Raw genomic sequence first — 81,009 nt, 5'->3', positions numbered from 1 at the left:
CTGAGGCCTTTGGTGGTATCGGTTGATCTTGGTCGACAACCCTTCTACCAGGGGCCTCACCATGCCCAGCGCCGCCCCGCTCCAAGTTCATCCCCACCGAATCCGGAAATCCTTACGCCCCAACACGGCCCGATCAGGATGAAAAGACCTCAGTGGATCAATGCAGTGCTGAACAACCGCCTGATGCCGCTCAGGCTGCTTGCACACAAATATCGCCAGGATCCTGACAGCTAGAACCAGAACTTTCCCCTTCGCCAATACTCCAAACGCAGAGAAGCGCTGGATTCGCCTCCACACCGCCGCCACGGCTGCTCGAACCACCGCGTCTGGGACTACTCTTCTTGCATCATCTTTCCTGTGCTGCACCACGATGTCCGCAACACGATCTGGGATGGTTTCGACAGCGGAAATTCCCTTATCCATCTCAAAAGCAAGCTGCGCGAGCATCTCGCACCAAAAATGGTCCGCCATTGCTTGGCGCACGTCCGGCGACATCAGGTGAGGGCAGTTTCTCTCGACTTCTTTCAAGCTGAGGCGCAGGATGCGTCCAATGTGCTCGACCTGCTCGGCGTCGGGCCGCTCTGATGGACCCTCGATCGTGTCGTCATTTCCCGGCTGCACCGCTGACGAGAAAGCATCGGACTCAGAGGACTCTGGAGCAATTCGTGCACCACCATCAGGTGGAGTGCGAATCGACGAATCCACTCCAGACTCCCCAGATGAAGCCGTACGCGACCTGAACGACCAGCTCCGCAACAGGGAGATGACCTCAACCAAGCAGATGCCGACCGCAGCTGCCTTGTGCGCGAACGTAGTTCGCGGGTTCGCCTGCTTCTCCTTCTTTTCCAGATGCTTCTTCTGCTCCCGGGACCAATCCACTTCCGCTCGATCTCTGGCGACCTTCAGATCCGCTGGATCCTCAGAAGTCGCCAGTCTGAGCGCACCTTCCCAGCCGTGCCTTGTTCCCGAGCACCATCGACACCTGCAGGTGCGACTCGTAGCATTCTCGCAGTTGGGATAATGCTGTGTCCGCATTAGCACCTCCCAGCCGAGCATGGCGCCGACTCCGCAAACCCCGGTACCGCCAAGTCGGCGAGCAGCAGTTCGAACCCGGATGCCACGAATGCTGGAGACAAGTAACTCACCGTAGACGTGCACATCACACGCAATTCATGTCAAGCGAACATCGGTGTCCACTTCCCGAAAATCTTCATTCACGAATGCACCAGACGAACCGGCCGCCGAGCGGCGATAATCCTGCAGGAGGCGAACACAAAGCTGACTCGTCAGTGACGGCGCCGTTGGCCACGGAGTGGTGGATTCCACGAGGCCCAATTGAGTCACGCGAGATGCTGAAAGAAGCAGCGGCACCGTGAAGAAGAAATCCCCCTATGCACGAAAACGCCTACCGATCTGGCGCAAGTCGAGCCCGGTCCGCCCCGAAGGGGGTGACGGCGTCGAGGTCGGCTTCGCCGACTCCGGTCGCGCCGTCCGTGATACCAAGCAGGGCGGGTGACCCGAGCCGGGCGCCTTCGCTGCGTTCTCAACCCGGGTGAAGTCCGGCGATCTGTGGAAAAGCCCTCCGTCGTGGCCTTCGTCTTGGTAAGAAAACGGGGCGCTTCTGCTTGGACGAAGGGACAACTCGTGCCGGCCACTGATCAGGAGTTCGCGCGGTTCGCGAAGTGGGCACTTCCGCTCCGCAGCAACGCGACCCCTGGGATCGTCGCGAAATGGCTGGTCGCGACGGCTACCGGCGCTGATCTCAAGGAACCGCGCAACGAGTGGGACGACTACGACGTCAAGACCGCCAGTGGCGTCACGGTCGAGGTGAAGTCCAGCGCCCTCCTGCAGGCGTGGGAATCCCCGCAGGGCAAGGCGCCCGCAATCGCCTGCACCCGTCTGCGCGGCCAACGTCTGGCTCCGGGTGGCGCGACCTACTTGCCCGGCCCGCCTGAGTTCCGCGCCAGGGTGTACGTGTTCATGGTGCACGCGGAGACCGACCCCGATCTCTACGACGTGTTCAACCCCGACCAGTGGAGGTTCCGCGTGGTGCCCCGCTCCAGGCTCATCGAGGTGGACCAGAGCAGCATCCGCGACTCGCGACTGGAAGCGTTCGGCTTCACCCACGTGCCGTATGCCGAGCTCAGCACCAGGATCGACGAGGTCGGGCAGCGGGAGGAGATTCCCGAGCACCCGCAGGAACGAACCGGCTGATGCGACTCCCGATGGCACCGAGCTCGTCTCTCCACCGCTGTACTCGGGTGGGTTGGATCGCGACGTTCGCGCCGATCTGCGCTGGATTCCTGATCGCCGGCGTTTTCTCGCACTGGGTGTTCCTGGGGGCGGCTGCGCTCTGGCTCGCGGCCCTGGGGTGCGTGCTCCGCTTCGAGTCCCTCAACTACCACGACCGCTCGACTCCCCGAGCCGGCCCGCGACGGCAACTGGCCAAGGCCGGTTGGCTGCTCCTCGCGCTGGCCTTGATCTTCACTGCTGCCGGGGCCATTAGCGCCGCTTTCGCGTGAGCGCCGATGGCTCAGATCTTCGTCGCCATCCGATGTGCGGGAGGCGTCGTGGGCAGGTTCTTCGCCCCTGGCAGGACTCCTCGATGGCCTGTTGTTCGGTAGATGGGCGGTTCCCGACTCCTCGCCCGGCTGACCTGCGCGGGGGTGTGTGGGGTGTTGGACTGGGGGTGCGCGCCGCCGTTCGGGGAGACAGGTGTGGAGATGTCGGATGAACGTTCGTCTTCGGTTGCGAGTGGCCGGGCGTTGGGGGTCTGGCGGGCGTTGAGCGCCCTGTTCCTGGTGGGGATGTTTGCTCGGGGTGTTGTTCGTGGTGAACGCGGTGGGGTCGGTTGCGTTGGCGGTGGGGGTGGTCGTCCTCGCGGTGACCACGGTGCTCGCGCTCCGGAGGCGCGCCGGTTGAGTTCGCTGTGCGACCGCCGGTGTCGCTGAGCGAACGACGCCGAATCGGTCGCGTGAAGCCGTCGCCGCCACGTCTTGCCTGGTGAGGGCCACCGCAGGGAACGGATGGTGCCCCGCGTCACAGCCGGTTCAGCTCGGTCTCGTGCTTAGGATCCGCGTCACAACAAGCGCCCTTGGCCCGAGATGGCGCTGCGCGTCTCAACGTTGAGCGGGAGGTCGTGGATGACCGGCAGGATTCGGAATCGGCAGTTCGCCTCGAAGATCGTCTCGGCCGAGGAGGCCGCCGGGATGATCGAACCCGGCGAGAACGTGGGCATGAGCGGGTTCACCGGTGCCGGGTATCCGAAGGAGGTGCCGGGAGCGCTGGCGAAGCGGGTCGCGACCTCCCACGAGCAGGGGCTGCCGATGAAGGTCGGGTTGTGGACCGGGGCTTCGACCGCTCCGGAGCTCGACGGGGCGCTGGCCGAGGTGGAGGGGATCGACCTCCGGCTGCCGTACCAGTCGGACCCGGTGAGCCGGGCGAAGATCAACGCCGGTCGGCTCGACTACACCGACATCCACCTCTCGCACGTGGCGCAGCGGGTGTGGCAGGGCATCTACGGCGAGCTGGACGTGGCCGTCATCGAGGTCAGCGGCATCACCCCGGACGGCCGGTTGATCCCGTCATCGTCGGTGGGCAACAACAAGACCTGGCTGGAGCAGGCTGATCGGGTGATCCTGGAGGTGAACTCGTGGCAGAGCGAGCACCTCGACGGCATGCACGACATCTACTACGGGACCGCTCTCCCGCCCCACCGCAAGCCCATCCCGATCACCCACCCGGCCGACCGGATCGGCGTGCCGCACCTGGAGTGCCCGGCGGACAAGGTGATCGCGGTCGTGGAGACCGAATCACCCGACCGCAACGCGGCTTTCACACCTCCCGACCGCACCTCCGAGCAGATCGCCGGGCACGTCCTGGACTTCCTTGAGCTGGAGGTGCGCAGCGGCCGGTTGCCCCGGGAGCTGCTGCCGTTGCAGTCCGGGGTGGGCAACGTCGCCAACGCGGTCCTCGCCGGTCTCGGAGCCGGCCCGTTCGACGGGCTGACGGCTTACACCGAGGTCATCCAGGACGGCATGTTGCAGCTCATCGAGTCCGGCAAGCTCCAGATGGCCTCCGCGACGGCGTTCTCGCTGAGCCCGACCGCGGTCGACCGGTTCAACCGGGACACCGCCGCCTACCGGGACAAGATCGTGCTGCGGCCGCAGGAGATCAGCAACCACCCCGAGGTGGTGCGCCGGCTCGGCTGCCTGGCGATGAACGGGATCGTGGAGGCCGACATCTACGGAAACATCAACTCCACGCACCTGATGGGCAGCCGCATCCAGAACGGCATCGGCGGCTCAGGCGATTTCGCGCGCAACGCCTACGTGTCGATCTTCGTGACTCCGTCGCAGGCCAAGAACGGCGACGTCTCGGCGATCGTGCCGATGGTCTCGCACGTCGACCACACCGAGCACGACGTGGACGTCGTCGTGACCGAGCAGGGCCTGGCCGACCTGCGCGGCCTGTCGCCGAAGAAGCGGGCGGAACGCATCATCGACCGCTGCGCGCACCCCGACTTCCGACCGCTGCTGCACGACTACTTCCAGCGGGCGCAGCACTCGTCGTTCGGCCTGCACACCCCGCACCTGCTCGACGAATCCCTCTCCTGGCACCACCGCTACGTCCAGCACGGGTCGATGCGCGGTTGAGCGTCCACCTGCGTGTGGGGTGGGGGTCGGGGTCAGACTGTGGTCATGTCTCAACCGCCGTTGCTGCTCGCGCTGGATCTGACGGGGACGTTCGCGTTCGGTCTCAACGGTGCGCTCACCGCCGTGCGGATGGTGCGGCTGGACCTGGTCGGGGTGCTCACGCTGGGCATGATGACCGCGCTCGGCGGCGGCATCCTGCGGGACATCCTGATCGGGTCGCTGCCGCCCGCGACCTTCAACGACGTGCTCTACCTGGGCGTCGCCGCTGGTGGGGCGCTCGTGGCGTTCTTCATCAGCGTGGAGCTGGAGCGGTTCGCGAAGCTGATCACGATCTTCGACGCGGTCGGTCTCGGCGTGTTCTGCGTGACCGGTGCCAGCAAGGCGCTGGCGTACGGGCTCGGCGGGGTGCAGGCCGTGCTGCTGGGGGCGCTCACCGCCGTCGGCGGCGGGACGCTGCGCGACGTGGCGATCAAGCGGGTCCCGTCGGTGCTGACCAGCGACTTCTACGCCGTTCCGGCGCTGGTGGGTGCCGCGCTGACGGTGTTCGCCGTGAACCTGGGGATCTACGGGATCGCGAGCGCGCTCGTGGCCGCGGCGGTGTGCTTCACCATCCGGATGCTCGGGGTCCGGTACAGCCTGCGGGTGCCCAGCACACCGCGGCGCGACGGTGCGGGCCGACCCGCGGTGGCGCATCCTGGCCGAGGTTCCGCGCGCACGACCAGGGGCGAGACCAGCATGGACACGTCACGAGCCTCCGCGGTGCTCGCCGATCTGGACACCGCGCTGTCCTGGCAGGAGGACTTCTACCGGGATCTGCACGCGCACCCGGAGCTGTCCCACCAGGAGACCCGGACGGCATCGCTGGTCGCCGAACGACTCCGGGAACTTGACTACCAGGTGCACGAGAAGGTCGGCGGCACCGGCGTCGTCGGGGTGCTGGCCAACGGTGACGGGCCCACGGTCCTGCTGCGGGCCGACATGGACGCCCTGCCGGTGCGGGAGGCGACCGGCCTGCCCTACGCGAGCACCGCCACCGCTGACGGCGAACCGGTGATGCACGCGTGCGGCCACGACGTGCACGTGGCCTGCCTGCTCGGGGCCGCGCAGCTGATGGCCTCGGCCACCGGGCAGTGGAACGGCACCCTGGTCGTGCTGTTCCAGCCCGCCGAGGAGGTCGCCGACGGCGCCCGGGGCATGGTCGACGACGGTCTCCGCGCGCTCATCCCCCGGCCTGATGTGGCGCTGGCCCAGCACGTGCTGCCGATGCCGGCCGGGACCGTGGCCACCAACGCGGGCCCGACGCTCGCCGCGGCCGACAGCATGCGGATCACCGTGCACGGGCGCGGTGCTCACGGGTCGATGCCGCAGTCGGCGATCGACCCCGTCGTGCTGGCCTCGATGATCGTCGTGCGGCTGCAGACGGTCGTCGCCCGCGAGATCGCGCCCGGTGAGCCGACCGTGCTCACCGTCGGCAGCGTCCGCGCGGGCACCAAGAGCAACATCATCCCCGACCGGGCGGAGATCCTGCTCAACATCCGCACCTACAGCGAGCGGGCCCGCGCGGACGTGCTCGACGCGATCGAACGCATCGTCACCGCCGAGTGCCAGGCCTCGAAGTCGCCCCGCGAGCCCGAATTCGAGCTGTTCGAGCGCTTCCCGGTCACCGACAACGACGCCTCGTCGACCGGCAGGGTCGCCGAAGCGTTCGCCGGCCACTTCGGGGACCGCGCCGGGCCGCTCGGCCAGTGGGCCGCCAGCGAGGACTTCAGCGACCTGGCCACCGCCTTCGACATCCCCTACACCTACTGGGGCATCGGCGGCATCGATCCCGATCTGTTCGAACGCGGGCCCCAGGAGGTCCCGGCGAACCACTCGCCCACCTTCGCGCCCGTGATCCAACCGACGTTGAGCACGGGCACCCAGGCTCTCGTCGTGGCCGCTCTCGCCTGGCTCTGACCGGCGACCTTGCTCACTCGAACGGGGCGCACTGTTCACCGCTGCGTCCGCACCGAAGGTCGGTTCGTTCACGACCGGTTCACAGGTTCAGCCGAAGGTTGTGTCGCTTTCGTCAGATTGGAGCACTTTCAGTGGACACGACTTCGGCCCGCCGCCGTGCGGCAGCGGGTGCCGCCGCGCTCGGCATCCTCGCCACCGGACTCGCGGTGACGCCATCGGTCTCGGCGAACCAGACCGCCCCCCTCGAGCGGATCCACCGGGACCTGCTCGACCACTCCGACCGCGCGCCGCTGCTGGCGGCCGCGCACCGCGGAGCCTGGCGCGACCACCCGGAGAACTCCCTCGCCGCGATCGACGAGGCCGTCCGGGACGGCGCCGAGATCGTCGAGATCGACGTGCGCAAGACCGCCGACGGCCACCTGGTTCTGATGCACGACGAGACCGTCGACCGCACGACGAACGGGACCGGCGAGGTCTCGGACCTGACGCTGGCGCAGATCAAGCAGCTGCGGCTGAAGGAGCACCTCGGCGGCGAGCAGGCGGCCCTGACCGCGCACTCGGTCCCGACGCTGGACGAGGCCATGCTCGCGGTCAAGGGCCGCGCGATGGTCAACCTGGACAAGGGCTGGGGCATCCGCGAGGACATGTACCGGGTTGCTGCGGGCGACCGGCACGGTCGATCACGGCCTGTTCAAGGGCAGCCCGACCGTGCAGGAGGCCGCCGACTTCATGGCCCAGGATCCCGAGATCCTCTACATGCACATCATCAAGGACGAGAACGCCGACGTGGTCGGGACTTTCCCCGGACGCCAGCCGGTGGCCTACGAGGTCGTGTTCGACCAGCTCACCGACCCGCAGGTGCAGCCGGCGCTGCTGGATCAGATCCAGCAGGACAGCCGCGTGTGGATCAACACGATGTGGCAGGACCTCGCCGCCACCTACACCGACGAGGCGTCCCGTCGCGACCCGGAGCTCGGCTGGCAGGCCGTCGTCGAGGAGCACGACGCGTCGATGATCCAGACCGACGAGATCGAGGGCCTGCACCACTGGCGCAACGGCGGCGACATGAGCCGCTGGGAGGCCCAGCCCGGCGGCCGCACCGTGCGCGTCCAGGCCGAGGACCACGCGCCCGGCGGTGAGGGCGTCGGCTACCACGACCTCGACCCGAACACCTGCGGCGGAGAAGGCGGCGTCGACGTGTGCGACGTCGAGGGCGCGATCGCGGTGAGCTCCGTCAGGTCCGGCGAGTGGATCAAGTACGCGGTGGAACTCCCGCGGTCCGGGGACTACCAGGTGTCGGCGCGGCTGGCCTCCAACGGCGCGCCGGCCGGGCGCATCGCCATCGACTGGGCCGACGGGACCACCGGACGCCACGACATCGGCAACACCACGCACGAGACCCGGGCCTTCGACCTGCAGCCGCTGGAGACCCGGCACTTCGAAGCGGGCAGGCACGAGTTCGTCGTGAAGGTCGACGACGACGTGGCGCCCCGCTTCAACCTCGACCTCTTCCAGTTCGACCTGCGGTAATCCGAGATCACGACGAGAGGCCGGCTCCGACGGGGCCGGCCTCTCGTCGTGTCGGCAGGTTGAAGGAACCGCACAAGTGCCACTGACGATTTGTACGTTTTCCACAGTGGCGTTGGTCTGAACGTCTGCCATGATCGGGCTTGAACGGTGAGGTCACATCACGGGAGGGCTGGTCATGGGCGGCGCTATCGCACGCACCCGTCGTGGTCCACGGGCCTCAGCGATGATCGACTCGCCCCCCGAAGACCGCGCGACCGTCCGGCCCAGACCGGTACGCCGCCGACGGTAAACACCCCGCACGGCCGAGCGGCGCGAGCGGACATCATCCGCCGACGCCCCGCCGTGCCTTCTCTCCGATGCCGCGCACGTCGGATCGATGAGATCCGCGCGTTCCCCCACGCACCACGCGGCCCACGCCTTGATCCCGGCGCCCCCAAACCGACCCGTCGACACGAGGAAGACCATGACGACCACGCAACCCCACTGGATGACCCAGGACGCTCACGACCGGCTGCGGGCCGAGCTCGCAGATCTGGTCTCCCACCGTTCCGCCGCCGAGCTGGACGACGAGGGGCACCGGCGTGCTCGCATCCGGCAGATCAGGGATCTGCTGGACAACGCCGTGGTCGGTGACCCGCCGCCGGACGACGGCGTCGCCGAGCCCGGCATGCAGCTCACCGTCCGCTACGACGACGGCGAGATCGAGACCTTCCTGCTCGGCACCCGCGACGGCACCGACACCGACGGTCTCGCGGTCTACTCCCCCGAGTCGCCGCTCGGCGCCGCCCTGACCGGAGCCCGGCAGGGCGACGAGCGGACCTACGACGTCCCCAACGGCGGCACCGAGCGGGTCACCCTCCTCAAGGCGGTGCCGCATCGCGCATGACCCGTTCTCGGGTGATGCTGCGCCCGGGGCGGTTCTGGTCCGCACCGTCCATGATCAATGTCTGTGGTGACCGGACGGTTCGGACCAGAACCGCGCCCTCGGGCTCAGCCCTGCTGCGCCGCCTTCTCGATGGCGTCGATGATCCGCGGACGCAGCTCGTCGGCGCGCACGATCGCGTCGACCGAGCCGACCTCCACCGCGCGCTGGATGCTGTGCACCCGGTCGAACTCCGCAGCAACCTCACCGAGCTTCTCGGCCCGCACCTCGGCGCGGACGTCGGCCAGCTTCAGGCTCTGAGCCGCTCGTTCCGGACCGTCGGCAGCCGCCACGAGCTCTTCGAGCTCCCGCACCCTCGGGTCGTTCGCGGTGCGCTCGTTAACGTCACCCGCGAAGACGACCGCTGCCGCCGGTGCGCCACCGATCACCGAGGCGTAGGAACCCTCGACCGCGAGGACGGTCATGTTCGGGTTGAGCGCCTTGGAGAACACGACGAACGCGCCGCCGTGGTACCGGGAGATCACGCAGAACACGATCGGGCCGTCGAAGTTGACGATGGCCCGGCCGATCTCGGCGCCGTACTCCAGCTGCAGCTTGCGCATCGACTCGGGTGAGCCGTCGAACCCGGACAGGTTCGCCAGCACCACCAGCGGCCGGTTCCCGCTGGCCGCGTTGATCGCCCGCGCGACCTTCTTCGACGACCGCGGGAACAGCGTGCCCGAGGTGTAGGCGTCCGGGCCGTCGGTGGGCGGGAACCCGCGCCGCGCGACCGAACGCGATTCGACACCGATCAGGCAGACCGGGCTGCCACCGAGGTGCGCGTCCTGGACGACGGCCGTGTCGGCGTCGGCCATCCCCGCCCAGCGCTCCAGCACCGGGTGGTCCTGGTCGGACACCGCCCGCATCACGGTCCGGATGTCGAAGGACTTCTTGCGGTCCGGGTTGTGCTCGGACGAGAAGATCTGACCCACCGTGCTGAAGTCGCTGTCGGCGAGCTCGTGCGGGTAGGTCGAGATGTCGCGGTCGCGCGGGTCGCTGCTGCCCGCACCGCGCGGCCCGGTCTCGCCGGGGGCGATGTAGGTGTGCTCGTAGTGGGCCATGAGCACGTCGTTGGCCGCGGCGAGGTTCGGCGCCCAGTACTGCGCCTGACCGTTCGGTCCCATGACGCGGTCGTAGCCGCCGATGCCGAAGTTGTCCTCGGCCGACACACCGCCGGAGAAGTCCAGCGACTGCTTGCCGGTGAGCACCATCGCCGAATCCGGTGTCATCACCAGGATTCCCTTGGTGTGCATGAGCATCGTGGCCTCGGCGTTCCAGTACGGCTGCGCACCGACGTTGATGCCCGCCACCACGACGTTGATCTCACCACCGCCCTGGGTGAAGGTGACGATCTTCTTGAGCGCGGCGGCCACCCAGTCCATGTTCTCGGTGCCCGAGGACATCGAGATCCGCGCACCGGCCGACAGCGCGAACCACTCCAGCGGCACCCGCATCCGCTCGGCGAGGTCCAGCGCGGCGATCACGCGGGAGCACTCCGGCTCCGACAGCGCGCCCAGCGCCTTGGTCGGGTCGCCCAGCAGCACCACCCGCGACATGCCCTCGGGGTGCCGGCGCGTGGGCGTGGTGACCACGCCCGCCACGATCGCCGCCGAGTTCTGCCCCTTCGGCCGGTCCACCGGCACCAGCACGCCGTCCTCGTCGAGGTCGTGCTCGACGAACGTGCCGTGCGCACCGGCGAGCACCTTCGTCAGCTCGTACGGGTAGGCGGTTCCGCGGTTGGCCGCCCGCAGCACCTTCTGCCGGTAGGAGTCCAGCGGCTGGATCGGCTCCACCGACGGCGGCTCGACGGAGAACCGCATCCCCGCCCCGGCGTCGTAGCCGATGCGCACCGCGACCTCGCCGAGCTCGCCGGTCTCCGGGTCGGGCTGGCGCACCAGGAACAGCACTTCCTCCAGCCCGGCCCCGGCCGTCGTGGGCAGCACGCGCTGCGCGACGACGTCGAGCTCGTCCATGGACAGCTCGTTCGGGGGCCAGACGTAGATGACGATGCGGTTGGTCCCGGATCGCTTGTTCGCCTTGGGCTTCGTCGCCTGGGCCTTGCGGATCGCGTCGAGGCACGCGGTGAGCACGCCCTCCGCGGCGGGCAGTGCGACGAGCCTGCCGTCGGACTCCCGCAGCGGCGTCAGGTCCCGCACCTGCGCCAGCGCCACCAGCCGCTCGTCGGCCGGGTTCTGCGGTGCCACGCACCGGAACAGGTAGACCTCCTCGTCGGCCGAGGGCAGGCGGTCGAGGTCGAACTCGCGCAGCCGCTCCAGCTGCATCCGGTCGGCGAGCAGCGGGTGCAGCCCGCGGATCAGGCGTTCCTCGGCGAAGCCCTCCGGCGACGGGCGGAAGGTGAAGTGGTGGTGCATCACCGCACCGCTGGGACCGGCCACCGTGGTGGTGATCCGGTTGACCTGGCTCGGCAGCTGCTGAGCGGCGAGCACCTCGCCGAGCCGGACCGCCATGGCGTCGGTGTCGTCGGGCTGGCCGTCCCACACCAGGTAGACGTCGGCGACCAGGTCGCCGTCGGTGGCCAGCTCACCGATCGCCCGCACGACGTCGGGCAGCGCGGCGAAGTCCACCGCCGTGCTCACCACGCGCGAACCAGCGCTGCGGTGCTCGGCGGTGACGAAAATGCAGTCGGCGACCTGGACCGAGCGGACGTCGTCGAGCTCCCGGTTGCCGTAGTAGCGGCGGGCGAGCACCTCCAGCAGCGGCGCCGGATCGGTGCCCTCGCGGCCGATGCGCTGGCCGACGAGCCGGACCAGCGGTTCGGCGCTGGAGACCATCGCGGAGATCCGCTCGGCCCGGTCCGGTGCGGCCGGGTTCTCGTCCAGGTGCTTCAGGTGCTTGCGCACTCCCGCGTAGACCTCCGCTCGGTGGCGGCGCAGCATCGGCTGGGCGAACCAGCGGAACGCCACGGTGCGCGCGAGGTCGGACAGCGCGGGGAAGCGCAGCTGGGTGGCCGCGACCAGGTGTTCCAGGGCGAGACCGGCGGGCTGGCGGTTCGCGCCGGACGGCGGTGCCTCGGCGAGCCACTGCCGCAGCAGGGTCGACACCGCCGCCTCGTCCGAGGAGGCGCGCTGCTGGGCGAGGAAGATCCGGAAGACCGCTTCCTCCAGCTCCGGGGTCCGGTCCAGCTCGTCGACGCCGTAGTGGGCGAGGACCTTGACCAGGCGCCGCTGGAACGTCTCGGACAGCCCGGCCCGCTCGACGTCGAGGCTCTGCAGGTAGGTGTGGAAGTACTCGCGCGAGCTGTGCACCCGCGAGTCCGCCGCCGTCTCCTCCCCGACCGGCCGGTTGCGGCTCAGCTCGGAGAGGTCGGCGAAGACCTCCAGGAGTTCGATCTCCTCGGCCAGCGGACGCCGTCCGGCCTCGACCAGTTCCTCGCGGGCCCGCAGGTAGTCGTTGAGGACCCGGCGCTCGTCCTGCGGGTCCACGTCGAACCCGAGCAGCATGCTGCGCAGGTCCTGCCGGCTGCGCGTCGCGCGCTCGCCCGCGTCGATCCCCTCCCGTCCCGGGGGGAGCGCGAGATCAGCGGTCTCGGACGCGGCCTGCTCGTCGCCGGGCTCGTCGGCGTCGCCGAGCGGCTCCAGCCGCAGCAGCGGCGCGCCCGTCTCGACCTGACTTCCGGTGCGCACCAGGCACTCCCGCAGCTTGGCGCGGAACGGGGCGCGCAGCACGGTCTCCATCTTCATGCTCTCCAGCACGAGGACCGCTGCGCCTTCCTCGACCTCGGCGCCGACCTCCAGCGGGGTCGCGACGACCAGCGCGGGCGCGGGCGAGCGCAGCACGCCGCCCTCGTCGCGGCTGACCCGGTGGGCCACGCCGTTCACCTCGGCCAGGCACACCGGACCGTGGGTGTCGGTGACCAGGCGGTAGCGCTCGCCGTTGACGGTGAGCTGCCCGACGTGGTCGTCGAAGCGCTCGACCTCGACGTCGGCGGTGTGGACCGGACCGCCGTTGCCCGCGCTGATCCCGATCCGGAACCGCTCGTGCCCGATGCGCGCCACCTGCACGCGGTAGGAGTTGCCGCGCAGCTTGAACTCCAGGGGCCTGCCGCTCTCGTGCTGCGCCTGCGGCCGGCCGCCGTGCGCGGCGGCCAGGAACCGCTGCCGCTCGACGAGCTCGGCGTCCTCGTACGCCTCGATCCCGGCCGCGGCCAGGGCGATCGCGGAGTGCCGGTGCGACTGGAGCTCACCCTCGGCGCGGACCCGGTCGATCCAGCCCGTGTCGGCGGAACCGTCGATCACCTCGGGCCGGTCGAGCAGGTCGAGCACGAAGCTCTTGTTGGTCGCACCGCCGGAGACGATCACCGTCGTCTGCGCCATCGCGCGGCGCAGCCTGCCCAGCGCCTCGTCCCGGTCGCGCCCCACGGCGATGATCTTGGCGATCATCGAGTCGAAGTCGGCGGGGATGCTGTCGCCCTCGTCGACGCCGGTGTCGACGCGGATGCCGGGCCCTGCGGGGAAGTCGAGCCGGACGATCTTGCCCGGCGCCGGTGCGAAGTCGCGCTCCGGGTCCTCGGCGTTGAGCCGGGCCTCGATGGCGTGCCCGGATTCGGCGGGCGGCTCCCCTTCCAGCTTGCCGCCCGAGGCCACGTGCAGCTGGGCCTTCACCAGGTCGACGCCGGTGGTGGCCTCGGTGATCGGGTGCTCGACCTGCAGCCGGGTGTTGACCTCCAGGAAGGCGAACAGCCGGTCACCGGGGTGGTAGAGGAACTCCACGGTCCCGGCGCCCCGGTAGTCCACGGCCAGCGCGAGCCGCTCGGCCGCGGCCTTGAGCTCGGCGTTCTGCTCGGCGCTGAGCACCGGCGAGGAGGATTCCTCGATGACCTTCTGGTTGCGCCGCTGCACGGAGCAGTCGCGGACCCCCAGCGCCCACGCCGTGCCCTGGCCGTCGGCGATCACCTGGACCTCGACGTGCCGGGCGCCGGTGACCAGCCGCTCCAGGAAGACCGCGCCGCTGCCGAACGCCCGCTCGGCCTCCAGCCGGGTGCGCTCGTAGGTGTCGGCCAGTTCCCGCTCGTCGTGGATCACGCGGATGCCGCGCCCGCCGCCGCCAGCGGTGGCCTTGAGCATCAGCGGGTAACCGATCTCACCCGCGCTGCGGACGGCCGCGTCCAGGTCGGCGACCTCGCCTCGGCTCCACGGCGCGACCGGGACACCGACCTCCTCGGCGATCAGCTTCGCGCCGATCTTGTCGCCGAGCTTGCGCATCGCGTCGGCGCTCGGGCCGATGAAGGTCACGCCCAGCTTCTCGCAGAGCTCGGCGAACGCCGGGTCCTCGGCGACGAAGCCCCAGCCGACCCAGGCCGCGTCCGCCCCGGTCTCGATCAGCGCCCGCTCCAGAACACCCAGGTCCAGGTAGGGCCGGTCCCGAGCGGCACCGAGGTCGTAGCCGAGGTCCGCCTCCCGCACGAAGGCCGCCGAGCGGTCCGCGTCGGTATGGAGGGCGACGGTCTCGATCCGGGCCCCTGTCTCGGCCTCGACCTCCCGCACAGCATGAATCAGCCGCATCGCGGCTTCCCCGCGGTTGACGATCGCCACACGACGGAACACCGACAAGACCTCCCAATCTCCTCACGGGAGCTGGCACTCCCGACGTTCAAGAACACCCTCCCGGTTACCGGGAAGTAGGGATATGTAGCCAGCCTGGCGTGGTGGGCCCCGAAAATAGTCGAGACCCACCAAACGGAAGCCCTGTGGACGCCGCCGGTAGGTCCGCGGTCACGATCCGGCGTCGATCATCGGAACCGTTGGTGGACACTGGTGGCGCACACGCACCCCTGGAGGAACCGAATGGCCTTCACCCCGCAGACCTGGCCGGGCCGGGTCATCCCGGCGGACCGGGAGCAGGTCGAGCTGGCCACGAGGAAGCTGTTCGGCGAGCTCTTCCCAGGTCACCCGGTGACCTCGGAGGCCATCGCGATCCTCAACCGCTGGTTCGACGCGGGCTGGTGCGTGGACGCGATCAAGGTCGCGCTCGACAACCTCCCCGAGGGCCAGGAGGGCTTCCAGCCCCAGCGGGGCGACCGGGAGTCGCCGGAGGACTTCCTGGTCCGGCGGTTGCGGAAGTGGTTCCGCGACTCGGACGACGACTTCGAGCGCAACGCGCGGCTGGCCCCACCCCGGGCCGGGCAGTCGCTGGACATGCACCTGCGGCTCAAGCGCCAGCAGCAGATCAACGACGGCCTGGTCACCCGACCCCGGCGACTGTCCGCCGCCGGCCAGCAGGCCCGTGAGCAGGTGCGGGAGCGCGCGGGCAAGGGACGCCCGGACGCGATCGCCCGAGCGCGCGCCCGGGACGCCCGCGTGCAGCGCGCGATGGACGCGCTCGACGTCGCCGTGCCGCCCGCCCACGCCGAGAACGGCCCGAGCGCTCCGGACGATCGACGCGGGTCGCAGATGGTGGCCGCCTACGCCGCCCGGACCGCGACGGTCAAGAACGACCCGACCGTGCGACGCATCCTCGCCCGCCTCACCGAGGAACGCCGGCGTCCGAACGCGCAGGAGACCACGATCCTCCGCCGCGCCGTGCGCGGCGCCCAGCAGCGCGCGAGCCTCGGCACCCTCGACGCCGCCACGGCGGATTCCACCAACGCGGTCCTCGGCGAGGACGCGCAGCGCATCCTCACCTACCTCGACCACGCCGTGAACTCCGGCCTCACCCTCGACCAAACCCTCGCCCTCATGCACACCCAGGTCGACGCCGTGACGTCTCGGGGGCGGGACTGATGTGGTTCGGACCACTGATGTTCACGTGTTCTTGATCCGGTTGTCCAGTTGTCGCAGATCTGCCCCGAAAGTCTTCAGACGCCTCTAGATTCCGGAGGCGCTGGCAACTTTCGGGAGGACGTGTGACGCACAATCGGATCAACCCCGTGATCAAGCTGCTCATCGCCGCTTTCGCCGTGCTCGGCTTGCTCGGCGGCGGCAGTGCCGTGGTCGCCCCGACCGCCACGGCCGCCGTCGCGCAGGCCTGCGAGGTCAACGGTTGCGACGAAGCTCGCAGCTCGAACGAGATCTGGGCCTCGCTGAACTACCCGTCGGAGCGCGGCTGGGTGGACTGGCCGGACGGGCAGTGCAACTTCGCCGGCGGCACCTACAACAACTACGAGGGCCAGCTCCCCGAGGGCCACAACTACCTCGAGTTCGACGTGACCCCGCGCGAGTGCGGCGCCCAGCGCCAGGCCTACCGCCTGGTCCTGGACACGACCACCAACGAGGTGTACTTCTCCCCCGACCACTACGGCACCTTCCACCTGCTGTAGGACTCCAGCACCGGTTGTCCGCCGGTTTCAGCTGAAAGCCCCGCCCTCCCGCTGCGGTGCGCGAGGTTTCAGCTGAAACCGACGTCCCGGACCGGCCGGTCCCGTCACCGGCCGGTCGAGTGGAAACCCCCGTCGGCGTGGAGGATCGCGCCGGTGGTCGCCGGGAGCCAGTCGGACAGCAGGGCGCAGAGGGTGCGACCGACCGGTTCCGGATCGGTGGTGTCCCAGCCCAGCGGAGCCCTGTCCCGCCAGGCCGTTTCGAGGTCGTCGGGACCTCCGATGGAGCGCGCGGCGACCGTGCGCAGAGGGCCCGCGGCGACCAGGTTGACCCGAATCCCGCCGGGGCCGAGTTCCCGGGCCAGGTAGCGGGTCGTGGATTCCAGGGCCGCCTTGGCCACACCCATCCAGTTGTACCCCGGCCAGCTCACGCCCGCGTCGAAGTCCACGCCGACGATCGAGCCTCCCGCAGGCATCAGCGGGCGGCAGGCGACCGCGAGGGACTTCAACGAGTAGGCCGAAACCTCCACCGCTGTCGCGACGTCCGGCCACGGGGCGTCCAGGAAACCCTCGCCGAGGCAGCTCGGGGGCGCGTAGGCGATCGAGTGCAGCACGCCGTCGAGGCGGTCGACGTGGTCGCGCAGCCGCGGTGCGAGATCGTCGAGCATGGTCTGGTCGGTGACGTCGAGCTCGATCACCGGCGGTGGGTCCGGGAGCCGGTTGGCGATGCGCCGCACCAGGCTCAGCCGACCGTAGCCGGTCAGCACGACGCGAGCGCCCTGCTGCTGGGCGACCTTTGCCGCGTGGAAGGCGATCGACGAGTCCGTCAGCACCCCGGTGATCAGGACCTGCTTGCCCGCGAGCAATCCCGGCATCTCATTCCTCCTTCTCCACCGCGGGCTCAATGGCCCATGCCGGCGCCGCCGTCGACCGGGATGAGTGCGCCGGTGATGTACCCGGCCTGGTCCGAGGCCAGCCAGCGCACCGCTGCCGCTACCTCGGCGGGCTCGCCGCAGCGGCCCAGCGGGGTGCCGTCGAGGATCTGCTGCCTGCGGGCTTCCGACAGTCCCTCGGTCATGTCGGTGCTGATCATCCCGGGCGCGACGACGTTGACCGTGATGCCGCGCGAACCCAGTTCGCGGGCCAGCGAGCGCGCCATCCCGAGCAGACCGGCCTTGCTCGCCGCGTAATTGGCCTGACCCGCCTCACCGCGGTGCGCGACCACCGACGAGACGAAGATCAGCCGTCCTCGGCGCTGCCGCAGCATGCTGCGCGCACCGCGCTTGGCCACCCGGTAAGCACCGGTCAGGTTGGTGTCGACGACCCTGCTGAACTGGGCTTCGTCCATGCGCAGCAGGAGCTGGTCATCGGTGATGCCGGCGTTGGCCACGACCGTGGTGATCGGGCCGAGCTCGGCCTCCGCCTCGTCGAACGCCGCGTCGACCTGGCCCGAGTCGGTGACGTCGCAAGCGACGCCGAGGAACCCTTCCGGGGCCCGTCCCCGGTGCGTGACCGCGACGGGTTCGCCCGCCACCTGGAACTCGCGGGCGATCGCCAAGCCGATCCCCCTGTTCCCGCCGGTCACCAATGCTGCCACGGCTCAGCCTTCCCACGTGCCGAGGACCACGACCGCGTTGTGGCCGCCGAAGCCGAAGGAGTTGCTCATCGCCACCCGGATCTGGTGCTGCTGCGGTTCGTTCGGGACGAAGTTCATGTCGTCGGCCAGCGGGCGGTGGCAGTTGATCGTGGGCGGGACGATGCCGGTGCGGATCGTCTGAACGGCGGTGATGGCCTCCACAGCACCGGCCGCGCCGATCATGTGCCCGGTCATGGACTTGATCGAGCAGATCGGGATCTCGGTGGCCCGAGTCCCCAGGACCTCGCGCAGCGAGGCGACCTCGGAGGCGTCGTTGAGCTTGGTGCTGGTGCCGTGGGCGTTGACGTGGTCCACCTGGCCGGGTTCGACACCGGCGTCGGCCAGGGCCGAGCGCATCGCGCGCTTGGCGCCCAGCCCTTCGGGTTGCGGCGCGGTCCAGTGGTAGGCGTCGGAGGAGCAGCCGTAGCCCAGGACCTCGGCGAGGATGGTGGCTCCCCGCCGTTCCGCGAGCTCGGCCTCCTCCAGGACCAGCACTCCGGCTCCCGCGCTCATGACGAAGCCGTCGCGGTCCTCGTCGAAGGGGCGCGAGGCGGCCTGGGGGTCGTCGACCCGGCGGGACAGGGCCCGGGCGTTGCCGCTGCCGGCGAGGTCGACGCGGGTGACGCAGTTGTCGGCGCCGCCCACGATGACCGCGTCGGTGAGGCCGAACTGGATCCATCGGGCCGCCTCGCCCAGCGCGTCGGTACCGGTGGCGCAGGCGCTGCTGATCGCGCGGCTCGGGCCGCGGGCGCCGAAGGCCATGCTGATCTCACCCGCGGCGCTGTCGATCGCGCCGGTGATCGGGGCGTACGGGCTGATCGAGCGCGGGCCCTTCTCGCGGATGGCCACCGAGAAGCCGTCGATGGAGTTGACCGCGCCGTAGCCGCTGCCGATGAGCACGCCGATGCGGTCGGCGTTCCCCTCGTCGATGTCCAGTTTGGACATCTGCTGGGCCTGCACCGCCGCGGCCATCGCGTACTGGGCGTAGCTGTCCATGCGGCGGGCGATGGTGCGCGGCATGTGCTCGGTGGCGTCGAAGTCCTTGATCTGCCCGGCGATCGAGGTCGGCAGGTCGGAGGCGTCGAAGGTGCTGATCTCGGCGACGCCGCTGCGGCCGGCGAGGAAGGCCTCCCAGGTGGCGTCGAAGGTCAGGCCGACCGGGGTCACGGCGCCGACGCCGGTGACCACCACGCGGCGGCGCAGCGGGCGGATGTTCTCGGAAATCATGGGAGCTCCACATCTGGTTTGGGGGTGCCGAAGTCTCCGTCGGGGCGCAGCGCCGAGTCGTCGAGCGTCACCGGCACCTCGATCACGCACGGGGTGCCTTCGGAGGTCAGGCGCATCGCGTCGGCGAGCGCCGGGGCCAGGTCGTCGGGTCGTTCCACCAGCGCGTGGTGCACGCCCGGAGTGCGGACCAGCGGTTCGTCATCGGTGAAGGCGAACCCCGTGATCGGCGGCTCGTGCTGGTCGGCCTGCTGTTGCAGCCACCCGTAGCCGCCGTTGCGCAGCACCAGGTAGCAGACGCCGAGCCGCTCGCGCACCAGCGTGCGCAGATCGGCGGCGAACAGGGCGAACGCGCCGTCGCCGACCAGCGCCAGGACCGGGCGGTGCGGGGCTGCGGCTTTCACGCCTGCGGCCGCGGCGGCGCCGAAGCCGAGGCTGGTCTGCTCGGAGGGCACCACGGACCCACCGCGGGGACCGCAGCTGTAGTTCGGGAAGAAGTAGGACCACATGTCCTGCAAGCCGTTCTCCTGCACCAGGATTCGGTCCTGCGGAACCACCCGCTGCACTTCGGCGAGCAGGTCCGGGATGCGCAGCTCACCGGAGACCCGGGGCCGCAGCTCCTGGCGCGCGGCGGTGACGAGATCGGCCCACTCCCCTCGGTCGCCGCCGAGGTCGTCGGTCAGCCAGGCTTCGACGGTCGCGGCGGCGTCCCCGGTCACGCAGGGGCCCGAGTGGTCGGTGGCGAGCTCCTCGGCCGCGATGTTGAGCTGCACCACCGGGACCGAATCGCCGATCGGCTCCGGCCAGTTGAGGGTGGCGGTCTCCTCCAGCCTGCTGCCCAAGGAGATCACGCAGTCCGAAGTGGACCACAGTTGCGCGGTGACCGGTGCGGCGTAGAGGCCGGAGAGCCCGAGGAACTGCGGGTGGTCCTCGTCGACGGCGCCGCGCCCGGAAGCGGTGCAGAAGATCGCCGCGCCGATGCGCTCGGCCAGCCGCTCCACCACCCGCTCCGCGTTGCGGTGCCGCATCCCACCGCCGACCAGCAGGATCGGCCGCTCGGCCGCCCGCACCGGATGCGGAACTCCCGTGGTCGGTTCCAGGCCGCGACCGCGCAGCGGGATGTCCGCGGCCAGCAGGTGGTCCGGAACCTCCAGGTACACCGGTCCCGGGGAGCCCTGGGTGGCCACCAGCAGCGCCCGGCGCAGGGCCGGGACCAGCCGGTCGGCGTGCTCGACCCGGTGCGCCCACTTGGTCAGCGACGCTAGCGCCGAGACCTGGTCGAGCTCTTGGAAAGCGCGGGCACCGATGTGGTGCGGATCGGTGCCCGCGCCGATCAGGACCACCGGTGCGCGGGAGCACTGGGCTTCCAGCAGGCCGGTGGCGGCATTGGTGACGGCAGGGCCCTTGCCGACGACCGCCGCGGTCACCGTCCCGGACTGGAGGGCGTGACCGGTGGCCATGAACAGGGCGTTGCGCTGGTCGCGGCACAGCACCAGCCGCGGCGGATCGTCGGCCCGCTCGATCGCGTCGAGCAGTTCGAGGTCGTCGCCGGGCAATCCGAACAGGGTGCCCGCGTCGTGCTGCCGCAGCACCTCCAGGACCGCCGGCCAGGCGCCTTTCACCTGGTCAGACATCGGCGGCCCCGATCAGCTCGCGGCGCCGCGACTCGGTGCCGAGGTGTTCTGCGACCGCCTTGGACAGCAGCAGCGGCTCGGCGACCCGCCGGTTTCCCAGCGCCGCGTAGTTGGCGACGATGCCCCGGCCGCCGAAGGGCTCGTTGCCGTCGTCGTGGTCGACCAGGGTGCTGTTGATCGTCACGTGGTGCCGCTTGCGCAGGAACTCCACCACCTCAGGCATGTCGCCGTAGACCGTGGCGCCCATCGCGCGGTCGATGTAGTACGGCGAGTTCAGCACCGACAGCAGCTCGTCGTCCGTCGAGTAGCGCACCACGTTGAAGATCGGCGCGAACATCTCGGCGGCCTGAGCCTTCGGGTCCAGCGGCAGCTCCAGCACGGTCGGCCGCAGGTGCATGTCGATGATGCTGACCTCGCCACCGGAGACGATGTGCCGGGAGTTCCGGCGCAGGTAGTCGAAGGAGTCCGCGAAGGCCTCCAGGTAGTACATCGACCCGTAGTCGCTGGTGGTGTCCCGGTTGTCGCCGTGGCGGAGCTTGGCCGCGTAGTGGCACAGCGCGGGCACGAACACGTCGGCGACCGAGTCGTGCACGAAGATCCGGTCCGGGCCGAAGCAGTCCTGCCCGGAGTTGATCATCCGCACGTCGATCAGCGCGGGGATCGCGCTGCGCAGGTCGGCGTCCGAACCGACGATGAACGGGTTCACGCCCTGCCCGAAGAAGACGAACAGCTGCTCGGAGCTCAGCTGCCGGCGCACCTTCTCGGCGTTGTGGTAGGTGCCGGTGAACACGACGAGCTCGGACTCGGCGACGGGGCCCGCGATGAACTCGCGCTGCGCCATCGAGCAGTCGTGGATCGGCAGCTTGTGCGCCGGCGAGAGCAGTTCGTGCAGCTTGCGGGTCAGATCGGCGATCTTGCTGGAGGCGCGGAAGCTGATCTGGTCGCAGTACAGGCTGGGGATCAGCAGGTACAGCACGTAGGAGTACAGCGGGATGTTCGAGGGCATGAACACCGCCGCGCCGCCGACCGCTCGGGGCCGGTGCTTGAGGACCTCGTCCTGCGCGCCTTCCAGGGTCCGGATGCACAGGTCGATCTCGCCGTTGACCGTGGCGTGGTGCGAGACCTCGGTGAGCAGCTCGTGCACCTGGGAGCGCTGCGACTGCAGGAACTCCACGACGCTGCGCAGCGCCCGCAACCGCTCCGGGTGCGGGATCGACGGTGCATCGCCGTGGACCCGGCCGCGGGCGACCTCGCTCAGCGCCTCGATGTCGACCTTGCCGTTGAGGTTGAGCGGGAACTCCGGCACGACCACCACCCGGTTGGGCCGCTCGTACTCGGCGAGCTCGTCGGCGAACCGCGCCCGCCAGTGGCCGGGGCTGCGGTCCTGCTCGTCGGCGACGACGAACACCAGCTCGCTGCCCAGCCGCTCGTTGTCGAACGGGATCACGCGCACCGGGCGTCCGCAGCGCTCCACCTTCTCCACCAGCGCGTCCGGGTAGATCGTGTGGCCGAGGCGGTGCACGGCCTGCTTGCGGCCCACCAGCGTCAGGTTGCCCTGGTCGTCGAGCCAGCCGAGGTCGTTGGTGCGGTAGTCGCGGTCGAGGATCGGAACCGGTTCGCCGTCCTCGCCGAGCAGGGCGTTCATGTAGTCCGGGGTGCGCACCACGATCTCGCCGCGCTCCCCCGGCGGCAGCGAATCTCCCTGCGCGTCAACGATCCTGATGTCGACGCCGTCCAGCGCGCGGCCCACGCCCCTCGGGTCCGGTTCGACCGCGAGGGCGATGTTGCCCGCTTCGCTGCTGCCGTAGCCGTCGAGCAGCGGCTTGCCGAGCACCGTGCGGAACCGTCCGCTCAGCGCCGCCGGCAGCGGAGCGCCGCCCACGCACCACATCCGGACGCTGGCCAGCGAACCGTGGTAGCGGGTGCGCTTGCCGTAGATGGCCAGCATCGTGTCGTAGCTCGACGGGGTCGCGTCCACCACCGTCACGCCGTGCTCGCTGATGCGGTCCAACGCCCGGTCCAGCCGGTTGGACGGGTTGACCACCAGCGTGAACTCCGACCACCACCACAGCAGGATGATCGACAACCCGTACTGGTGCGAGAACGGCAGCAGCGGCATCAGCACATCGGTGCCGACGTAGCCCATCCGGCGCTGGGTGCGTTCGATGTTGTCGCGCACCGACCCGCCCGAGCGCACGATGCCCTTGGGCGTCCCCGTGGTGCCCGAGGACCACAGGACCAGGCCGTCGTCGCGGCGGTACCAGGGCTCGAACGACAGCGCGTCCTGGACGTCGGCGAAGGCGTCGACCGGCCGGGACAGCCGCACTTCGCTGAGCACGTTGCCCAGCGAGATGGTCTCGACGTCGAGCTCGTCGGCGGGCACGGTCTCGTCGCACAGCAGCCACTCGACCTTCGCGTGCGCGATGCTCCTGCGGTGTTCCTTCGCCGTCTGCCTGTGGTCGACCAGCACGATGGAGACGTCCACGGCGATCAGCGCGAACAGCGCCACCACGAATTCGGCCGAGTTCGCCGCCGACAGCACCACCCGGTCACCGGCGCGCACGCCCCTGCCGCGCAGCCGGTTGGCCAGCAGGGCGGCGTCCCAGGCCACCTGATCTCGGCCGACGACACCGTCTTCGGTAATGAGCCCGCCGTTCGCGTTGTCCCCCATGAGGCCTCGCCTTCCTGTAGTTCCGTGCGCGGAATTGCTGTGGGGCCGGTCAGTGCGCATCGGCGCGCTCTCCGTCGGCCTTCGCGGACGCGGTCGCGATGAGGTGGTCCTGGAAGCTCTCGTCGATGCCGATCAGCCGCATGTGGCGGCGCAGGATGTCGACGCTCATCTGCCGGAAGGTCTTGGTGGCCACGGCCGAGGACTCCTGGTCGATCCGCAGCGCCAGCGGAACCGCGGACTCCAGCACCTCGCAGATGTCGTCGTGGTGGCCTTCGAGCACGCCGGTGCGCAGCGCGTGCATGCCGAACCCGACGTGGCGGGACTCGTCCCGGCACATCGCGGTGAACGCGGTCTTGACGCCGTCGAGCAGTTCCATGTCGCGCAGCGCCTGGACCAGCACCCGCTGCCCGACCAGCGCCAGCACGCCCTCGGTGATCATGTGGAACAGGGTCACCGCGCGCAGCCACTGCCCGTAGTCCAGCGGCCGTTGCTGCAGGTCGCGCACGATGCCGGCCTCCAGCATGCTCAGCTCGCGGTGCGCGGGGGCCGACATGTTCCAGCACTCGGCGAGCATCCGCTTCGGGTCGGGATCCATGCCGAGGATCTCCTCGCCGAGCCGGAACACCAGGTGCGTGTGCCGCGTCTCGTCGGCGATTTGCGTTCCCAGGAACACCGAGTACTGCTCGTCGGGCGAGCCGCTGATGATCGGGCCCAGCATGTCCAGCCCGGTGTACTCGCCGATGATGAACGTCGCGATGGACTCGCCGATGATCTTGCGGTAGCCGGGCGTGAGGACGTCGTGGAAGTTCTCCCGGTCCGGACCGAGCTCGATGTCCACTGCGGACCACTGCTGGCGGTCCCACCGCTCGTAGAGCTCCTTGGGTTTGAGGCGCTGGGCCGCCACCACGTGCGCGTGCTGCATCACCTCGTTCAGCGGCAGCTTGGGCATCTCGCTCAGCGACGCCTCGTCCATGAGCAACGGAGTCCAACGGCTCATCTCAATCCTTCGCACCACATCGGTCGATCCCGCCCGCAGGCGCGGCAGCGGAGATCGCAAGAAGTTCGACACGGGACCCGGCGGGGTGAAGGCGCACCACCGGCCGGAAAACGAGAGACTGAGCAAGCTCTGTTCGCGGAGTGGGCACAGTGAAACAACCGCCACCAGAACGGTCAAGCGATTCGGGGAAATGTGGGGTTGCGACCCCTACCCCTAATTGGCTGGAAGTCGTCTGCACTGCGCCGAATAGCCCCGCCGCCCACCTCAGGACGACCGAACATCGCGGTTTCGCTTGACAGTTCATGGTGCGCTGCTTAGCGTTTCGCGCCGTCCGGCTGGGAAACGCGGATGAAAAACGGAAAAACTGGGGACACGTTCACGGGAACCGCGGATCTCCTGGATGCGTCGGACGGGAGACTGAAGCAAGCAAGGCATCGCGGGAACCGAACATCCGTCGGTTCACCTCTCACCAACCCACGCCGAACAACTGCTGACGACTTTTCCGAAACCGGATCGCACGATTGTCGAATCGTCTGATCCGGGCGGACGAACACGTCTGCGGGGCGCGGTTGTTCCGCATCACGACGCTGACCGAAGAAGGTGCCAATGCAGGGAAGATTCGTCCGGATCGAATGGGCCGGTGAAGACGACTACGACCTCATCGCGGGCTGGTTGAAGCCCCTTTCGCCGAACGCGGCCATGACCGCCGACACCCGGGAATTCCTCACCCCGGCCACGGTCAAGGCGGCCAACGAGGACGGCAACATTCGGTTCTTCATGGCCGTGACCAACGACGGCGAGCGCGTCGGCGCGGTCAACTACCGCCCGGTGAACAGCTCCGGTTCCTACAGCATCGGCGGCATCGTCGGCGATTGGCAGAAGTGGAGCCGCGGTTACGGGGCCGAGGCGTTCGGACTGGTCATCGAGCACCTCTTCAACGGGATCAACGCGCACCGCGTGGAGTTCACCACCGCCGCCTACAACAAGGAAACGCTGAAGATCCTGACCAAGGGCGGATTCGTCCTGGAAGGCGTGCTGCGCGATTACCACTACCTCGACGGCATGTACTACGACCGCACGATCTGGTCGATCCTGCGCGAGGAGTTCGAGGAGCACGCGGCCGCCGATGCCGGGCAATTCCCGGTGATCGACGCGATTCCCGCCGAGGACAAGGCCAAGGCCAGGGAGCTGCTCAGCAAGTACCTGGCGAACGACCCGCCGACCTCGCTGCGCGATTTCGACCGCCGCAGCGGCCGGACGCGTTCCTACTGATCCGGCGGCAACAGGGGGAATTCAGCGATGCGCGAGGACTTGGAGCTGTACTCGCTCGCCGACCGGCACTTCTACGAAGCGCCGTCTCGGTGGAGTGCGGAGGAGAGCACGTTCGACCTGACATTTCCGGAAGGCTGGAATCGCGGCGGCAACCTCGATTGGTGCATGGCCCGCCCGGCGGGTGCCGAACTGCCCGGCCAAGGCTGGAAGATCCACGTCTCGGCGACCCCGGACAACGCCGAACGGGTGCTGGAGATCGTCGCCCGGTACTGCTTCGAGGCCGGCATCGCGTTCAAGTTCCTGCGCACCGGCCGCCTGGTGCGCGCCTACAGCCTCAAGTACGCGCCGCGCTCGGCGAGCGGGAAGCTGCTGACCCTCTACCCGGTCGACGACGCGCAGCTGGAGACCGCGGTCGACGCGCTCGCCGAGGCGTTGGCCGGCGAACGCGGCCCGTACGTGCTGACCGATCTGCGGATCGGTGACGGGCCGGTCTTCGTGCGCTACGGCGGTTTCATCGCCCGGCACTGCTTCACCGATGGCGGTGACCGGGTGCTGGCGATCGAAGAACCGGACGGCACCTTGATCCCCGACGACCGGAGGCCGTTCTTCACCACCCCGCACTGGGTGCGCCCACCGGAGTTCCTGCAGCCCCACCTGGACTCGCGATCCGCGCAGTCGGCCTCGCTGGGCTACCAGATCACCGAGGCGCTGCACTTCTCCAACGGCGGCGGGGTCTACCTCGCCCGGCGGGAGAGCGACGGGACCGAGGTGGTGCTCAAGGAGGCTCGTCCACTGGCCGGGCTGGACTCGTCCGGTCGGGACGCGATCGCGCGGCTGGACGACGAGGTGCGGGCGCTGCGCGCGCTCGACGGCATCGAGGGCGTGCCTCGCGTGCACGAGCTGGTCGACGTGTGGGAGCACCGCTTCGCCGTGCTGGACCGGATTCCCGGCCGCACGCTGCAGACCTGGAGCGCGCTGCACAACCCGCTGGTCGGCCCGCGAACGACACCGCAGGCCACGCGCACCTACGCCGAGCGCGCCGTCCGCGTCCTGGAGCGGGTCACCGAGCTGGTGGAGCGCATCCACGAGCACGGCCTGGTCTTCGGCGACCTGCACCCGGCGAACGTCCTCGTCGACGAGGACGACCGGGTCGGGCTGGTCGACTTCGAGTCGGCTTCCGAGATCGGCGGCGGGCAGCGCCAGCACATGGGCTACGCGGGCTTCACCGACCCCGACGCTCGCGGCGCCGAGATCGACCGGCAGGCGCTGGGAGCGCTCGCGCTGTGGCTGTTCCTACCGCTGACCAGCCTCAACGCGCTGTCCCCCGGCAAGGCGGGCGCACTGCTCGCCGCAGTGGAGGAGCACTTCGAATTGCCCGAACACGTGCGAGCGCTCATCCTCGACCGGCTCCGCAGACCGGCGCCCGGCACCGAGGGCGCCGCAGCCCCGGAGGTCCGCTTCACCGACGGAGCGGGACGCCGCGCAGCGCGCGAGTCGCTGGCCGGGGCGATCCGCGCCACCGCCACCCCGGAGCGCGACGACCGCCTCTTCCCCGGTGACGTGCAGGGATTCCTCAACGGTGGCACCGACTTCGCCTTCGGCGCGGCCGGGGTCCTGTGGGCGCTGCGCACCGCCGGGCAGGAGGTCGATCCGGCGCACGCGGCCTGGCTCTCCGAGCACGCGTCCCGGTCGGACCTCCCGCCCGGCTTCTTCGACGGCGCCCACGGCATCGCGCACGTCCTCGACCTGCTGGGGCACCACGACCAAGCCGCCGAGCTCATCGCAGGAGCCGCGCCGGACGTGGCGCTCACCCACGACGTCAGCCTGTTCAGCGGTCTGGCCGGGATCGGCCTGAACCACCTTCACCTGGCCGATCGCGGCGGCGAACACCTGGCCGGCGCGCTGGGCGTCGCCGACCGGCTGGCGGAGGCCGTCGAGAGCGGCCGCTCGCACGGCATCGACGTCGCCGGCCGCATCGGGCTGCGCGACGCCGGATCGCGCGGCGGGCTGCTGCGCGGCTGGACCGGGCCCGCACTGTTCTTCCTGCGCTGCTTCGAGACGACGGGACAGCGCGAGCACCTGGGCCTGGCGGTGCGCGCTCTGCACCGCGACCTCGATCTGTGCGTGGCCCGGCCGGACGGGACGTTGCAGGTGGACGGCGGTTTCCGCACCCTGCCCTACCTCGACGTCGGTTCGGCGGGCATCGGGCTGATCGCCGACCAGGTGCTGCGGCACGTGCCCGACGAGCGGCTGTCCGAGTCCGCGATGGGGCTCGGAGAGAGCTGCCGCAGCACGCTGGTCGTGCAGTCAGGGCTGTTCAGCGGCCGTGCCGGGCTGCTGGCGACGCTGGGACGGCTGGCGCGGGGAGGAGCGGGCGAGCGGTTGCCGGACTCCGTCGTCGCCCACCTGTCGGTGCTGCACTGGCACGCGCTCGGCTACCACGGGCACCTGGCATTCCCCGGCGAGGGCAATTTCCGGCTCTCGATGGACTTCGCCACCGGAAACGCCGGAGTGCTCGCGGCACTCGCGTCGCTCGACGATTTCGAGGCTGAATTCATGCCTTTCCTGGAACCGCCCGGAATTGCTCCCGAAATCGCGAAAACCCTTGGCGGGAACGAGGACTCTGATAAAGTCCAGAACACCCCCGAGGGAAATCCACACCCGGAAAGAACCGGCGAGGCGACCAATCCGATTCGCTGATCGATCCGCCGTTCACGGGTGATGCGCGACCACAGATGTCTTCGCCGTTCACCGTTCGGCGAGGAAAACCCGAGTGAAGCGTTAGGTGGTGATTTCAGATGTCCATCCTCGACCTCCAGGCCCTGGAGACCACCGCGGCCGAGGCCGCCGTCCCCGGCAGCACCGCGAGCACCAACTGCTGACCCACTCCATCGCCGCACACGCGATGAGTGAACACCGAAAAACACGATAGGTGGTGATTTCAGATGTCCATCCTCGACCTCCAAGCCTTGGAGACCACCGCGGCCGAGGCCGCCGTCCCCGGTAGCACGCAGAGCACGAACTGCTGAAGCACTTCGCTGTGAACTGCTGAAGCACCTGGCGTTCCGCCGGTCCGGCCCTCGCGGACGGGCCGGCGGAATCGCCGTTGCCGACCACTGGGATCGTCCGGATCGGCAATACTGTCCCGCGAGTTGATCTCCGCACAAACGCACCTCCGACGGGAAACGGGACCGCCATGACCAACAGCGCCGAACGTCGGCGATTCGGCCGCGCAGAACGAGTGCTGCACTCGGCCGCCTTCGCCGGCGGCCCGATGGAGGTGCTCGACTTCCTGCTCCCGCTCTACGCCGGGGCGGTGCTGGCGGCCACGCCGGGCGAAACCGGTGTCCTGGTCGCGGTATGCGCGCTGGCGGCGCTGGTGGCCCGACCGCTGAGCGGTTCGCTCGCCGATCGCGGCAACAAGCTCGTGGTCGCCGCTGCGGGGGCGGTGGTGCAAGCCGGTTCGCTGGCCGGGTTCGCGCTCGGCGGCGGCCTGCTGCCCGCGTTCGCGATGGCGGCGCTCAGCGGCATCGGCGGGGCGTTGTTCTGGGTCGGCGTCCGCAGCTGGGTCGGCGACCGGTCGGACGGCGACGACGGCCGGGGATTCGGGCGGCTGCTGTCGTTCGAGGGCACGGGTCAGCTCGTCGCCTACGTGCTGTGCTTCACCGTGCTCGAAGGCCTCGGCTATCCCGCGGTTTTCGCCCTCGGCGCCGTCTCGTCGCTGATCGCCGCCGTGCTGCTGGGCTCCGCCGCGGGCCGCACCGAGGCAGCAGCGCCCCAGACCCCGCAGCAACCCGCTCCGGCGAGGGCGGTGCTGCCGTTCCTGGTGATCTGCGGGGTGACGGCGGCACTGGAGGCCGCCATGAGCCTGCTGCTCCTGCTGCACCTGCAGACCGCCCACCACTACGGCCCCTACGCCATCGCGTCCGCGCTGGCACCGGGTTTCATCGCGTTCATCCTGGTGCCGAGCGTCGCCCACCGGGTGGTGGCGCGGATCGGCAAGCGCCAGGCGGTGATGCTCGCGCTGCTGGCCGGCGCGCTGGTCACCGGGGTGCTCGCCGCGGCCCCCGAACCGTGGGTGCTCAGCGTCGTGTGGATCTTCGCCGCGGCCGCGCTGGGCATCGCGATTCCCGCCGAGCAGTCGGCGGTTTCCGAAGGCGCGGGCACCCGGAGGGGGCGGCGGATCGGCCACTACGAGAGCGCGCAGCTGGCCGGGGTCACCGCGGGTTCCGCGGCCATCGGCGTCCTCTACCAGACCAGCGGGATCGCCCTGTCCGGCACCGCTCTCGCCGTGGCGCTCGCGGTCACCGCCGCCACCGTCCCGCTCGCCTGGCGTTCGCTGAACAGCACCGCCGCCGCGCCGGACACCAGCGGGTGAGAACGTGCGACCGTCGCGAGCCTCTGCCGACGCGCCCACGGTGCGGTTGAGGAAACCTCCGCTCAGACGCGGGCCGTACCGGGGCTTGCTCACCGGTTCGTCGATCAACGTCATCGGCGATGTCATCGGCACCTCCGCGCTGCCGCTGTTCGTCCTGGAAACCACGCATGACCTGGCGCTGACCGGGTGGATCGCGGCGGTCAGCGTCGGCGGCTCGGTGGTCACCGGTCTGCTGCAGGGGCCGCTGATCGACTGGATCGGCTTCCGCGTCAGCATGCTCGGCTCCAGCGTCTTCGCAGCGGGCACCACCCTGTCCGTGTACCTGCTGCACATCGCCGGACTGCTGTCGCCCTCGCTCCTGCTGCTGCTCGCGCTGGTCCGCAGCGTCGCCGACGAACCCGGCCGGGTGGCGATCTTCGGCATGGTCCCGCACCTGGCCGGGCAGGCCGGGGTCCCGCTGGAACGCGCCAACGCGACGCTGCGCACGGTCACCGCCGCGTCGAACCTGGTGGGGCCGCTGGCCGCGGGCGGGATCGCGGCGTTCGCGGGCAGCGAGTGGACGATCCTGCTCAACGCCGCCACCGGGATGCTCGGCACCGCGGTCCTGCTGCTGTTCGCGCGCGCCTCCAAGGGCGGTGCGGGCGAGCCGGAGCGGGACGGGTTCGAAGACGGCGTGGGGTACTTCCGGCGGTTCCGCGTCGGGCTGCGCTACCTGTTCCAGGACAAGCTGCTGCGCACGCTGGTGGTCGCGACGATGCTGTTCGCCGCGTTCGACACCAGCTTCGCGTCGATCGGGCTGACCGCCTACGCCGCGGAAGTGCTCCACGAGCCCGCCCTCTACGGCGGCCTGATCAGCGCGTTCGGCATCGGATCGCTGGTCGGCACGATCGCCTACGGCGTCATCGGGCACAAGCTGCCGAAGCGCCGGACCTACCTCGGCGTCTACCTCGCGTTCGCCGGGCTGGTGCTGCTGATGGCGCTGGAGCTCAGCGCCGTACCCGCGTTCGCGCTGATGTCGGCGGCCGGCGTGGTGACCAGTCCGCTGGACATGCTCTACATGGCCGCGTTGCAGGAACGCGTGCCCAAGCGGATCTTCGGCCGGGTCATCAGCATCGCGAACACCGTGCTGAGCGCGCCGGCACCGCTGGCGGTCGCCGCGGCGACGGGATTGATCAGCTCGGTGGGCGTTCGGGTCACGATGCTGGTGCTGGGTTGCTGCTACCTCGCTCTGGCGGTCGCACTGATCTTCGTCCGGCACCTGCACAAGCTCGACGCGATGCGTGTCGACCACAGCGAGGTGACCCGCGAGATCCCGCGTCTCGAAGAGGCCACCCAGCCCGTTCGGCGCCGGTTCGATCAGGCGGCGACTCGGCCCATTCCCAGAATTCCCCATGCGAATCCGGGACATCGCGTGTGGATGCTGTCCGCCGACGCCGGACTCACCCAGCCGATTCCGCGAATCAACTCCTCGCACCTGACGACGATGCGATGGCGGACGTGATCCCGCATCGTCCGGAAAACCTTGGAACAAAGAGCAAAACCGCATTTTCCAGACGTGGTCGCTGCTAAGATCGCGATCATCAATGTGATTCAGCACGGAGGATTCATGTCGAACGCGAAGTACATAGCCCTCGGCACGGTGATGCTGGTGGCGGGCATCATGCTGAGAGTCTACGGGGGCGAGACCGAGTTCGGTCCGTTCGAATTGCGGACGGTGGGCAACGTCCTCGCCATCATCGGTGGCATCGAGATCCTCTTCGCCATCGCCGCGATCTTCTTCCCGGAGAAGAAGAAGCTCGACTGAGCCTCGACTGGGGGACGAGTCGTGCGGAGTCGGTGGCCGCGGCGGCGGCCACCGATTCGCGAACACCTATTAGGCGAGAACCCCTCACAACCCCGAAAGCACTTCGAAATCCTTGGCACGCAATGCCGATCCGGGTAGGTTGATCACATGGGACTGGGGCTGGAACTGACGGGAACGAATGCCACCTGGGTATTCGAGGACGATCGAATCGAGATCAATTATTCGAGCGGACTCGGTCATCCCCGACTGCTGCGCAAGCTCAAGCACCGGACCATCCCGTACCGAGCCATTTCGCGCGCCAGCTCGGCGGGCGGTGACGGAAATCCGCAGCTGACCCTGCACTTGCGCCCCGGAGCCGACCCGCTCACCGAAGTCGCCGCAGGCCAGCTCTCCGACGATTCCGAACCGCACCAGATCGAACTGGAGCCGAATCAGCAGGAACTGGCGGCCTACTACGCCGACCACATCAACGACCACTGCGATCTGAACCCCGATTCCGACTCTCCCGCAGCGCACTTCCTCGTCGAGGTCGACCAGTCCCCTCGACGGCTCAAGGGCTACGACGGGGAGGCGACCTTCGACGGTTCCGCCGTCGAGTTCCAGTGGCACCCGGACGCCTCCGGGGCCAAGCACCGCTCGCCGAAGCGACGCCACGAGCTCACCGAGCTGGCCGGCGTCGAATGGGTCAAGCCCGGCCTAACCTCAGGTCACCTCCTGCTGCTCCCGCGAGGAGAACGATCCGACGCCCCGCCCGCCGACAACATCCGGTCCCTGCTGTTCGGCTTCGGCTTCGGCACCACGGCCAACTCGCTCCCGTTCGCCGCAGCCGTGCTGGCCGCGATCCAGCAGGCGCAGCCGGGCGCGGCCGCCGTGGGCGGCTCGACGGATCGCCTGATGCTGCCGGCCGCGCCGCAGCGGCCCGAGATGTCGCGCGAGGACGTCCTCGCGACGATCCGCGAGCTGGGGCAGCTCCACGCCGACGGCATCCTCACCCAGGAGGAGTTCGAGCAGAAGAAGCGGGAACTGCTCGACCGGCTCTGATCGCGGCGAGAAACCCAAGCCAGAGAGGTGAATTCCGGTGCGCCGTGATGCGCTCTACTTCCCGGGCCTGGTGCCGACGAAGTTCTCCTCGGTCGAGGACTTCCTCCGCACCAACGACTACGCCCGCCGCAGGATCGAGGTCGCCGACGAGGTCCTCGGCTACTCACTGCTGGACTCCTACGCCGAGGCCGAGGTCTACGACTGGGAGGTCTACGAGTCCGGTTTCATGGCGTTGACGCTCGCGCTCGCGGACTGGGCACTCGACCACGTCGAGATCAACCCGGTGTTGTGCGGCGGCCAGAGCTTCGGCGCCATCAACGCGGCGGTCTTCAGCGGTTCGCTGTCCTACGTGGACGGTCTGGAACTGGTTCGCAGCAGCGCGAAGGTGGAGATCGAGTACTTCGAGGCGCAACCGGAACCGCTGGGTTGCCTGTTCTTCTACCGGCTCAACTCCCGGCAGGTCGACGAACTGGTGGACGCCTTCCGCTCCGATGGGCACGACGTGGAGGTGTCGATCTACCTCGACGACGCCGTGCACGCGGTGTCCGGCACCCTCGCCGACCTTGAGCTGCTGGAGAAGCGCGTTCGCGAGGCCGGTGGGTACCCCTTCTACACGATGAACCGCTCGGAGCACTGCGCCAGCGTCCGGCCGCTGCGCGACCGGCTGGAAACCGAGGTGTACGACCGGGTCACATGGCGGTCCCCGAAGTGGCCGATGCTCTCGGACGTCACCGGGGAGCTGCTGTCGGACCCCGAGGAGATCAAGCAGGACCTGCTCGACGGGTGGGTGACCCCGGTGCACTGGAGCACGGTGGTCGAGGGCATGCGCACCGCCCGCACCGAGCACGCGCACATCATCGGGCCGCGCAACATGTTCGCCCGGATCACCAACAACGCGCTGCCGACCGACGTGATCACCCCGAAGAAGGTCGCGGACCACGAGGCCGCGGCGACCGCGAATCGAGTTCCCCGATGAGCACGCGATTACCCCCTGGCCCGGCGGCCTCCTCCTGGGCGCAGACGTGGCGGTACTGGAAGTCCCCAGCGGAGTTCGTGCGGCGCTGCCACGGCGAGTTCGGCGATCGGTTCACCGTGCGGGTGTGGCCGTTCGGCACGATCGTCTTCCTGGCCGGCCACGACGACGTCAAAACCCTGGTGCGCAGCGACGCGTCGGTGTTCCAGGCCGGTCGTTCCAACAGCTTCGCCGAGATGGTGCTGGGCCGCCGGTCGGTGTTCGTGATCGACGACGACGAGCACGCCCGCACCCGCGCGCTGATGATGCCCGCGTTCCACGGCAAAGCGGTCCGCGACCAGGTCGAGCTGATGCGCGAGATCACCGCCGCCAACCTCGCGACCTGGCAGGTGGGCGAGCCCGTGCGGGCTCTGCCGCACATGCAGGCCATCTCGCTGGAGGTCATCTCCCGCAACGTGATGGGCCTCGACGACCCCGAGCGCAAGGAGCGCGTGCAGACCGCGGTCCTGCGACTGCTGCGCACCGGGAGCGCGTTCGACCTGCTGCCCGGCTACGACCGGTTCCCGAGGCTGCACCCGGCGCGGCTCCGGCGCAAGCGGCCGCGCGACCGCGCCGACGCCCTGCTGCGCGAGCAGATCGCCGCCCACCGCAGCGATCCGCGGCTCGACGAGCGCACGGACGTGCTGGCGATGCTGCTGCGCGCCTCGGACGCCGAGGGCGGGTGGATGTCCGACCAGAGCATCTGCGATCAGCTGATCACGCTGCTGCTGGCCGGGCACGAGACGACCGCGACCGGTCTGGCGTGGTGCCTGGAACGGCTGGTCCGCCACCCGGAGGTGCTGGCCAAGGCGCAGCAGGCCGCCGACGAGGACGACCACACCTACCTGGACGCGGTGATCAAGGAAGCGCTGCGCGCCCGGGTGGTCGTCCCGGAGGTCGGCCGGAAGCTCTCGCGCGAGGCCGAGTTCGCGGGTTACCGGATGCCGGCGGGCACCAACCTGTGGCCGAGCATCGAGCTGCTGCACTCCTCCACCGATGGCTTCCCGGATCCCGAGGACTTCCGGCCCGACCGGTTCCTGCAGCGGGGTGCGCTGGCGGACTGGGTCCCGTTCGGCATCGGCAACCGGCGCTGCCTGGGCGCCACCTTCGCCCAGGTGGAGTCCCGGGTGGTGTTGCGGGAGATGTTGCGCCGCTTCGAGTTCGAGGTGACCGACGCCCCGGCGGAGAGCGCGGTGCCGCGGCACGTCACTCGGGTGCCGGGTGATTTCGCGACCGTGACCGTGCGGCGGCTGCGCAGCGCGGCATGACCGCGGTCTGCGTGGTCGGTGCGGGTCCGCGCGGTACGTCGGTGCTGGAACGGCTGTGCGCGTGGGCCGGTGACCGGCCGCTGGAGATCCACGTGGTCGACCCGTTACCGCCGGGCCCCGGGCGGATCTGGCGACGAGCGCAATCCGACCTGCTGTGGATGAACTCCACGGTCGCCGACGTGCGGATGTTCACCGGTCCGGACACAGCGCGGCCGGGAGGCGCCGGTGCGCTGCCGACCTTCGAGGAGTGGCTGATGGCGGTCGCCCCGCACGAGCTCTCGGGTGAACTCGCCGCGATCGCGCAGCGGCTGACCGGGCGGTCCTTCGCGCCCCGCCCGCTGGTCGGTGCGTACTTCTCGTGGGTGTTCGACCGCGTGGTGGCGACGGCGCCCGAGTCGGTGCGGGTGGTGGTGCACCGGACCCGCGCCACCGACCTCAGCGACGGGCCGGACGGCGAGCAGCTGGTGACGTTGGCCAACGGGTCTCGGCTGGTGGTGGACCGGGTCGTGCTCGCTCAGGGCAACTTCGAGGCGCGGGCCACGGACGAGGAGCGCGAGCTGTCCGCCTTCGCCGAGCGGCACGGGTTGCAGTACTTCCCATCGGGTTATTTCGATCAAGCGCGGCTGCGTTCGGTTCCGGCGGGTGAACCGGTGCTGCTGCGGGGTTTCGGGCTGACCTTCATCGACTGCATGGCGCTGTTGTGCGAGGGCCGGGGCGGCCGGTTCGAACCCGACCCCGACCACGGGTTGCGGTACGTGCCGTGCGGGCGGGAACCGGTGCTGCACGTCGGTTCCCGGCGCGGTCTGCCCTACCGCGCGAAGTTCGGCTACGAGCTCGACCCTCCGCCGCTGCCCCGGTTCTTCACCGTCGAGGCCGCGCGCGCTCGCGGCGTTCCGGTGGAGTTCGAGCGGGACCTGCTGCCGCTGCTGATGAAGGAGGCGGCGGCTGCCTACTACCACGAGTTCTTCCGGACCCGCCCGGATTACGTGCGCTGCGGCTGGTGGGAGTTCTCCGAGGCGCTGGCCGGCCTCGACTGGGGTGGCCGGGAGTGGGACGAACTGGTCGCGAAGAGCGTGCCCGAGGAGCGCGACCGGTTCTCCTGGGGCCTGCTGGACCGCCACCTCGACGCCGCGGTCGAGGACCTGCAGGAAGCGATCCGCGGGCACGTCGCCGACGACCTCCAGCGTCGCGGAGATCCGGCGTTCAGCCCGGAACTGGCCGCCGTGCAAGGCGTGCTCTCGGCGGTCGGGGTGCTGTTCGAGCTGGTGGAGGCCGACGACCTCACCCCGCGCTCGCTGGTGGTGGAGCTGGAGAACGGCTTCCTGCCGATGCTGAGCTACCTCACCAGCGGCCCGCCGCCGCGCAGGCTGGCCGAACTGCTCGCCCTCTCGCGCGCGGGCGTGGTCCGCTTCCTCGGCCCGGGCACGAAGGTGCGCGCCGAACGCGGCGTCTTCCGCGCCACCGGGTCGCTGGCTCCGGACGTCGTGGAGGCCCGCTGCCTGGTCGAGTCGCGGCTGCGCACGCCATCGCTGCTGGACACCGACGACGACCTGCTGCGACGGCTCTTCGAGCGAGGCGAGTGCGCTCCCCTGGCGCACCGCGACCAGGACGGCTCCGAGCACACCACGGGCAAGATCAGCGTCCTGGCCTGCGACCACCGGCTGCTGCGCGCCGACGGCTCGCCGCACCCGAGCAGGTTCGCCATCGGCCCCTACGTCGCCGGCGTGCACACCTCCGCCAGCGGCCCGGGCACCTCGGGCTTCTTCGCAGGCAGCGACCTCCTCGCCCGCACCGCGCTCCACACCACCCTCACCACCGCGACCCGGTAACCCCCACAGCGCTGAGGAAGCACCCCGCGCGAGGGCCACCGCCACGGTGGATCTTGCGGCTCGGGCGGCGCCCCTGGAGTTGTGGTGGACTGGTCGAGGCGTGCGTACGTGTCCGGGTTGCCCCGAAACGGGGGCGGAAGGCAAGGCCGTTCAGATGCCGACTGAGCGTCGTGCAGGTTCACCGGGAGCTCGAATCCTCCGCTGGCGACCGTTGCTGCTCTGGCGAGTGGTGGGTGCGCTCTTCCTGCTGACCATGGGTGAGATCCACCTGTACCTCGTGCTCACCGGCACCGGAGGTCTGCTCGGCGCATCGTTCGTGGTGAATGCGGCCGGTTCGCTTGTGCTGGCGATCGCGCTGATCGTCACCCGCGCGAGGCTGCTGCTGACGAGCGCGCTGAGCCTGCTGCTCATGCTGGGAACGCTGCTGGCGCTGGTGATCGCGCTGACCCCGGCCGGACTCGTCGGCTTGCGGTCAAGCCTCAGCTACCAGCTCGCACCGACCGCCCTCATCGTCGAGTCGATCGGCGTGATCGTTCTCGCGGCGACCACACTCCTGGCGTTCCGAGAACGCGACCGATGACGCACCCGAACCGGCGGGCGGATCGGGCTCGAGACGGCATCCGCTCGGTGCTGGTGGCGACCGACTTCTCCGATGGTGCGGGAACCGTGGTGCTCGCCGTTGACGCCTCGCGCCGCTCGTTCCAGGCCGCGCCGTTCGCGCTGATCATGGTGCTGATGTGCGTGTCCGTGGGCAAGGATCTGCGCACCGATGGCCTGGTCGAACGCCGGAGACGGGCCGACGACCTCCTCGCGAAGCTCGTCGAGTCCGAATACCGGGAAGATCGACCTCCAGAGCAGGATCCGCCGGACCGTCAGTAGCGCACGACCGCCGCGACTCCGTCCTCGCAGCTGATGCCGGGGAGGATCTCGGTGAACTGCGCGTTGCCGTGCACCGCGGAGCGCAGCAGCAGAGCGCTCGCAGGAGCCGCGAACGCCGAGGGGTCGTCTCCCAGCGCGGTCGCATCGCTCACCACGGCCAACGGGTCGCGACGGGAGGCCACGAGGCGCGGATCGCCCGTTCGATCGGCTGCCAGCAGCAACGTCTCGACCCGGCCCTGCGACAGCGCTTCCATCACCGGGCCCATTCCCTGGAGCGCCTGGCCACCGGCCAGCTTGGCGTCGAGTTCTTCGAGCACCTCCTGGTGGCTTTCGACCATCGCCTGGTGCATCGCCGCGTCCACGCTCGCCCGCAGCCCGGCGATGGCCGACTGGTCGGTCCGCCCGCCTTCGACGTAGACGAGGCGACCGGCCGGCGGACGCGTTCTGAGGTGTTCCCGCAGCAGCCCGATGGCCTTCGGGTCTCCCGCGATCAGGATGACCGCGGCCTCGACCTCCGCGGCCGCCTCGCGGATGTCCTCGGCCACCTGTTCGGTGTTCTCCGACCAGACGTTCACCGAGCGCCGGTGATAGGCCGCGTGCGAGACCGCACCCGCCCGCACACGGGTGATGTGCAACGTGGAGCCGTTGAAGGTGCGCTGGAAGGACGGCGCCGCGGCGGCGGCCGGGTAGGCGTCCACGTCGGCGCCTTCGCGGTCGACCGCGACGACCACGTGAGCCAGCTGGTGGTCTCGGTCGATGGCCAGCGAAAGCGGGTCGGCCACCGGCTGGTGCACCGCGCTGTCGCTCTGCGGCGGTTCGGCCATGGTGTGGGCCGCGAGGATCTCCGCTCCGGAGGCGAACAGCGCTTCGCCCTGCGGTCCCGGAACGTCCTTCGCTCCCCCGACCACCTCATCCACGGCCTCCAGGGTCTCGACTGGAGCGCCCTGCTCGGTGAGCGAGCGCCGAGCCGCCTTCCACCGTAGCTCGATCTGCTTGTCCGAATCGACGGCGCCACGACTCGTGTCGAGGTGGACCGACGTGACGTCACCCCCGCAATCGAACACCGGACGGAGGAATTGGAGATCCATCGTTCACCTCGCTCGCGCTGGGAAGGCACCACATCTCGCCGTCGTGCCATTGCACCCCGGCACGCGGTCAGGTGCCATTCCGATCGCCGGCGGCCTGCGTGGCGTCGGCAGTGCTCCGGCGCCAGGCCCGCCAAGCCAGGTGGGCGAACGCGACGATCACCAGCAGGTCGACGACGTAGGCGACCCACTCCAGGCGGAGCACGCGGCCGAGCGGAAAGGCAACCGCGGCAAGGCAGATCAGGGCGGCGTCCCACCACGGCGACATCCGGGTCCAGAACAGGAGCACGCCGAACACCAGCAGTGCTCCGGGGAAGACCGGTCCCGGCAACCACAGCACGAGGAGGCTCTGCGGTGGGTAGTCGGCGAACCCCGCCACACCAATCCGACTGTGCAATCCGAATGCACCTTCGAAGAAGCCCTGCAGCCCGAAGGCGATGCTGCCGAACATGCCGACCAGCAACAGCAGCAACCACAGCCCCGCCGCAATCGGCACCCGCTCGCGCAACCGCTCGTACTCGCCGATCAGTCCGTACACCCAGGGCACCATGGACAGTGCGATCAACATCCCGCCGTTGACGCCGTAATGGCCGTCGACCCAGAAGAACGGTGATGCGGCGAAGATGACCGGGCCGAGAAACAAGGCGACGGCTTGCAATCGCTGCATGACCATCGCCGCAGAGTAGGGTCGCCGCTCGCGTCTCGCAAACCGAACCAGCGCAGCAAGAACAACATTCGCGCGCTGCCGGTGCTCGTGCAGAACGATCGAGCCCGACACCGGCCCCGCACGACCGCGTCGGCCGCGAGCAGCTGGCGGTCGTGGTTCGAACCGTCCGCGATCGATTTCCGTTTTGTCCGGACAGTTCGAACCACAACCGCTACCTTCCCGGAGATCTCCGCGAAACCCGGTGAAAACGGACGCCTTCACGGCGACCCGGAATATTTCCGAGTGCCGGTACCTTGAGGAGTCGTGCCTGTCTCGTCTTCCGGTGTTGGGCTGCGCTCTGAGCGCGGCCCGATCCTGCTCGCGCTGATGTTGTCCACGGCCCTGGTGGCGCTGGACGCGACGATCATCGCCACCGCGTCGTCCACGATCGCCCGCGATCTCGGCAGCTTCGCCCAGGTCCCGTGGCTGTTCTCCGCCTACCTGCTCGCGCAGGCGGTGAGCACGCCGCTGTTCGGCAGGCTCGCCGACGTGCTCGGCCGCAAGCGCCTGATGCTCGCGGGAGTCGGGTTCTTCCTGGTCGGGTCGGTGCTGTGCGGTGCCGCCTGGTCGATGCCCGCGCTGATCGTCGGCCGGGTGCTGCAGGGGCTGGGCGCGGGCGCGGTGATGCCGGTCTCGCTGACCATCGCCGCCGACATCTACACCCTCGAGGAGCGGGCGAAGACGCAGGGATACCTGGCCTCGGTGTGGGCGATCTCGTCGGTCGTCGGCCCGACGCTGGGAGGCGTCTTCAGCGAGTTCATCAGCTGGCGCTGGATCTTCTGGATCAACCTGCCGCTGTGCTTCGCGGCCGCGGCGATGCTGGTGCTCAAGTACCACGAGTCCGCACGTGAAGGCGACCGCGAACCGATCGACTACCTCGGCGCCGCACTGCTCACCGGCGGCAGCACCCTCGTGCTGCTCGGCCTGCTCGAAGGCGGCACCAGCTGGGCGTGGATGTCGCTGCCGTCGGTGCTAATCTTCGTGGCGGCCGTGCTGCTGCTCGCGGCGTTCGCCGCGCACGCGCTGCGCTCGGCGCACCCGATCCTGAACCTGCGACTGCTGCGCCGCCGCGTGATCGGCGTCCCCACGGCCGTCGCGCTGCTGGTGGGTGTCATCGTGCTGGGCCTGTCCACCTACGTGCCGATCTACGCCCAGGGCGTGCTCGGCGTCGGGCCGCTGATCGCCGGTTTCGCCCTGGCCGCCATGACGGTCGGCTGGCCGCTGGCCGCCACCAACGCCGGGCGCGTCTACCTCAACCTCGGGTTCCGCTACACGTCGATGATCGGTTCGGCCCTGGTGCTCGTGGGCACCGGCCTCACGCTGCTGCTGGGCGAGAGCTCGACGGTGCTCATGATCGGGGCGTTCACCTTCGTGGTCGGCCTGGGCATGGGCCTGACCGCGGTGCCGACGCTCATCGCATCGCAGTCCGCGGCCGCGTTCACCGAGCGCGGCGCCGTCACCGGCATCAACATGTTCGCCCGCTCGCTGGGTTCGGCCGTGGGCGTGGCGGTCTGCGGCGCCATCGTCAACGCCCGCACCACCGTCGGCCCCGACGGCACCCCCGCCGGACCAGGCCTGATGGCAGCGGTGCACGTCGTCTTCGGCCTGCTGTTCCTCATCGCCGCAGCCCTCGTGGTCCTGGCGTTCCTCATGCCCGCCGACCACCCGAAGCGTCACACCGCGCAGGTCGAACAACCCGACGAAGCCCCCACGACGGTCTGACCCGTCAGAGCAACCCCACGACCGAGCGCCGCGGGTCGTGGTCGGAGCCGTCCGGCTCGTCCATCGAGACCGAATGAGCGGGCGCGCTCCAGAGCGCGCCCGCGAGTCCGGTGTGCGCACGCACGCACACGGGTCGCGCAACCAGCTCGTGCTCGACGCCAGCGTTCAGCTCCGCACGCCCTTGCCGCCTCGGACCATCAGCTCGGTCTGATCAAACTCCCCGCGATCAACGGCCGCGCCTCCTGGGGATTCGCTTGCCGACATGGTCCGCCACGCGTCGGTGTGGGTTGGCAATGGGAAGTTCTGGTCCGAACCGTCCGTGATCGATGTCCATTTTGCCCGGTCAATTCCAGGAAAATCCGCTCTGGGGTGCGGCGCCGCCGACAGGTGTCCGGATGTTCATCGTTGCGTTCATGCTGAGAGGAAAGACTCCTCACCATGAATCGTCTTGCTGTCGCTTCGGGTTCGGCTGCGCTGGTCGCGGCGCTGGTGACGACCGGAGTCGCGCTCGCAGGTGACGACAGCGATGCGGTCGAGCTGTACCGAACGGACCTGCCGCCGTTGGCGACGATCGACGGGGTGGAGATCTCCGGCGGGGCGTACGGGTCGTCGCTGTTCCCGGTGCCGGGTTCGCCGGACGAGTACTACGGCATCACCGATCGCGGTCCGAACGTGGACGGCCCGAACGACGTGAAGGTGGAACCGATCCCGGACTTCACGCCCGCGATCGGCCGCTTCAAGCTCGTCGACGGCAAGGCCGAGCTCGAAAGCACCATCCCGCTCCGGGCAGCCGACGGCACGCCCTATTCCGGGCGTCTCAACAGCGAGGCGAGCACCGGCGAAACGATCGTCGACCGCGACGGCAAGCCCCTCGACCCGGATCCGAACGGCTACGACCCGGAAGGGCTGGTCGCTCTGCCGGACGGCACGTTCTGGATCTCCGACGAGTACGGCCCGTTCATCACCCACTTCGGCGCCGACGGCCGCGCCATCGAGCGCGTCTCACCGTTCAACGGCGGCCTTCCCGCCGAGCTCGCCCACCGCGCGCCCAACCAGGGCATGGAGGGCCTGACCGTCACGCCGGACGGCCGCACGCTGGTCGGGATGATGCAGTCGGCTCTCCAGCAGCCCGACCTGGCCGTCGAGCAGGACGAGGTGACCGTCACCCGCATCGTCACCTACGACCTCGCGACCAAGGCCACCCACGAGCACGTCTACCTGCTGGACGACCCGAAGGACAACGAGGGTGCGGTCAGCGAGATCACCGCGCTGAGCAGCACGGAGTTCGTCGTCGACGAGCGCGACGGCGACCTCGGCCCCGGCGCGCACAAGAAGCTGTTCAAGATCGACCTCACCGGCGCGACCGACGTCCAGGGACGTGACGTCGACGGCAAGAGCATCGAAGCCCACGTAGGCACGAAGAACACCGCTGACGCGGAGAAGGCCCTCGACGAAGCGGGGATCAAGCCCGTGTCGAAGGACCTGTTCCTCGACCTCGACGCGCTCATCACCGAGGCCGGGGTCTTCAACCACGACAAGATCGAGGGCGTGGCAGTCCGCGACGGCGGTCGCACGGTCGTGATCAGCAACGGCAGCGACTTCGGCATCGACGGCGTCACCAACGACACCCCGCCCTACCAGCTCAAGCCCAAGATGCTCCCCGACGGCACCCAGGACGACGGGGAATTCCTCAAGATCGACATGACGAAGCTCAACGGCTGAGCCCCGCCGCGAAGGGCTTGCACAGTGGCAGGCCGTCCTGGACGCTCTCCCCTCGCTGCCCGAGGTCGACGGGCCGGTCGGGTATTCAGGTGGGGTCATCGCCATCGGGAACCGGTTGGCGGTGGTCGAGCCGCGCATCGCGGCAGCGGTGCTCTTCGCCGGGAGTTTCGTGCCCCGCAGGATGTTCGACGAGGCGCGGCAGGTCGCGATCCCGCTGCACGTCCTGCTGCAGTGGGACGACGAGGGGAACGACCGGGAGCAGTCGCTGGAGCTGTTCGACGCCTTCGGTTCCGAGGAGAAGTCGCTGCACGCCAACATGGGCGGGCACACCGGCGTCCCGCCGTGGGAGGGCGACTCCGCCCACCGCTTCTTCGCCCGTCACCTGAGGGAAACCGTCCAAGTCCCTCGAGGCGGGGAGCCCTGCCGAACCTTCCCCGCCTCGTCCCTCGCACGAAAAATGAGTCGCTCCGCGATCGGCCCGGCCGTACGGTCAGGGCATGAAGGTGCTGTCCGTCAACGTCGGCCGACCTCGACCCAACCCTTGGAAGAAGGTCAGCACCACCGGCATCGACAAGCGACCGGTCACCGGCCCGGTGGCCGTCCGCGCACCCGGGCCCAAGGGCACCGGCACGGTGGGGCTCGCGGGCGATCGAGCGCACGACGTCAAGCACCACGGCGGCCCCGACCAGGCCGTCTACGCCTACGCCCGGGAGGACCTGGACGAGTGGCAGACTGAGCTCGGAAGTCCGCTCCCCCACGGCGCTTTCGGCGAGAACCTGACGACCTGCGGTCTCGACGTGAACGGTGCTCTCATCGGTGAACGCTGGCGCATCGGCCGGGAGGTCGTGCTGGAGGTGTCCTGCCCTCGCATCCCCTGCGCGACGTTCCAGGGCTGGATGGGGCGTGACGGTTGGATCGAGCAGTTCCTGCGGGCGGCGAAACCCGGGGCGTACCTCCGCGTGATCGAGCCGGGAAACGTCCGTCCCGGCGATCCCGTGGAGATCGTCCACCGGCCCGACCACAACGCTGCGATCGCCCTGGTCTTCCGCGCGATGACGCTCGAACCTGCTCTGCTGCGGTCGATTCCACGTTCGGTCCGCGAAGCCCTCGGTTGAACTAGACCAGGCCGAGGTCCTCGACGGCTTGCCAGGCGAGGTGGGCTTGGCGTTGTTCGGTGTCGGCTCTGGAGGTGGCGTCGTAGCCGTCGTCGCCCATGTGGCCGGCCTGGTAGCGGGCTCGGACTCCTGCCGTGATGCAGCAGGAGCGCCAGCGTTGGAAGGCGACGTAGAACGGGAGGTCGGAGAGGTCTCGGCGGGTGAGCTCGGCGTAGCGGGCGATGAGGTCTTCGCGGGTCGGGAAGCCGTCCTCGGCCGTGGGGCTGGGGGTGACGGCGGGGAGGTCGTCGCCGGGTTCTTCCCAGGTCGCGATGAGCCAGCCGAGGTCGGCCAGCGGTTCGCCCAGGGTGGCCAGTTCCCAGTCGAGGACCGCGAGGACCTCGCCGTCGAGGCCGTAGGAGAGGTTCCCGGGGCGGAAGTCGCCGTGCACGATGCCGGTGGTCTGCTCGGGCGCGTTCGCGACGAGCGCGTCGTGCACCTGGTCGAGCAGACTGAGGTCCGGGGCGCCTGAGGCGTGGACCTGCTTCTGCCAGCGCCGCAGCTGACGTTGCAGGTAGCCGTCGCGGCGGGCCGCGTCGCCGAGCCCGACGGCGTCCGGGTCGAGGTTGTGCAGCGCGGCCATGCACTCCACGGTCGCCATCCCCGCCCGGTTCCGAGCCGGGAGCGCCATCGGGGCGACCGAGGAGCGGTCGGCGAGGACGGTGCCGTCGACGAAGTCCATCACGTAGAACGCGGCGCCGGTGACCTCGGTGTCCTCGCAGTACGCGAGCGGTGCCGGGACGGGGACGCCGGTGCCGTGCAGCGCGGAGATGAAGCGCCACTCGCGGCTCATGTCGTGGGCGGTGCTCAGCACTCCCCCGGTCGGCGGCCTGCGCAGGGCGCGCACCACGCCGTCGGCGCCGGTGACCCGGTAGGTGAGGTTGGACCTCCCGCCCGAGACCAGCGAGAACTCCACCGGTGCGGGCACGCCGCGCTCGGCCAGCCAGCGGGTGACCGCGTCGTGTTCGATGCCTGGCAGCTCCACCGCGCTCACCCCTGCTGGACGATCTGCTCTCGGAGCCGACGCTTGAGGACCTTGCCCGTCGGCGTGCGCGGCAGCGGGTCCTCCTGCACCACCACGTGCGCCGGCACCTTGAAACCGGCCAGCCGTTCTCGGACGTGCGATCGCAGTTCTTCCACGTCCACAACGGTTTTGAGGTTCACCACGGCGGCGACCTCCTCGCCCAGGGTGGCGTGCGGCAGCCCGATGACGGCGACGTCGGCGACCGCCGGGTGGTCGTGCAACGCGGCTTCGACCTCGGCGCAGTAGACGTTCTCGCCGCCCCGGATCACCACGTCCTTGAGCCGGTCCACCACGTACACCCAGCCGTCGTCGACGTAGCCGAGGTCACCGGTGTGGAACCAGCCGTCGGTGAAGGACTCCGCGGTGGCCTCGGGCAGGTTCCAGTAGCCGCGCACGACGCTGGGACCCCGGAACCACAGCTCGCCGATTCCGCCGTCCGCGAGGTCGTCGCCGGTCGCCGGGTCGACGACTCGGATCTCCACGCCCGGCATGGGTTTTCCGACGCTGTCGGGGTGGTCCTGGTAGTCCTCGCCGGAGTTGCCGACGACCGTGGAGGTCGTCTCGGTCAGCCCGTACCCGCTGCTGGCGCTGCTGCCGAGCCCGCCGATGCGCTGCACGAGGTCGGGCGGGATCGGAGCGCCGCCCATCGTGACGCCCTCCAGGCCGCGGACCGACTCGCTGTTCTCGACCAGGTCCCGCATCACCGTGGGAACACCGGCGGCGCTGGTCAGATCGTTGTCGCGGATGAGCTTCTCGGCCTGCGCCCGATCCCAGCGGTACATCGTCGCCAACTTCGCTCCCGCGAGGGTCGCGAAGCACAGCACGGTGATGCCGGCGATGTGGAACATCGGGAACGTCAGCAGCGCCCCGGGCTGCGGGTTGTTCGCATCGGGTTCGGGGAAGGTGCCGCCGTTGGTGATGGCGGAACCGACCTTGCGGGTGACGACGGTGTTGAGCAGGTTCGTGACGTGGTTGCGGTGCGTGGCGACCGCGCCCTTGGGGCGTCCCGTGGTGCCCGAGGTGTAGAGGATCGTGGAGTCGTCGTCGGGTTCGATGACGACCGCGGGCGGCTGCACGTCGTCCGGGAACCCGGCGATCAGGTCCGCCCACGGGCGCACGCCCGGTCCCGGTTCGCCGCCGCGCACCTCGACGACCGGGACGTCGCGGTCGAGCAGCGCAGTGCGCTCGGGGTCGGCGAACACGAGCTTCGCGCCGCTGTCGGTCATGCCGTAGCGCAGCTCGTCGCGCGACCACCAGGCGTTGAGCGGGACGGCGACGAGCCCCGCGACCTGGACGGCCCAGAAGATCGGCACCCACTCCGGGAAGTTGCGCATCGCGATGGCGACGCGGTCTCCGCTGGTCAGCCCGTACTCCTCGCGCAAGGCTCGGGCCAGTCCCGCGACGAGCCGCTGGTGCTCGGTGAAGGTGCAGCGGTGGTCCTCGTAGATGAGGAAGTCGTTGTCGCCGTGGAAGGCGCTGAGCAGGGCGGCATCTCGCAGCGTGCGCAGCGGTTTGGCGTAGACGCGCATGGGTGTTCCGCGCACCACGGCGTCGGTCATCTCGAAGTCGCCGCCGGGTCCGATGAGTTCGTCCAGCAGGCTCTCGCGCAGCTCGTCAGGCACCGTTGCCTCCCCTGGTCGTTCCCTTGGCGTGCTTCGGATTGGCGACCGCGAGCCGGTCCCGCACTTGCGACCACAGCAGCGCGGCGACGTCCTCGTCCCACGCGTCGGCCTCGCCGGCCCGAAGCGCGGCTGCCAGCGCGGTGCGATCAGCGAATCCCAGTTCGGCCAGCCGCTCGCGGTGCCGTCGCCGCTGCTCGGCGCCGAAACGCAGCTCGCGTTCCACAGTGGACAGGACGTTGACGGCCACCAGCGATTGGAACCGCATCCTGCCGTCGAACGCGGTGAGCACCTCGTCGCGCAGGAACTCCCGCGTCGCAGCGACGAGCTCAGCCGCGGTCGGCCGCCCGTGCAGGTCCGCGGGCTCGGACTCCACCTGCGGTTCGGCGGGTGATTCCGGGATTCCCAGCTCGGTGAGCAGGTCGTGCTCCTGCTCGCAGACCCTGCGGCCGATCGCGGCGAGCTCCATCGACGGGTGCGCGCCGCTGAGGTGCTGTTCGGCTTGGGCCCGGCAGATCACGCCCCACCTGGCCGTGCCGTAGACCTCCCACCAGTGCACGACGTCCGGGTCCGGCCGCGTGCCCGCGACCTCGGCGTAACCGTCGAACAGGTCGTCCATCGAGCCGAAACCGCCCACCGGCAGGGATGATCCGAAGCGCCAGGCGTTCGTGCACAACCAGCCCAGGTCCTCCATCGGGTCCCCGACGTGCACGAGCTCCCAGTCCAGCACCGCGCGCAGTCCGGTCTCGTCCACGATGAGGTTGCCGTTGCGGAAGTCCCCGTGCACCAGGGACCTTCGCAACCCGGTCGGCCGGTTCTCCCGCAACCAGCGGAAGGCGACCTCCACGGCCGGGATCGGATCGCCGAGGGCGTCGTGGTCGGCGATGAGCTGTTCCAGCGGGTCGTGCTCCGGGAAGCCCTCCGGCACCGGGATCAGGTGGATGCGGGCGGCGGCCCTGCCGAGCTCGCGGGCCAGCCCGGCGCGCGCGGCGGCGTAGGCGTCCTCCCGCAGCAGTCGCCGGGGAATCGTCTCGCCGTCGACGTGCTCGGTGAGCACGTACGGCGAGCCCAGCACCGTCTCGTCGACGCCGTGGTCGACCACGTGCGGCACCGGAACCCCGGCCCGATCAGCGGCTTCGAGCGCCACCGCCTCCCGGGCCATGCCGTCGGGACGGGCCAGGCCGGGCGGATCTCGTCGCAGCACCAGGCGGCCGGTGTCGAGCTCGACGAACCACGTCTCCCGGCTCGCCCCTCCGCTGGCCCGCTCCAACCGCGCCACCCTCACCGGGTGACCTCGGACCTCGCTCAGCCGCTGGGCCAGTCGCTCGCCGAGTTCCGCAGCGCTCATGCGCGCTTTCCCGGACCGGCGAAACCGAACAGGTAGCCCGCGACCTTGCGCATCTGCACCTCTTCGGCGCCCTCGGTGATCCGGTAGCGGCGGTGGTGGCGGTAGATGTGCTCGAACGGTACGTGCCGGGTGTAGCCGAGCCCGCCGTGCACCTGGATCGCGCGATCCGCCGCGTCGCACACCAGCCGGTTCGCCCGGTAGTTGCACATGGAGACCTTGTCGCTGATCTCGAAGTTCGGCCGCCGGTCCATCTCCCAGGCGGTCTTGCGCACCAGCCCGCGCACCATCTCGGCCTCGGTCTGCAACTCCACGAGCGGCCACTGGATGGCCTGCCTGCGGGCCAGCGGCTGGCCGAAGGTGACGCGCTCCCGGGCGTAGGCGACGCTGCGGTCGATGCAGAACTGCGCGGCCCCGACACCCGAAGCGGCCTGGCGGATGCGGTTCTCGTGCACGAAGCACTGCGCCAGTTCCAGCCCCCTGCCCTCCTCGCCGAACATCGCCGAGGCGGGCACCCGCACGTCGCGCAGCGACACCTCGGCGTGGTCGGTGGGCATGTTGAAGGTCCACCAATGGAAGTCCACCGAGAACCCCGGCGCGCTGGTGGGCACGACGAACGCGGTGATGCCCCGGGCATCGCCCGGTTCACCGGAGGTGCGCGCGAAGATCACGTCGTGGGTGGCGGAGTGCATGCCTGAGTTGAAGCGCTTGCCGCCGTTGATGATCCAGTCGTCGCCGTCGCGGACCGCAGTGGTTTCCAACCAGGTGGCGTCGCTGCCGTGGTCGGGTTCGGTGAGACCGAAGCCGAGCCGGGCCTCGCCGGTGAGCATCGGCTGCAGGAACTCCTGCCGCTGCGCTGCGGTCCCGAACTCCAGCATCATGTGCACGACGGGGAAGTTGCCGACGACCGAGGCCTCGTTCTGCAGATCGTTGTGCAGACCAAGACCTCTCGCCGCCAGGTGCTCGCGGATCACGGCCATCTCGAAGTTGCCGCCGCCACCGCCGCCGACCTCCTCCGGCAGCCCGTAGCGCAGCCAGCCGGCCGCGTCGGCGCGCCGGGACATCTCGCGCAGCAGCGCTTCCCACTCGGGGCGGGGCGTGCCACCTGCCTCGAAATCGGTGCGGGCGTACTCCCGCCGGTGGTCGAAGAAGCGCTCGTTGTCGTCCTGCTGCTGGAGCGGGACGATCTCGGACTCGATGAACTGGTCGAGCTCACCGAGCAGGGCGACGAGCTCGACGGGCATCGAGAAGTCCATGCAAGCCTCCTTAGCGCCCGTTCAGTGACCTTAAGCACACGTCCCGGCTGGCACAAGAGGGCGTCAGTCGACCAACCACTCGCCGGTGAACTCCGGCTCGGCCTTGTTCTTGAACGCCCGGAACGCCGCGGGCGCGTCGGCGGTCGCGAAGTTGATCGACTGGGCTCGCGCCTCGGATTCCAGCGCCTCGCGGAACGTCTGCTGACCTGCGGCGTTGAGCATCGTCTTGCTCTGCGAGATCGCCACCGAGGCCCCACCGGCGAGCCGGTCGGCGAGCTCATCGACGAAGCCGTCCAGCTCGTCGTCGCCCTTCACCCAGGTGACCAGTCCGAGCTCGCGGGCCTCCTCGGCGCCGATGATCTCGCCGAGCAGCGCCAGCCGCTTGGCCTGCTGCACACCGACCAGGCGAGGCAGCAGCCAGGAGCCGCCGAAGTCCAGCGACAGGCCGCGCTTGGCGAAGATCTGCGAGTACCTGGCGTCCGGGGCCGAGACCACCAGGTCGCAGCCCAGCGCCAGGTTCCAGCCCGCCCCCACAGCGACCCCGCGCACCTTGGCGATCACCGGCTTGGACAGCTCGTGCAGCGTCAGCGCCACGTCGTTGATCCTGTGCATGCGGCTGAGCGGATGCCCGCCCCGGTCGGCGGAGAGGTCGGCACCGGCGCAGAAGTCCCCACCGGCCCCGGTCAGCACCACGGCCCGCACTGCGTCGTCCAGCTCCGCGCGGCGCAGCCCCTCGTGGAGCACACCCCAGGTCGGCGGGTCGATGGCGTTCTTGCGCTGCGGCCGGTTCAGCGTCAGCGTCAGCACGGGCCCACGCTGCTCCGCCAGAACGGTGTCACTGTCCACTGTGCTCACACACCCTCCGCCGAACTCCGATGCACTTATCGATCGCTAAGTTAACACCCGGAACCCCAAAACGTAACCAACCACAACGGCACATTTCCCCGCCGACGACAACGAGCGTTCAAGCCCTTGAGACGCCGTCTCGTGGGACGATCAGGGGTCGACGCAGTCGCTCGCCTCGGAGACGCGATGACCGTGACATTACGTACCGATGAGGTGCCGGACCCGCGAGACCGGCACGACTTCCTGCGCCAGATCGTCCGGGAAACGGTGGTCCCGTTGCGCCTCCACCAGGAACGACCGCAGGAGAACCACTGGGGTGAGGTCGTTCGAACCGACCTGCCGTGCGGATCGGTGGCTCGGCTGAGCGCCTTCCCGACCAAGGTCGACCGGACCCCGAGGATGATCCGCGAATCCGACCCCGACCTCTACCAAGTGCAGATGCACCTGGCCGGGACGAGCCTCATCTCCGAGGGCGCGGAGGAAGTCCAGATCGGCCCTGGTGAGGTGGTCGTCTTCGACCCCCATAGACCCTTCCACGCGTCGGTCGGCTACCCGGTGCCCGCCAGCCAACAAGGCGAGGGGATCACCCGGGTGGTCAACCTGATGCTCCCGCGACAGATGCTCGACCTGCGCGGACCCCGCGATACCGTCACCAAGGCGCGCTTGTCCTGCCAGAACCCGATGAACCCGCTCGCCGCGACGGCCATGGTCGAGCTGAACACGCAGCACCTGGCCGGGAACATCGACCTGGTCACCCACCTGACCTCGGTCATCGCGGAGCTGCTCACCTTCGGATTGGCCCACCAGCTCGAATCCCTCTCATCCGTCGCACCCGAAACCCGCGAGAACGTGCTTTTCTGGAGCGTTCGAAGGTCGAGCAGTCCTGGCTGGCCGACGAGTTCATCCCGACCGTGTTCATCGATGAGCACCTCGCGGATCCCGCTCTCACCACTCGGACCATCGCCGAGGCGTACAACGTCGCACCGCGCACGCTGCAACGCTTGTTCCAGCGCGAGGACATGTCCGTCGTCGACCACATCCGGAGTCGACGCCTCGAACGCTGCCGGAGGGACCTGCTCGACCCCACTCAGCGCACCAGACCCGTCTCAGCCATCGCTCAGCATTGGGGTTTTCGCGACGAATCGCACTTCAACCGGAGGTTCCGCGAGCGGTACGGCGTCCCGCCTGGCACTTACCGCGAGCAAGCCTGGCGAGCAGTCGCGAACGACCAAGCCCCCGGCGCGAACGGCCAATGACGGCAGCCCCGCCATCCCGCACTCTGAATGCGGCACTGTTGCCCGATGCCGGCACTCGGCATCGCACCTTGGGGGGAGGCGGCTGGGTCGGGGTCACATCGCGACCCAGCCGTCCCGAAATCGAGGACGCTGGGGCCGACGCGCTGGATAGTCTGGGGGCGTGAGCTGCGTGACGCCGCTGGGGAGGTTGTTCGGCGTTTCCGGCGGGAAGGTGCTGGCGCACCGGTCCGGGGACGGTCCGAGCGTGGTGTTCCTGGCCGGGGGCGGGATGTCCGGGCTGTCCTGCTAGAAGGCGCACGAGCTGGTCGCCGAGGTCGGCACGGCCGTGAGCTACGACCGGCTCGGCTTGGGGTGGAGCGAGGCCGTCGAGCTGCCGCGCAGTGGTTCGCAGGTGAGCGATGACCTGCGCGAACTGCTGCACGTCGCCGGTGTTCCCGGGCCGTTCGTGCTGGTCGGGCATTCACTCGGCGGGCTCTACGCGCGTGTGCACGCGAAGCGCTTCCCCGAGGACGTCGCCGGGCTGGTGCTGCTCGACCCGACTCACGAGGACATCGTCGACCGCCTGCCGGAGGCCGATGCGCAGCGGCTCAACACCCTGAGCGCCGACGACCTCCCTCCGGACGAGCAGCTGGATCCGATGCGCGCCCGGTACCGGAACGCGTTCGGCCGAGCGCTCGCGGACTGGCCCGCCGAGATCCGGGAACCGCTGCTGGACCGCGGCTTCAGTCGCGACGGGTACCGGAACTCCCTGCTGGAGCCGATGAACCTGCCGCTCGTGTTTGACGAGGTCCGCCAGGCAGGACCCGATCCGGACGTGCCGACGATCTTCCTGTCCGCGATGGGGCCCGATCCGGTGGCCGACGAGCTGACGCCACCCGAAGCGCGCGAACCAGCCGCCGAGTCCGGTCGGGTCAAGCACCGCCTCTACCGCGATCTCGCCGCTGCGATGACCAGGGGTGAGGTTCGCCGGTTCGACGATGCTGGGCACTCGGACATGGCCTGGAGCAGGGCTGATGCCGTGGTTCGGGCGGTTCGCGATGTGCTGCGACTAGCGGGTGGTGCCCGTGCCGACGAGGGTGGTGGTGTCGAGCTCGGTCAGGCCCACCTCGTCGAGGCGGGCGAGGTAGCGGTCCCGGACTCGGGCGACCTGATCCGGATCGAGGTCGCCGAGGACGCCACGGTAGCCGGAGCCGAGGACGAGCAGCCAGGCGATCTCGGGTGTCATCGGCAGGGCGCGCTCGTGGACGGTGACGTCCACTTCGGACAGGCCGAGGTCGTTCAGCCAGGTGGCGAACGTGTCCGGCTGGTTGATGCGGTCGCCTGGGCGCTTCGGCCGCTCGCCGGGCGGCTCGGTACCGGTCGCCTCCGCGACGGCGAGGGCCAGCTGCCTTCCCGCCGGGACCATCGCGCCGCGACGCCAGATCGTGAACGCGACCCGACCCCCCGACCTGGCCGTGCTGATGAGGTGCCTGGTGCCGGCTTCCATGTCCAGGAAGAAGAAGATGCCCAGCGCCGACTGGACGAGGTCGTATCCCGCGCCGCCCCAGCTGGTGACGTCGGTTTCGTGGGCCTTCAGCTGTGACAGCTCGGCGGCCCGTTCGCGCAGCTCGGCGATCATCGGACCGGAGACGTCGACGGCATCGACGAGCCCTCCGGGACCGACCTGGCGGGCCGACGGGATCGCGGAGGCGCCAGTCCCGCAGCAGGCGTCGAGGACCCGCTCGCCCGGCTGCGGGTCGGCGACCGACACCGCGTCCGCACCCACCGGCTCCCAGAGGTGACGGCCGAGAGCGGCGAAATCCGCCGCAGCGGCGTCGAACGCGTCCCGAGTGCCGACCTCGCCCCGCCCCATGGCCGTACCTCCTTCAGCCCTGGCGGGCCTTGTAGCGCGGGTTCTTCTTGTTGATCACGAAGGTCTTGCCGTGCCGGCGGATCACCTGAGCCCCGGGCTTCTGCTTCAACGACCTCAACGACTTGCGCACCTTCACCGTTCCACGACCTTTCCTCTCGGGCGACGGGCTCCACCCTAACGAAAATGACAACCATTGTCATCCTCTGGATTTTCCACGGAACTCGGGTACCGGACTTCAGTGGAAATCGGATCCCGGATTTCCACTGAAATCGGGTGCCGGATCGCCGTCGGGGGACTCGGTGAGGGCGGTTTTGGGTCCGAGCTGTCCGGGGGGAAACCGGCATGGATCATGGGCGGTTCGGACCAGAACCCGCCGCTGGCGAGCCCTCGCGTCGAACGGGGGCGGGTGGCTGCGGGTTTTCTCGATCACCTTCGGTCGCCTGCGGCGGTAGCATCTGCGGTGTGCTGGAGCGGGTGCGCCTCGGCGTTCGAGCGCGTCCTCGGACCTCATGACGGCGCCGCACGCGGAGGAGACCACGTGACCGCACCCACGGACGCCCTGCGTCTCGTCACCGAATCCCGCCCGCTGCTCGAGGGCAACCGCGAGAGCAACGATCGGCAGCGCAGGCTCAGCGACGAGACGGTCTCCTGCCTGGTCAGCACCGGAGTGATGCGTGCGCTGGTGCCCGCGCGCTTCGGCGGCGGGGAGTGCTCGCTGCGCACCGCCATCGACGCGACCTGCGAGGTCGCGAAGGCCGACCCCTCCGCCGGATGGGTGGTGATGATCCTCGGTTCCGGCGCGTTCCTCAGCGGGATGTTCCCGCCGCTCGCGCAGGAGGAGGTCTACGCCGACGGTCCCGACACCCGCGTGTGCACCGTGCTCGCACCGAAGTCCACGGCGCGGGCGGTCGACGGCGGCTGGCTGCTGACCGGGCGCTGGGGCCCGGCCTCCGGATGCCTGCACTCGCAGTGGGCGATGATCGGGTTCCCCGGCGTCGACGGCGAAGCGTCCCTCGCGCTGGTCCCGATGGCGGAACTGGCCGTCGAGGACACCTGGTTCACCACCGGCATGCGCGCGACCGGCAGCAACCTGCTCGTCGGGAGCGACCTGTTCGTCCCCGAGCACCGGGTCCTGCGCTTCACCTCCGCCATCCGCGGCCGGTACCCGGCGGGACGCCCGTCGGAGTCGCGCTACCGCTCGGCGCTGATGTCCACGCTGGCCACCTACATGATCGCGCCCTACCTCGGGATGGCCTCCGCCGCGCTGGACCACGTCGTGGCGGGTGCCGACAGCAAGGGCATCGCGTTCACCCACTACGAGCGCCAGCGCGACTCCACGGCGTTCCAGCTGGCCGTCGCCGACGCGTCGATGAAGCTCGACCTGGCCCGGCTGATCGCGGAGAACTCCGCTTCCGTCGTCGACGGCCACGCCGACGACGGAACCTTCCCCGACGACCTCACCCGGGCCAGGATTCGCCAGCACACCGGGCACGCCGCGCAGCTGTGCCGGCAGGCGGTCGACGAGCTCGTCACCGCGCACGGCGCCGCGGCGTTCGCCGAGACGAGCCCGCTGCAGGCCCTCGTGCGCGACATCCACACCGCGTCCCGGCACGCCGTGGCCAATCCGGCGTCGTGCGCGGAGGTCTTCGGCCGCGCGCTGCTGGGCGTCGAGCCGAACATCACCGACATGATCTGACGGGATCAGCCCTCGACGTACGGGATCGTTTGCGGACCTTCGGGGAGGACGCAGACGCGGCCCTGCGGGCCCTTCGCGGCGAGTTCCTCGGCGACTGCGGTGGCGATGTCGTCGACCCGGTAGAGGTGGGCCGTGCGGAGCTGCGCGTCGGTGAGGTTGGTGGTGTGCACGCCGACGCGGGCGGTGGCGAGCACGCGGGCGAGGATCTGCACCTGCCACTGGTCCGGGACGGTCTCGGCCCTCCCGGAGATGGTGCGCAGCAGCGCTTCTGGCGTGGGTTCGGACGCCAGGACTTCGCGGAACGAACCGTGATCGGGGAAGCCGTCGCTGCACTCGGCGGCGCAGATGATCAGCCCGTCCGGCTTGACGACGGTCGCGGCGGCGGTCATGCCCTTGACCGCCTGGTAGACGTTCTGATCGAGCGGATACCCGGAGTTGGTGGTGACCACGACGTCGTAGCGCTGCGGAACCGGCCGCATCGACAGCTCGCGCACCACCTCTCGGGCGGCGGCGTGCATCGGGAGCAGGTCGCCGCCGAAGGCCTCGACGATCCGCTGCTCGCGGTTGAGGACCACGTCGAAGGCGAAATCCACGCCGGTGCCCGCAGCGATGGCGCGGACGTCGTCGTGAACCGGGTTGCCCTCGCAGACCGCCCAGGTCGCCTGCGGGCTGGCGATGCGCGCCGCGTCGTGCAGCGTGAGCACGGTGTCCAGTCCGGCCAGGCCCGGGGCGACGAGCTTGGGGCCCCCGCTGAAGCCGGCGAAGAAGTGCGGTTCGACGAAGCCGGTGGTGATCCGGACGTCGGCCTCCACCCAGTGCCGGTTGAGCGACACGGGCACGCCGTCGCCGAAAGTACCCATCGCGCAGAGCACTTCGGGGTCCCGGCAGTCGTGGTTGATAATGCGCATGGTGTCGACGAGCTCGTCGCCGAGCATCGCCCGCAGCTCGGAATCGGTGTTGCCGCGGTGCGTCCCGGTGGCCACGAGCAGCGTGAAGTCCTCCCGAGCCGCGATGCCCTCCAGCTCGGCCAGCAGGGCGCGCACCATCGCCTCGCGGGGCTGCGGCCGGGTCGCGTCGCAGAGCGACACCGCGATCCGCTGCCCGGCCCGCACCCGCTCCCGCAGCGGCGGACCGGCGACCGGTTCGGCGAGCGCTCGGCGCAGCGCCGCCGCCGCGTCGGGTGCCACCGGCGGATGGGCGGGCGCGACCACGGTCGTGCGCTCGGACGGCAGCTCGACGGTGAGCCCCGTCCTGCCGTAGGCCAGCTCAACGGACAACGTCTCCGGCATTCATCGCTCCAGGTCCACTCGGGTCTCCCCCGATCCTGACGCAGCGAACGTCGCAGCGGGGAGCCCGGCCCCCTCGGGCCGCTCCTCCGCGGTCAACGCCGAGTTCTCCACCCATTCGGAGCATTCGAATCCAGTTCGTCGAAGATCCGGATCATCTTGTTCCGCTTTTACACCTGAACCACCGGATAAGAGCAGCTCAGAATCCCCGAAAAGGCCGTTCGGAACTTTTCACAACGGACGATCCGCAACCGCTTGCGCCACCCCGATGTGCGCTGGCTCTCGCAGATCAATCCTGTTAAGTTAGCCTTGCCTTTGTTAGCGTTTCCGCTCGTAGCTGTGCCTTTCGGTCGTCGATCTGAGGAGAAACGTGGCCGTCGACACCCAGACCGAATCCGTAATCGGGTCGGTTCTCGAATGCGTGGGAAACACTCCTGCTGTCGCGATGAACCGGCTTTTCCCTCAATCCGATGTCGAGGTGATCGCGAAGCTCGAACTCATGAACCCCGGCGGGAGCATGAAAGACCGGTCCGCACGGCACATCGTCGAATCAGGTCTGCGCAACGGCTCGATCCAGCGCGGAACCCACCTGGTGGAGAGCAGCTCCGGCAACTTCGGGATCGCGCTGGCCATCGCCGCGCGCATCCACGGGCTGCGGTTCACCTGCGTGCTCGACCCCAAGGCCGTGCCCGCCAACGTCGCGATCCTCCGGCACCTGGGCGCGGAGGTGGAGATGGTCGACCAGCCGGACGAGACCGGCGGCTACCTGCACACCCGGATCCTCCGCGTGCAGGAGATCGTGGCGAACTCGCCCGGGGCGATCTGGATCAACCAGTACGCCAACGACCGCAACTGGCAGGCCCACTACTACGGCACCGGCGACGAGCTGAGCCGTCAGCTCGACGGACCGCCCACCTACCTGTTCGGGGCCGTCAGCACCACCGGCAGCCTGCTGGGCTGCTCGCGGCGACTGCGCGAGGACTTCCCCGAGATGCGGGTGGTCGCGGTGGACGCCGTCGGCTCGGTGATCTTCGGCGGCCCGCCCGGACAGCGCGACGTGCCGGGCATCGGCGCGAGCCGGGTCCCGGAGCTGTTCAGCCCCGGCGAGATCGACGAAGTGGTGCACGTCAACGACTTCGAGGCCGCCGTGGGCTGCCGCGAACTGCTCGCCACCGAGGGGATCTTCGCCGGCGGGTCGACCGGAGCGGTGGTCGCCGCCGTGCAGCGCACGCTGCCGCGACTCCCCCGCCCGTGCCGGGTGGTGGCGGTGTTCCCGGACCGCGGGGACCGCTACCTCGACCTGATCTACGACGACGACTGGTTCGACGCCGCCCGCCAGCGCTGCTCGAACTGACCAGAACACCGCAACACGAAGGAGAAGACCGGTGACCACCGAGGAATCCCCGCAGATGCTCTACCTGAGCCGCAGCGACATCGCAGCGGTCGGCGGCGCGGCGTCCGAGCTCTACGTGGAAGCGCTCAACGCCGGGTTGATCGCCCACTCCGAGGGCAAGACCGTGCAGCCGCTCAAGCCGTACCTGCGGGTGGCGGGCAAGCAGGGCCACATCGCTGACCGGATCATCGCGATGCCCGCGCACGTCGGAGACCCCGGGCTGTCCGGCATCAAGTGGATCGGCAGCAAGCACGACAACCCCGCCGAGCGCGGCAAGGAGCGCGCCAGCGCCGTCATCGTGCTCAACGACCCGGAGAGCAACTACCCGGTGGCGGTGCTCGAAGGAAGCCTGATCAGCGCCTGGCGCACCGCGGGCGTGACCTGCCTGGCCGCGCGGCACCTGGCGCGCGCCGGGTTCTCCGAGGTCGCGCTGGTGGGCTGCGGCCTCATCGGCAGCACCCAGATCACGGCGCTGCTGGAGCAGTTCGACTGCATCCAGCAGGTCCACCTGCACGACCAGCGACCGGAGGCCGCGCACGCGCTGGCCGAGCGGATCGGCCGCGAGCACCCGTCGGTCAAGGCCCACGTGACCGAGACCGCCGAAGAGGCCGTGCGTGCCGGTGACCTGGTCGTTCCGTGCACCGTCACCAGCGAGCCCTACATCGTCTCCGACTGGCTCAAGCCCGGTGCGCTGCTGTGCAACGTGTCCATCATGGACGTGCACAAGGAGGTCTTCCTCAAGGCCGACAAGGTCGTGGTGGACGACTGGGACCAGAGCAACCGCGAGAAGAAGATCATCAACCAGCTGGTGCTGGAGGGCTCGTTCTCCCGCGAGCAGCTGCACGCCGAGCTCGGCGAGATCCTGGCGGGCACCCGGCCGGGCCGCACCGATGACGACGAGATCATCGTGCTCAACCCGATGGGCATGGCCGTGGAGGACATCGCCTGCGCGGGCGCGGTCTACGAGCGCGCCAAGGAGCAGGGCGTCGGCACCTGGCTGGACCTGTACTGATGCAGGTCGGATCGGCCGAGCTGGTCATGCGGGACCTCATCGACGTGCTGCTGCAGGAGGAGCTCGTCGAGCTCACCGAGGAGCCACCGGGCTGGGGCCGGATCACTCTGGCGGCCGGCGCGGTGCGCTTCCGGATCGTCTCCGGCGGCGCGCTGCAACGCCATCGCCACGCCGGCGGCCCGGTCCTGTTCGAGGGGACCCGGTCGCTGACGCCGGCCGAGCTCCTCTCCCTGGTGAGCGAGGACTCGTCCGAGGTGGCCGCGGACCTGCGGGCCGCGGTGGAGCACGCGGAGGTGCTGCGCGAGCAGCGCACGTCCCTCGACCTGACTCCGCGGGACGGCAGGCTGCTGGCCGGTGAGCGGTTGGCGGCGACGCGCAACCGCCCGTTCCACCCCACCTCCCGGGCGGCGGCGGGGTGGCGCGCGGAGGAGGTCGAGCGGTACGGCCCGATGCGCGGTGAGCCGTGGGGGCTGGACTGGGTGGCGGTGCGCCGCGACCGCCTCGTCCACGGCGCCGACCCGCTCTCGCACCACCTCGCCGAGCTGGTCCTCTCCCCCGCCGAGCAGCAGGTGCTCGACGAGGCCGGGGAGGACTACCAGCCGATCCCGGTGCACCCGTGGCAGTTCCAGCACGTCCTGGCGGAGTCCTTCGGTGCGGAGATGGCGGAGGGGGCGGTGGTTCCGCTGGCTCGCGGGCTCGGCGGTTTCCACCCCACCTCCTCGCTGCGCACCCTGGTCGCGGAACCCGAGACCGACCGGCACGTCAAGCTCCCGCTCGGAGTCGCCACGCTGGGCGCGACGCGGCTGCTTCCGCCTCGCTACCTGGCCAACGCCGAGCGGGCCCAGCGCTGCATGGCCGATCTGCTCGACCGGGTTCCGGCGCTGGGCGAGCGGGTCGCGCTGTGCGACGAGCGGGTCTGGGCCGGGTGGCACGACCCGGACGACGAGTTCGGGGACCGGCCCGGGCAGCTCGCCGCGCAGGTCCGGATCTACCCGGAGCTCGACGGCTTGGTGCTGCCGATGGCGGCGCTGGCCGCGCACGAGTGGGACGTGCTGGCACCGGCGATCTCCGACCGGTTCGACCCGGTCCGGTTCTTCGCCGACCTGGCGCGCTCGTTCTGCGAGGTCGCGTTCGGCTTCCTGAGCCGCGGGGTGCTGCCGGAGCTGCACGGCCAGAACGTGGTGGTGCGGCTGGAAGAGGGACGCGTGGAGCAGTTCGTGCTGCGCGATCACGACACGCTGCGGCTGTTCCCGGAGTGGATGCGCGCGGCCGGTACGCCGGATCCGCAGTACGTCATCAAACCCGGTGCGCCGCAGTCGCTCCGGCTCGACTCGGCGGAATCGCTGGTCGGTTACCTGCAGACCCTCGGGTTCCAGGTTAACCTCTACGGCATCGCCGACGCCCTGCGCCGTCACTTCGGCGTGGACGAGCGGGAGCTGTGGGCGCAGTTGCACCAGGCGGTGCGGGAGCTCCTGCCCTCGCAGCCCGCCGAGGTGCGCGAGGTGCTGCGGAAGTGCCTGCTGGGAGCCGATTCCTGGCCCAGCCGCCGGGTGCTGGAGCCGCTGCTCCGGCAGGGCAGCTCCAGCGGTGTGAGCATGCCCGCCGGTGTCGGGTCGGTGCCGAATCCGCTCGTCGGGGAGTTGAGGGCGTGATGTTCTCGCCGGGCAGGACCTATCCCGTGCTGTGCCTGGGGCAGTTCGCGGCGACCGCGGGATTGACGATCGTCGTCCCGCTGCTGCCGTTCTACCTGGCCGGGCTCGGCACGCCCCGAGCCGAGATCCCTTGGTGGACGGCGGTTTCGGTGGCGGCTCCAGCCGTGGTCCAGCTGGTCAGCGGGCCGTTGTGGGGCTGGGTCGGCGACCGGTTCGGCCGCAAGGCGATGGTGGTGCGCGCCCACGCGGGACTGGGCCTGGCGATCGCGCTGATGGCGCTGGCGAGCACACCGGAGGAGTTCCTGGCCTGCCGGTTGCTGCAGGGCGCGTGCGGCGGCGTGGTCAGCGCGACCGCCTCCTACGCGACCGCCGCGGCCTCGACCGACCGGCGCGGGCGCGCGCTCGGGATGCTCTTCGGCGCCACCGCGGCGGGTTCGCTGCTGGGGCCGCTGGTGGGCGGGTTGCTGGCCACCGAGATCGGGTTCGGGCCGTTGTTCGCGGCGGTGGCGGGGATGCTCGTGCTGTCGAGCGTGCTGGCCGCGTGCTCGCTGACCGAACCACCTGCGCAGGCGCGGGAACGCCATTCGCCGCGCGCGATCGCGGGGCTGCTGCTCAGGCGCAGGGAGAGCCGTCTGATGCTGCTGGCCGGTTTCGCGGCGCAGGCCGCGATCTACGCGCTGGTGGTGGTCTTCGCACCGCAGGTCGAGCGGATGTCCGGGTCGGTGGCCACCGCGACGGTGTGGGTGGGCGTTCTGCAGGCGTTGACCTGGGCGGCGTCGTGCGCGGGAAGCCCCTGGTGGGGCCGACGCAACGACCGCAGGCCCGCGCAGCTGGGGTTCGCCGTGGCGGCGGCCTGCTGCGCGCTCGCGGTGGCGTTGCAGGGCCTGGTGAGCGTCGAAGCGCTGATCCCGCTGCGGATCGTGCAGGGATTCTGCTTCGCGGCGCTCGTGCAGTCGGTGCTGCACGTCAACGCCCACCACGTGCCGGAGCGCGGTTCGGGCACGGCGTTCGGGTTCAGCACCGGGGTGCTCGACCTCGGTCAGGTCTTCGGCCCGCTCGCGGGCGCCGTCCTGGCGGTCCTGCTGCCACCGGCGGCGGTGTTCTCCCTCATCGGCGCCCTGCTGGGCGTCGCCGCACTGCTGGCGATGGCCGGCCGTACGAAGGCGGCGGAGGGTGCCACCGGCACCTCCGCCCCGGTTGAGACTCACGAGAAGGTGTTGAGGTGAACGACGTTGTGGCACGTGCGGCGGCCCGGCAACGGCTGCTGAACGCGCTGGTCAGGGAAGTCGGCGGCGAGTTCGGCGCCGGCTCGGTGCGCATCCCGCTGCGCACCGGTGCCCGACATCCGAGCAGCTTGCGCGCGGAGGTCCGGCACCGGTCCGAGATCGGGCACCACGTCTACGGGGCGGAGGTGCTCCGGGACGGGGTCGCGCTCTCGCACGAGGAGTTCGTGGCGCTGGTGGCCGACGAGCTGGCCGGGCGCTGCGCGACGGCGCCGCGGGAAGCGGTGGAGCGCTTCCGGCGCCAGGTCGCCAACAGCGTCGCCCGGACGGCGCGCTACCTGGACCGGCCCGCGTTCGCGGCCGCGACCGATCCGGCGGAGATCACTCGGCAGGCGGAGCAGTCGCTGCTGCTGGGACACCCGTTCCACCCGACGCCCAAGAGCGCGGAGGGGATCAGCGACGAGGACCTGGAGCGCTACGCCCCGGAGCTCGGCGCGTCGTTCCGGCTGCACCACTGGGCCGCCGCGCCCGAGCTGCTGGCCGAGGAGCGGGTCGGCGACGGGCCGTGGCTGCCGCAGGAGGACCTCTCGGTCCTCCCCGTGCACCCGTGGCAGGACCGCTACCTGCGGGAACAGCCCCGGGTGCAGGAGCTGATCGAGGCCGGGCGGCTGACTCCGCTGGGTCCGGTGGGAGCGCGGGTGTACGCGACGTCCTCGGTGCGCACCGTCTGCGATCCCGGGTTCCCGACCGCGTGGAAGCTGCCGCTGCACGTGCGCATCACCAACTTCGTGCGCAACAACCCCGTCGAGCACCTGCACCGCGCCGCCGACGCGGGCCGGTTGGTGGCCGCGCTCGAAAAGCACTGGTATCACGAGGGTTTCGAGGTCCTCCCGGAGACCGGGTACCGCACCCTCGACCCGGCGGCGGTCGGCGACCTGGCGGCGGACTTCGCCGTGCTGTTCCGCCGGAACCCGTTCGCGGGCACCGACATCGCGCCGCGCGTGCTCGCAGCGCTGCTGGAGGACCGGGTCGACCGGCGTCCGGCGCTGGTGGACCTCGTCGAGCAGGCGGGCCCGCTGACCGCCGAGCACGTCGCCGAGTGGCTGCGCCGCTACCTGCGGATCTCGCTGGGTCCGCTGCTGGCGGTGTTCACCGACGACGGCATCGGCTTCGAAGCCCACGTGCAGAACAGCCTGCTGCACACCGAGGACGGCTGGCCGAGCAGGTTCTACGTGCGCGACATGGAAGGCACCAGCGCCGACCGCGATCGCGTCCCGGACGGGGTCCTGCCCCCGAGCAGCCCGGTTCTCTACGACGACTCCGAGGCGTGGCACCGGCTGCGGTACCACCTGGTCACCAACCACCTCGGGCACGTGGTCGCGGTGCTCGGCCGCTGCACGCCCGCCGGTGAGCGGGTGCTGTGGCAGGTCGTGCGCGAGTTCCTGCGCGGCGTCCCCGGGCGCTACGCGGCCGAACTGCGCGAGTCGCCGACACTGCCCGCCAAGGCGAACCTGCTCAGCCGTTTCGCCGAGCGCGGTGAGAACCCGCTCTACGTCGACATCCCCAACCCGATTCACGAGGTGAGCCGATGACCGCCGAGCTCGTGCAGGCAGCGCTGAGCGACCCCCGCGCCGCGGACGTGCGGCGCCGCGTGTTCCGCCAGCTGGTCGAATCCCTGCTCTACGAAGGCGCTGTGCGCACCGACCGGGACGGCGACGAGCACGTCGTCACCGGGATCGACCGCGACGGCCAACCCGTCCGCTACTCCTTCAGCGCGGTGCGCCGGTTCGGGTTCGGCCGGGTCGGGCTGACCTCGCCGGTGCTGCGCGACGGCGTCGAGGCCGAGTCGGTCACCCGGTTCCTCTCGGAGGTCCGCAAGTCCCTGGACGCCGACCCCGACCACCTCCCCGGCTTCGCCCGCGAGCTGGAGGAGACGTTGTTCAAGGACGCGCTGTCGGAGCACCTCCGCGAGGACCCACCGTCCACTGCGGACCACGACGTCCTGGAATCGGCCATCACCGACGGCCACCGCTACCACCCGACGTACAAGTCGCGCCTCGGGTTCGACGTCGCCGACGACATCGCCTTCGGCCCGGAGTTCGCGAACCCGCTGCGCCCGCTGTGGCTGGCGGCGCACCGCGACATCACCGAGGTCAGCGGTTCCGCGTCCCTCGGTGGCGACTACGTGACCGAGCAGCTGGGCACCGCGGTCGAGGGCTTCCACCGCCGGATCGAGGACGCGGGCCGCGACCCGGACGACTACGTGCTGGTCCCGGTGCACCCGTGGCAGTGGCGGGAGCGCATCGCGCGGGCGTTCTCCGAGCAGCTCGGCCGCGGTGAGCTGATCCCGCTGGGCGACGACCCGGACGAGTTCCTCGCCCAGCAGTCGATCCGCACCCTGACCTGCCGCGACGCCCCCGAACGTCCCTACCTCAAGCTGTCGATGTCGATGGTGAACACCTCCACCAGCCGCGGACTGGCCGCGCACACCGTGCGCAACGCCCCGCGCATCACCGACTGGCTGCGCGAGGTCGTCGCCGGCGACGACTACCTGTCCGGCGAGCTGCGGCCGATCCTGCTCGGCGAGGAGCTGGGCGTGTCGGTGACGCCGGAAGCCGACCTGCTGCAGGCCGACACCTACGGCGCGCTCGCGTGCATCTGGCGCGAGAGCCTGCACCCGCACCTGGGAACCGGCGAGCGGGCGATCCCGTTCACCGGCCTGACCGCCTGCCTGCGGGACGGGACACCGCTGATCGACGCGTGGGTGCGCGATACCGGGGTCGAGGACTGGGTGCGCCAGGTGGTGCGGGTCAGCGCCCTGCCGCTGGTGCACCTGCTGTGCGCGCACGGCGTCGCGCTGGAGTCGCACGCGCAGAACATGGCCCTGGTGCACGTCGACGGGAAGCCGGAACGCGTGGTGCTCAAGGACTTCCACGACGGCGTGCGCTTCTCCCGGGAGCACCTCGCGAAACCCGCACCGGAGCTGGCGGGAACGCCCGCGCACCACCAGAACCGCAACTCCTTCGTCGAGACCGACGAGCTGAGCCTGGTCACCGACTTCCTGCTGGACGCGTTCTTCTTCATCAACCTCGGTGAGCTCGCCCTCTTCCTCGCCGACCACTACGGCTTCGCCGAGCAGGACTTCTGGCGGGTCGTGGTCGAGGAGATCCGCGGCTACCAACGCCGGTTCCCCGAGCTGGAGGCGCGTTTCGAGCTGTTCGACCTGTTCACCCCGGCGATCGAGGTGGAGCAGCTGACCACCCGCAGGCTGCACCCGGACACCGAGTTGCGGCTGCACGCCGTGCCCAACCCGCTGGCGGAGGTGGAGCGGTGCTGAAGCCCAACACCGTCAAGCGCAGGCTCGCCGAAGGCGGCGAGAGCTACGGGCTGTTCTGCTCCATCCCGTCACCGCCGCTGGTGGAGATGATCGGCTGCGCGGGCTACGACTTCGTCATCCTCGACACCGAGCACTCCCTGGTCGACCCGCAACAGCTGGAGAACCTCATCCGGGCGGCCGAAGCGGTCGACCTGATCCCGTTCGTCCGCGTCCCCGAAGCCGACCCCGGAGCGATCCTGCAGGCCTTGGACGCGGGCGCGCTGGGCGTGGTGGTGCCGCACGTGCGGTGCCGCGCCGACGTGGACGCGGCGATCCGCGCCGCCCGCTACGCGCCGGAGGGCATGCGCAGCCTCAACGGGGGCCGGGTGCCGGGCTTCGGGCGCATCGAGCTCACCGAGTACGTGCGCCGGGCCAACGAGGAGACCATGGTCATCGCGATGATCGAGGACGCCGAGGGCGTCGAGGAGCTGCCGTCGATCCTCGCCGGTGGCGGCGTCGACCTGGTGCTGGAAGGCGCGGCGGACCTGTCGCAGTCCTACGGCGTCGCGTGGCAGACGCGGCATCCGCTGGTCCAGGAGGCCCTCGCCCGCGTGCACGCCGAATGCGACGCCCACCGAGTGCCCTACTGCGCGATCCCGCGCACCCCCGAGGACCACGAGCGGTGGCGCGCGGCCGGGGTGCGCACCTTCGTGCTCGGCGAAGAACGCGGCCTGGCCGCCCGCGCGCTGCGCGCCCACCTCGACCGACACCGGGAGAACCATGACTGAGCGACTCGAAGGACTCGTGCGGGAACGCGTCGGCGGCGACCCGGTGTGCCTGTTCGCCTACGACCTCGACCGGCTGACCGATCACGTCCGCGCCATCACGGCCACCCTGCCGCGACGCTGCCGGATGTTCTACGCGATGAAGGCCAACAGCGCCGATCCGCTGCTGCGGGCGCTGGCTCCGCTGGTCGCCGGGTTCGAGATCGCCTCGGGCGGTGAGCTGGACAAGGCGCGCGCCGTCGGCGCCGACGTCCCGGTGATCTTCGGCGGCCCGGCCAAGACGCCCGCGGAGATCGAGCAGGCGCTCAAGCAGGGCGTGCAGCGGCTGCACGTGGAGAGCCTGCTGGAGCTGCACCGGGTTTCGGCCGCGGCGACCCGGCTGGGCACGACGGCGGAGGTGCTGCTGCGGGTCAACCTCTCGGGCCCGTTCCCGACCGCGACCCTGGCCATGGCGGGCAAGCCCACCCAGTTCGGCATCGACGAGCAGGACCTGCCCGGCTGCGTCTCCGCGGCCCGCGAGCTGCCCGGGGTGCGGCTCGTCGGATTCCACCTGCACTCGCTGTCCAACAACCTCTCCGCCGACGCCCACCTGGAGCTGCTGGCGCACTACGGGCGCACGGTGTCGCAGTGGGAGCGGGAGTTCGGGTTGCGCTGCGAGGTGATCAACGTCGGCGGCGGCATCGGCGTCGACTACGCCCGGCTGGACCGGCAGTTCGACTGGCCGGCGTTCGCCCGGCGCCTGCCGTCGGTGCTCGCCGAGTTCCCCGCGCACGTCCGGGAGATCGACTTCGAGTGCGGGCGCTACCTGGTCGCCGAGTGCGGCAGCTACGCCGTGGAAGTGCTGGACGTCAAGCGCAACCACGGCGTGCAGTACGCGCTGGTGCGCGGCGGAACCCACCAGTTCCGGCTGCCGTCGTCCTGGCAGCACAGCCACCCCTTCACGGTGGTGCCGGTCGACCGCTGGGAGTCGACGGCGCCGCGTCCGGAGGTGAGCGGGCCGGTCACCGTGGTCGGCGAGCTGTGCACCCCGAAGGACGTCCTCGCCCGCGACGTGGCGGTGGAACGCCTCCGCGCAGGTGACGTGCTGGTGTTCAGCCACGCGGGAGCCTACGGCTGGGAGATCTCGCACCACGACTTCCTCAGCCACCCGCATCCCGAGCACGTCTTCTTCTGATCCCGCGCGCGGTGGGCCTGGCTCGCTCGACCGGCCAGGCTCATCGCTCGTGGGTACCGTTGGTCCTGAACCTCCCGTACAGGGCTTCAACCCGGGTTGAAGCGGAAGGTGGGGACGTGCAGCCATGACGTCGCGGAGCCTGGGTGAACCGAGCCGCTCACCGTTCGCGCTCCCGCGCGGTGTGCGCGGTCGGATGGCCGGGCGCTTCATGCTGTGGGCGAACCGCCAGGAAGAGGTGCTCGACCTCCTCGACGTCCCGGCCGGCGCGGAGGTCCTCGAAGTCGGCTACGGACCCGGCGGACTGATCCGCCTCCTGACGCGGACTCCCGCGAGGCGGATCTGCGGCGTCGACCCCTCGGCGGAGATGCGCGACCTCGCGAGCCGTCCGCATTCCGACGCGATCGGCGCGGGCCGGATCGACCTGCGGCTGGGCACCGCCGCCGACACCGGTTTCCCCGACGCGGTTTTCGACCGCGTCGTCGCGGTGAACAACGTGGCCATCTGGCCGGACCTCGACGCGGGCATCGCCGAGCTGCACCGGGTGACCCGCCCCGGCGGGCGGCTGCTGATCGCCTGCCACGGCGGGACGAGACCGTCGTTCCTCACGCGCAGCAACGCGCTCTCCGCGGACAAGATCGACCGGATCGAGCGAGCGCTGCGCGGCGTCTTCTCCGAGGTCTCCCGTCGCGACTTGACCTCCCTCACGGCCTTCACCGCGGTCCGCTGAAGCGTTTTCTCGACTTGTTTTGCGTGGCGGTGCGGGTGGCGGAACCTGACACGCCTTCTGGCTCCGGGATCCGACCAATACACGGCGCTACGGCTGTCCTCCCCAGAAGCCGTGTCAGAACCCGCGGCGGCGCGAGCTGAGTCCCACACCTGACACCAACAGCGGCTCCGCCGCTTCTTGAGCAACACGCAGCCGTTCGACTTCTGGTCATCCGCTTGGCGGGGCGCCGGTCGCCGGGCATGCTGTGCGCGGCGCCGAAGTCCCCTGGAGGATGATCGATATGCCGCGTCCGCGGCTGGCCGTCTGCGTGGCAGCCATCGGCCTGGTCCTGGCCGCGTGCACCGCTCCCCCGCCGCAGCCCGCGGTTGACCCGGCGCGACCGAACATCGTGTTCGTGCTGGTCGACGACATGGACCAGGGGCTGGTGCGGTTCATGCCGGAGGTGCTGCGGATGCAGCGGGACGGCGTGACGTTCTCGAACTCCACCGTCACCGACTCGTTGTGCTGCCCGTCCCGCGCGTCGCTGCTGTCGGGGAAGTACCCGCACAACACCGGCGTGTTCACCAATGAGCCTCCCGACGGCGGGTTCGCGGTGTTCCACCGCCGCGACGAGCGCGACACCGTGGGCACCCAGCTGCAGCAGGCCGGGTACCGGACGGGGTTCATGGGCAAGTACCTCAACGGCTACCAGCCGGGCCGGACGCTCGGCGGCGAGCGTCCTTTCGTGCCGCCGGGCTGGGACGAGTGGGCCGTGGCGGGCAACGGCTACGACGAGTACGACTACCAGCTCAACGTCAACGGCCGGTTGCGGTCTCACGGGCACCGGCCCGGCGACTACCTGACCGACGTGCTGGCCCAGCGCGGCAACGACTTCATCCGCTCCAGCGCCGCCCGGGGCACGCCCTTCTTCCTGGAGGTCGCGCCGTTCGCGCCGCACGGGCCGTTCACCCCGGCTCCTCGGCACGCCGACGCGCTCCCGGGGCTGACCGCGCCGCGCACTCCGGCTTTCGACGAACCGGACCGCTCGGACAAACCGGCGTGGCTGCGCGCGCTCCCGCCGCTGCCCGCGGCGAAGGTGCGGGCAGCGGACGTGAAGTTCCGCAAGCGAGCGCAGTCGTTGCTGGCGGTGGACGAGATGCTCGCCGGTTTCCAGCGCACGCTCACCGAGACCGATCAGGCGCAGCGCACGCACGTCATCTTCACCTCCGACAACGGTTCCACCTCGGTGAGCACGCGCTGCCCGAGGGCAAGCAGACGGCGTTCGACACCGACGTGCGGGTCCCGCTGATCGCCACCGGACCGGGTGTCCCGGCGGGGCGGACGGTCCCGGATTCGGTGCAGAACATCGACTTCCGCCCGACCTTCGCCGAACTCGCCGGTGCACCGAGGCGTCCCGACGTCGACGGCACCGGTTTCGCTTCCCTGCTGCGCGGCGAGTCCGGAACGGGCAGGAACGTCGCGCTCGTCGAGCACCACGAGCCGCGCGTCTCGCAGGAGGACCCCGATCGCCAGGAGAAGCCCGACGGGGTCCCGCCGACCTACGCCGCGATCAGGACTCCGGAGGGCACCTACGTCGAGTACGTCAACGGCGAGCGCGAGTTCTACGACGCCCGGACCGACCCGTTCCAGCTGACCAACACCTACCCGAGCCTGCCGCCCGAGCGCCGCGACGAACTCCACCGGATCCTCGTCCGGGTGGCCGAATGCCGGGGCACGGCCCAGTGCACCGAGGCCGCCAAGGCGCCCTGACCACCGGCGCGGCAGCCCAGCGGACGCGAAAACGCCCCGCGGTGACCGTTTCCAGGAGCACGGGCACCGCGGGGCGATCCGGTCAAGCGGTCGCCGGGACCGCTTGAGAGCGCTGGACGGCATCGCGGGACGGGGTGAGCAGGGTCGCGACGGCCAGCGCCCCCAGGCCGGTCAGCGCCGCGATCCCCCAGAGCACGATCTGCCAGGCCTGCGTCAACTGCGCGGCCTGCTCCGCCCCGGCCAACTCGCCGGTGGCGACCCTGCCTGCCCGCTCAGCGCCGACCCGACCGGTCAGCAGCGTGATCAGAACCGAGCCGAACAACGCCATCACCAGCGTTTGCGAGCCGCCCCGCACCGTGTTCAGCAGACCGGCGGCCATACCGGTGCGCGATCGGTCGACCTGGTTCATCGCCTGCGCGTCGATCAGTCCGGTGGCCAGACCGATGCCGAACCCGACTGTCAGCAGCGGGCCGAGCAGCTCCCAGCCCCCCATGCCGGGGTGCAGCCGGGTCAGCCAGGCGTTGCCCGCAGCGATCAGCAGCAGACCACCGGTGATCAGCAGCCTCGGAGAGGCTCCCCTGTCGATCAGCCTGCTGACGAGCAACGGCAGGACCAGCGTCGGCGCCGTCGCCATGAGCATGACCAGACCGGAGTCCCGCGCCGACATCCCGTTCGCGCCCTGCAGGTAGGTCGGCAGGTACGACATCATGCCGCCGAAACCCAGCACCATCACGACACCGGCCAGCAGCCACCCGACGAACCGCCGGTTGCGCAGCAGAGTCAGGTCGAGCACCGGGTTCGGGCTGCGACGCTCAGCACTCGCGAAGACCACGAGCAGCCCCGCCCCGGCCGCGAGGAGCCCCAGCACCAGCGGACTGGTCCACCCCGCGCGGGAGCTCTGGGTGATGGCGAACATGACCGAGGCGAGCCCGGCGATGAAGCTCACCGCGCCGAACCAATCCACGCGCTCGCGCCGCTCGGCACGGGATTCCTCCATCACGAGAGTTCCGGCCAGCAAGAGCAATCCGGTCGCGGCGAAGGCTCCGAAGGTGGCCCGCCAACCGAGCGCGCCGACCAGCCAGCCCGCCAGCGTCGGGCCGATCGCCATGCCCACACCGGCGATGGTGCCCATCGCGGCGAACGCCTTGGTCCGCTGGCTCCCGGTGAACGTGGACGCCAGGATCGCGCCGCCGCCGGCCATCACTCCGGCCGCGCCGACGCCGGTGACCGTGCGCGCCACGTCCAGCAGCAGGACGTTCGGCGTGAGCGCGGCGACCAGACCGCCGATCGCGTAGGTCGCCGCACCGATGCGGTAGATCCTCCGCCTGCCGAACAGGTCGCCGGTCGACCCGGCGACCAGCATGAACGACGACGCGGTGAGGAAGTAGCCCGTCACCACCCACTGCAGGGGGCCGCCGGAGGCGTTCAGGGCGGCCCCGATCTGCGGCAGGGCGACCGTCGTTCCGGACATCGACATGGGCAACGCCAGGTAACCGAGCAGCACGACGGTCAGCGTCAGCTTGTTCTTCACGGTTGCGCCCTTCGTCAGACGTCGTACGGGTCGGCGGTTTTGGCGTTGCGCAGCGCGCGCGCCCACCACGTGAGCTGGTTGAGCATGCCCTTGGCCGCACCGTTGCACGCCTCGTCGACCGGCCGACCGCTGTCGTCGAAGCGGTCCCAGGCGTTGTGGAAGCTGACGCTGTCGCGGACGGTCATCGCGTGCAGTTCGGCGAAGACGAGGCGCAGCTGCTCGACCGCGCGCAGGCCACCACCCATCCCGCCGTAGGAGACGAAGCCGACCGGTTTCGCCCGCCATTCCGCGCGGTAGAGGTCGATCGCGTTCTTCAGCGGAGCCGGGAAGCTGTGGTTGTACTCGGGCGTGATCACGACGTAGGCGTCCGCCGAATCCAGTCGTTCGCCCAGCTCGGCGACGTGCGGATCCGGCGCGGCGCCGAAGTCGATGGCGGTGGGCAGCGGGATTCCCGCCAGGTCGACGACATCGACGTCCAGGCCGTCGAACTGCCGGGCCTGCTCGGCGAACCAGTCGGCCACGGTCGGCCCGAAGCGGCCCTCGCGGTTGCTCCCGATGATCACGGCCAGGCGCAGTGCGGACATCTTCGCTCCTCGGATTCGGTGTGCTGGAAGCTGACGAGTGGTAAAGTACAACGTGTAATGCACTTAGTGCAATGACCGTTGTACTTTTTCTCGGGAGAGCGACTTGAGCAGGGAGAACGCCTCGTCACGCGGACCGGAGAAGCGCCGGGCGATCCTCGACGGAGCTCGCGAGGTGTTCGGCCGGGACGGTTACACCCGGGCGAGCATCGGCGTGATCGCCAAGACCGCCGACGTGTCGACCCGCACGATCTACAACCACTTCCAGGACAAGGACGAGCTGTTCCGGACGGTGATCCTGGAAAGCGCGGCGCAGGTCCGCGAGGTCCAGCTCGGCGACCTGGACCGGAACCTGAGCAAGATCGTCGACCTGGAGTCGGACCTGATCGCGCTAGGACTCGCGTTCACCACGGTGATGCCCCGGTTCAGCGCGCACTTCGCGCTGGTGCGGCAGATCCAGGCCGAAGTCGGGCACATCCCCGCGGAGGTCCTGCGCGCCTGGCAGGAGGCCGGGCCGGAGCGGGTGCAGGAGGACCTCGCGCGCCGCTTGACCGGCCTGGCGGCCGAGGGCCTGCTCGAAATCGAGGATGCACGCCGAACCGCTCTGCACTTCGTGGCGCTGGCCGGGAGCGAAGTCCAGAGCCGGACCTACTACGGTGCGCTGCCCATCGACGAAGCGACTCGCGAAGAGATCGTCACCGCCGGCATCAAGGCGTTCCTGCGCGCCTACTCCCCTCGCCCTCGGTAGAAGTTCACGCATCCTGACGCAGGCTCGCAGGCGGGAAGAGGTGACGCGCACCACCGCAGACTCTTTCCCTCAAGACGTTTCCGTGTGCGATCATTTTCCCGACCGGACGGGACAGCTGGGTCGGCGGCGAGAGCACGGGGATCAGCCGATTCACGCCGGACCCGTTGCCCCGAGGGGCGTACCGGGCGACAACCCCTCAACCGTGGCCACCGAGCAAGCAGGAGCAGGCATGTCCGAGAAGTCGTCGATGGCGCCGAGTTCCGCACCCGTCGGCGTGGACACGACCAAGGCCAGCATCGCCCGCGTCTACGACGCGGCGCTCAACGGCAAGGACAACTTCGAGGTCGACCGCCAAGTGCTGGACCACGTCGCCCAGGCGGCACCGGAGGTCAAGGACATGGCGTGGTCCAACCGCATGTTCTTGAACCGGGCGTGCCAGTACCTCGCCGACGAGGCCGGCATCCGGCAGTTCCTCGACTGCGGTTCGGGCCTGCCGACCGCGGAGAACACGCACCAGATCGTGCAACGGGTGTGTCCCGACACCGAGGTCGTCTACATCGACAACGACCCGGTGGTCATCGCGCACGGCAAGGCGCTGCTCGAGGAGAACGACCACACCCACTTCGCCTCCGCCGACATCTTCAACCCGGACGAGGTGCTGGCCCACGACACAGTCCGCAGGCACCTCGACTTCTCCGAGCCGATCGCGCTGCTGCAGGTCGGCACCCTCCACCACCACCTCGGCGACGACGGCCCGGATCTGATGCGGACCTACATCGACGCGCTCGCCCCGGGCAGCTACGTCGTCATCGCGCACTTCTTCGACCCGCAGACCCCGGAGCACAGCGCGCTGGCCCGCAAGATGGAGGAGCTCTTCCTGCACAGCCCGATGGGTTCGGGCCGCTTCCGCACGCGCGACGAGATCCGCGCGCTGCTCCCGGGACTCGACATCCTGCCGCCCGGCCTGGGTGCCCCGGCCGACGTCGAGCTCTGCGACCTCTGGTGGCCGAACGGCCCCAGGTCGCGCCCGCTGAACCAGGCCGAGAGCTGCATCGCCGGCGTGGTGGGACGCAAGAACTAGCGCGGGAGCAATCGAAACGTCCGTTGCCGACCCCGCGCTCCGCTCAGTCCACATCGGACTGCGGAACGAGGGCACCCCGGCCGGCTCACCGCACTGGCAGCAGCCGCGGCCGGTTTCGCGGACCGATCCGCTGCCAGCGCCACGCACCAGGAGAAGGACGGTAGCCCTGCGGGCGGCTTCGGCTCCGCGAAGCCCGCTGCGGACTTGATGTTCGACTTCCAAGATCATCCTCTATACCGTCAGCCTCGTCGACACGAGGAACGGGGACATCCGCCACGGGCAAGCTCGACGGGCAGGTCGCTTTCATCACCGGCGCCGGGCGCGGCCAGGGCCGCAGCCACGCCGTCCGGCTGGCGAGCGAAGGCGCCGACATCATCGCCACCGACGCACCTGCCCCGGTCGGGTCGGTCCGGTACCCGCTGGCCACCGCCGCCGACCTGGCCGAAACCGTCCGGCAGGTGGAGGCCGTCGGCCGCCGCGTCGTCGCGCGCACCGCCGACGTGCGGGACTCCACCGCGCTGGCCGAGGCCGCCCAGGCTGGCGTGGACGAGTTCGGGCGGCTGGACGTCGTGCTGGCCAACGCCGGGATCTTCAGCGCCGAGCCGACGCTGTCGATGAGCGACGAGACCTGGCAGGACATGATCGACATCAACCTCACCGGGGTGTTCAAGACGATCAAAGCCACCGTGCCGCACGTCATCGAGGGCGGCCGCGGTGGATCGGTGGTCATCACCAGCTCGCTGGCCGCGCTGCACGTCAACGACAACACCGCGCACTACTCGGCGGCCAAGTCCGGCCTGGTCATGATGATGAAGGTCCTCGCCAAGGAACTCGCGCCGCACCGCATCCGGGTCAACACGGTCCACCCGACGACCGTGGGCACGGACATGATCCACAACGACGCCATCTACGGGCTCTTCCGACCCGACCTGGAGAACCCGACCCGCGAGGACTTCGAGGACGTCGTCCGCGGCATCAACCGTCTCCCGGTGGCTTCGCTGGAACCGGAGGACGTCACCAACACGGTCCTGCACCTGGTCTCCGACGACAGCCGCTACATCACCGGCACCACGATCCCCATCGACGCCGGCGCCGGGCTCTGACCCGACCTCCCGCGCACAAGGGGCGGTTTCGGTCCGGCCGGGCATTCCGGACGTCGGTCACGGGCGGTTCGGGCCGAAACCGCCCGCGAGTCAGGAAACCGGCTGCAAGTCGGGACGTTTCGCGCTGCGGCCGTCCCCCGTGGAGCGGCCAGTGATCCTCCGCCAGAGCCACGGCGCCAGGAACACCGCGGCCCAGTGGGCTTCGGCGGCCACCGCGCGCACCAGGCCGGGAACCGGTTGCTGCGGCAACGGGGCGCTCCACGCGTCGTCGCTTCCGGGCAGTCCCAGCGCATGCGCGAAACCGTCGGCCAGCAACGCGTGGCCCGCCGGGTTCAGGTGCAGGCGGTCGTGGCTCCAGATCCGGCGGTCCGCGCACACCGGGTACCGGTCCGCCTCGACGACGGTGGCGCCGTGCTTCGCGGCGATCTCGCGCACGCGCGCGTTGAACTCGGTGAGCCGAGGCTGCCAGCGGCGGGCGATCGGCGCGATCTCGCCGATGTCGGGGTAGGTCACGGTGGCCACGTGCGCACCTGATCGACTGAGCGCGCCGATCATCTCGTCCAGCTGCGCGGCGACCGCGTCACCGTCGTACTCGCTGCGCAGCACGTCGTTGAGCCCCGCGACCACGGTGGCGAGATCGGGTTCGAGCTCCAGCGCGGGTCCGAGCTGCTGGGCGCGCACCTCGCCGATCAACCTGCCGCGCACGGCCAGGTTGGCGTAGCGGAAACCCGGGTCCAGACCAGCGATCTTCTCCGCGAGCCGGTCCGCCCAGCCGCGCAGGCCGCGCTCGTCATCGCCGTCCCCCACGCCTTCCGTCTGGCTGTCCCCGATCGCCACGTACCGCGCGTACATGTCCACCTTCGCTCTGCGACATCACTTTCACGTCCCGCCAGCACAGCAAACCATCCCGAGGCGAAAGGACGCGGCCCCTACCGCTTTTCGCCGGCGCGCACCAGAGTCCTCCCCGGTGAATTCCGATTTCGCAGAGTCACGCGTCGCGACCGCACGTAGTCATCGGGAGTTTTTCCTCATGCGCCCGACGGGCGCAACCGCTCATGTGTCATCGTCGGGCACATGGGGACCGAGGTATGGGTGACGTGGATCCCGGCTGTCCTGGCTCTCGTGGCCGCCGGTGTCTCCGGCTGGCTGCTGTGGTCGGCTCGGAAGACCGCTGAGGAGACCACCCGCCGCTCCGAGACGGTGCGCCGGCTGACCGCGGCGGTCGAGGCCAACGCGGAGAAGACCGGCCGCGCCGCCGCGACCGCCACCGAGCAGGCCGAGCGCGCCTGGGAGCAGGTGAAGCTGTCCCGGAGCCAGCTGGACGAAGCGCGCGAGGAGCGCCACGCCAGCACGCAGGCCGAGCAGTGGGAGTGGGCCTACGCGTTGACCACGGCCGCCCGCGAACTCGTCAACAGCTGCCACGAGCTCATCCGCATGTCCCTGGACTCGCAGGTCGCCCCGCACTACCGGACGGCCGCCGACCGGCACTACCGCCAGGCCGGGCAGCGCTGGCAGGACACCATGATCAAGGCGATCTCGCGCACCCAGCCGCCGCTGGAGATGCAGCAGCAGGTCGCCACGTTCGCCGAGGTGCACCAGCGCCTGCACGGTCAGCTGGGCGTGCTGCTGCGCGCCGTCGAGACCAACACGCTCGCCGAGGGCGACACGCTGACCAAGCAGATCCACGGCATGCGCCACGAGCTCAACAACGCGCACCGCAACCTGCAGCGCATCGTCAGCTCGAACCTGTCGAGCACCTCGGCCCAGGGCGCGCAGACCAACTCCACCGAGCAGACGCAGCTCAACCAAGCGGTCACCCCCGGCCCGTCGCACGCCGCGCAGCAGACCCAGCTCACCCCGGCCGCGACCCCCAGCGCGTCGCAGGCGAGCGCCGCGCAGACGCAGCTCACCCCGGCGGCCACGCCGAGCTCGTCTCAGACCGGGCGCAACCAGCAGGTCCAGGCCAACCCGCCCCAGCCGGTCGACCCCTCGACCCAACAACTCGCCAACCGCCCCGCACGCACCTGACTCAGGCCGCTCCCACGCCCAGCATCGGCAGGCAGGGAGCAAGCCCCTCGATCTCGACCGGAACCGAGCGGTGGGCCTCCCAGGACTCGCGGGTGAGCCTGAACCGCTGCTCCACCCTCAGCTCGCCGCGGAGCGCGCTTCGCTGGACGCCGTCGGCCTCGTAACCGAGCTTGCGCGAGATCCGGAGCGACGCCTCGTTCCCCTCCGCAGCGAAGGAGCGGGCGTGCCGGGCTCCGATCCCGGCGAAGGCGAAGTGCAGCACCGCTTCCCGCATCTCGGCACCGATCCCCCGCCCCTGGCGGGCCTGCCCGATCCACGATCCCGTGCTCACCTCGCGCGTGACGGCGAAGTTCCGGCCGTGGACGCTCTGCTGCCCGACGATGACGCCGTCCAGGAACACGCCGAAGCCGATCGTCCAGCCCTGCGGGCTCCACTCGGCGAGCTTCGCCCAGTGGTGCTGGACCACGTTCAGCGCGACCTGCTCGGGCGGATGATCGGTCCACGGAACGCTGAACGGCATGAACGCCGGGTCGTGCACCCCTCGGGCGGCCAGCTCCGCCAGATCACCCAGTTCGTCCTGCGAGGGCAGCCGCAACACCAGCCTCGGCGTGGTCAATCTCAGCCCGAAGAGCGGGAAGACGTCGATCAACATCCACCCATGATGCCGCCGATTCCGCTCGGGCGCGGTCCTCTGTCGTCGCGTCAGGGTTTGCGGGCTATTGCGGCGTACATGGCGATGTCGGCTTCGGGGACGTTGAGGGATTCGAGGTCGTCGGGGCGCCACTTGTGCATCTGCACCAGGCCGGGGTCGACGACGTCGAGGCCGTCGAAGAAGCGCTGCGCGGTGGTGCGCGAGCGGAACTTCAGGGTTTCGCCGTGCTCGCGGTACGCGCGGCGGACCTCGGCGAGCAGCTCCGGGGCGTACTCGTCGGTGGCGATCGTGGCCGCCACGTAGCTGCCCGAGGGCAGCACGTCGACGATGCGGCGGACCACGTCCAGCGCCTCGTCGTCGTCCTCGATGAAGTGCACGACCGCGATCAGCATCAGGCCGATCGGCCGACTCGGGTCGAGGGTTTCCCGGAACTCCGGGGAGTTCAGGATCGTGTCGGGGTCGCGCAGGTCGGCGTCGACGTACGCGGTCCTCCCCCGCCCGTTCTGCGCCATCAGCGCGCGGGCGTGGGCGAGCACGATCGGATCGTTGTCGGTGTAGACCACGCGAGCTTCCGGCTTCACCTCCTGCACGACCTCGTGCAGGTTCGGCCTGGTCGGGATTCCGGTGCCGATGTCCAGGAACTGGTCGATCCCGCAGTCGGTGGCCAGGAAACGTCCTGCGCGGTGCATGAACTCGCGGTTGGCGCGCATGTGCACCGGCAGCGCGGGCCAGACCTGCTGGGACGCCTCCGCGGCGGCGCGGTCGACGGCGTAGTTGTCCTTGCCGCCCAGGATGTAGTCGTAGATCCGCGCGCCGTGCGCCACGTCCGTGCGCAGGTCCCCCACGCCGTCGCTCATGCCGCTCCTCCCCGAAGGCCAACGGACTCCGATGCTTCCAAAGATCAACGCGCGCCGTCCACGCCCCAGTGGACCACGAACATCACACCTGCCACGGCGAGATCACCCGTTTCCGGCCCGCTGGGCCAGGAGCACCAATCGGCACTGCGACGTACGGGTGCTCCAAACGTGGTAATTCCAGTCATTCACCCCACAGGACGATCTTTTCTTGAGACCGTGTGCGCAGCACGGGTTGATCACCAGCTCAGCCGAGATCCGGCTGGGGAGACGCCGACGGCGCGCTCCGCGAGCGTTGCGCAACCCGAGCACGACCAGATGGGGGCCCCATGGACTACGGAATCGACATCAGCCACCACAACGCCGTCGACGACTGGGCGGCCGTTCGCGGCAACAACATCACCTTCGCGAGCATGAAGCTGACCGAGGGCCGGACGTGGGTCGATGACGCGGCAGGCGCCCACGTGGCCGGTGCGCGCGGCGCGGGCATCATGACCGGCGGCTACCACTTCGCCCGCCCCGGGGCCATCGACCCGCAGGTCGGGCACTTCGCCTGGTGGATGGGCCAGCACGGGCTCAAGGAGCCGGGCAACATGTGGCCGATGCTCGACATGGAGGATCCCGAGATCCCCGACCCGAACGCCTTCATCGCCGAGTTCGTCCGGTTGTTGCGCATCGCGACCGGTGTCCGCGGAGTGCTGGTGTACGCGAGCCTGAACTGGTTCCAGAACATCATCGACCCCAACCTGTGGGCGGGCGACGACGTGCTGCTGTGGATCGCCCGCTACAACGGCGACCCCGGCAACCCGGGCTGGGGCCACCCCCGCTTGGCGCTGCACCAGCACAGCGACGCCGGACAGGTTCCCGGCATCCCCGGCGGGGTCGACCGCAACGCCACCGTCGGCGGCTACACCCGGGCGGCCTTCACGCTCTGAGCAACACCGGCAATCCCCTCGCCGTCCCACCGTTGGCGAGGGGATTCCTGTTTCCCGCGATGGCTTTTCGAAGAACGGTCAGCCGGTGTGGATCGAGGCGAACGGTGCCGCCTCGTAGCTCGGGTCGGTGGAACCGATGCCGAGGAGGCGTCCGTCGACCTCGGTTCCGGCGTGGACCGGACCTTCGTCGGGACCGTCGACCGCCTGCCAGGTGGTGCCGTCGTAGCGGAGCGGACCTGTCTCGGCGAGGTTCCACAGCGCGCCCTCCGCGTGGACGAACTCGCCGGGTGCGCCCGCGTCCGGCGCGGGAGCTTCGCTCCAGGCCGCGCCGTTCCAGTGCAGCAGCACGGGTTCGGTCTGCTCCGGCTGGTCGTAGATGCGCGCGGCGGCCGAGATCCACACGTCGTCCGCGGCGCGGGCGGTCACGTCGTTGACCTCGAGGAGTGCGTTCTCGGGCATCTCGACCGGCGGCACCGGCCCCTCGGCCCAGGCGGTGCCGTCCCAGTGCAGGGCCATCGCGGCGTCGCCCCGCGTCCCGGCGATCCACAGGTCGTCCGGGCCGCCCCCGATCGCACCCAGCGTTGCCTCGTTCGCCGGCTCCGGCAGCGGCAGGTCCTGCCAGGCCGCGCCGTCCCAGCGCTTGGCGAAGGAGTGCTGCCGGGGTTCCTGCCCGTCGTCGTAGCCCTTGCCGATCAGCCAGACCTCGTCACCGACCGCGACCACGTCGTCGGGGCGCACCCGGGTGGCGCCGGGGACGTCCACCGGGACCTCCGTCCACGCCGCACCGTCCCAGCGCAACAGGGCCCCGGCGGTGTTCTTGTAGCCCCAGCCGACGGCCCACGCGTCGTTCGGGCCGGCCACGGCCGAGGACACCAGGTGACCGATGGGCGGGACCGGGACCTCCGCCCAGCTCCCGTCGGCTCCGCGGCGGTACGCCTGCGAGGTCGACGAGGTGCCACCGGCCTGCCCGTAGGAGCCGAAGGCCCACGTCTCGCCGCCACCGCTGGACGCGGTGGAGATCGCCGACGAGAGGCCCGGCCGCTGCGGGAACGGCTCCGCCGTCCACGTCGCCTGGGCGCCGGCCACGCCTCCCACCAGCGCCGTCGCCGCGACGAGCGGGGTGATGATCCCGATCCGCTTGAGCACGGTCGTCCCCCTCCAGTCGGTCACGTCATCACTCAGACGCGCCGAACCGGAAGGAGGTTGTCCGGACCACCCGACGACGACTGCGGCGGCCCCCTTCCACAGGGGACCGCCGCAGTGGTCAACTCACCCGGAGGTGATCAGGCGACGTAGCCGCGGGGCTGGACCAGGGAGGTCAGCTGGTCGAGGCTCAGCCAGTACTCCTTGTTGCCGCCGAAGTTCGCCGGGTCGGCGATCTTCACGTTCTTCTTGTCGGCGTCGTAGCCGACGACCGACACGTAGTGGTAGATCGTCTGGCTCGACGGGTAGCCGGGCGGCTGGTTGCCGGGCGGCGCGACGATGTTGGCGACCATGGCCTTGCCGCTGTCGATGTTGCGAACCGTGTCGTCCCACAGTTCCTTGGTCATCTCCGGCGAGACCTCGCGGCTGCTGAGGTCCTTGGCGACGTAGTGCGTGCCGGTCGGGGCCAGCAGCTTGTTCAGGCCGTCCGCGACCTGGCCGACGTGGTCGGTGCCGTTCTCGGTAGTGCCGAGCTCCTTGGCCAGCGCGGCCTGGGAGGGCAGTTCACCGGTCTTGGACGACATGGCGATGCGGGTCGCGGCGGGGCCGCACCAGTAACCGGTCAGCTGGGCCGCGTAGTTGACGGGGAGTTCCTTGGTGACCGCCTGCGGCTTGACGTCCGCAGACTTCTTCTCGGCCTTCTGCTCAGCCTTCTCGTCGGACTTCGGGGCGGCCGGCGCTGCGGGGGCAGCGGCGGGGGCCAGAGCAACGG

At 70.0% G+C, this 81,009-nt stretch carries 69 protein-coding genes and 4 pseudogenes; 48 read left to right on the top strand and 25 right to left on the bottom strand.

What is annotated here, in order from left to right; translation table 11 throughout:
- Window positions 1-87: 87 nt before the first annotated feature.
- On the bottom strand, window positions 88-705 hold the full coding sequence (locus tag E1181_RS15660) for a hypothetical protein (RefSeq protein ID WP_132675440.1): 618 nt from the start codon (window positions 703-705) through the stop codon (window positions 88-90).
- Window positions 706-1,372: 667 nt separating this feature from the next.
- On the opposite strand from E1181_RS15660, the gene E1181_RS15655 reads away from it, so the two are divergent.
- From E1181_RS15655 to E1181_RS15620, 8 genes and pseudogenes are all read left to right on the top strand, one after another.
- On the top strand, window positions 1,373-1,516 hold the full coding sequence (locus E1181_RS15655; RefSeq protein ID WP_235876799.1) for a DUF397 domain-containing protein: 144 nt from the start codon (window positions 1,373-1,375) through the stop codon (window positions 1,514-1,516).
- Window positions 1,517-1,644: 128 nt separating this feature from the next.
- Complete coding sequence (locus E1181_RS15650) at window positions 1,645-2,214, top strand: hypothetical protein (RefSeq protein WP_132675438.1); 570 nt, start codon at window positions 1,645-1,647, stop codon at window positions 2,212-2,214.
- 47 nt (window positions 2,215-2,261) lie between these two features.
- A complete protein-coding gene (locus E1181_RS15645) occupies window positions 2,262-2,522 on the top strand; it encodes a hypothetical protein (protein WP_132675436.1) in 261 nt (86 codons plus the stop codon).
- A gap of 621 nt (window positions 2,523-3,143) precedes the next feature.
- Window positions 3,144-4,655, top strand: a complete 1,512-nt coding sequence (locus E1181_RS15640; RefSeq protein ID WP_132675434.1) for an acetyl-CoA hydrolase/transferase family protein — start codon at window positions 3,144-3,146, stop codon at window positions 4,653-4,655.
- Window positions 4,656-4,700: 45 nt separating this feature from the next.
- Entirely contained in the window at window positions 4,701-6,611 is a 1,911-nt protein-coding gene (locus tag E1181_RS32780; RefSeq protein ID WP_132675432.1) for an amidohydrolase, read from the top strand.
- Between the two features lie 131 nt (window positions 6,612-6,742).
- A pseudogene (locus E1181_RS31800) lies at window positions 6,743-7,138 on the top strand (glycerophosphodiester phosphodiesterase family protein); the annotation flags it as partial.
- A gap of 127 nt (window positions 7,139-7,265) precedes the next feature.
- Window positions 7,266-8,141 (top strand): carbohydrate-binding protein, encoded by an 876-nt coding sequence (locus E1181_RS31795; protein ID WP_132675430.1) that lies wholly within the window; start codon window positions 7,266-7,268, stop codon window positions 8,139-8,141.
- 463 nt (window positions 8,142-8,604) lie between these two features.
- A complete protein-coding gene (locus E1181_RS15620) occupies window positions 8,605-9,027 on the top strand; it encodes a GreA/GreB family elongation factor (protein ID WP_132675428.1) in 423 nt (140 codons plus the stop codon).
- A gap of 104 nt (window positions 9,028-9,131) precedes the next feature.
- On the opposite strand, the gene E1181_RS15615 is transcribed toward E1181_RS15620, so the two are convergent.
- On the bottom strand, window positions 9,132-14,627 hold the full coding sequence (locus E1181_RS15615; RefSeq protein WP_132675426.1) for an ATP-binding protein: 5,496 nt from the start codon (window positions 14,625-14,627) through the stop codon (window positions 9,132-9,134).
- 240 nt (window positions 14,628-14,867) lie between these two features.
- Between E1181_RS15615 and E1181_RS15610 the strand changes: the two genes are divergently transcribed.
- Together E1181_RS15610 and E1181_RS15605 are read left to right on the top strand one after the other, a co-directional pair.
- Entirely contained in the window at window positions 14,868-15,803 is a 936-nt protein-coding gene (locus E1181_RS15610) for a hypothetical protein (protein WP_132675424.1), read from the top strand.
- Window positions 15,804-15,925: 122 nt separating this feature from the next.
- Window positions 15,926-16,339 carry a ribonuclease domain-containing protein gene (locus tag E1181_RS15605; protein WP_132675422.1) on the top strand — a complete coding sequence of 138 codons (414 nt, stop codon included), beginning with the start codon at window positions 15,926-15,928 and terminating at the stop codon, window positions 16,337-16,339.
- A gap of 104 nt (window positions 16,340-16,443) precedes the next feature.
- Here E1181_RS15605 and fabI read toward each other — a convergent pair whose 3' ends face one another.
- The 6 genes from fabI to E1181_RS15575 are packed head-to-tail and all read right to left on the bottom strand — an operon-like array spanning window position 16,444 to window position 24,498.
- Window positions 16,444-17,211, bottom strand: coding sequence for an enoyl-ACP reductase FabI (gene fabI, locus E1181_RS15600; RefSeq protein ID WP_132675420.1), 768 nt, complete (start codon window positions 17,209-17,211; stop codon window positions 16,444-16,446).
- Window positions 17,212-17,237: 26 nt separating this feature from the next.
- Entirely contained in the window at window positions 17,238-17,933 is a 696-nt protein-coding gene (fabG, locus tag E1181_RS15595; protein WP_132675418.1) for a 3-oxoacyl-ACP reductase FabG, read from the bottom strand.
- A 3-nt stretch (window positions 17,934-17,936) separates the two neighbouring features.
- A complete protein-coding gene (gene fabF / locus E1181_RS15590; protein WP_132675416.1) occupies window positions 17,937-19,199 on the bottom strand; it encodes a beta-ketoacyl-ACP synthase II in 1,263 nt (420 codons plus the stop codon).
- A complete protein-coding gene (locus tag E1181_RS15585; protein WP_132675414.1) occupies window positions 19,196-20,830 on the bottom strand; it encodes a thiamine pyrophosphate-binding protein in 1,635 nt (544 codons plus the stop codon). The genes fabF and E1181_RS15585 overlap by 4 nt, the downstream gene beginning before the upstream one ends.
- Window positions 20,823-23,501, bottom strand: a complete 2,679-nt coding sequence (locus E1181_RS15580; RefSeq protein ID WP_165944633.1) for an aldehyde dehydrogenase family protein — start codon at window positions 23,499-23,501, stop codon at window positions 20,823-20,825. The genes E1181_RS15585 and E1181_RS15580 overlap by 8 nt, the downstream gene beginning before the upstream one ends.
- Window positions 23,502-23,550: 49 nt before the next feature.
- The gene (locus E1181_RS15575; protein ID WP_132675410.1) at window positions 23,551-24,498 is read right to left on the bottom strand and encodes a ribonucleotide-diphosphate reductase subunit beta; all 948 of its coding nucleotides are present in this window, start codon (window positions 24,496-24,498) and stop codon (window positions 23,551-23,553) included.
- A 606-nt stretch (window positions 24,499-25,104) separates the two neighbouring features.
- Here E1181_RS15575 and E1181_RS15570 point away from each other — a divergent pair.
- The 13 genes from E1181_RS15570 to E1181_RS15510 all read left to right on the top strand — a co-directional run bounded on the left by E1181_RS15570 (window position 25,105) and on the right by E1181_RS15510 (window position 37,981).
- Complete coding sequence (locus tag E1181_RS15570; RefSeq protein ID WP_132675408.1) at window positions 25,105-25,770, top strand: GNAT family N-acetyltransferase; 666 nt, start codon at window positions 25,105-25,107, stop codon at window positions 25,768-25,770.
- A 27-nt stretch (window positions 25,771-25,797) separates the two neighbouring features.
- Window positions 25,798-28,470, top strand: a complete 2,673-nt coding sequence (gene lanKC, locus E1181_RS15565) for a class III lanthionine synthetase LanKC (RefSeq protein WP_132675406.1) — start codon at window positions 25,798-25,800, stop codon at window positions 28,468-28,470.
- A 98-nt stretch (window positions 28,471-28,568) separates the two neighbouring features.
- On the top strand, window positions 28,569-28,652 hold the full coding sequence (locus E1181_RS32915; protein ID WP_132675456.1) for a SapB/AmfS family lanthipeptide: 84 nt from the start codon (window positions 28,569-28,571) through the stop codon (window positions 28,650-28,652).
- Between the two features lie 63 nt (window positions 28,653-28,715).
- Window positions 28,716-28,799, top strand: a complete 84-nt coding sequence (locus tag E1181_RS32910; RefSeq protein ID WP_132675454.1) for a SapB/AmfS family lanthipeptide — start codon at window positions 28,716-28,718, stop codon at window positions 28,797-28,799.
- A gap of 167 nt (window positions 28,800-28,966) precedes the next feature.
- Complete coding sequence (locus E1181_RS15550; RefSeq protein WP_132675404.1) at window positions 28,967-30,148, top strand: MFS transporter; 1,182 nt, start codon at window positions 28,967-28,969, stop codon at window positions 30,146-30,148.
- 4 nt (window positions 30,149-30,152) lie between these two features.
- Window positions 30,153-31,649, top strand: coding sequence for an MFS transporter (locus tag E1181_RS15545; RefSeq protein WP_132675402.1), 1,497 nt, complete (start codon window positions 30,153-30,155; stop codon window positions 31,647-31,649).
- Window positions 31,650-31,754: 105 nt separating this feature from the next.
- A complete protein-coding gene (locus E1181_RS15540; protein WP_132675400.1) occupies window positions 31,755-31,952 on the top strand; it encodes a hypothetical protein in 198 nt (65 codons plus the stop codon).
- A 147-nt stretch (window positions 31,953-32,099) separates the two neighbouring features.
- Window positions 32,100-32,993 carry a DUF4429 domain-containing protein gene (locus tag E1181_RS15535; protein WP_132675398.1) on the top strand — a complete coding sequence of 298 codons (894 nt, stop codon included), beginning with the start codon at window positions 32,100-32,102 and terminating at the stop codon, window positions 32,991-32,993.
- Window positions 32,994-33,030: 37 nt separating this feature from the next.
- The gene (locus tag E1181_RS15530; RefSeq protein ID WP_207922162.1) at window positions 33,031-33,969 is read left to right on the top strand and encodes an ACP S-malonyltransferase; all 939 of its coding nucleotides are present in this window, start codon (window positions 33,031-33,033) and stop codon (window positions 33,967-33,969) included.
- A complete protein-coding gene (locus E1181_RS15525) occupies window positions 33,966-35,273 on the top strand; it encodes a cytochrome P450 (RefSeq protein WP_132675394.1) in 1,308 nt (435 codons plus the stop codon). The genes E1181_RS15530 and E1181_RS15525 overlap by 4 nt, the downstream gene beginning before the upstream one ends.
- The gene (locus E1181_RS15520; RefSeq protein WP_132675392.1) at window positions 35,270-37,102 is read left to right on the top strand and encodes an FAD/NAD(P)-binding protein; all 1,833 of its coding nucleotides are present in this window, start codon (window positions 35,270-35,272) and stop codon (window positions 37,100-37,102) included. Before E1181_RS15525 ends, E1181_RS15520 begins: the two co-directional genes overlap by 4 nt.
- 211 nt (window positions 37,103-37,313) lie before the next feature.
- Window positions 37,314-37,682 carry a hypothetical protein gene (locus tag E1181_RS15515; protein WP_207922161.1) on the top strand — a complete coding sequence of 123 codons (369 nt, stop codon included), beginning with the start codon at window positions 37,314-37,316 and terminating at the stop codon, window positions 37,680-37,682.
- Window positions 37,679-37,981, top strand: a complete 303-nt coding sequence (locus E1181_RS15510) for a hypothetical protein (RefSeq protein WP_132675388.1) — start codon at window positions 37,679-37,681, stop codon at window positions 37,979-37,981. The genes E1181_RS15515 and E1181_RS15510 overlap by 4 nt, the downstream gene beginning before the upstream one ends.
- Here the strand turns inward: E1181_RS15510 and E1181_RS15505 are convergent.
- Together E1181_RS15505 and E1181_RS15500 are read right to left on the bottom strand one after the other, a co-directional pair.
- Window positions 37,975-39,069 (bottom strand): baeRF2 domain-containing protein, encoded by a 1,095-nt coding sequence (locus E1181_RS15505; RefSeq protein ID WP_132675386.1) that lies wholly within the window; start codon window positions 39,067-39,069, stop codon window positions 37,975-37,977. The genes E1181_RS15510 and E1181_RS15505 overlap by 7 nt on opposite strands.
- A 67-nt stretch (window positions 39,070-39,136) precedes the next feature.
- Window positions 39,137-39,739 carry a hypothetical protein gene (locus tag E1181_RS15500; protein WP_132675384.1) on the bottom strand — a complete coding sequence of 201 codons (603 nt, stop codon included), beginning with the start codon at window positions 39,737-39,739 and terminating at the stop codon, window positions 39,137-39,139.
- A gap of 297 nt (window positions 39,740-40,036) precedes the next feature.
- Here E1181_RS15500 and E1181_RS15495 point away from each other — a divergent pair, with 297 nt between their 5' ends.
- The 4 genes and pseudogenes from E1181_RS15495 to E1181_RS15480 all read left to right on the top strand — a co-directional run bounded on the left by E1181_RS15495 (window position 40,037) and on the right by E1181_RS15480 (window position 44,331).
- On the top strand, window positions 40,037-41,494 hold the full coding sequence (locus E1181_RS15495; protein ID WP_235876798.1) for an MDR family MFS transporter: 1,458 nt from the start codon (window positions 40,037-40,039) through the stop codon (window positions 41,492-41,494).
- 438 nt (window positions 41,495-41,932) lie between these two features.
- Window positions 41,933-43,216 carry an esterase-like activity of phytase family protein gene (locus E1181_RS15490; RefSeq protein ID WP_132675382.1) on the top strand — a complete coding sequence of 428 codons (1,284 nt, stop codon included), beginning with the start codon at window positions 41,933-41,935 and terminating at the stop codon, window positions 43,214-43,216.
- A gap of 25 nt (window positions 43,217-43,241) precedes the next feature.
- Window positions 43,242-43,604, top strand: a pseudogene (locus tag E1181_RS32155) (alpha/beta hydrolase); the annotation flags it as partial.
- A 109-nt stretch (window positions 43,605-43,713) separates the two neighbouring features.
- On the top strand, window positions 43,714-44,331 hold the full coding sequence (locus E1181_RS15480; protein ID WP_132675380.1) for an MOSC domain-containing protein: 618 nt from the start codon (window positions 43,714-43,716) through the stop codon (window positions 44,329-44,331).
- 1 nt (window position 44,332) lies between these two features.
- Here the strand turns inward: E1181_RS15480 and E1181_RS15475 are convergent, their stop codons facing one another.
- The 5 genes from E1181_RS15475 to E1181_RS15455 all read right to left on the bottom strand — a co-directional run bounded on the left by E1181_RS15475 (window position 44,333) and on the right by E1181_RS15455 (window position 50,469).
- Window positions 44,333-45,355, bottom strand: a complete 1,023-nt coding sequence (locus E1181_RS15475; protein ID WP_235876797.1) for a phosphotransferase family protein — start codon at window positions 45,353-45,355, stop codon at window positions 44,333-44,335.
- 5 nt (window positions 45,356-45,360) lie between these two features.
- Window positions 45,361-47,016 carry a class I adenylate-forming enzyme family protein gene (locus E1181_RS15470; RefSeq protein ID WP_132675376.1) on the bottom strand — a complete coding sequence of 552 codons (1,656 nt, stop codon included), beginning with the start codon at window positions 47,014-47,016 and terminating at the stop codon, window positions 45,361-45,363.
- Complete coding sequence (locus E1181_RS15465) at window positions 47,009-48,361, bottom strand: phosphotransferase family protein (RefSeq protein ID WP_132675374.1); 1,353 nt, start codon at window positions 48,359-48,361, stop codon at window positions 47,009-47,011. Before E1181_RS15465 ends, E1181_RS15470 begins: the two co-directional genes overlap by 8 nt.
- Window positions 48,358-49,614 carry an acyl-CoA dehydrogenase family protein gene (locus E1181_RS15460; RefSeq protein WP_132675372.1) on the bottom strand — a complete coding sequence of 419 codons (1,257 nt, stop codon included), beginning with the start codon at window positions 49,612-49,614 and terminating at the stop codon, window positions 48,358-48,360. The genes E1181_RS15465 and E1181_RS15460 overlap by 4 nt, the downstream gene beginning before the upstream one ends.
- Before the next feature lie 63 nt (window positions 49,615-49,677).
- On the bottom strand, window positions 49,678-50,469 hold the full coding sequence (locus E1181_RS15455) for an enoyl-CoA hydratase/isomerase family protein (protein WP_132675370.1): 792 nt from the start codon (window positions 50,467-50,469) through the stop codon (window positions 49,678-49,680).
- A gap of 177 nt (window positions 50,470-50,646) precedes the next feature.
- Between E1181_RS15455 and E1181_RS32905 the strand changes: the two are divergent.
- The 4 genes and pseudogenes from E1181_RS32905 to E1181_RS32895 all read left to right on the top strand — a co-directional run.
- Window positions 50,647-51,180, top strand: a pseudogene (locus E1181_RS32905) (AraC-like ligand-binding domain-containing protein); the annotation flags it as partial.
- A 299-nt stretch (window positions 51,181-51,479) separates the two neighbouring features.
- A complete protein-coding gene (locus E1181_RS32900; RefSeq protein ID WP_408009946.1) occupies window positions 51,480-51,716 on the top strand; it encodes a helix-turn-helix domain-containing protein in 237 nt (78 codons plus the stop codon).
- A gap of 160 nt (window positions 51,717-51,876) precedes the next feature.
- Window positions 51,877-52,005 carry a hypothetical protein gene (locus tag E1181_RS32575; RefSeq protein WP_268952466.1) on the top strand — a complete coding sequence of 43 codons (129 nt, stop codon included), beginning with the start codon at window positions 51,877-51,879 and terminating at the stop codon, window positions 52,003-52,005.
- Between the two features lie 36 nt (window positions 52,006-52,041).
- Window positions 52,042-52,686, top strand: a pseudogene (locus E1181_RS32895) (alpha/beta hydrolase); the annotation flags it as partial.
- A gap of 78 nt (window positions 52,687-52,764) precedes the next feature.
- Here the strand turns inward: E1181_RS32895 and E1181_RS15440 are convergent.
- The gene (locus tag E1181_RS15440) at window positions 52,765-53,568 is read right to left on the bottom strand and encodes a class I SAM-dependent methyltransferase (RefSeq protein WP_132675366.1); all 804 of its coding nucleotides are present in this window, start codon (window positions 53,566-53,568) and stop codon (window positions 52,765-52,767) included.
- Window positions 53,569-53,581: 13 nt separating this feature from the next.
- Complete coding sequence (gene ykgO, locus E1181_RS15435; protein ID WP_093416249.1) at window positions 53,582-53,704, bottom strand: type B 50S ribosomal protein L36; 123 nt, start codon at window positions 53,702-53,704, stop codon at window positions 53,582-53,584.
- A gap of 402 nt (window positions 53,705-54,106) precedes the next feature.
- Here ykgO and E1181_RS15430 point away from each other — a divergent pair, with 402 nt between their 5' ends.
- The gene (locus tag E1181_RS15430) at window positions 54,107-55,264 is read left to right on the top strand and encodes an acyl-CoA dehydrogenase family protein (protein ID WP_235876795.1); all 1,158 of its coding nucleotides are present in this window, start codon (window positions 54,107-54,109) and stop codon (window positions 55,262-55,264) included.
- A gap of 5 nt (window positions 55,265-55,269) precedes the next feature.
- Here the strand turns inward: E1181_RS15430 and larA are convergent, their stop codons facing one another.
- On the bottom strand, window positions 55,270-56,553 hold the full coding sequence (gene larA, locus E1181_RS15425) for a nickel-dependent lactate racemase (protein ID WP_132675365.1): 1,284 nt from the start codon (window positions 56,551-56,553) through the stop codon (window positions 55,270-55,272).
- A gap of 367 nt (window positions 56,554-56,920) precedes the next feature.
- On the opposite strand from larA, the gene sbnA reads away from it, so the two are divergent.
- The 11 genes from sbnA to E1181_RS32145 all read left to right on the top strand — a co-directional run bounded on the left by sbnA (window position 56,921) and on the right by E1181_RS32145 (window position 69,581).
- Window positions 56,921-57,904, top strand: coding sequence for a 2,3-diaminopropionate biosynthesis protein SbnA (gene sbnA / locus E1181_RS15420; RefSeq protein WP_132675363.1), 984 nt, complete (start codon window positions 56,921-56,923; stop codon window positions 57,902-57,904).
- Between the two features lie 31 nt (window positions 57,905-57,935).
- Window positions 57,936-58,955: a 2,3-diaminopropionate biosynthesis protein SbnB gene (gene sbnB / locus E1181_RS15415; RefSeq protein ID WP_328590891.1), complete on the top strand. Its 1,020-nt coding sequence runs from the start codon at window positions 57,936-57,938 to the stop codon at window positions 58,953-58,955.
- Window positions 58,955-60,607: an IucA/IucC family protein gene (locus E1181_RS15410; protein WP_132675361.1), complete on the top strand. Its 1,653-nt coding sequence runs from the start codon at window positions 58,955-58,957 to the stop codon at window positions 60,605-60,607. Before sbnB ends, E1181_RS15410 begins: the two co-directional genes overlap by 1 nt.
- A complete protein-coding gene (locus E1181_RS15405) occupies window positions 60,607-61,833 on the top strand; it encodes an MFS transporter (RefSeq protein WP_132675446.1) in 1,227 nt (408 codons plus the stop codon). Before E1181_RS15410 ends, E1181_RS15405 begins: the two co-directional genes overlap by 1 nt.
- Window positions 61,830-63,422, top strand: coding sequence for an IucA/IucC family protein (locus tag E1181_RS15400; protein WP_132675359.1), 1,593 nt, complete (start codon window positions 61,830-61,832; stop codon window positions 63,420-63,422). The genes E1181_RS15405 and E1181_RS15400 overlap by 4 nt, the downstream gene beginning before the upstream one ends.
- Window positions 63,419-65,167, top strand: coding sequence for an IucA/IucC family protein (locus tag E1181_RS15395; protein WP_132675357.1), 1,749 nt, complete (start codon window positions 63,419-63,421; stop codon window positions 65,165-65,167). Before E1181_RS15400 ends, E1181_RS15395 begins: the two co-directional genes overlap by 4 nt.
- Window positions 65,161-65,934 carry an HpcH/HpaI aldolase family protein gene (locus E1181_RS15390; protein WP_132675355.1) on the top strand — a complete coding sequence of 258 codons (774 nt, stop codon included), beginning with the start codon at window positions 65,161-65,163 and terminating at the stop codon, window positions 65,932-65,934. The genes E1181_RS15395 and E1181_RS15390 overlap by 7 nt, the downstream gene beginning before the upstream one ends.
- Complete coding sequence (locus tag E1181_RS15385) at window positions 65,927-67,105, top strand: type III PLP-dependent enzyme (protein ID WP_132675353.1); 1,179 nt, start codon at window positions 65,927-65,929, stop codon at window positions 67,103-67,105. The genes E1181_RS15390 and E1181_RS15385 overlap by 8 nt, the downstream gene beginning before the upstream one ends.
- A gap of 124 nt (window positions 67,106-67,229) precedes the next feature.
- Window positions 67,230-67,832, top strand: a complete 603-nt coding sequence (locus tag E1181_RS15380) for a class I SAM-dependent methyltransferase (protein ID WP_132675351.1) — start codon at window positions 67,230-67,232, stop codon at window positions 67,830-67,832.
- A 280-nt stretch (window positions 67,833-68,112) separates the two neighbouring features.
- On the top strand, window positions 68,113-69,120 hold the full coding sequence (locus E1181_RS15375; protein WP_235876794.1) for a sulfatase family protein: 1,008 nt from the start codon (window positions 68,113-68,115) through the stop codon (window positions 69,118-69,120).
- Window positions 69,105-69,581 (top strand): sulfatase/phosphatase domain-containing protein, encoded by a 477-nt coding sequence (locus tag E1181_RS32145; RefSeq protein ID WP_235876793.1) that lies wholly within the window; start codon window positions 69,105-69,107, stop codon window positions 69,579-69,581. The genes E1181_RS15375 and E1181_RS32145 overlap by 16 nt, the downstream gene beginning before the upstream one ends.
- Before the next feature lie 82 nt (window positions 69,582-69,663).
- Here the strand turns inward: E1181_RS32145 and E1181_RS15370 are convergent, their stop codons facing one another.
- Together E1181_RS15370 and E1181_RS15365 are read right to left on the bottom strand one after the other, a co-directional pair.
- A complete protein-coding gene (locus E1181_RS15370; protein ID WP_132675349.1) occupies window positions 69,664-71,112 on the bottom strand; it encodes an MFS transporter in 1,449 nt (482 codons plus the stop codon).
- A 14-nt stretch (window positions 71,113-71,126) separates the two neighbouring features.
- A complete protein-coding gene (locus E1181_RS15365) occupies window positions 71,127-71,696 on the bottom strand; it encodes an NADPH-dependent FMN reductase (RefSeq protein WP_132675347.1) in 570 nt (189 codons plus the stop codon).
- Window positions 71,697-71,799: 103 nt separating this feature from the next.
- On the opposite strand from E1181_RS15365, the gene E1181_RS15360 reads away from it, so the two are divergent.
- The 3 genes from E1181_RS15360 (at window position 71,800) to E1181_RS15350 (ending at window position 74,625) form a co-directional block, all read left to right on the top strand.
- The gene (locus tag E1181_RS15360; protein WP_132675345.1) at window positions 71,800-72,441 is read left to right on the top strand and encodes a TetR/AcrR family transcriptional regulator; all 642 of its coding nucleotides are present in this window, start codon (window positions 71,800-71,802) and stop codon (window positions 72,439-72,441) included.
- Between the two features lie 229 nt (window positions 72,442-72,670).
- Window positions 72,671-73,522: an SAM-dependent methyltransferase gene (locus E1181_RS15355; protein ID WP_132675343.1), complete on the top strand. Its 852-nt coding sequence runs from the start codon at window positions 72,671-72,673 to the stop codon at window positions 73,520-73,522.
- Window positions 73,523-73,755: 233 nt separating this feature from the next.
- Entirely contained in the window at window positions 73,756-74,625 is an 870-nt protein-coding gene (locus E1181_RS15350; RefSeq protein ID WP_132675341.1) for a mycofactocin-coupled SDR family oxidoreductase, read from the top strand.
- Window positions 74,626-74,715: 90 nt separating this feature from the next.
- Here the strand turns inward: E1181_RS15350 and E1181_RS15345 are convergent, their stop codons facing one another.
- The gene (locus E1181_RS15345) at window positions 74,716-75,477 is read right to left on the bottom strand and encodes an SGNH/GDSL hydrolase family protein (protein ID WP_132675339.1); all 762 of its coding nucleotides are present in this window, start codon (window positions 75,475-75,477) and stop codon (window positions 74,716-74,718) included.
- A 222-nt stretch (window positions 75,478-75,699) separates the two neighbouring features.
- Between E1181_RS15345 and E1181_RS15340 the strand changes: the two genes are divergently transcribed.
- On the top strand, window positions 75,700-76,653 hold the full coding sequence (locus E1181_RS15340; protein WP_235876792.1) for a hypothetical protein: 954 nt from the start codon (window positions 75,700-75,702) through the stop codon (window positions 76,651-76,653).
- A 1-nt stretch (window position 76,654) separates the two neighbouring features.
- Here the strand turns inward: E1181_RS15340 and E1181_RS15335 are convergent, their stop codons facing one another.
- Window positions 76,655-77,305, bottom strand: a complete 651-nt coding sequence (locus tag E1181_RS15335; protein ID WP_132675337.1) for a GNAT family N-acetyltransferase — start codon at window positions 77,303-77,305, stop codon at window positions 76,655-76,657.
- Window positions 77,306-77,355: 50 nt separating this feature from the next.
- Complete coding sequence (locus E1181_RS15330; RefSeq protein ID WP_132675335.1) at window positions 77,356-78,162, bottom strand: SAM-dependent methyltransferase; 807 nt, start codon at window positions 78,160-78,162, stop codon at window positions 77,356-77,358.
- A gap of 326 nt (window positions 78,163-78,488) precedes the next feature.
- Between E1181_RS15330 and E1181_RS15325 the strand changes: the two genes are divergently transcribed.
- Entirely contained in the window at window positions 78,489-79,094 is a 606-nt protein-coding gene (locus E1181_RS15325; RefSeq protein ID WP_132675333.1) for a glycoside hydrolase family 25 protein, read from the top strand.
- A gap of 78 nt (window positions 79,095-79,172) precedes the next feature.
- On the opposite strand, the gene E1181_RS15320 is transcribed toward E1181_RS15325, so the two are convergent.
- Both E1181_RS15320 and E1181_RS15315 read right to left on the bottom strand, forming a co-directional pair.
- Entirely contained in the window at window positions 79,173-80,264 is a 1,092-nt protein-coding gene (locus E1181_RS15320; RefSeq protein ID WP_235876791.1) for a hypothetical protein, read from the bottom strand.
- Window positions 80,265-80,377: 113 nt separating this feature from the next.
- A partial coding sequence (locus E1181_RS15315) for a C39 family peptidase (protein ID WP_328590890.1) occupies window positions 80,378-81,009 on the bottom strand: 632 nt, incomplete at its 5' end.

It is taken from the genome of Saccharopolyspora terrae, assembly GCF_004348435.1.
Lineage (GTDB): Bacteria > Actinomycetota > Actinomycetes > Mycobacteriales > Pseudonocardiaceae > Saccharopolyspora > Saccharopolyspora endophytica.
The sequence above is the reverse complement of the archived record's forward strand: the minus strand, read 5'-3'. Positions and strand labels throughout refer to the sequence as shown.

Excerpts from the sequence above, each read along its gene's own strand:
- E1181_RS15640 (WP_132675434.1), top strand. The coding sequence starts at position 3,144 with ATGACCGGCAGGATTCGGAATCGGCAGTTCGCCTCGAAGATCGTCTCG.
- E1181_RS32780 (WP_132675432.1), top strand. The coding sequence starts at position 4,701 with ATGTCTCAACCGCCGTTGCTGCTCGCGCTGGATCTGACGGGGACGTTC.
- E1181_RS15620 (WP_132675428.1), top strand. The coding sequence starts at position 8,605 with ATGACGACCACGCAACCCCACTGGATGACCCAGGACGCTCACGACCGG.
- E1181_RS15610 (WP_132675424.1), top strand. The coding sequence starts at position 14,868 with ATGGCCTTCACCCCGCAGACCTGGCCGGGCCGGGTCATCCCGGCGGAC.
- fabI (WP_132675420.1), bottom strand. The coding sequence starts at position 17,211 with ATGCCGGGATTGCTCGCGGGCAAGCAGGTCCTGATCACCGGGGTGCTG.
- fabF (WP_132675416.1), bottom strand. The coding sequence starts at position 19,199 with ATGATTTCCGAGAACATCCGCCCGCTGCGCCGCCGCGTGGTGGTCACC.
- E1181_RS15585 (WP_132675414.1), bottom strand. The coding sequence starts at position 20,830 with ATGTCTGACCAGGTGAAAGGCGCCTGGCCGGCGGTCCTGGAGGTGCTG.
- E1181_RS15580 (WP_165944633.1), bottom strand. The coding sequence starts at position 23,501 with ATGGGGGACAACGCGAACGGCGGGCTCATTACCGAAGACGGTGTCGTC.
- E1181_RS15575 (WP_132675410.1), bottom strand. The coding sequence starts at position 24,498 with ATGAGCCGTTGGACTCCGTTGCTCATGGACGAGGCGTCGCTGAGCGAG.
- E1181_RS15570 (WP_132675408.1), top strand. The coding sequence starts at position 25,105 with ATGCAGGGAAGATTCGTCCGGATCGAATGGGCCGGTGAAGACGACTAC.
- lanKC (WP_132675406.1), top strand. The coding sequence starts at position 25,798 with ATGCGCGAGGACTTGGAGCTGTACTCGCTCGCCGACCGGCACTTCTAC.
- E1181_RS32915 (WP_132675456.1), top strand. The coding sequence starts at position 28,569 with ATGTCCATCCTCGACCTCCAGGCCCTGGAGACCACCGCGGCCGAGGCC.
- E1181_RS32910 (WP_132675454.1), top strand. The coding sequence starts at position 28,716 with ATGTCCATCCTCGACCTCCAAGCCTTGGAGACCACCGCGGCCGAGGCC.
- E1181_RS15550 (WP_132675404.1), top strand. The coding sequence starts at position 28,967 with ATGACCAACAGCGCCGAACGTCGGCGATTCGGCCGCGCAGAACGAGTG.
- E1181_RS15540 (WP_132675400.1), top strand. The coding sequence starts at position 31,755 with ATGTCGAACGCGAAGTACATAGCCCTCGGCACGGTGATGCTGGTGGCG.
- E1181_RS15535 (WP_132675398.1), top strand. The coding sequence starts at position 32,100 with ATGGGACTGGGGCTGGAACTGACGGGAACGAATGCCACCTGGGTATTC.
- E1181_RS15525 (WP_132675394.1), top strand. The coding sequence starts at position 33,966 with ATGAGCACGCGATTACCCCCTGGCCCGGCGGCCTCCTCCTGGGCGCAG.
- E1181_RS15520 (WP_132675392.1), top strand. The coding sequence starts at position 35,270 with ATGACCGCGGTCTGCGTGGTCGGTGCGGGTCCGCGCGGTACGTCGGTG.
- E1181_RS15510 (WP_132675388.1), top strand. The coding sequence starts at position 37,679 with ATGACGCACCCGAACCGGCGGGCGGATCGGGCTCGAGACGGCATCCGC.
- E1181_RS15505 (WP_132675386.1), bottom strand. The coding sequence starts at position 39,069 with ATGGATCTCCAATTCCTCCGTCCGGTGTTCGATTGCGGGGGTGACGTC.
- E1181_RS15500 (WP_132675384.1), bottom strand. The coding sequence starts at position 39,739 with ATGGTCATGCAGCGATTGCAAGCCGTCGCCTTGTTTCTCGGCCCGGTC.
- E1181_RS15490 (WP_132675382.1), top strand. The coding sequence starts at position 41,933 with ATGAATCGTCTTGCTGTCGCTTCGGGTTCGGCTGCGCTGGTCGCGGCG.
- E1181_RS15480 (WP_132675380.1), top strand. The coding sequence starts at position 43,714 with ATGAAGGTGCTGTCCGTCAACGTCGGCCGACCTCGACCCAACCCTTGG.
- E1181_RS15465 (WP_132675374.1), bottom strand. The coding sequence starts at position 48,361 with ATGAGCGCTGCGGAACTCGGCGAGCGACTGGCCCAGCGGCTGAGCGAG.
- E1181_RS15460 (WP_132675372.1), bottom strand. The coding sequence starts at position 49,614 with ATGGACTTCTCGATGCCCGTCGAGCTCGTCGCCCTGCTCGGTGAGCTC.
- E1181_RS32900 (WP_408009946.1), top strand. The coding sequence starts at position 51,480 with ATGTCCGTCGTCGACCACATCCGGAGTCGACGCCTCGAACGCTGCCGG.
- E1181_RS15440 (WP_132675366.1), bottom strand. The coding sequence starts at position 53,568 with ATGGGGCGGGGCGAGGTCGGCACTCGGGACGCGTTCGACGCCGCTGCG.
- larA (WP_132675365.1), bottom strand. The coding sequence starts at position 56,553 with ATGCCGGAGACGTTGTCCGTTGAGCTGGCCTACGGCAGGACGGGGCTC.
- E1181_RS15410 (WP_132675361.1), top strand. The coding sequence starts at position 58,955 with ATGCAGGTCGGATCGGCCGAGCTGGTCATGCGGGACCTCATCGACGTG.
- E1181_RS15405 (WP_132675446.1), top strand. The coding sequence starts at position 60,607 with ATGTTCTCGCCGGGCAGGACCTATCCCGTGCTGTGCCTGGGGCAGTTC.
- E1181_RS15395 (WP_132675357.1), top strand. The coding sequence starts at position 63,419 with ATGACCGCCGAGCTCGTGCAGGCAGCGCTGAGCGACCCCCGCGCCGCG.
- E1181_RS15385 (WP_132675353.1), top strand. The coding sequence starts at position 65,927 with ATGACTGAGCGACTCGAAGGACTCGTGCGGGAACGCGTCGGCGGCGAC.
- E1181_RS15380 (WP_132675351.1), top strand. The coding sequence starts at position 67,230 with ATGACGTCGCGGAGCCTGGGTGAACCGAGCCGCTCACCGTTCGCGCTC.
- E1181_RS15375 (WP_235876794.1), top strand. The coding sequence starts at position 68,113 with ATGCCGCGTCCGCGGCTGGCCGTCTGCGTGGCAGCCATCGGCCTGGTC.
- E1181_RS15365 (WP_132675347.1), bottom strand. The coding sequence starts at position 71,696 with ATGTCCGCACTGCGCCTGGCCGTGATCATCGGGAGCAACCGCGAGGGC.
- E1181_RS15355 (WP_132675343.1), top strand. The coding sequence starts at position 72,671 with ATGTCCGAGAAGTCGTCGATGGCGCCGAGTTCCGCACCCGTCGGCGTG.
- E1181_RS15345 (WP_132675339.1), bottom strand. The coding sequence starts at position 75,477 with ATGTACGCGCGGTACGTGGCGATCGGGGACAGCCAGACGGAAGGCGTG.
- E1181_RS15340 (WP_235876792.1), top strand. The coding sequence starts at position 75,700 with ATGGGGACCGAGGTATGGGTGACGTGGATCCCGGCTGTCCTGGCTCTC.
- E1181_RS15335 (WP_132675337.1), bottom strand. The coding sequence starts at position 77,305 with ATGTTGATCGACGTCTTCCCGCTCTTCGGGCTGAGATTGACCACGCCG.
- E1181_RS15330 (WP_132675335.1), bottom strand. The coding sequence starts at position 78,162 with ATGAGCGACGGCGTGGGGGACCTGCGCACGGACGTGGCGCACGGCGCG.
- E1181_RS15325 (WP_132675333.1), top strand. The coding sequence starts at position 78,489 with ATGGACTACGGAATCGACATCAGCCACCACAACGCCGTCGACGACTGG.